Raw genomic sequence first — 88,915 nt, forward strand, 5'->3', positions numbered from 1 at the left:
GTTGTCGAAGGTGAAGTGCCACGGGATGGGGTCGAGCGTGCTGAAGATCTGGTTCTCGGGCTTGAACGAAGCCCCGACCAGCCACACCAGCGGGTAGATCATCACGACGACCGCGACGAGCAGCACCACGTGCGCGCGCCAGTGGGTCTTCGCCGGTGCCTTGACGTTGACGGCCATTTCGGTCCTTTCAGTCCGCGTAGGTGACCCAGCGCCGCGAAGACGCGAAGTAGAGCGCGGTGAAGAGGCCGATCACCACGAACAGGACCCACGCCATCGCCGAGGCGTAGCCCATCTGCAGGCTCGAGAAGCCCTTGCGGTAGAGGTAAAGCGTGTACAGCATGGTCGAGTCGATCGGCCCGCCCAGCCCGCCGCTGACGACGTAGGCCGGGGTGAACGTCTGGAACGCGTTGATCGTCTCCAGCACCAGGTTGAAGAAGATCACCGGCGACAGCATCGGCACGGTGATCCGGAAGAACATCCGGACCCGGCCGGCGCCGTCGAGTTCCGCGGCCTCGTACAGCTCCTTCGGGATCTGCTTCAGCCCGGCGAGGAAGATCAGCATCGGCGTGCCGAACTGCCAGCCCGAGAGCAGGACGATGGTCCAGAGCGCGAACCGCGGGTCGCCGATCCAGTCCGCGCCGCGGATGCCGAAGATGCCGAGCACCTGGTTCAGCAGGCCCTGCTGCGAAAAGATCTGCCGCCACATCACCGACACGGCGACGCTCGCGCCGAGCAGCGACGGCAGGTAGAAGACCGAGCGGTAGAACCCCAGCGCGCGCAGGCCCCGGTTGAGCGCCGCGGCGACGAGGAGCGCGGCCGCGAGCTTGAGCGGCACCGACGTGACGACGTAGGTGAGCGTGACCTGGACCGAGTGCAGGAACTTCTCGTCCTGCCACATCGCCAGGTAGTTGTCGAAGCCGACCCACTGCGGCGAGCTCAGCAGGTCGAACTTCGTCAGCGACAGGTACAGCGAATACCCCATCGGCACCAGGACGAACCCGAAGATCCCGAGGAACCACGGCGTCAGGAAGGCGTAGGCGGCGCCGTTGTCCTTGTGCCGCTTCCGGCGGCGCCGGACGGGCGCGGGTTTCGCCGTCGGCGCGCTCCCGGCCTCGACGGGGTGCGTTGCTGCTTCGGCTGACATCGGCTGCTCCCGGGACTCCAGCGTGGACCGGCAGCGCTCCTGAAAATCGGCGCGGCTGCCGTGGCACTTCTTCCGACGCACGCGGTTCCAGTGGTTCCGTCCCAGGGAGCTGGAAGCGCTTTCTCGGCACTCTAGGCAGCGTGCTCGGCCGCTGTCAACGGCCGGTCGTTCACCCTTCCGCCAGCACCGCGTCGATGCCTCGTTCCCTGGCCAGGTGCGCGGCCCCGAGCACGGTCGCGCGGGCGCCCAGCTCGCTCACGACGACCTCGGCCGGCCAGCTCAGCCGGTCGACGGTGGCGACGACCCCGGGCCGGAGCAGCTTGTTCCGGCCGACCCCGCCGCCCAGCACGACCAGGCCCGGATCGACGACCGCGCAGATCGACGCGGCCAGGTTGCCCACGGCCTCGGCGTGTTCGGCGACGATCTCGAGCGCGACGGCGTCGCCCTTCTCCGCCAGCGCGAACAGCGCGGCAGCCGTCCGCGGCGCCGGGTCCGGGCGCCCCGCCCAGCGTCCGCGGGCACGCTGCAGCAGCGCCCGCGAGCCGAGCCGCGCTTCCAGGGCGTCGCGGACCGGCGGCCGGTCGTCCGCCCACGGGTAGGCCAGCCGGGCGACCTCCCCCGCCGCGCCATTGGCCCCGCGCACGAGCCGGCGGCCGAGCACGACACCCGCCCCGATCGCCACGCCGACCTGCAGGAACACGAAGCTGTCGTGGTCACGGCCCGCCCCTTCGGCGAGCTCGGCGATGGCCGCGCAGTTGACGTTGTTCTCGGTGTGCACGGGCGCGCCGGCGGGCAGCCCGAGCGCGGCCACCGCGGCGGAGATCCGCGCCATGGTCGCCGGCTCGCCGCGGCCGGGCGGGGAGACCACATCGGACACCGCGACCACGACGGCGCGGAGCGGCCCCCGCCCGCTCCCCCGGCGCAGCACGGCCGCCACCATGGCGGCCGCGGAGGCGGGCCGCGCAGTGTGGTCTTCGTCGAGCAGCTCACCGCCGAGCGTGGTCGCCCGCAGCGCGACCTGCGTCGAGCCGCGGTCGACGGCCAGCACGTACCCGGCGCGGGGCCCCAGCCGGTAGACCGCCGCGGTCCGCCCGGTGGCGCCCGACGAGCTGCCGCTGCGCTCGGCGAGCCCGGCGGCCTCCAGTTCCGCCATCACCAGGGAGACCGTCGGCTTCGACAGCCCGCACGCCACCGCGAGCTGCGGCCGGGTGGCCTGACCGGCGGCGGCCAGCGCGGCGAAGACCTCGCCGGCCCGGTCGCCGATGCCCGATTTCGCCATCTGCACCTGCTTTCGCCTCGGTGAAACTGTCGAATGCGCCTCGCCCGTCCCGCGCCCGTTGACAACGCCGGAGTTCGTTTGTTTACTACTTAACCAAGTGCGGGTCCCAGCCGCATCATCGTTTTTCCGGGCCACCGAGGGCAAGGGTCAGGAAAGCGCTTTCCGACCACGTCGACCGGTCCGAAGCCCAGGACGGCAGGGAGGCTGCGAAGCGGATGGATCCGATCCTGCTGCCGAGCCAGCACGCGAGCTCGCACGACCTGCCCGACGACCCCGGCCGCCTCGACGCGGTCCTGGCCGCGGCCGCCGCCGACGCGCTCGCCGCGCAGCAGCCCGACGGCAACTTCGAGGACCCCGCGGCCGACGACGACGTCGGCGACATGGGTCTCGGCGTGATCTCCCTGCTCTGCCTGGCGTGGCAGCGCAAGGCGTCCGGCGATCCGGCGTTGCCCGACGCGGTGCGCCGGGGCTTGGACTTCTTCCTGACGCACCGGGTGTTCCGGCGCGACAACCCCGGCGAGCCGTTCCTGCGGGTCCGCGACAGCGGGCTGCCGTACGCGAGGTACATGCCCGGCGAGGGCGAACACCCCTTCGGCGACTGGCCGAGCACGGTGTGGGCGATGCTGCACGCGGTCAACGTCCTGGAGCTCGGCGCGGGCCTGCTCGCCGGTGACCGGTACGCCGAGGTGACCGAGCTGGCGCTCGGGTACTGGCGGTGGCTGACCGAAGCGAGCATGTTCAACCCCCAGCAGACGGGCAACCAGGCCCTCGGCGCGATCGTCGCGGGCCTGATGCTCGGCCGCCACCTCGACGGGGTTTCCCGTGAGCGCGAAGGCAAACGCGTCACCACGGCGGCCATGCGGCTCTACACCGACGTGATCCGCCCGTCGCGGGTGACCGACCGCGGGTTCGCGCTGCCGGCCGAGCACGGCGCCGGCCACGACCAGAACTACCTGCCGATCTCGCTGTCCTTCCTGGCCCAGGCCCACCGCGTCACGGCCGACCGCCTGTTCCTCGACGACGGCGCGGAGCTCGCCCGCCACCTCGACTGCCGGCTGTCGGCCCGCGGCTTCGACTACGGCGGCCCCCGCTACAGCGAGCAGCACTGCGGCGCGGAGGGCTTGCTCGGCCTCCGCTACTTCAGCGCGCACCTGGCGACCGACCTGGGCCGTTACCTGGCCGACCGCCGCGTCGCCTACTACCCGGCGGCCCGGACCGGCGCGCCGAGCGGGCACTTCGCGTTCACGACGGTGTGGCTGTACCAGGACGGCAGCAGCTGGCACCCGTCCTCGTCGTTTCCCGTCACCACGCCGTATTCGCTGCGCCACCGCGCCGCGTCCGTGTCGCTGACCGCGAGCCACACGCCGTACCTGATCGACGCGGGCCGCGCCGTGGTGATCGAGTCCGTCGTGGCGGGCCAGCACGGCATCGGCCCGGTCCTCGGGTACGACGACGGCCCCCGGACGCTGCTCACCCGCGCACTCGGCCCGCTGCGCGTCGGCGACGCCTCCGACGGCGACGTCGTCGCCCGGCTGGTGACCAAGGCGGTGGTCACCCGCGAGCAGGTGATGCTGAGCGTCCGGCAGCTGTGCGTGGTCGAGCCGCGGCGGACGACGCTGGTCGCGGTGGTCCCGGCCGAGGGATGCGACTTCCTCGCGGGGCTGCCGTACGTCGAGGAAACCTCGGAGGGACAGCGCAAGATCGTCACGGTGGCTTCGCCGGGCGGGGCACCGTTCGACCTGGGCAAGCCCGGCGCGGTCCTGGAGACGGGCGGCACGCTCTTCGCGGGCAGCATGGCCATCACGTCGGGAGCGGCGCTGCGGGTGGTCAACCCCCCAGCGGGCCGGACGAGCTTCAACAGCCCGGAGACGATCGGGCTGACGCAGGAGCAGCTGGCGTTCTCCCTGGCCGACGACCCCCGCGGCTACGGAAACCCGGACGCGGGCTGGCACCGCGTGACGGACACGAACCACGTCCTGGCGGGGCCGCTGCGGGATTCCCCGCCGGGCACGTCGGTCTTCGCGGTCCGCTACGGCCCCCACGACGACGTCCCGTTCGCCGTCGCGGTGCGGGAAACGGCCGAAGGCTTGCAGATCGAGACGCCGGGCTTTTCGGTCGTCGTCGGCGATGCCGCGGGCGACGCGGCCGGGGAGCCGATCCTCCGGTTGACGGCGCGTCCGTAACGTCCGGCTGCGTTAACCTGGCGTGTCCGGAGAGGAGCGCTCGGTCGGTGGACGAGGAAGAAGCCACGCTGTCCGGGACGGCGGCCGCCTCGGGGCCGGGCAGCATCGCGGTCGGTGCCGTCGGGCGGGACGTGCACATCGTCCAGCAGGCCGCCGTGCCCGGGCCCGCCGCCGTCGTGACCAGGCTGTCCGGTGACCCGGGCGAGCTCTTCGTCGGCCGCGGCGCGCAGACGCGGCGGCTGCTCGACCTGCTGGAGGCCGGGACCGGTGCCGCCGTCGTCGTCGGGATGGGCGGGGTCGGGAAGACCGCGCTGGTCCGGCGCGTCGCGGCCGACGCGCTCGGACGCGGCTGGTTCGATGGCGGCGTCTTCTTCGTCGACCTGCACGGCTACGACTCCGTGCCGGTCCGGCCGCGGCAGGTGTTCGCCTCCCTGCTCCGCGTCCTCGACGTCCCCGCCGCGGACATCCCGCCGACCGCCGACGAGCAGGCCGCCGTGTACCACCAGGTCCTCGACCGGCTCGCCGACGCCGGACAGCGGGTGCTGCTGGTGCTCGACAACGCCTCCGCCGCCGACCAGGTGCGCGACCTGCTGCCCCGGCACCACGCGCACCAGGCGCTCGTCACGACCCGGGACACCCTCGGCCTGCCGGGGACGCACCGGTTCGACCTGGACGTCCTGACCGGCGAAGACGCCGTGCGGCTGCTGACGCAGGTCCTCGCGCACCGGAACCCCGAGGACCCCCGGCTGTCCGCGGACCCCGCCGCCGCGGCACGGCTGGTGACGATCTGCGGCGCGCTGCCCCTCGCCGTCCGGATCACCGCGTCGGTCCTGGCCGACGAACCCCGCCTGGGCGTCGGCGAGCTGGTCGCCGAACTCACCGCGGCCGACGGGCCGGGTGTCCACCGGACGGAACACGGCGAGGAGACCGTCTCGGCCGTGTTCGACCAGTCCTGGCACCGGCTCCGGCGGCGCAAGGCCGACGCCGCCGCGATGCTCCCGTTGCTGACGCTCAACCCCGGACCCGACTTCGCCACGGACGCGGCCGCGGCACTGGCCGGCACCTCGCCCGCCGCCGCCGCGGCCCGGCTGCGCACCCTGCGCGCGGCGTCGCTGCTGCAGCAGACGCCGACCGGCCGGTGGCAGCTGCACGACCTGATCCACCTCTGCGCCCAGCACCACCTGACGCCGGAGGCCGCCGGCGCCGCCATTCCGCGGCTGTTCCAGTACTACATCGACGCCGTGATCGCGGCCGACCGCGGGCTCGGGGGTGAACCAGGCGAGCGGTTCCCCCACCCGCGGGACGCGTTGGCGTGGCTCGACGCCGAGCGCGCGAACCTGACCGCCGCCGTCGTCGGCGCGCGCGTGCTCGGCATCAACGAGTTCGCCTTCCTCATCGGTACTCACCTGACCGAGTACCTCGAGTGGCAGCGTCACCTGACCGACTGGCTCCTCGTCACCGACCACGCCACGCGAGCGGCAACGGCCATCGGCGACCCGCAGGTCTCGGCCATCGCCTGGAACAACTTCGGCGTCGCGCTGGAGCAGGCGCGGCGCCACGACGACGCGCTCCGCGCCCATCGCCAGGCGCTGGCGCTCTTCCAGGAGACAGGTGACCGCTCCGGCGAAGCCGCGAGCTGGAGCAACCTCGGCAACGCGCTGCTGAGCAAGCGCCGGATCGACGAGGCGATCGAGGCGCACCGCCACACCCTGGACCTGTGCCGGACACTGGGCGACGACGCCGGGCAAGGCCGCGCTTGGGCCAACCTCGCGTTGGCGTTGTTCAGGGCCCAGCGGCACGAGGAGGCGCTCGAGGCCCACCGGCAGGCGTTGCGCTGGACCCAGGAGAGCGATGACCGGCACCACGAAGCGCAGATCTGGAACAACCTGGGCAACGTGTTCAACGAGCTGAAACGCTTCGACGAGGCGATCGACGCGTACACCCGGGCCGGGGAGATGCACCGCGACGCCGGAGACCGGTACCGCGAAGCCGAGGCGGGGACCAACCTCGGCACCGTGCTGCGGCAGGTGTCCAGGTTCGACGAGGCGATCGAGGCGCATCAGCGCGCCATCCACCACTTCCGGCAGATCGGAGACCACCGCTCGGAAGGGATGGCCTGGTTCAACCTCGCCTTCGCGCTGGGGCCCGCGCGCTCGGTCGAAGAGGCGAAATCGGCCTGGGAGACGGCCGCGCGGCTCTTCCGCGAGGCCGGCGACGACGAGTCGCTCGCCGAAACGCTGCGGTGGCTGGAAGCTCCCGGTTGACGCTAGCGATCGGCGGACCGGTAGCGCTGCATCTTCTCCCGGCTGCCGCACGCGCTCATCGAGCACCACCGGCGCGCCCCCGCCCGTGACGTGTCGAGGAACAGCAGCGAGCACTCGGGGTTGGCGCATTCGCGCACGCGGGCGGCGTCGGCACCGCCGAGGACCGCGACCGCGTCCGCGGCGATCAGGGCCAGCAGTGCCGGGACCGTCGGCGAAACCGGCTGTGCCCGCAGCCCGGCCGGGGTGACGTGCAGGGCGGTGCCGGGTGGCGGGTGCGCCGCCCACCGGTTCACCGTGGCGACGTCCGCGGCCGCGGTGCCCCCGAGCAGCAGCCGGTAGACGGCTTCCCGGAGTTCGCGGGCCGCCGTCAGGTCCGCTGCCGTGCAGGGCGGGTCTTCCGGCGTCAAGCCCGCTTCGGTGAACCAGCGGCCCAGCGCCGCGGGGTCGGGCACGCGTTCGAAGCCGCCGTCGCGCCACCGCATGCCGACCGTGGCCGTGAAGTCCACCGACGGCCGCCCGCCGTGGAAGCGGAAGCCCTGCTTGTCGCCCACGCCGGGGAGGCTACCGCGTTACCGGTTGAACCGGTAACGTGCGAAAGGTGAAATTCACGATCATCGGCGCGGGCGGCCTGGGCGGGTTCTTCGGGGCCCGGCTCGCCGCCGCCGGACACGACGTCTCCTTCCTGGCCCGCGGCGAGCACCTCACGGCGCTGCGCGAGCGCGGCCTCACCGTGCTCGACGCCCAGGGCGCGGCCACGACCCTGCCCGTCCACGCCACCGGCGACCCGGCGGAGCTCGGCACGGCCGACGCCGCCCTGCTCGCGGTGAAGACCTTTCAGCTCGCCGACGCCGTGGCCGCGCTCCCGGCCGGAGCGAACGCGGTGATCACCGTGCAGAACGGCGTCGACGCCCCCGCGGCGGCCGCCCGGACGCTGGGCAGGGACGCGGTGCTCCCCGGCGTGGCGAAGGTGATCGCCGCACTCGCCGGGCCGGGCACGATCCGGCACGTCGGCGGCGCGGGCTCGCTCGACATCGCGGAGTGGGACAACCGGCCGAGCGAGCGGGTCGAGCGGATCCGCGCCGTGTTCGGCGCCGCCGGGATCGCCTCCACTCCCCCGGCGGACATCTGGGCCGAGCTGTGGGCGAAGTTCCTGTTCATCGCGCCCGTCGGCGGCCTGGGCGCGGTCACCGGCGCCCCGTTCGGCGAGCTGCGCGCCCACCCCGAAACCCGGCGGACACTGGAGGCCGCCATGGCGGAGATCGAACGCCTGGCCCGCGCGTCCGGCGTCGACCTGCCCGCCGACGTCGTCGCCGCCACGATGGCGTTCGTCGACCGGCAGCCCGCCGAGGGGACAACGTCGCTGCAGCGCGACATCGCCGCCGGGCGTCCGTCCGAATTGGACGCTTGGACCGGTTCGGTGGTGCGGCTCGGCCGGGAGAACGGCGTCCCGACACCGGTCAACGACGTCCTGCACGCGGTTCTGCGCCTCCGCGAAGGCCGATAGCCGACCGGAGGGCGCGAAAGTCTGGCACGATCAGGCCGTGACCAGCAGGCGGTGGACGCGCGGACTCGCGATGGCGGCCGTCCTGCTGCTGGCGCTCACCGCCTGCACGGCCGAGTTCGGCGACCTCAAGCTGCGGATCGCCGCCGGCAACCCCGGCGGCGTCTACTACAAGCTCGCCCAGCCGCTCGCCACCGCCTGGCAGACCGGCCTGGACATCGACCGGCCGCAGGTGCTGCAGACCCAGGGCTCGCCCGACAACGTCACCAAGGTGCTCGCCGGCGAGGCCGACGTCGCCTTCGTCGCGGCCGACGTCGCCGCGGACCGGTACGAGACCCGCCGCGACCTGCGGGCACTCGCCCGGATCCACGACGACTACCTGCACGTGGTGGTCCGCACCGACTCCCCCATCCGCTCGGTGTCCCAGCTCAGCGGCCACCACATCGCGATCGGCTCACCGGCGTCGGGCGTCGAGTACATCGCGAAGAAGCTGCTGGCCGTGGCCGGCCTGACCGGCTCGGTCACCACGACCCTCCGCGGCCTCGACGACTCGGTGCGGGCGCTGCTGAGCGGCGAGGTCGACGCGTTCTTCTGGTCCGGCGGCCTGCCGACGCCGAAGCTGGCGGAGTACAACATCCAAGGCTCGCTGCGGCTGCTCGACATCGCCGACCTGATGCCGAAGATGCAGGCGCTCAGCCCGGTCTACAGCACCTCGACGATCCCGGCGAGCATGTACAACCAGCTGGTCCCGGTGACGACGCTGGTGGTGCCGAACTTCCTGGTGGTCCCGCAGTCGATGCCCGACGACGTGGCCGAGGCCCTGGTCCGCGGCCTGTTCGACGCCCGCGGCGCGCTGGCGAGCGCCAACCCGGCGGCGTTGTCGATCGACGTCCACCCGGGCATCGAGACCCAGCCGATCCCCCTCCACCCGGGCGCGCTGCGGTACTACCGGTCGCAGAAGACCTAGGCCACCGGGAACACCATCGAGATCCGCAGCCCGCCACCCTCGGGCAGGTCCAGCTCCAGCTCCCCGTCCGAATGCGCCACGAGCTCACTGACGATCGCCAGCCCCAGCCCCGAACCCGGCACGTTCTGGTGCGCCGGGCTGCGCCAGAACCGGTCCAGCGCGCGATCCAGCTCGTCCGGCCGCAGCCCCGGCCCGTGGTCCCGCACCGACAGCCGCACCCGGTCACCCTCCCGGGTCACCGCGACCAGGACCTCCGTCCCCGCCGCGGTGAACTTCAGCGCGTTGTCCAGCAGCGCGTCCAGGATCGTCTCCGCACCCCGCGGTGGCATGCACACGCGGGCGCCGTCGCCGGAGGTCTCCACCACCAGCCGGACGTCGCGGGCCTCGCCGACCACCGACCAGTCCGCGACGCGCTCGGCCACCACTTCGTCCAGCACCACCGGGTCCAGCTCGCCGCCGGAGGCCTCGGCGCGGGCCATCGACAGCAGCCCGTCCAGGATCTGGTGCAGGCGGCCCGCGTCGACCCGCGCCGCCTCCAGGTCGGCGGCCGCCGGCTCGTCGTCGACGTGGCCTTCGAGGTTGCCGAGGCGGATCTTCAGCGCCGTCAGCGGGTTGCGCAGCTGGTGGGACGCGTCGGCGACGAACGCGCGCTGCGCCGCCAGCGCGCCCGACACGCTCGACGCCATCCGGTCGAACGACCGGCCGAGCTGCCGCAGCTCCGGCGGCCCGCCGCTCTCGCCCACCGGCTCGGCCTCCCGGCCGCTGACCACCGACGCCACCAGCGCGCCGGTCGCGTCGTCGAGCCGGTGCACCGGCCGCAGAATCCAGCGGACCACCGGGATCGCCACGGCCAGCGCGAGCGTGAAGGCGAGGATCCCGCCCGCGGCGAGCAGCAGCCACCACCACAGCACGTCGGCGCGCCCGGCGCCGGTGTCGGACACGGTGAGCACCGCGCCGTGCACCTCGCCGTCGGCGAGCACCGGTTCGGCGAGCACCAGTGGCGTCGAATCCCACGGCATCAGCACGCCCGCCGGCTGGGACCGGCGGCCGGCCAGCGCCTCGTGGACCGGCCCGCTGATCCGCTCGTCCTGGAGGTCGATCCGCGCGGCGCCCCCGCCGAGCGCGGAGGCGAACAGCTTGCCGTCCTGGTCGACGACCGCCACCTGGACGCCGTACACCTCGTAGTAGCGCATCAGGTCGGGGTCGATCAGCGACGGCTTGTTGTCCAGCAGCGGCCGCTCGGCCAGCGACGCGAACCGCGCGGTGTCGGTCAGCCGGTCGAGGAACAGGTCCTGCTGCGCGCCGGCGGCGATGCTCCTGGCCAGCGGGATGCCCAGGCCGAACACCAGCAACGCGACCAGCGTCAGCACGATGCCCTGCAGCCGGACGCGCACCCTCAGCTCCGGGCGACCTGGCCGGCGAGCCGGTACCCGACCCCGCGGACGGTTTCGATCAGCGCCGGACGGCCCAGCTTCGTCCGGAGCGTCGCGACGTGGACGTCCAGCGAACGGCTCTCCGCCGCGCCGCGGTGGCCCCACACCTCGGTGAGCACCTGCTCGCGCGAGCAGACCGCGCCGCGCGCGCCCGCCACCAGCGCCAGCACCTGGAACTCCTTGCGGGACAGCGCGACCACCTTGCCGCCGACCAGGACCTCGTGCCGGGAGACGTCGACGGTGACGTCCCCGACCCGGATGACCACCGGCTCGGCGGCGGCGTGCTCCCCGCGGCGGCGCCGCACGGCCTCGACCCGGGCGAGCAGCTCCTCGACGTCGTAGGGCTTGACGAGGTAGTCGTCGGCGCCCGCGCGCAGGCCCTGGATCCGGTCGTCGACCTCGCCGCGCGCCGAGACGACGATGATCGCGACGTCGCTGACCGAGCGGATCTGGCGACACAGCGTCACACCGTCGATGTCCGGCAGGCCGAGGTCGAGCAGGACGACGTCCACCTCGTGCACCCGTTCGAGCACGCCGGCGCCCTTGGCCAGCCGGGCGATCTCCAGGCCACGACGGGTCAGCGCCGGGATGAGCGCACCCGCGACCCGGTCGTCGTCCTCCACCAGCAGCACCCGCACCCGTCCGCCTCCCATGGTGACCTGCTTCACCGGCCGGTAGCGACGAACTCTAGGAGGTTCGGGCGGGACACGCACCGGCCACCCGGACGGCCACTCTCCGTGACCTCGGGTGGACACCCCCCAAAATGGACATCGATACTCAGTTGAAACCCTAAGTATTGCTCAAGCGGCCTTGCCAGCCGGTACGACAACGGTAGGTTCTCGCCCATCGCGTGGTGACCCATGCCCGATCTGCACGAACGACCCGGGAGGCCAGATGACCGCGGAGGTGGCGGCGCCGATGATCAAGGCGTCCGCCGTGAACAAGTACTTCGGCGACCTGCACGTGCTCAGGGAGATCACGCTCGAGGTGCCTCGCGGCCAGGTCGTCGTGGTGCTCGGCCCGTCGGGCTCGGGCAAGTCGACCCTGTGCCGGGCGATCAACCGGCTCGAGCCGATCAACTCGGGCGAAATCGCCGTCGACGGCGTCCCGCTGCCCGCCGAGGGCAAGGCGCTGGCCGCGCTGCGGGCCGACGTCGGCATGGTGTTCCAGTCGTTCAACCTGTTCGCGCACAAGACCATCGTCGAGAACGTCATGCTCGCGCCGGTGAAGGTCCGCAAGACCTCGCAGGCCGAGGCGCGCAAGACGGCGATGGAGCTGCTGGAGCGCGTCGGCATCGCCAACCAGGCCGACAAGTACCCGGCGCAGCTTTCCGGCGGGCAGCAGCAGCGCGTCGCCATCGCGCGGGCGCTGGCGATGCGGCCCAAGGTCATGCTGTTCGACGAGCCGACCTCGGCGCTGGACCCGGAGATGGTCCAGGAGGTCCTCGACGTGATGACGGGGCTGGCCAAGGACGGCATGACGATGCTCGTCGTCACCCACGAGATGGGGTTCGCCCGGCGGGCAGCCGATCGGGTGATCTTCATGGCCGACGGGGAGATCGTCGAAGACACGACGCCGGAAGAGTTCTTCACCGCGCCGAAGAGCGAGCGCGCGAAGGACTTCCTCGGCAAGATCCTGACCCACTGAGAACGTTCCGCGGCGCCGTCGGCGTCCGGGTGACGACACACAGGAGAGATTCACATGAGGATCCGCACCCTCGCGGTGGGACTGCTCGCCGGTGGCCTGGCGCTGACCACGCTGACCGCCTGCGGCAAGGAAGGCACGCCGACCACGCCGGGCTCGGGCGAGCAGAGCGGCACGAACGCCGCGGCGCTGCCGACGTACCCGGTGGCGACCGGCGTCGACCTGGCCGGCTCCCCGGTGTTCGCCAAGATGAAGTCGGCGGGCGCGCTGACCGTCGGCGCGAAGGACGACCAGCCCGGCCTCGGCCAGAAGGACCCGACGACCGGCAAGTTCGGCGGCTTCGACGTCGAGATCGCGAAGCTCGTGTCGGCCGGCCTCGGCTTCGACCCGGAGAAGATCACCTTCCGCACGGTCGACTCGGGTGCCCGTGAGCAGACGATCGCGAACGGCGACGTGAACTACTACGTCGGCACCTACTCGATCACCGACAAGCGCAAGGCGCTCGTGTCCTTCGCCGGCCCGTACTTCGTCGCCGGCCAGGACCTGCTCGTCCGCAAGGACGACAGCTCGATCACCGGCCCGGACACCCTCAAGGGCAAGAAGGTCTGCTCGGTCACCGGCTCGACCCCGATCCAGAAGGTCCGGCAGCAGAACCTGACCGAGCCCGCCAACATCGTCGAGTTCCAGAAGTACTCGCAGTGCGTCGAGAAGCTGCTGTCGAAGGACGTCGACGCGGTCACGACCGACGACGCGATCCTGAAGGGCTACGCCGCGCAGGACCCGGACAACCTGAAGGTCGTCGGCAAGACGTTCTCGACCGAGAAGTACGGCATCGGCCTCAACAAGGACGACAAGGTGCTGCGCGACAAGGTCAACGAGATCCTGCAGAAGGCGCTGGACGACGGCACCTGGCAGAAGATCTACGACGCCACCCTCGGCAAGTCGGGCTCGACCGCGACCAAGCCGACCCTCGAGAAGTACTGATCTGACACCGGGGCCGGTGGATCGGGTTTCCCGGTCCACCGGCTCTCCCACATCCACCCCTTGACCACGGACGCGGGGAAGGCTCCATGGACGTCCTGCTCAACAACCTGGACCTGTTCGGTCCGTTCTTCCTCACCACGATCGAGCTGTTCCTGCTCTCGGCCGTCGGCAGCCTGGTGTGGGGCACGATCCTGGCCATGCTGCGGGTGAGCCCGGTCCCCGTCTTCCGCGCCGTCGGCGCGGTGTACGTGACGATCGCCCGGAACACCCCGCTCACGCTGGTGTTCGCGTTCTTCGTGTTCGCGTACCCGCTGCTCGACATCGTGAAGCTCGACTACTTCCCGGCCGCGGTGACGGCGCTGACCGTGTACACCTCGGCGTTCATCTGCGAGGTCGTGCGCTCGGGCATCAACACGGTGCCGGTCGGCCAGGCCGAGGCGGGCCGGGCGCTGGGGCTGACCTTCGGCCAGATCCTCGGCCAGGTCGTGCTGCCGCAGGCGCTGCGGTCGGTCGTCCCGCCGCTGATCAGCACCCTGATCGCGCTGCTGAAGAACACCACGATCGCCGCCGGTTTCTCCGTCGCGGAGGCCGGCGCGATCCGCTCGTACCTGTCCGAACGCGGTGAGAACCAGCTGATCGGCCTGCTGTGGGTCGCCCTCGGCTTCATCATCCTGGTCGCCGTGCTGTCGTTCGTCCAACGCAGCCTGGAGAAGCGCTGGAGCGTGGCCCGATGAGCAACGTTCTGTTCGACGTCCCCGGGCCGAAGGCGCGGCTGCGGTACCGCACGTACGCGGTGGTCGGCACGCTCGTGGTCCTCGCGTTCATCGCCTACATCGGGTGGCGCTTCTACGACAGCGGCCAGTTCACCGCCCGCAAGTGGGAGTGGCTGCAGTACGCGCAGGTGCAGCGCGACCTGGGCAACGCGGTGCTCCAGACCGTCGAGGCGTTCGCCGCCGCCGCGGTGCTCGCGCTGATCTTCGGCGCCATCTTCGCGGCCGGCCGGCTGTCCGACCACGCCTGGATCCGCCGGATCGCCGGGTTCGTCGTCGAGTTCTTCCGGGCCATCCCGGCGCTGATCCTGATGTTCCTGTTCTACTTCGGCCTGCCGACGGTCGGCGTGCCGATGACGCCGTTCCTCGGCGTGGTGTTCGGCCTGACGCTGTACAACGGCTCGGTGCTCGCGGAGGTCTTCCGCGCCGGCATCCAGTCGCTGCCGAAGGGGCAGAGCGAAGCCGCGTACGCCCTCGGCATGCGCAAGACGCAGGTGATGTTCCTGGTCCTGCTGCCGCAGGCGATCCGGGCGATGCTTCCGACGATCATCAGCCAGCTGGTCGTGCTGCTGAAGGACACCGCGCTCGGCTTCATCATCACGTTCCAGGAGCTGCTGTACTACGCGCGCTACATCGGTTCGCAGGGCGCGTTCGGGCGGCCGATCGTGCCGTCGACGATCGTGGCGACCGCCATCTACGTCGTGATGTGCCTGCTGCTGACGGCGCTGGCGACGTACCTGGAGCGGCGCAACCGCCGCAACAAGAAGGTCGTGGGCACACCGCCCCCGGTGACCGAGAACCTCGCGGCCGCTTCGGCCTGAGTCACCCGTTCGAGGCCCCCGGGATCCGTCCCGGGGGCCTTGTCGTGTCCCGGGGCGTCCCCTAGCGTCGGCGGCATGGGTGTCGCACTGGTGACGGGCAGTTCACGGGGTCTCGGCCGGATGATCGCCCGGAGACTCGCCCGAGACGGGTTCGCCGTCGCGCTCAACGGCCGCCACGACAACGCGGATCTCAAGACGGCCGCGGAGGGCATCGCCGCCGAAGGCGGCCGCGCGGCGGCGTTCGCCGCGGACGTGACGGACCGGCGCCAGGTCGGCGAGCTGGTCGACGCGGTCACGGCGGTGCTGGGCCCGATCGGGGTGCTGGTCCTCAACGCCACCGGCCCGCAGCCGGAGGCGCCGCTGGCCCGGGTGGACTGGCCGGATCACCTGGCCCAGCTGGACTTCTTCGTGCGCTCGCCGGTGCTGCTGGGCCACGCGGTGCTGCCGGGGATGCGCGCCCGCGGCCACGGCCGCATCGTGCACGTCGACTCGGAGGTGGCGGACCGCCCGCCACCCGGCCGCTCGGCGTACGTCACGGCCAAGAACGCCCAGATCGGCTTGGTCCGCGCGTGGGCGCGCGAGCTGGCCCCGGACGGCATCACGGTCAACACGGTGGCACCCGGGTTCATCCCGGTGGAGCGGCACGCGGAGGTGCCGGCGGCCGAGCGCGAGGAGTACCGGGCGTCGGTCCCCGCCGGGCGGCTGGGCACCCCCGAAGACGTGGCCGCCGCGGTGAGCTTCTTCGCCTCGGACGAAGCGGGCTTCATCACGGGCCAGCGCCTCCTGGTGGACGGCGGCCGCGCGCTCGGCTAGAGCCGCCCGACCCGGGGGTGATTCACGGTGCCGGAGCTGTCCGAGAAGGTCCTGCGCTGGGTGACCGGCGCGGTGGGCGGCGCCCGGGTGGCCGCGGCCGCCGGCTTGCGGGAGCAAGCGAATCCGTGGCTGTTGCGGTTCGAACCGGCCGGCCGGGTCGAGGCGGCCGTGCTGCGGCTCGGGGATCCTGCCGATCCCGGGCAGTGCCGGCGGTTCGCCACCGAGGTCGCGGCACTGCGCGTTGCCGGTGACCACCAGCTGCCCGCGGCCGGCCTGATCGCCACTGACCTCGACGGCTCCGCGGCAGGCGCTCTCGCGGTGCTGACCACGGTCCTGCCCGGGCACAGCCGGATCCCGCCGGTCGCGTCCACGGCGCGGCTGCGAGGCTTGGGCGCCGCGGCGGCCGCGCTGCAATCGGTCCCGCTGGTGCCGCGAGACGCTCTGCCGTTGCGGACCCGCTCGATCGCGGACGTGGACTTCGCGGCCCAACGCCGCGAGAAGGGCACCACGGCGCTGCTGGCGGCGGCCGAGGAACGTCTGGAGCGGCTTCCGGTGCCCCCGGGCCGGCCGGTCTTCGTCCACGTGACCTGTGGTTCGGGAACACCCTGTGGTCGGGCGACCGCTGCACCGGCCTCGTCGACTGGGACTGCGCAGGCGCCGGCTCACCGGGAATCGACCTCGGCGCGGCGCGCTTCGACGCCGCCCTGATGTACGGGCCGCCCGCTGCCGAGCCGGTGCTGGAGGGCTGGCAGCGAACAGCGTGCCGCCGCGCGGAACAGGTGGCCTACTGGGACGTCGTGGCGGCCTTGGGAACCCTGGCCGACATGGCGTTCTGCGTGCCGGCCCTCCACGACCAGGGCAGAACGGACCTCGACGCCGGCCTTCTCGGGCAGCGCCGGGACGCCTTCCTCGGCACGGCGTTGGGACGACTCGACGCCGGAGATCGCTAGTAGTGCCTTGTCAGGTTCGCCGGCGGTTGTTGCGGTGTAACGGTTTCACGGTTCGGTGGCAGGTCAGGCCGGCGCATCCGCTTTTGGGTCGCCTCGCAGCAGGGTGGCGTGGCGGTGCCGGCCTTGCCAGGAGTGGTCCTCGAAGTGGTCCGGGCCCAGACCGGGTTCGAGTTCGCGGTAGTCGTGCTCGATCCGCCACCGGTTCGGTGCACCGTCGGCATTCGGCGATCAGCCACTGCTGCGGCAGGGCGCCATCTTCGGTGCCGCGGGGGACGCGGTGCCCGGCGGGCCGGACCCGCAGGAACAGAAACTGGGAGGACAGCGTGCCGCGGGACGGGAGCCGCCTCCCTGCTGTGGGCCAGGGCCTCACCTTTGAGGTGCACGCTGTAGGCGATGTCCCGCTCGTCGAGCATCTCCACGGCTGGCGTCCATTTCGGACGATCGCCTTCTCTTCGGTTGTGCCACAGCGGTTGCGCCGCGCCCTGGCTGCCTCGGTGACCGCCCCACGCCACCTCGACCCGGGTGCCGGCCTGTCCGCCGACCGCCGCGGCGGCTCGTGGCGCGTTCGTCAGTGTCCTGCGGCGCTTGGCTTTGGCTGCCTTGACCGCCGCCGGGCCTGCCTTGGCAGGGTCGCAGGACTCCGGAGTGCTGCCGACCACGCCCGGTGAACTCGTGCCGTCCTTGGGGAAGCCGCTGTCGTCGACCGCCCAGGCCACCGGATCCAGCAGTAACCCCCGCAGGTACGTCTCGCCCTTGCCCGCTGATCAGGCCGGGCCATCGGGAACGAACACTTCCACCGCGAAAGCCCTAGCAAGGCATTACCAGTGGCCTGGAGAGTGAACCTGAACACCGGAGACCGGCCTGGTGTGCTCGTGGGTGTAGGCCCGTAGCCGTGGGGCTGCGGGCTTGTCCCGTGTTCAGGCTGCGAATGGGAGTGGTTCGTGGAGGTTGTTGCGCCTTGGTTTGCGGCGCCGGTCGATGAACACCGGTGGGAGGAATTCGGGGAGGCCGTCGGTGGCGATGCGGACTTCCCAGCCGGAGCGGTGCAGGAGCCGGTGGTGGTGGGCGCACATCAGGACCAGGTTGGTGAGGTCGGTGGGGCCGCCATCTGCCCAGTGCCGGATGTGGTGACCTTGACAGTGCCGGCGTGGACGATGACAGCCCGGGAACGCACAACCCCGATCCCGGAGAAACAATGCCCGGCGCAGCCCGGCGGAGATCAACCGGCGGAGGCGGCCGAGATTCAGCGGTTCGCTCTTGTCACCGAGGACGGCGGGGATGATCATGGCGTCGCAGGCATGCACCCGCGCTTCGGCCGCAGTCATCGTCCCGGTGTCACCGAGCGTGGCCTTGCCAACTCCGGACTTCAGATCCTCCAACGACACCGCGACCATCACGTGGGCTCGTTCCCCCGCCTGCATCGGCAACTCCGGGGAATTCAAGGCGAGATCGACGGCATCGGAGAAAGCATCCCCATAGCGCTGCGGGGTGGTGCGGAAGTCGGGACCCTCATCCCCGGTGCGACGCTCGGCCAAAGCATCCAACAATGCGCTGGCGCGGGTACCGGTCTCGTCATCGAACCGGCCACTCAGCTCCCACACCCCGGTTCTTTTACGGCGCAGGAACACCTCCCGGGCCGGGGCCGTGGGTTCGGTGTCGTCGGGCTCCTGACCGTCGGGAACCAGGTGGGCGAGGATGCGGGCACCCAGGGCAGCGACCTGCTTGTGCCCGGCCTCCTCAGCGAAAGCCAGCAAGTTGGCCTCAGCGCTCACGCAATGCTCGGGCGGGACCTGGGCCAGCACATCGGTGATCACGTCGATCATCGGGTTGCTCAACCGCCCCGCCCGAGCAGCAACACCCGTGGCGGGAGCCAAGGCAGGGATGGGGCTGCCGTCGAGGTTGCGGCCCGGATTCACCAAGCGGGCGCGCTTGATCAACCGTTCCGCAGCCGACTTCGGCTCATCAGCCAGATGCTCCAACAGCCGGGCAGCGGAGCGGTAGCCGAACAGCTCCATCACCCCACGCTGCTCGATTTCCACCAGCAGTGCACCGAGTTTGGCTTCCGCGGACCGCATAGACGCGACCAACTCACCAATACGGTCGGCAAAAGCCACCGCTTCGGACGAGAGAGCCGCGTCGTTGGTCATACCTCCAGACTACCGACGATCGAACACAGTGACATCACACGATCGGGCAAGAAATCCCAACCCCAGAACACCGGAAAGCCCTACAGAGCAAAAGAAGCGTGGGGAATCGGCGCTGCCGACCACGGAACCCCGAAGCGTTCAACGACAAACTCAAGGAACAAAAGGAAAACTGTCACTGCCGCACCGATCGCCGTGCAGGGCGAGGATCCCATCCGTGTCGCGGGCGAGAAACCGTGAACTGCTTTTCCCCCAGCCCGGCCATGGCGGCGAGCAGGCCATTCCCGTCCATCTCGACCTGTTCATCGCAGGTCTCCCCGTCCCCGAGCCGGCCCGGCGGCGCGCCCGCTCCGGTGACCAGCCCCGCCGGGACAGCCGCCCGGCCCCGCCCGGCATCCCCGTCGCCTCACCGCCCGCCGCGGCGGAGGCGCAGCGCCGCCAGCACACCCAGGACCAGCACGAGAGCCACCGCGAGCGCGGCCCACATCGCGACGTGCAGCTGCAGCAGCCCGCCCGCGAAGGCCCCGGCGAGCATCGCCCCCACGGCGGCGATCTTGCGCAGCGGGTGCGACCCCGCGCCGCCGGCCGCCTTCGAATCCGCCGCGAAGCCGGTCAACGTCATCGTCAGCACCGTCGTCGTCAGGTCGGGTGCGCCGATGCGGCGGACCGCCGCGTTCTGCAGCCCCATCGCCAGCCCGAGCACGACGATCAGCAGTTCGCTGCCGAGCCGCGTGCCGCCGCCCACGGTCGCCGACAGCACGACGGCCACCGCGATCAGCCCCGCCTGCACCGCGGTCGCCTGGCGCAGGGCGTCGTAGTCGTCTTCCCGGCGCGCCAGGCGGCCGCCGGCGAGCGCGCCCGCGAGGAACGCGAGCACGGCGGTCAGCGAGGCGAGCACGGACAGCGTCGTCTCCCCCGCCGCGGCGAAACCGAAGAACACGACGTTCCCGGTCATGTTGGCGACGAACACGCGCCCCAGCCCGAGGAAGCTGACGGCGTCGACCACCCCGGTGACGACGGTCAGCGTGAGCAGCAGAGCGGCCAGGTCCCGCGGTTTCGGTTCAGCCATGCGGGCAGTCAACCACCCCGCGGGTGAACGTGCGGTCGCCGAGCGCGTCGGTGTTGTCGACGAACTGGTCGATCGCCCCGGTCAGCGCCGGTGGCCGCGCCCCCGCGAGCAGGGGTGTCACGAAGCGGCCGGCGTGGATCACCTGGAACGGCCGATCGTGGTAGCCGCTGGTCCGCGGCTCCACGGGAGCGGTGAGGCCGAGGTCGTTGTGCAGCCCGGCAACGCACTCGTAGGCGGCCACGAGGTGCCGCTCGCGCTCCCGCCAGGCGGTCGCGGCCAGTGCGGCGGTGAGGTGCGGGGACAACCGCGCGGCCACGGGCAGCCGCGCGAAGGCGCTGCCGAGCCACTTGCTGTACGGCGGATAGCGGCGCGCCATGAGCAGGCACAGCCGCATCAGGTCGCGGGCGAGCCGCGCGGCGACGACCGCGGACCCCAGTTCGTCCCCGGCTTCACCGCACCGGCCGACGAACGCTTCTTCCTGGCCGATCCGTTGCCACTGGCACGCCAGGACGTACCGCCAGACGTCGTCCGGGTACCAGGCGACGTGCTGCCGCAGGGCTTCGAGCCCGAGGTCGTCGTGGAAGACCGCGCCGCCGGTGAACTCGGCGAAGATCTGGGTGGGCGTCGCGAGCCAGTCGGCGCGGACCGGTCGCCGCGGGTCGAACCCGAGCGTTCCGCGGACCCAGTCGTCGAGCCCCGCGACGACGACGCCGTGGTCGGGGCGGCCGGTCGTCGGGGCGAGGTGCCGGGTGCCCGCCTCGTCGGTGACGAAGTGTGTCGGATACCCGAGAAAGGTGCGGGGCAGGTGGTCGGCGAGGAGGCCGGGGATCCGCGCCCCGTCGCCGTCGGCGAACAACAGCAGCCGCGGCCCCCAGTTGTGGTCCGTGGAGCGGGGCGTGTCGAAGCCCAGCACTTCGGAGCCGTACCCGATGAGCGCGGCGGTGTAGCGGAGCCGCGGGAGCTCGCGGCGCAGGATCGGCCGGACCGCTTCGGCGTGGAATCGCCGGGACAGTTCGATTCCGGGAGTGAATTCCATGGGTTCATTGTGCAGCGCGAAGGCGCGAAGCGCGCTTCATTATGCGAAGCTGCTTCGCAGCGCTTCGCGGCTGGTTTTCGTTGTCACACAGGCGAAACACCATCCCCCTTGCGGTGAATCCGCGCGCGGCGTACATCGTTTTGTCGGAGGCCCCCTCTACCGTGCGGGGCATGACCGAAAAGAGCACGGTGCGCACGCGCGAAATGGCCTTCGAGCTCAGGGGCCAGCGCGAGCTGAAACGGATGACCCTGCGCGAGCTGGCCCGCCGCGCGGACTGGTCGGCGTCGAAGGTGTCGGCCTGGGAGAACGGCCGCCGCATCTCGCCGGTCGACGCCGCGATCTACCTCGCCCACTGCGGAACCGGGGCCGCCGAACGCGCGCGGCTCCTCGAGCTGGCCAAACCACCCGGCGACCTGTACTGGGTACGGCCCTACTTCGACCGGCTCGCCGACCCGATGAAGTCGCTCGTCGTCCAGGAAAACCTGGCGAGCTCGATCGTGTACTACAGCCCGGCCGCCATCCCCGGGATGCTGCAGACGGAGGACTACGTCCACACCTGTTTCGAGCTCACCGGGCGCTACACGGCCGACAGGCTGGGCGTGCTGACGCGGGCCCGCGTCGACCGGCAGCAGCTGCTGCAGCGGCAGGCCCCGCCGGACTGCACTTTCTTCGTGCACGAGCGCGCCCTGCGTTCGGTGGTGGGCGGCCCGGCTCTCATGCACGAACAGCTGCAGAACCTCGTGCTGGCCACGAACCTGCCGCACTGCGTCATCCGGGTCGTGCCGGACTCGGATCCCACGTTCCGCATGCTGAGCACGACGTTCACGGTCATGGAGTTCCTCGAACACCCACCCGTCGTCTACGAAGAGACCTACACCGCGGGACTGTTCGTAGACGACCGCATCGCCGTGGAGGCCTTCTACCTCCTCGTCACCCGGCTGGACCAGGCGGCCCTGCCCGAGCGGCAGTCGCGGGAATGGCTCGTCCGGTTCGCGGACGAGTACGAACGCCTGGATGCCCTTGAGCGCTGAGGTCGCGGCCGTCCGCGACGCGAAGGCGCCCGCCGCCGTCCCCACCCCGCCTGGAACGCACTGCTCGGCGCCCCACGCCGACGCGCTTCCCGTCGTGCCGGACCGCCCAGGCCGTGCACGCGCAGCCATCGCTGAGGCAAGCAGCCCGGCTCAGCCCTCGCCGCTGACGCGCTTCCCGTCGTGCCAGACCGCGCGGGTCCGGCCGGGCAGGTCCGTCACGTCGAGGTCCGTGCCGTCCAGCAGCACCAGGTCGGCACGCAACCCCGGCTCGACGCGGCCACGGTCGTCGTCGAGGCGGAGCAGTCGCGCCGCCTCGACGGTGGCCGCCTTCAGGGCAGCCGCCTCGCCGAGCACCGCGGCCAGCAACCGCAGCTCGGTCGTCAAGTCGACATGGGGACGCGGGGCGAGGTCCGAGCCGGCGGCGATGCGGACGCCCGCTTCCGCCGCGAGGCGAAGCGAACGCCGGTGTGTCTCGGCGAACTCGCTGTCGCTGATCGGCGCGAGTGTCGGCACGTACCAGGCGTTCTCGAGCGCGGCCACGGCGTCGTCGTCGAGGAAGGTGCCGTGCTCGACGCTGCGCACGCCGGCGCGGGCGGCCGAGACGACCGCGGCGGACGTGTGCGCGTGGGCCAGGACGTCCCGGCCGCAGCGGCGAGCCTCGTCGACCAGCGCGACGAGCTCGTCGTCGGTCGGCCGGACGTCGGTCCCCGAGCGCACCGCCCGCATCGCCCCGCTCGCGCCGGCCTTGATCCAGTCGGCGCCCGCGCGCACCATCCGGCGGACAGCCGCGCGCGCGGCGTCCGGCCCGTCGAACAGCGGGTCCGGCAGCGACGGGTCACCAAAGCGGTCGACGCCGCCCGCGGGCGGCTCCCAGCTGTCGCCGAGCCCGCCGGTCGGGCCCAGCTGACGCAGGCTGACCAGCAGGTCGGGCCCGGCGATCCACCCGGCTTCCAAGGCGTGCTTGAACCCGGCGTCGGCACCCCACGCGTCCCGGACGGTGGTGATCCCGCGCGCCAGCAACCCCCGCAGCACCGGCACGGCTTCGAGGATCCGCGCACTACGCGGCAGCGGCTCGGGCCGCGGGAAGGCCACGTGCACGTGGCAGTCGATGAGTCCGGGGATCAGCAGGCCCCCGGCGCAGTCGACGCGCGGGCCGTCCAGGCCCACGCCGACCTCGGCGATGCGCGAGCCGTCCAGCCGTACGTCCGCGCGGGTGCTCTCGCCGGTTTCGGGATCGAACACCAGCGCCCCGGCAAGCACCGTCACACGAGCTCCTTCCGGTAGATGAGAAAATCGCACGGCGTCGCCAGCGACGGCGCGAGGTGAGGGTAGTCCTCGGCGAGACCGGCCCGGTGGGTCACGCGATGGCCGAGCCGGCCACACCCACTCGGTCGGGAACTGCTTCGACGGATGCGTCCAGTGCCGCGGCACGAGCAGTTCGAGCTGCACCTCCGCCGGATCGGCGGCGAGCAGGCCGCACTCACCAGTCGCCTCGTCGAGCCGCCGGGTCCACACCGCACCACCGAGATCCCTGTCCGCCGAATCGACCGCGATCTCGCCGGCCGCCACGAACCCGGTGACCTCATCGGCGAACGTCCAGGCGGTGCCCCTCTGCCAGAGCCCTTTCTCGCCTCGGTGTAGACCTGGTCGACCAACACCGTGACACGCTCGATTACGGCGTGACCGGCCGACGGCGGCGGCAGTTCGATCTTGCTTTCCTCCATCCCGCCATCCTGCCGTGCACCTCACGCAGCCGAAACGGGTTGCCCGATCTTCGGCGCCTCATAACAGAACGATCACAATGCGTATCAGTTGCGCTTCGACCAGCGATCAACATCCACGTCGGTGCGCTACGCCCTCAGCCATGACCGAGGACAACTCGCGTCGATCGATCAGGCGACCCGAAGGGGACGGAGCACCGATGGCGCGGCGTACCGGGATTCTCGTTCAGATGCAAAGAGATGCGGCCCGCCGCCAGCGAGAGCGGCAGCGAGCTGCGGCCGCCTATGTGCGCCAGCAGGCTCAAGCCCAGCGGGATGCACAACGGGCAGAACGAGAGGCTCTCCGCACCCAAGCAGCAGCCTTGCGACTTGCGGAACAGCACGCGAAGGCCGACGCCCGGGCTCAAGCCGAAGCCGTCAAGCAGCAGAAGCAAGCCCACCTGGAACTCCAACAGGCACGAGTTGCCAGCCAGAACGCCGATCTCGAGGCAGAGGTGGCCGAACTGGAACAGCTTCTCGCCTCGACACTCGAAGTCGACGATTTCATCGACTTCGAGTCACTCAAGCGCTCCGCTCAGCACCCGGCCTTCCAGCCCGGCGCCATCGGGCGCCCCACACCTCCACCACGACTTGAGAGCACACCCGGCGAGCCCACCTTCGCCCAGTTCGCACCGCCACCGCCGACCGGCATGGCCAAGGTCTTCGGCAAAGGCAAGCACGAGCGACAAGTCCTCGCAGCACAGCAACGATTCTCTCAGGTGCACGCCGCCTGGCAACAAGAGTCGAGCGCCGTACAACAGCGCAATGCAGTCGCAGCCCGAAAGCAGCGGCAAACCGAGCACGCACGCGTCGAGGCACTGAAGAAAGCCAAAGCAGCTTATGACGACCAGTGCGCGGAACGTGAACGTGAAGTCTCCGCACACAACGCCGATGTGACGGCGCTGGCTGAAGCCTTCACTCGCCGCGATCCTCAAGCAGTCCTCGAATACTTCACATTGGTGCTCGCCAACTCGGACTATCCGGACGACTTCCCTCAACAGTACCGACTGGCTTACATTCCCGAATCGACGCAACTCGTCGTGGAGTACGAACTCCCGGATCTGTCGTGCGTGCCTGCCGTGCGCGAATACAAATACGTCAAGTCCAAGGACGAGGTGACTTCCACTGCCCGGCCGGTACGTGACATCAAGGCACTTTACGGCTCCGTCGTCGCCCAGATTACTCTTCGCACGCTTCATGAGATCTTCGAAGCCGACCGAACCGCGCTCGTCGACACCGTCGTCTTCAATGGCATGGTGACCACCACCGACCCCGGGACCGGCAAGCAGGTGCGACCTTGCCTGGTCACCGTCCGCACCACCCGGGAAGTGTTCGCCGATCTCGATCTTGCGCTCGTGGAACCACTTGCCTGCCTGGAGCGGCTCAACGCCTCGGTGTCCAAGCGGCCGAGCGACCTGGCGCCCGTGCGCCCGGTGCTGGAGTTCGACATGGTGGACAAGCGGTTCATCGAAGAGACGGATGTGCTCTCGAGCCTCGATCAGCGACCGAACCTCATGGAGCTGACCCCCAGCGAGTTCGAGGCCCTCATTCAGAACCTGTTCAGCAAAATGGGCCTCGACACCAAACAGACCCGCCCCTCACGTGATGGCGGCGTCGATTGCGTCGCGTTCGACCCTCGTCCCATCTTCGGCGGAAAGGTGGTAATCCAGGCCAAGCGGTACCGCAACACCGTCGACGTGTCAGCCGTACGTGATCTTTTCGGAACGATGCAGAACGAAGGCGCTTCCAAAGGCATCTTGGTGACGACCTCAGGCTACGGCCCAGCGAGCTATGACTTCGCGGCCGGAAAACCGCTCGAGCTCATCGACGGTTCGAACCTGCTCTACCTCTTGACCGAACACGCGGGCATGGAGGCGAAGATCGTGCCGCTCGAGGCATAGATTTGAGACGCTCGCGAACCGGCTCGAGGCGCGGTTCGCGAGCGTCGGGGAGAAAGCCCTACTTGTCCCGGCGGAAGAGCTTGTTGCCCAGCCACACGATCGGGTCGTACTTGCGGTCCGCGACGCGCTCCTTCATCGGGATCAGCGCGTTGTCGGTGATGTGGATGCCCTCCGGGCACACCTCCGAACAGCACTTCGTGATGTTGCAGTACCCCAGCCCGTGCTCGTCCTGGGCCGCGTCACGGCGATCCGCGACGTCCAGGGGGTGCATCTCCAGCTCGGCGATGCGCATCAGGTACCGCGGCCCCGCGAACGCCTCCTTGTTCTCCTCGTGGTCGCGCACCACGTGGCAGGTGTTCTGGCACAGGAAGCACTCGATGCACTTGCGGAACTCCTGCGAGCGCTCGACGTCGACCTGCTGCATCCGGTACTCGCCCGGCTTGAGGTCGGCCGGCGGCGTGAACGAGGGGATCTCGCGCGCCTTCGTGTAGTTGAACGACACGTCGGTGACGAGGTCGCGGATCACCGGGAACGTCCGCATCGGCGTCACCGTGATGACCTCGTCCTCGGTGAACGTCGACATCCGCGTCATGCACAGCAGGCGCGGGCGGCCGTTGATCTCCGCCGAGCACGAGCCGCACTTGCCCGCCTTGCAGTTCCAGCGCACGGCGAGGTCCGCGGCCTGCGTCGCCTGCAGCCGGTGGATGATGTCGAGGACGACCTCGCCCTCGTTCACCTCCACCGTGAAGTCCTGCAGCCCGCCGCCGTCGGCGTCGCCGCGCCAAACGCGGAAACTCGCCTTATAGCTCATGCTTTGCTCCCGGGGTGCGTCTCGAGCTCCGCATCGGTGTAGTACTTCCCGAGTTCACCGAACTCGAACAGCTCCAGCAGGTCCTGCCGCAGCGGCACCTGCGCCTTCACCTCGACGTCGATGTCCGGCACCACCGGGTTGTCGCCCGGGGACGCCGAGCACACGAGGAGCTTGTTGCGCCAGTCCGCTTCCATGCCCGGGTAGTCGTCGCGTGTGTGCCCGCCGCGGCTTTCGGTGCGCGTCAGCGCCGCCTTCGCGACGCACTCGCTGACCATCAGCATGTTGCGCAGGTCGATCGCGAGGTGCCAGCCCGGGTTGAACTGCCGGTGCCCTTCGACGGTGACCCGCAGGATCCGCTCCCGCAGCTCGTCGAGCTTCGCCAGCGCCTGCGCCATCTCCTCCGCCTTGCGGATGATGCCGACCAGGTCGTTCATCGACTGCTGCAGCTCGGTGTGCAGGGTGTACGGGTTCTCGGCCGAGGCACCGGACGGCGGGTCGAACGGCGCGAGCGCCATCTTCGCCGCGTCGTCCACATCGGACTCGAGCACCGCGGGCCTGCTGTCGAGGCCCGCCACGTACTCGGCGGCGCCGAGCCCGGCGCGACGGCCGAACACCAGCAGGTCGGACAACGAGTTGCCGCCGAGCCGGTTGGACCCGTGCATGCCGCCCGAACACTCGCCCGCGGCGAACAGGCCGGGCACGCTCGCCGCGGCCGTGTCCGGGTCGACCTCGATGCCGCCCATGACGTAGTGGCAGGTCGGGCCGACCTCCATCGGCTCCGCCGTGATGTCGACGTCCGCCAGCTCCTTGAACTGGTGGTACATCGACGGCAGCCGCTTGCGGATCTCCTCGGCCGGAAGCCGGCTGGCGATGTCGAGGAAGACGCCGCCGTGCGGGGAGCCGCGGCCCTCCTTGACCTCGGAGTTGATCGCGCGGGCCACCTCGTCGCGGGGCAGCAGGTCCGGCGTGCGCCGGTTGTTGTCCGCGTCGGTGTACCAGCGGTCGGCTTCCTCTTCGCTTTCCGCGTACTGGCCCTTGAACACCTCGGGCACGTACTCGAACATGAACCGCTTGCCGTCGGAGTTCTTGAGCACGCCGCCGTCACCGCGCACGCCCTCGGTGACGAGGATGCCCTTGACGCTCGGCGGCCAGACCATCCCGGTCGGGTGGAACTGGACGAACTCCATGTTGATCAGCTTCGCGCCCGCCCGCAGGGCCAGCGCGTGGCCGTCACCGGTGTACTCCCACGAGTTCGACGTCACCTTGAACGACTTGCCGATGCCGCCGGTGGCGAGCACGACCGCGGGCGCCTCGAAGAGGATGAACCGCCCGCTCTCGCGCCAGTAGCCGAACGCGCCGGCGATGCGGCCTTCGGTGGTGAGCAGCTCGGTGACCGTGCACTCGGCGAAGACCTTGATCTTCGCCTCGTAGTCCCCGGTCTCGGCGAAGTCCTCCTGCTGCAGCGAGACGATCTTCTGCTGCATCGTGCGGATCAGCTCGAGGCCCGTGCGGTCGCCGACGTGCGCCAGCCGCGGGTACGTGTGCCCGCCGAAGTTGCGCTGGCTGATCCGGCCGTCGGCGGTGCGGTCGAACAGCGCGCCGTACGTCTCGAGCTCCCAGACGCGGTCCGGCGCCTCCTTGGCGTGCAGCTCGGCCATCCGCCAGTTGTTGAGGAACTTCCCGCCGCGCATGGTGTCGCGGAAGTGGACCTGCCAGTTGTCGTTCGAGTTCGCGTTGCCCATCGAGGCCGCGCACCCGCCCTCGGCCATCACCGTGTGCGCCTTGCCGAACAGGGACTTGCACACGACCGCGACGCGGAAGCCGCGTTCGCGGGCTTCGATCACGGCGCGCAGACCGGCGCCACCGGCACCGATCACCACCACGTCGTAGCTGTGCCGTTCGACCTCGGTCATGAAGAGATTCCACCTCGGAACTGGGGACGTCTGTGTTTTCAAGGCACTGTCGGGAGCGGGAAGAGCTAGTTCACGAACCTCAGGTCCGAGATCGCGCCACTGGCGACGAGCATGACGTAGAAGTCGGTCAGCACCAGCGTGCCGAGCGTCGTCCAGGCCAGCGTCATGTGGCGGGTGTTGAGCTTCGTGACCTGCGTCCAGATCCAGTAGCGCACCGGATGCTTGGAGAAGTGCTTCAGCCGGCCGCCGGTCACGTGCCGGCACGAGTGGCAGGACAGCGTGTAGGCCCAGAGCAGGATCACGTTGCCGAGCAGGATGATGTTGCCCAGCCCGAACCCGAAGCCGCCGGTCTTCCCGTGGAAGGCGATGATCGCGTCGTAGGTGTTGATCAGCGAGACGATCAGCGCCACGTAGAAGAAGTAGCGGTGGACGTTCTGGATGATCAGCGGCAGCCGCGTCTCGCCGGTGTACTTGGCGTGCGGTTCCGCGACGGCGCAGGCGGGCGGGGAGAACCACACCGACCGGTAGTAGGCCTTGCGGTAGTAGTAGCAGGTCAGGCGGAACCCGAGCAGGAACGGCAGCACCACGAAGCCGAGCGGGACGAACCCGGGCAGGTCGCCGAACCAGTGGCCGAAGTGGCTCGAGCCTTCGACGCAGGAGGTGGACAGGCACGGCGAGTAGAACGGCGTCAGGTAGTGGTAGTCGGGCACCCAGTAGGCGGTGCGCACGAACGACCGGACCGTCGCGTAGATGATGAACGCCGACAGTCCGAGCACGGTCAGCAGCGGCTGGAGCCACCACCGGTCCGTACGGAGGGTGCGCTCGGCGATCCGGGCCCGTTTGGGGGCCCGGACGCCGGTGCCGACGCCGTTGTCAGCGGGAGCGCTCACCGCTGGTCGCGCTTGTAGCCGCCGACGCCTTCGTCATCGGCGCCGTGCCACAGCGCCGGGTCGTAGGGGGTGTCGGGGACGGGGACGCGCTCCGCGGCCTTCGCCTGCGCGGGCACCGCGAGGGGCACGCCGTCGAGGTCCGCGGTGTCGATGTCGAGGCGCTCGACGTCGTTGGCGAGCCGGCGCACCGCCGACGCGTCGCCGTAGCGCGAGCGCAGGGCGCCGACGCACTGCCGGAGCTGGCCGATGGTTCGCCGCAGCTCGGCGATCTCGGAGGTGGACATCATGCCTCCCGTGTGGTGGGGCTGGCAGGGACCGGCGAAGGCAACCTTCGAAGGCACTGCCACGCGTCGTGCAGTGTGACAACTAGCACACTAACGGTTCCAGAGGTGATCGGGGTCACGCGGGTCGATCTTCTGAATCGATTTTGATTCGGCGTTTTCCCGAGGTAGTGTGGCCAGTGTCACGACCCTGAGGCGTCAGCGCTGCCGTCCCGCGGACCACCACACCCCCAGTGATCCGGAGCCGGACATGAGCCCGACCCCATCGTTGCACCCCGTCATCGCCGAAGTCACCGCCCGCATCGCCGCGCGCAGTGCCGCGACCCGCACCGCCTACCTCGACCGCATGGCCGCCGCGTACGCCGAAGGCCCGGTCCGCCGCGGGCTCGCGTGCAGCAACCTCGCCCACGGTTTCGCCGCGATGGACGGCGTCGACAAGGAAGCGCTGCGGGCCGCCCGCGCGCCCGGCGTGGCGATCGTGTCTTCCTACAACGACATGCTTTCGGCGCACCAGCCGATGCAGGAGTACCCGGCGTGGCTGAAGAAGTCCGTGCGCTCGGCCGGCGGGGTGGCCCAGTTCGCCGGCGGGGTGCCCGCGATGTGCGACGGGATCACGCAGGGCCGCGCGGGCATGGAGCTGTCCCTGTTCAGCCGCGAGGTCATCGCGATGTCGACGGCGATCGCGTTGTCGCACGACATGTTCGACGCCGCGCTGCTGCTCGGGGTCTGCGACAAGATCGTCCCCGGCCTGCTGGTCGGCGCGCTGTCCTTCGGGCACCTCCCGGCCGTGCTGGTGCCCGCGGGGCCGATGAACTCGGGGCTGCCGAACAAGGAGAAGGCGCGCGTCCGGCAGCTCTACGCCGAGGGCCTGGCGACCCGCGAAGACCTCCTCGACGCCGAAGCGGCGTCGTACCACTCGGCCGGCACCTGCACCTTCTATGGCACGGCCAACTCCAACCAGATGGTCGTCGAGGTGATGGGCCTGCACCTGCCGGGCGCCAGCTTCGTCCAGCCGGGTTCGGCCCTGCGCCGCGCGCTGACCGAAGAGGCCGGGCGGCGCATCGTCGCGTTGTCCCGCGGCGAGGAGTACACGCCGGTCTCGCGGATCCTCGACGAAAAGGCGTTCGTCAACGGTGTCATCGCGCTGCTCGCCACCGGCGGGTCGACCAACCACACGATGCACCTGGTCGCGATCGCCGCGGCCGCGGGCATCCAGCTGACCTGGGACGACTTCTCCGACCTCTCGGCCGTCGTGCCGCTGCTGGCGCGGGTCTACCCGAACGGCAGCGCCGACATCAACCACTTCCACGCCGCCGGCGGCATCCAGTTCCTCGTCGGCACGCTGCTCGACGCCGGGCTGCTGCACGAAGACGTCCACACGGTGGCGGGGTTCGGGCTGCACCGCTACCGCGCCGAACCGATCCTGTCCGACGGCGAGCTCGTCTGGCGCGACGTCCCCACCCGCAGCCTCGACGAAGACGTCCTGCGGCCGGCGTGGCGCCCCTTCGCCGCGGACGGCGGGCTGCGGATGGTCGAGGGCAACCTCGGCCGCGGCGTGGTCAAGGTGTCCGCGGTGGCCCCCGAGCACCGCGTCGTGCAGGCGCCGGCGCGGGTGTTCACCACGCAGGAGGGCTTCAAGGCCGCGTTCGACGCCGGCGAGCTGGACCGCGACGTCGTCGTGGTGATCCGGCAGCAGGGCCCGCGGGCCAACGGCATGCCGGAGCTGCACGGCCTGACGCCGGCGCTGGGGGTGCTGATGGACCGCGGGCACGCCGTGGCGCTGCTCACCGACGGTCGCATGTCGGGCGCGTCGGGCAAGATCCCGGCCGCCATCCAGGTGACGCCGGAAGCCGCGGCGGGCGGCCCGATCGCGCGCATCGCCGACGGCGACGTCATCCGGCTCGACGCCACTTCGGGCTCCCTCGACGTGCTCGTCGGTGACGAAGAACTCGCCCGCCGCGAACTTGTGGACTCGCCGCCGTCCGAAGCATCCTGGACCGGCACCGGCCGAGAGCTGTTCGCCGCGTTGCGCCGCGCGGTCGGCCCCGCTGACCAGGGCGCTTCGGTGTTCGGCGGCCTGACCCCGGAGCACTTCGGAACGCCCGCTTTCACAACACAGGAGGTCGGTCAGTGACCACCGGTCAGGACCTGCTCGAGCTGTCCCCCGTGATGCCCGTCGTGGTGATCGACGACGCCGACGACGCGGTGCCCACGGCCCGGGCCCTGCTCGCCGGCGGGATCGGGGTCATCGAGCTGACCCTGCGCACCGCGGCGGCGCTGAGCGCGATCGAGCGCGTCGCCGCCGAGGTGCCGGAAATCGTCATCGGCGCCGGCACCGTCGTCTCGCCGGACCAGGCGAAGCAGGCGGCCGACGCGGGCGCGAAGTTCCTCGTGACGCCCGGCTGCACGGACGCCGTCGTCGACGCGTGCTTCGAGACCGGGCTGCCGTTCCTGCCCGGCGCGAGCACGGTGTCGGAGGCGATGCGGCTGGCCGAGCGCGGGCTGTCGGCGTTGAAGTTCTTCCCGGCGGAGGCGTCCGGCGGCGTCGCGTACCTGAAGTCGATCGCCGGCCCGTTGCCGTCGTTGCGCTTCTGCCCCACCGGCGGGATCACCGTGGCCTCGGCGCCGTCGTACCTGGCGCTGCCGAACGTCGGCTGCATCGGCGGCTCCTGGCTGACGGCCTCGCTCGACCCCGCCACGATCGAGAAGCTGGCCGCGGAAGCCGCGGCGCTGTAGCGGAAATCACTCCGCGTTCCGCCGTACCCGAACGGCGGAATGCGCGTCCGCATTCCGGGAGCACCGTTCCAGCGCGCTGGAACGGTGCTCCGAGCGGGTGTGGCGGCGGTCATGCGTTCCACTGAACGGCGCATTCACCGCTCTGGTGAGTTATTTACCTGCCTGTTATCGTTTCTCTTCGCTATTTCCAGCGAGGAGAATCCGTGTCCCTGACCAGCGTGGTCGCGCCCAGTCCTGCTCCCGAGACCGTTGCCGCGCTCGTCGGCGAACGCCTTTCGGTGTCCGCACTCCAGCAGCTGGGCGGCACCCTCGGCGGCTATTCCTTCGTCAAGGTCGTGGTCGACCGCGAGCGGGCGGAGATCCACTTTCTGAACAACGCGCGGCATTCCTTTCACGCGATCTATATCGGCGAAGAGATCCTCGGTATCGGCGAAGAACGCGTGCGCGCCGAGATCGACTCGTACAACGAGGCCTTCTACCACGCGCCGGACCGCCGGTTCCTGCTCGGCATTCTCGCGCTGCACCCGCAGCTGCTTTCGCTGGAAACGGTCGAGGTCGACACGATGCCGGCCGCGCTGATCCGGGAGTTCCACGCCTTCGTCGCCCAGTACGTCGACCCGGCGCTGCCGCTGCTGTTCAAGCCGGCCAACCAGCTGCAGGAGCGGATCGTCCGGGAGATCCCGCCGGGCGAGCTGCCCCGCGTGTTCGCGCACGAGCTGTTCTCCACGGCACCGTTCGTGGCGCTGAACCCGGGCACGGCCACCGGGCGGCTGCGCGCGTTCCGCACCCAGGCCGAGTACCGGGCCGCGACGCTGGACTGGACCGACATCATCGTGATGGACCGCGTGCCCGACGACATCCCGCGCCTGGCCGGGATCGTCAACACGCGGCACACGACGCCGTTGTCGCACACCAACGTCCTCGCCGCCGGCTGGCAGATCCCGAACGCCGTCCAGCTCGGCGCCCTGGCCGAGATCGAGCGCCGCGGGCTCGACGGCAAGTGGGTCGAGTACACGGTGGACGCCCACGCGCTGACCCTGCGGGAGGTCGACGAGCCGGCCGACGCGGCGCCGCCGTCGTGGTACGCCCAGCGCGTCACCCTGGAACAGCCCGAAGCCGACCACAGCCCGATCGTGAACCTCGCGCGGCTGCGCGCGGCCGACCGGCACCGCTACGGCACCAAGGCGGCCAACCTCGGCGAGCTGCACCACGTGCTGGCCCGCGGTTCGCAGCGGCTGCTCGGCTTCTACCAGGTGCCGCGGCCGCCGCGGGACAGCCTGCTGCCGTACCTGGCCCGGCTGCTGGACGTCCCACTCGACGCCGACCTGGGCGCCGCGGCCCGGCGGCTGCTCGACGAGCACGTCCGCGTCCCGCGCGGCATCGCGCTGCCGTTCTCGCTGCAGCGGCGGTTCCTGGAGTCGTCGCCGCGGATCCAGCAGGCCATCGGGAAGCTCAAGATGGCCCTGGAGCTGGACGCACGCGAGATCGAGCCCCTGTGCGTCGAGCTGCAGGGCCTGATCCGGTCGGCGCGCATGCCGGGCGCGCTGGCCGGGGAGATCGACTCCGCGCTGGTGTCGCAGCTGGCCGGGGTGCGGGCGTTCGTCGTGCGCAGCTCGTCGAACGCCGAAGACCTCGCCGGGTTCTCGGCCGCCGGGATCTACGAGTCGCACAACCACGTCACCACGGCCGAGCGGATCTTCGCCAGTGTCAAGGAGGTCTGGGCGTCGCTGGTGTCGGTGCGCAGCGTCCGGCTGCGGCAGCAGGCCGGGATCTCCCTCGACGAGTGCTACATGGGTGTGGTGATCCAGGAGCAGGTCGCGGCGGATTTCGGTGGGGTGCTGGTCACGACGAATCCGATGAACCGCGCGGACTTCCGCACGGTGTACGTCAACGTGTCGCCGCGCGTGACGGACGTCGTCGACGGTGCGGCCCTGCCGATGCAGTACCTGTACTCGACGGTCGAGGGCGGCGGCCGCACGGTGTCCCTGGGCGACGCGCCCGCGGACCTGGACTCGCGGGCGCACGACCAGCTGCAGTGGCTGGCGATCGCCGGCCGCCTGCTGCAGGGCCACTTCTCGCCCGACTACACCTTCGACTCGCCGGTGGACATCGAGTGGCTCGCCGACGGCGAGCACCTCCACCTCGTGCAGCTGCGCCCCTATTCGGCTTGACCTTCCCGGGAGACACACGATCATGCTGGGCCTTCGCCTGCCCGCGAAACCCGCCGTTCAGCGCGCCGTCCGGCTGACCTACGGGTTCCAGTTCTTCTTCGGCCTGCTCCTGTGGGTGCCGATCTTCTACTCGTACCAGAAGCTCGCCGGGCTGTCCGACGGCGAGATCTTCGGCATCCAGAGCATCTACTACGTCGTGTTCTGCCTGCTGGAGATCCCGACCGGGATCATCGCCGACCGGTTTGATTACCGCACCTCGCTGGCGGCGGGCGCCGGGGTGCTGGTGGCGGCCAACCTGGTGCCGGTGTTCCTGGCCTCGTACGCGGGGTTCCTGACGCACTTCGTCCTGATCGCCCTGGCGCGCTCGCTGGTGTCCGGCGCGCAGAGCGCGTACCTGTACGAGTACCTGAACGCTTCCGGCGCCGGGGAACACTACCTGCGCGTGGAAGGCGTCGGCCGCGCGTACAGCCTGGTCGGCAAGATCGTGTTCTGGCCGGTGATCGGCCTGCTGATGACGTGGAGCCTCCCCTCCCCGTACTGGCTGACGGCGATCAACGCGGGCGTCGCGCTGGTGTTCGCGGGCAAGCTCCCCCCGATCCCCGGCGGCCGCCGGGTGACCGACAAGACGGCGTCGCTGCTGGCAGGAGTCGGCGGCGCGCTGTGGACGCTGCGCACGTCCCGGTGGCTGGTGCTGCTGATGGTGCAGGGCGTCGCGATGTTCACGCTGGTCCGGATCTGCCAGGTGAACCTGTTCCAGCCGATCCTGGAGTCGAAGGCGCTCTCGGTGAACTGGTTCGGCGCGGTCCTGGCCGCGATGACGGTGTTCGAGGCCCTGGGCGCGGCCCGCCCCCACCGCCTCCGCCGCGCGATCGGCCCGGTGGGGTCGGTGTTCACGCTGACGATCGTGATGGCGCTGTGCCTCGGCGTGATCGTGTTCGTGGGCGCCGTCCCGGCGGTGGTGCTGTTGTGCGTGTTCGCGGTGGCGACGGGGATCGCGTTCCCGGTCCAGAAGCAGCTGCTGAACGACTCCATCCCGGACTCCCGCCACCGCGCGACCCTGCTGTCCATGGAGTCCATTGTGGACAGGGCGGCGTGCGCACTGGTCGCGGTGGCACTGGGCGCGTCCCTGTCGGCCGGCCGGCTGAACGAGTTCCTGGTGCTGACGGCCGTGGTGACGTGCGTCGCGATGGGGGTGCTCGCGGTGCTGCTGCTGGCGGTCCGCAAGCACCGCTCGGACCGCCGCCACCCGGTCCGGCGGGAGACGGTGTCCGCCACTTCCCTCTGCCGCCGCCACCCCGGTCATGGTGTTCAAGCTCGAAGTTCGAGATGATCCGGCCATGTCGGCGCCAGGACAAATCCTTCCGATGGGCTTCGGGTTCCGGCCGTATCGCGGCGACGAAGACCACGGCCTGATGGCCGCGGTGCGGCGGGGCTGCGCTGAACGGGACCGGATAGACGCCGATTCGGTGGTGGACGGGCTCCCGACAGCGGCCGAGATCGCCGAAGCCTCTGCCCACCTGGAAGAGCCGTCCGAGAACCAGATCCTGGTGGTGCGCGACGGGAGCGTGGTCGGCTACGCGACGATCCGGTGGTGGCAGGAGCGGGACGGCACGTGGCTGTACCTGCACCGCGGCTACCTCTTACCCGGACACCGCCGTCAGGGCGTCGGCTCAGCCATGCTGGGCTGGGCCGAAGAGCGGATCCGCTGGCTCGTCGAACGGCACGGAACGGCCCGCACGGCGGTGCTCGGCGCGAACGCCATGGCCACCGAACAGGACGCCACGGCGCTCCTGCTCGCAGCCGGCTACCGACGTGTCTTCAGCCTGGTCGAGCTGAAGCTGGACGATCTGCGGCGGTGGTCCGAGCCTGGCAGCGAACTGCCGGCCGGGATACGGACGGGCCCGATCGGGACCAGCCACTACCGTGCCGCCTGGCGGACGGTCGTCGATGCGTATGCGGATGTCGGTTCCACTCGGCAACAGGCTTTCCGGGACTTCGTCGATACCGCTGACCCGGCGTGCTGGAGAGCGGCTTGGAACGAGCAGGACATGGTCGGTGTCGCCCTCTGCGCCGTTCGCCGTCACCACCGCACTGTGGGCGAGGTCGAAGAGCTGAGTGTCCGGACGGACCAGCGACGCCGGGGAATCGGCCGGGTCCTGCTGCTGGAGGGGCTGCGAAGTCTTCGCGAGCAGGGTGCAGCGACTGCGCGGCTGTTCACGGGCACGGCAAATCCGCACCGGTCCTATGATCTCTACGAGAGCGTGGGGTTCCGGCGGCAGAACGAGTACGTCCGTTACCGCAAGCCGCTTGCGGCGGTCGTCAGTCGATGACGGCGTCGTCGAGCAGGGTGGACTCCGCGCCGTACGCGCGGAGCTCCTCCCTGATCACGGTGTAGGCGAGCCCTTGCGGGTAGCCCTTGCGCGCGAGGAAGCCGAGCAGCCGCCGCAGGGCGGTCTGTTCGTCGACGTTGCCGAGCGAGCCGAGGCGCTTGCGGACCAGTTCCCTGGCCATCTGCTCTTCGGACTCGCGGTCGACCTCGCCGGCCGCCTGCGCGGCGACCTCGCCGTCGACGCCCTTGCGCCGCAGCTCGGCCACCAGCGCGGTGCGGGACAGGCCCTGGTTCGCGTGCCGGGACTTCACCCACAGTTCCGCGAACTCCGCGTCGTTGACCAGCCCGGCCCGGTCGAGCTTGCCGAGCAGGGCCTCGCTGGTCTCCTCGTCGAACCCCTTGCGGTGCAACGCCTGCCGCAGTTCTTCCTGAGTACGCGGCCGGGCGGCCAGGAGATCGAAGCAGATCTCCTTGGCCTTCTTGTACCGCTCCTCAGGAGGAAGCTCGGCCGGCGGCACCTTGGGCGCCCTGGCCACCTCGATCACTCCTCGTTTCACACCAACCCGCGCCCGAAGTCGAAAGGCGACCACGGCCGGGGGTCCAGGGGGCTTGCCCCCTGGCGGGGGTCCGGGGGTTCGACCCCCGGGAGACACGGCGGCGGGGATCAGGCGAGCGCACTTCGCGAGCAGACCTCTCCCATCCCCGCCGCCCCTCAGAAGTCGACCGGCGCCGGAACCGCGTCGACGGCTGCCGCGTCGAGCTGCGGGCCGATGCCGAGCTTCTCCTTGATCCGCTTCTCGATCTCGTTGGCGATGTCCGGGTTCTCGCGCAGGAACCGGCGCGCGTTCTCCTTGCCCTGGCCGAGCTGGTCGCCCTCGTAGGTGTACCAGGCGCCCGACTTGCGCACGATGGCCTGGTCGACACCCATGTCGATCAGCGAGCCCTCACGGGAGATGCCCTGGCCGTACAGGATGTCGAACTCGGCCTGCTTGAAGGGCGGGGCCACCTTGTTCTTGACGACCTTGACGCGGGTGCGGTTACCGACCGCCTCGCCGGCGTCCTTCATCGTCTCGATGCGGCGCACGTCCAGGCGGACCGACGCGTAGAACTTCAGCGCCTTACCACCGGTGGTGGTCTCCGGGGAGCCGAACATGACGCCGACCTTCTCGCGGAGCTGGTTGATGAAGATCGCGGTGGTGCCGGAGTTGGACAGCGCACCGGTGATCTTCCGCAGCGCCTGGCTCATCAGGCGGGCCTGGAGACCGACGTGCGAGTCACCCATCTCGCCTTCGATTTCCGCGCGCGGCACGAGGGCGGCCACGGAGTCGATGACGAGGATGTCGAGCGCGCCGGAGCGGATCAGCATGTCCGCGATCTCGAGGGCCTGCTCACCGGTGTCCGGCTGGGAGACGAGCAGCGCGTCGGTGTCGACGCCGAGGGCCTTGGCGTACTCCGGGTCGAGCGCGTGCTCGGCGTCGATGAACGCCGCGATGCCGCCGGCGCGCTGTGCGTTCGCGACCGCGTGCAGGGCGACCGTCGTCTTACCGGAGGATTCCGGGCCGTAGATCTCGACGACGCGGCCGCGGGGCAGCCCGCCGATGCCGAGCGCGACGTCGAGGGCGATCGAGCCGGTGGGGATCACGGCGATGGGCGGCCGGGTGTCCTCGCCGAGGCGCATCACCGAACCCTTGCCGTACTGCTTGTCGATCTGCGCGAGCGCGAGCTCGAGCGCCTTGTCCTTGTCGGGTGCTGCAGGCATGGAAAGTCCACCTCGCTGGTCGGAGCCCCGTCGAGGGCTCTCTGTGTCGGTTCTTCAGCTGTCCGGTCCGACGCTAGCGGCGGGGACCGACAATTCCAGGCGCGGCGCCCAATCTGTGGATCGCTGGACCCGATGTGGACAACACCATAGACGAACACCTGTTCGAGGTCGGCAGCGACACACCCTTGCGGTAGGATTTTCGCCCGCCCGGGTCGGTGCCCGCCCGCACCACCGCAGGTCAGCGTCGTTCGGCCGGGACGTCGAAGGCGTCGCAGACCTCGCGCCAGATCTCCTTCGCCGGGATTCCGGCGGTCAGCGCCTGGTCGACGGTGCGCCCACCGAGCCCGCTCAGGACGTGGTCCCTGGCCAGCACCTGAGCTCGCCCGGAGCCGAACTCCTCGGCCATCAGCCGCCGGAAAACCGTGATTCGCATCGGGTCCACTTTAACCGGCGGGCGCGGACCCACCGGCTACTGACCCGGCTGGACGCTCGCCTCGAAGTAGTCGGCCAGCGTGCCGGGCGTGGTCGCCGCCGCCTGCTCACTCGTGTTCAGCTGGTAGATGAACCCGGCCAGCGGCCGGTCCGACACCGTGAACACGAGCACGGCCGACGTCTTCCCCGCGGCCGACGAGTAGTGCCCCTTCAGCCCGTTGCCGCCCCAGTCGGCCTCGGTGCGGTCGCCGCCCGCCGAAGCGAGCAGGCCGTCGGTGTACTGCTTGAGCACGTCGGCGTTGTCGCCGTGGACGTAGGTCACCTGGGTGCCCGCGCGGCCCGGCGCGGAGCAGGTCGAGGCGGCGCCCAGGCGCTGCGCCGGCGCCGCCGGCCCGTTGCCCATGCCCGGCTTGCAGTCGCCGGTGTCGGCGATCTTCCCGGCGAGCTGGCGCAGGCAGCCGGTGAAGCCCTTGTCGTCCGCCTGGCCCGGCGTCTTGCACTGGTCCGCGGTGTAGGTCGTCACCGAAGACGACGACGTGAGGAAGATCGTGAGGCCCGCCGCGAGCGCCACGACGACCGCCGCCGCGATCCCGATCAGCAGCTTCTTCTTCCCGCGAGGCTCGGCCTTCTCCGGCGCCGGCGAGTACGCCGGGAAGTTCGACGGCATCGGCTGCGGGCCGCTAGGCGGGAAGTTCGACGGCGCGTACCCCGGGTACTGCGGCGGAGGTGGCGGCGCGTACTGCGGGCGGTGCGGCGGGGCTCCCGCGGCCACCGCGCCTTCGACGTTCTGGGTGCGCGCGCCCAGCCCGTCGCGGGCCACGTGCTGCGCGCCGAGCGCGACGGCGGTCTCCGGCTGGTCGAGGCTGCCCGGCACGACGCCGAGCTTCTCCGCGATCATCGTGCCGACCAGCGGCAGCCTGCTCGACCCGCCGACGAGGTAGATACCGGCCAGCCGGTCCGGGGTCAGCCCCGACGACCGCAGCGTCCGCGACAGCAGCTCGACGCTGCGCAGCATCGCGGGGCGGACCAGGCCCTCCAGCTCGCCGCGCGTGACCAGGACGTCCTTGAACGGCTCGGGCATCGGCACCTCGGTCTGCGGGTGCCGCGACAGGGCCTCCTTGGCCGCCTTGACGTCCTCCTGCAGCGCGCGCCGGGTGCGCCGGTCGCCGGTGGACTCCGGGCGCAGCAGCCGCTGCCAGCGCTGCGGGTCGGAGTGCGAGACCTCGCGCCCGACGTGCACCATCAGCGCCTGGTCGACGTCGAGGCCGCCGAGGTCGGGCAGGCCGTCCTCGGCGAGCACGGTGAACCCGTTCTGGGTGGCGCCGACGACCGCGACGTCGAAGGTGCCCGCGCCCAGGTCGTAGACGGCGAGCGCCTGGCCGGGCGCGAGCGACTTGCCGGGGAAGGACGCGAAGTGCGCCGCGGCGGCCACCGGCTCGGGGACCAGCAGGATGTTCGGGCCCATCCCGGCGAGCCGGGCGGCGGACATCAGCACGTTGCGGCGGGTCTGGCCCCACTGCGCGGGGTGGGTCAGCCGGACCTCGTCGGGCTGCTCGCCGCCGAGCTGGCGGGAGGTCTCTTCGAGCACGCGGCGCAGGATGGCGGCCAGCGCGTCGGTCACCGGGACGACGTCGGTGCCGAGCAGCAGGGTCTGCTCGTCGATGCGGCGCTTCGGGTTGGGCTCGAAGCGCGTCGGGTCGAGCCGGGCGCGGCGCTCGGCGTCGCGGCCGACCATGATCGTGCCCTCTTCGGTGGCGAACACCGCCGACGGCATGTTGGCCGAGCCGTCCACTTCGACGACCCGGGGCGGCATCCCGTGCGCCGAAAGCACGGCGACGGTGTTCGACGTCCCCAGGTCCACCGACAGGATCCGCACAGCACTCCCCTTCGCGAAAACACGCCCCGACGGCGCCCGCGGTGATGCTGCCATGCGCGCGGTCACCGTGCGTGCGGACCCGGGAAAGTCGCTGCTCCTTGACGCGGACGGTGATCAAGGTGCACGATAGTTGCACAGTTCGATCATCGAAGTTGAAAAGACTGCGCAAGAAGGGAGGGTCCGGTGCCGAAACTGCTCGTCCTCGGGGACGACCTGACCGGCAGCAACGCGACCGGAGCGCTGTACGCCCGCTTCGGGCTGCGCGCGGTCTCCGTCAACGCGCCCCTGGCACCGGACGCGCCCTGCCTGCGCGCGGAAAGCGGGATCGACGCGCTGGTGGTGAACCTGGGTACCCGGCACGCCTCGCCACCACACGCCGCGCAGGCGGTGCGGGAGGCCATCGAGCTCGCCGGGCCCGTCGAGCTCACGGTGAAGCGCGTGGACACGACGCTGCGCGGCAACGTCGCCGCCGAGACCGAAGCCGTCCTCGCTTCGGCAGCGGAGGCGCGGGCCCTGGTCGTGCCGGCGTTCCCGGACGCCGGCCGGGTCACCCTCGGCGGCCTGCACCTCGTCGACGGCGTGCCACTCGCCGAGAGCCCGGCGGCACGCGACCCGCTGGCACCGGTCGGGTCCTCGCGGGTGCGCACCCTGCTCGGGCCGACCCGCCGTGAGGTCGCCGAGCTGCCACTGGACGTCGTCGAGGCGGGCGTGGACGCGGTCGAGGCGGCCCTGCGCGCACCGGCCGGAATCGTCGTCTGCGACGCCACGACGAACCGGCACCTCACCACCGTCGCCCGGGCCGCGGCCCGGCTCGCGGCCGGTGGCACGCGGTGGATCTCGGTGGACTCCGGGCCGTTCGGCGTCCGGCTGGCCGCGGCGCTGGGCCTCGCACCCGGCCACGGCACCGTCCCACCGGTGCTGGCGGTGGTCGGCAGCATCACCGGGCAGACCCACGACCAGCTGCTCGAGACCGAGCTGGTGCTGGACGCGCGGTACGTCGACGTCGACCCGGAGCGGCCCGACCCGGAAGCGACGGCCGCCGCGGCAGGCGAGCTGCTGGCCGCCGGGCACCGGGTGGTGGGCGTGCGGGCCCGGGCACCCGCGCCGGGAACCCCGGTCGACCCAGCGGTGGCGGCGCGACTGCCGGCCGCCCTCGGCGAGGCCGCCCGGCTGGTGCTCGGTTCGCACCGGATCGGCGGGCTCTACGCCACCGGCGGCGACATCGCCGTCGCGGTCACCAAGGCGCTCGGAGCCGAAGGCTTCGAGATCGACGCCGAAGTACTGCCTCTGGCGGTCGCCGGGCGGCTCTCCGGCGGTCCCCACGCCGGGCTGCCCTTCGCCACGAAGGGCGGCCTGATCGGTGGGAGGGACGCCGCGGTCGCTTGCCTGGAACACCTCAACCACGTCTTGGCCACCGGAAGGAAGAACCCGTGAGCGACCTCCCGATCCTCGCCGTCACGCTCGGCGACCCCGTAGGTATCGGCCCGGAGATCACCCTGAAGACCCTCGCCGAGCCCGAAGCCCTGCAGCTGGCGCGCGGGGTGGCGGTGGGCGACGCTCCCGTGCTGGGGCGCGTCGCCCGGCACCTGGGCCTGTCCGTGGAGATCAACCCGATCGCCACGGTCGCCGACGCGCGCTTCACCACCGGCGTGATCGACGTGCTCAACCTCGGCGTGGTCACCGAAGACCTGCCGTGGGGTGAGGTCAACGCGACGGCGGGAGCGGCCGCCGTGGGCGCGATCGAGGTCGCCACCCGGCTGGCGCTGGCCGGCGAGGTCGACGCGGTGGTGACCGCGCCGATCAACAAGGAGGCCATCTGGGCGGCGGGCTCGCAGCACCTCGGGCACACCGAGATGCTCGGCGAGCTGACCGGGTCGACCCGGTTCAACACGATGTTCTGGGTCTCCGGGCTGAAGATCTTCTTCGCCACCCGGCACCTCTCCCTGCGCGAAGCGATCGACCGGATCACCCGCGAGAACATCGAGCACGCGATCCGGGAGGCGTACACCGCGCTGGAGGTGTTCGGCACGGAGAAACCGAGACTGGCCGTGGCGGCGTTGAACCCGCACGGCGGGGAAAACGGCAAGTTCGGCGACGAGGAGATCGTCGCGATCGCCCCGGCCGTGGCCGCCGCCCGGGCGGCCGGGCTCGACGTCGTCGGCCCGATCCCCGCGGATTCGGTGTTCCACCAAGGGATCCAGGGCCGGTTCGACGGCGTGCTCTCGCTCTACCACGACCAGGGGCACATCGCGTCGAAGACGTACGACTTCGACGGCACGGTGTCGGTCACGGTCGGCCTGCCGATCCTGCGCACGTCGGTCGACCACGGCACGGCGTTCGACATCGCCGGCACCGGCCGGGCGTCGCACGGCACCATGCGGGCGGCGTTCAAGGCCGCGGCCACCCTGGCGCCGTACGCGCGGAAGCTGCCCGTGATCTACCCGCCGGGGGTCCGGTGATCCCCCGCAAGCGCTGGGCGTACGTCATCCCGGTCGCGGTGGTCATGTACATGCTGGCCTACCTCGACCGCACGAACGTCGCGGTGATCCTGCCCTACATCGGCGAAGACTTCCCGTTGTCCGCCAGCGCGAAGGGGCTGGCGAGCGGCATCTTCTTCGTCGGCTACCTCGTGCTGCAGATCCCGGCGGCGGTGCTGGCGGCGAAGTGGAGCGCCCGCAAGACCGTGCTGATCCTGATGATCGCGTGGGCGATCGCGGCGGTGCTGTGCGGGCTGGTGCGGAACGAAACCCAGCTGCACCTGGCCCGGCTGCTGCTCGGGCTGTTCGAGGGCGGCGTGTGGCCGGCGGTGCTGATCCTGCTGGCCTCCTGGTTCCCGCAGGCCGAACGGGCGCGGGCGAACGCGCTGTGGATGACGTGCCTGCCGATTTCGGCGATCCTCATGTCGCCGCTGTCCGGTTTCATGCTCGACCACATGTCGTGGCGCTGGGTCTTCGTCCTGCAGGGGCTGCCACCGCTGGCGTGGGCGGTCGTCTGGTGGTTCGCGGTGGCCGACCGGCCGGCGCGGGCGCGGTGGATTTCCCCGGCGGAGCGCGAGTACCTCGAAACCACCTTGAAGGCCGAAGAAGACGCGAAGCCGGCGTTCGCCAAGCAGGGCTACCGGGATGCGCTGGCGAACCGCCAAGTGCTGCTGCTGGTCGGCGTCTACTTCTTCTGGATCACCGGCTTCTACGGCTTCTCCCTGTGGCTGCCATCGGTGGTGAAGACGCTGACCGGCGGCTCGGCCACCGCCGTCGGCTTCCTGTCGGCCGTGCCGTACGTGCTGGCGCTGGCCGGGATGGTCGCGTGCGCGCACTGGTCCGACCGCACCGGCAACCGGCGGCTCGCGGTCACGGTGCCACTGCTGGTCGCCATCGCCGGGCTGCTGCTGGGCAACCTCGTGCACTGGCCGGCAGCCGCGCAGCTGGTCCTGCTCTGCGTCGTGGCGACCGGCGTGTACATGCCGTACGGGCCGTTCTGGGCGATCCCGAGCCGGGTCCTCGGCATCGAGGTCGTCGCCGTGGCGATGGGCCTGATCAACGCGCTCGGCAACCTCGGCGGGTTCGCCGGCCCCTACCTGGTCGGCTGGCTCACCGACGTCACCGGCAGCGCGACCACCGGGTTCGTCGTGCTGGCCGCGTTCCTCGCCGTGGCCGCCGGGCTGGCGTTCTTCGGGCTGAAACCCGTGACTGTGGAAGAGTCGGTGCATGTCCCAGCCGCGACCAGGCACCCGTGACCGGCGCGCGATGCTGCTGGAAGCCGTCCGCGACGGCTCCGGCGGCATCGCGGAGCTGGCCGAAGAGTTCGGCGTCTCCGAGTCGACGATCCGCCGCGACCTCGCCTCGCTGGCCGGTGCCGGGCACGTCGTCCGCACCTACGGCGGCGCGCTCGACACGGAACGCAGTCCCCGCGAGAAGGACCGGGAGCACGCGGCGGCCAAGGACGCCATCGCCCGGGAGGCCGCCGCGCTCGTCCAGGACGGCGAGGTGGTGCTGCTCGACGCGGGCACGACCACCGGCAGGCTCGCCCGCCACCTCGCCCACCGCGAGGGGCTGACCGTGGTGACCAACGGCGTCACCGCGATCCGCGAGCTCGCGGGCTTCGCCGGGATCGACCTCATCGTCCTCGGCGGCCGGCTGCGGCACCCGAACGAAGCGATCCTCGGCGAGAGCGTGCTGGCGCAGCTGCGGCACATTTCACCCGACCGGGTGTTCCTGGGCGCCGACGGCATCGTGGCCGGCCGCGGGCTGTGCTGCCCGTCACTGGAGCAGTCGGTGGTCAAGCACGCAATGCTCCACGCGGGCGGCGAGGCCTACGTGCTGGCCGACCACTCCAAGCTGGCCAAGGCCCCGTTTTCCTACTGGACGCCACTCGACCGCGACTACCGGCTGATCACCGACGAACCCCAGGTGGACGTCGTGTTCCCGCAGTTCGCCGACAGCGTGATCCTGGCGAACCCGTCCGAAACTGTCGGTGGTGCCGCGCATCATGGACGACGTGGCAGCAACTGACGTTCTCGACCTCTTCTCCCCCGCGACCCGGGACTGGTTCGCGGGGGCCTTCGCCGCGCCCACCGCGGCGCAGGAAGGGGCCTGGCGGGCCGCGCACGCGGGTGAGCACGCCCTCGTCGTCGCCCCCACCGGGTCCGGCAAGACGCTGTCCGCGTTCCTCTGGGCGCTGGACAGGCTCTCCGTGGAGCCACCGCCGGCGGAGGCGACGAAACGCTGCCGGATCCTCTACGTCTCGCCGCTGAAGGCCCTGGCGGTCGACGTCCAGCGGAACCTGCGGGCCCCGCTCGCCGGCATCTCGCAGGCCAGCCGCCGGCTGGGGCTGCCGGTGCCCGGCATCGAGGTGGGCATGCGCACCGGCGACACCACCGCGGCCGAGCGCCGCACCTTCGGCAAGACCCCGCCGGACGTGCTGGTGACCACGCCGGAGTCGCTGTTCCTCATCCTCACCTCGTCGGCGCGGGAGTCGCTGCGCGGCGTGGAGACCGTGATCGTCGACGAGGTGCACGCGGTCGCCGGCGGCAAGCGCGGCGCGCACCTCGCGCTCTCCCTGGAGCGGCTGGACGCGCTGCTGCCGAAGCCGGCGCAGCGGATCGGCCTGTCGGCGACGGTCCGCCCGATCGACGAGGTGAGCGCGTTCCTGGCCGGCGGCCGTCCGGTCCGCGTGGTCCAGCCGAAGCTGGCGAAGACCATCGAGGTCCGCGTCGAGGTCCCGGTCGAGGACATGAGCAACCTCGACGCGCCGCGCAGCGGGCCGGCGCCGAGCCCGCTCGACGCACTGGAGTCGCTCGAGTCGCTGACCGAGGCGTTCCCGCCCGGGGAAATCGCCCCGGGCGGGCTCGGCACGCTGGAGGAGATGGCCGGCAACCCGGTGGAACGGCCGTCGATCTGGCCTGCGGTCGAGGAGCGGGTGCTGAGCCTCATCCGCGCCCACCGCTCGACCATCGTCTTCGCCAACTCGCGCCGGCTCACCGAGCGGCTCACGGCCAGGCTCAACGAGCTGGCCGCCGAGCAGACGGAGCTGACCCCGGCCGACACGTTCCCGGCGGAAGCCATCGCGCAGTCCGGCGTCAGCACCGGGGCGCCGCCGGTGATCGCCCGGGCCCACCACGGGTCGATGTCGCGGGAGCAGCGCACGCACGTCGAAGAGTCGCTGAAGTCCGGGCAGCTGCCGTGCGTGGTGGCGACGTCGTCGCTGGAGCTGGGCATCGACATGGGCGCGGTCGACCTCGTGGTGCAGATCGAGGCGCCACCGACGGTCGCGTCCGGGCTGCAGCGCGTCGGCCGGGCGGGGCACCAGGTCGGCGCGGTGTCGTCCGGGGTGATGTTCCCGAAGTTCCGCGGTGACCTCGTCTCCTGCGCGGTCGTCGCGGAGCGGATGGCGAGCGGCGCGATCGAGGCGGTCCGCTACCCGCGCAACCCGCTCGACGTGCTGGCGCAGCACGTCGTCGCCATGGTGGCGCTGGAGCCGTGGACGGTGCCGGATCTGGCGTCGCTGGTCCGGCGGGCGGCCCCCTTCGCCGCGCTGCCGGACGACGCCCTGCACGCGGTGCTCGACATGCTCGCCGGCCGTTACCCGAGCGAGGAGTTCGGTGAGCTGCGGGCGCGGATCACCTGGGACCGCATCGGCGGCGAGCTGCGCGGGCGGCCCGGCGCGCAGCGGCTGGCCGTCACGTCCGGCGGCACCATCCCCGACCGCGGCCTGTTCACCGTCATGACGCCGGGCGCGGACGACAAACCCGGTTCCCGCGTCGGCGAGTTCGACGAAGAAATGGTGTACGAGTCGCGCGTCGGCGACACCATCCTGCTCGGCACGTCGTCGTGGCGGATCACCGACATCACGCACGACCGCGTCATCGTGGTGCCCGCGCCGGGCGAGCCGGCGCGGATGCCGTTCTGGAAGGGCGACGCACCGGGCCGTCCCCTGGAACTGGGCCGCGCGCTGGGGAAGTTCGTCCGCGAACTGTCCACTTCAGACGATCAGAAGGCGCGCGAGCGGGCCGAAGCGGCGGGGCTCGACGAGCGGGCCTGCGACAACCTGCTCGCCTACCTGGCCGAGCAGAAGGCCGCCACCCGGCACGTCCCGAACGACCGGACGATCCTCCTCGAACGCTACCGCGACGAGCTCGGCGACTGGCGGATCGTCGTGCACTCGCCGTTCGGCGCGCAGGTGAACGCGCCGTGGGCCCTCGCGATCGCCGCGCGGCTGCGGGAAAACCGCGGGGTGGACGCGCAGGTGGCACACTCCGACGACGGGATCGTCCTGCGGCTGCCGGACGCACTGGACGCCGACGGCGGCGAGGTCACCATCGGCGCGGACGACGTGCTGCTCGACCCCGAGGAGGTCGAGCAGCTGATCGTCGCCGAGGTCGGCGGCTCGGCCGTGTTCGCGGCCCGGTTCCGGGAGTGCGCGGCGCGGTCGCTGCTGCTGCCCCGCCGGGACCCGCGGCGCCGGACTCCGCTGTGGCAGCAACGGCAACGCGCGTCGCAGCTCCTGTCGGTCGCGGCGAAGTACGAGCGGTTCCCGGTCGTGCTGGAAGCGATGCGGGAGGTCCTGCAGGACGTCTACGACGTCAGCGGCCTGCGCGAGCTGATGGCCGACGTCCGCGCGCGCAAGGTCCGCCTGGTGGAGGTCGAAACGCCGGCCGCGTCGCCGTTCGCGCGCAGCCTGCTCTTCGGCTACATCGGGATGTTCCTGTACGAGACCGACGCACCGCTGGCCGAGCGGCGGGCGGCGGCGCTGTCGCTCGACTCGGCACTGCTGGCCGAGCTCCTGGGCACCGAAGCGATCCGCGAACTGCTGGATCCCGAAGCCGTCGCCGAGGTCGAACGCTCGCTGCAGCGGCTCGACCCGGAAAGGCACGCGCGCTCGGCCGAAGACGCCGCCGACCTGCTGCGGTTCATCGGCGACCTGACCGTCGAGGAAGCCGCGGAGCGCGGGATCCGGGCGGAGTGGCTCACCGAGCTGGAGGCGGCACGGCGGGCGATCCGGGTGCGGATCGGCGGCGCGGAACGGTACCTGGCCATCGAGGACGCCGGCCGGGTGCGCGACGCGCTGGGCACCGCGCTGCCGGTGGGCGTGCCCGAGGCGTTCACCGAGCCGGTGGCCGACCCGCTCGGCGACCTGCTGTCGCGCTACGCCCGCGGCCGGGGCCCGTTCGCGGCGGCGGACGCGGCCGCGCGATTCGGGCTCGGCACCGCGGTCGTCACCGGGGTGCTCGACCGGATGACCGGCGAAGGCCGCCTGGTGCGCGGCGAGCTGAGCCCGGTCGGGCATCCGGAGACCCACGGCGTCGGCGTCGAGTACTGCGACGCGGCGGTGCTGCGGCGGCTGCGGCGCGCGTCGCTGGCGAAGCTGCGAGCGGAGGTGGAACCGGTCGAACCGGCGGCGCTGGGCCGGTTCCTGCCCGCGTGGCACGGGTTCGGCGGCCGTGTCCGCGCGGCCCCGACGGCGGACGACGTGCTGTCGGTGGTCGAGCAGCTCGCCGGGGCGCCGTTGCCGGCGAGCGCGGTGGAGTCGCTGATCCTGCCCGGCCGGCTGCCGGGCTACTCCCCCGCGCTGCTCGACGAGCTGACAACGGCGGGCGAGGTCACGTGGGCGGGCTGCGGCGCGCTGTCCGGCGGCGACGGCTGGATCGCCCTGGCCCCGGCCGACGTCGCCGACCTGCTGCTCCCCGAAGTCGTCGAGGACATCCCGACCGGCCCGCTGCACGACGCGATCGTGTCCACATTGGAGGGTGGCGCGCTGTTCTTCCGCCAGCTGGTGGACCGCGCGACGGTCCTGGTGGACAAGGCTCCCACCGACGCCGAAGTCGTGGCGGCGCTGTGGGACCTGGTCTGGGCGGGCCTGGTCACGGGCGACACGCTGGGCCCGCTGCGGGCCCAGGTCGCCGGACACGGCGCCCACAAGCCACGGCGCCAAGCACCCCGCGGCCGCTACGCACGCCTGCGAGCGGGGCGGCCCCAGATGCCGTCACGGTCCGGACCGCCGACGGTCGCGGGCCGCTGGGCGCTGACCCCACCACGGGAGACCGACGCGACCCGCCGCGCCCACGCGCGAACGGAGGCGTTCCTGGAGCGCCACGGCGTCCTGACCCGCGGCGCGCTGGACACCGAACGCGTCACGGGCGGGTTTTCCGGGATCTACAAGGTCCTCCGCGGCATGGAGGACACGGGCCAGGTGATCCGCGGCTACGTGGTGGAGGGTCTCGGCGCGGCCCAGTTCGCGGCCAAGGGAGCGGTCGACCGCCTGCGCGCCCTGTCGGGCCCGGGCCGCCCGGCACCGGGCCGCCCGGTGGTCCTGGCGGCAGCGGACCCGGCCCAACCGTACGGCGCGGCCCTCCCCTGGCCGGCGGCAACGGGCGACACGAAACACCGCCCGGCACGCAAAGCGGGCGCACTGGCGGTCCTGGTCGACGGAGTCCCGGCCCTGTACGTGGAGCGAGGAGGCCGATCCCTGCTGAGCTTCACGGAGGAGCGCCAGCCCCTGTCGGAGGCGGCCCAGGCATTGTCGGCAGCGGTCCGCGAGGGCTGGCTGGGCCAGCTGTCGGTCCAACGCGCGGACGGCGAGCAGGCGCTGACGTCGGAGCTGGCGGAGGTGTTGCAGGAGGCAGGCTTCCGCGCCACCCCCTCCGGCCTGCGCCTGCGGGCATGAGAGGTCGCCGGGGCAAGGGGACGAGAGGAGCCGGCTTGGAGCGCCGCGCCCCGGCCGGGTCGCGGCGCTCCACCCGCGCCTCGGCCTGCGACGGGGCAACTCGGCCCGGCCGCACCGCGACCCGAGCCGCCAGTCCGCCCCACTCGCCGGAACGCCACGAGCCGGCCCGGGCAGTTCGCCAACCCCGCCCCCCGCACCGCGACCCGAGTCGCAACCCCGCCGCTCACCTCAGCCGGCCACACCGCGACCCGCGCTTCAACCCCGCCGCTCACCTCAGCCCGCCACACCGCGCCCGGGCGGTTCGCCGCCCCGCCCGCAGCACGCCCCACCGACACAACCAGCCGGCCACACCACGACCCGCGTCTCAACCCCGCCGCTCACCACACCCCGCCGGCCGGTTCGCCACCGCGTGGTCTCCGCCTCGCCAAGCCGGGTTGGTGATTCCCGCGCGACCGCTTTCCGGGCTGCCCTAAGCTGCCAGTCCGACACGCACGAAGGATGTTCTGCTCATGGCGATGCGCGAACTGCGCTATTTCGGGGACCCGATCCTCAAGTCCGTCTGCGATCCGGTCACCGTGTTCGACGAGAAGCTCGAGGCGCTCGTGCGGGACCTGCTCGACTCCGTCAAGCCCGCCGGGCGGGCCGGGCTGGCCGCGCCGCAGATCGGCGTCGGGCTTCGCGTCTTCAGCTATGACGTCGCCGGGCTGACCGGGTACGTCGTCAACCCCGAAATCGTCGAACTGTCCGAAGAAACGCACGAGATCGGCGAAGGCTGCCTGTCGGTTCCGGAGCTGTGGTTCCCCACCAAGCGCGCCAAGCACGCGAAGGTCCGCGGCGTCGACGTCCACAACGAGCCGGTCGAGGTCGAAGGCGAAGACGTGCTGGCCCAGTGTCTGCAGCACGAAACCGACCACCTCGACGGCGTTCTCTACCTCGACCGGCTCACCGCCGAGCGCAAGAAGTCCGCCCTGCGGGAAGCTCGCGACAAAGACTGGTTCTGGAAGCGCTGACGCTCAAGCCGGCAGGAACAGCCGGAGCCGGGCACCGTCGTCGATGCCGCGTTCCGTGCGGAGGCCGGCTCGGGCCGCCGTGCGGGGCAGGATGTCGTCGCCCTCCAAGCAGTCCGCCGACAGCTCCGTGATGCCCTGGGCCTCCGCCAGCACCGCGAGCCGCGCCAGCAGGGCCGTGCCGATTCCCTGGCGCTGCCAGTCGTCCTCCACCAGCAGGGAAATCTCGGCGCCGCCCGTGATCATCGGGATGAGCTGGGCCAGGCCGATGACCTCGCGGCCGAAGACGGCGAGGACGCTCGTGCCGCGCGGGGGCACCAGCAGCCGGTGGAGGCGGCGGCGCGGCACCGTCCGCACTCCCGTGTGGTACCGGCGGAACAGCGTCGCCATCGAACAGCGGCGGTGCAGGTCGGCCACCGCGTCGGCGTCGCCGGGGACGCCCTTGCGCAGGACGATCGCCGCGCCGTCCGGGCGGTCGAGGACCACCGGGCCTGCCGCGTTCCGGGCCGCCGCCGCGAGCAGCGTCACCAGCGCTTCCGCGCGGGTCAGCTCCAGCTGCACGAACGGCGCCCACTGGCGGCGCGCCACCAGCGCGCTGCCGTCGGCCAGCGCGAACACCGCCCGGTGCCCGCTCTCCGTGCGCCCCGGGTTCGCCTCGGCGGCGGGAACGAGCGTGACGACGTCCGCGGCGAGGACGTCCTTCAGCACTTCGGCGAGACGGCTCGGGTCGTCGACGGCGCGGCGGGCCGCGAGCAGCGTCGACGCCGACGGGTCGACCAGCTCGTGGACGTCGGCGTCGATGATCGCGGTGCATTCGCAGCCTTCGGCGCGGATGGCGTCGACCAGGTGCCGCCGGGGCAGGCCGGTCGCCGGACGCAGCACGATCTCGTCGAGCACGCCGCCGGGGACCGGCAGCACGGACAGGCCGAGGATGTTGCACTCGAGATCGGCGAGCCGGATGGCGATGCGGGCGAGGGTGCCCGGGTGGTCGTGCATCCGGATCCGCACCCGCCACGCCGACGGCGCGGCCGGCTCCTCGGCGGCGGCCGTCCGGCTCGGCTGGGGCAACGCTCTGGAGGTCTCCATGCCCCCACGGTCCCCCGCGGTTGTTGCCGCTCCAGGACGCCGGTGTTTCGCTCAGGTCAGCGTTCGTCGCGCCCCGGCAACGCCGCCGAAACACTCAGCCAGGACCGCAGCTCGGTCGCCAGCGCGACCGGGGCGTCCAGCTGGAGGAGGTGCCCCGCGCCCGCGACCGGGGCGAACGTCGCGCCGCGGATGCCTGCCGCGAGCCGCTCGCCGGTGGCCTGCGGGATCCACGTGTCCTCGGTACCCCACAGGACGCGCACCGGCAGGTCGATCCGGTCGAGCCACGCCTCGTTCTCGGCCAGGTACCGCTCGTCGTAGGCGGCGATCTGGCGGTAGAACGCCGGCTGGCCTTCCGGCCCGAGCCACGGCGCCACGAGCTCGGCCAGGTCGGCCTCGCGCAGCTGCCGGAAGCTCGCGTTGCCGATGTAGGCGCGGACCAGCGCCTCGTGGATGTACGGCGGCACCCGGGCGAGGACGTCGGGGTGCTCCTTGACCAGCCGGAAGAACGGCGAGCCCGACGGCGGGATGGCGACGACGTCGGCCATCAGCAGCGACGCGTACGGCACGCCGTGGACCAGGTGGGCGCGCAGCGAGACGGCGCCGCCGTAGTCGTGGGCGACGACGTGCGGCCGGTCGAGCTCCCAGTGCGCGAGCAGGGCGCGGAACGCCTCGGCCTGGACGCCGAAATCGACCGGGTGTTCCGGGTCCTTCGACGAACGGCCGTAGCCGGGCATGTCCCAGAGGTACACGGTGAAGTCGCCGCTCAGCGCTTCGGCGAACGGCCGCCAGAGCCACGACGACCACGGCGTGCCGTGGCAGAACACCACCGCGGGTCCCGATCCGGCGCGTTCCCAGGCGATGCGGCGCCCCTGCCAGTCGAAGATCTCCATGATCACACGCTAGGTCAGCGTGGGGTCAGTACGCAGAACTCGTTGCCCTCTGGATCGACCAGCACACGCCACGGCAGCGCGGGCCCGACCGGGTCGGCCGGCGCCGCACCGGCCGCGACGACCTCCGTCACCGCCGCGGCCTGGTCCTCGCCCGCCGGGGGCGCGACATCGAGGTGGACGCGGTTCTTGACCCGCTTGACGTCGTCGTTGCGCAGGAACTCCAGCCACGGCCCCCGGCCGGACGGCGCGCGCAGTCCCACCAGGACGTCGCCTTCGCGGGCTTGGACCGGCCAGCCGGTGAGCCGCGCCCAGAAGCCCGCCAGGAGCTCCGGGTCGCGCGCGTCGACCAGGATCGACGCCACCGCGCCGGTGTCCGCGTACCGCTCGCGGGGCTCGAGGACGCAGAACTCGTTGCCTTCCGGGTCCGCCAGCACGACCCACGGCACCGCGCCCTGCCCGAGGTCGACGCGGCGGCCGCCCAGCTCCAGGGCGCGCGCCACCAGCGCGGCCTGGTGGGCGGGAGTGGTGCTCGCCAGGTCGAGGTGGATGCGGTTCTTGACCTCCTTGGGTTCGGGGACCGGCACGAAGACCAGGTCGAGGTCCCAGCCGTCGCTCTCCGGGGCGCGCACGTCGACCTCGCCGGACTCCTCGACGGCGACGTGCCAGCCGAGCAGCGCGGCCCAGAAGCCCGCCAAGGCTTCCGGCCGCGCCGCGTCGATCACCAGGTTCTCCAGGCGCGTGGTCATGCGCCGCAGGCTAACCGCCACCTCCGACAGTTCCGGTTCGGCTTCCCCACCGGCCGGATCATCGGGTCGCGAGCCGCAGCAACGCCCACAGCTGGGCCGCCTGGTCGTGCACGCCGCGCACGGTCACCGCGGTCAGGGACGCCCGGCCCCAGAGCCACAGGTAGATCTGCGCGGGCCTGGCCGTGACGACGTCGTCCGCGGCCTCGGCCTCCTCGGCCGAACAGCGCCAGGCCTCCGTGGTGTCGGGGCCGGCCCGCGCGATCCAGCTGTGCGCGCCGGCCCGGACACCGACCGAGCCCGCTTTCGTGCCGGTCAGGCCGAGCATCGGCAGCTTCTGCCCGAACCAGAGGGTGAGCACCTCGTCGATGCCGTCGATGGCGACGTCTTCGGGCACGCCGCGCGGGTCGGCGCCCGCGGCCTGTTCGACGTCGACCCGGTGGACGACCGTTTCGTGCAGCATCCGGCGCCGCCAGAACCCGTACGTCCGGTCCGCGGGCCACCAGGTGTCGGCGTGTTCCTCCGGGTCGTGCGCGGCCAGCTCGTCGAGCAGCTCGGACAGGCCCGTCTCCAGGAAGGACCGCAGGCTCTGGCCGGGTTCGGGGTCGCGCGGCCAGTCGTCGGGGCTCCGGCCGTCGGTCAGCCGGCGCCGGACCAGCCGGTAGAGGCTGCCGACGTGCCGGGCGACCTCGGCGATCGACCAGCCGGGGCAGGCGGGCACCGGCGCTTCGGTCGGGGCCGCGTGCACCGCCTCGGCCAGCAGCCTGCCTTCGATTCCCAACGCCGTGAGCAACCGCCCCTGGTCGACCGGGCCGTGCTCACGCGACATGGGCTTCCCCGGTGATCGGCAGGCCGTGCACCAGACGGCGGACGAGTTCCAGGAACGGCGTGGCGGCCCCGACCAGCCCATCGGCGGACTCGGCGGTGACTTTCCCGGTGATCCCGGCCTGCGCGGCGGCGCGCGTGGCCGAGTTGCTGGCGAAGAAGGCGGACCATTCCCGCAGCTCGGGGGCCACGGAGTCGAGCAGCACCCAGGTGCTGGCCGGCCGGGCCCGCCCCCGGTGCGGCCGCCCCCGCGCGGCCAGCACGGCGGCGGCACCCCGCAGGGCGGCGAGGTAGGCGCCGATGAAGCGTTCGGCGGGCCGGCTTTCCCGCGCGGCCTCGGCAAGCCCCCGCCGTGCTTGGGCAAGCAGCCCGGCGGCGGCGGGCGAAGCGGGTGGGCGCAGCGACATGGGCAGCGCCGACTGGTCGGCCTCAGCCCCGGCGGCGGGCGGGCGCAGGGACACGGGCAGCTCGGCGGCGGCCGGCCGCGCGGGCTCCGGCACCGGGACCGGCGGCTGGGACCCGTCAGAGCCGGCAGCCGGAGCGACTGGCACGCCGGATCCCACCTCGGCAGCCGTCGGCCCGGCTTGCGCCGAATCCCCGAGGGCGGGCAGCTCGGGCCGACCGGCATCGGTGGCGGCCGGAGCCGGCACCTCGACCGACCGCGGCTGCTCCGGGACCGGCAGCTCGGACGCGCCGGCCGTCGGCGGCGGGTCGGCGGGCCGCTGCGGCTGCTCCGCTGACGGCAGCTCGAGCTGCCCGGAATCCACGCCGGCGGGTCGGCCGGAGCCAGCCTGAATCGTCGCTGGTGGCTTGGGGTGCGGGAGGGGCCGGGTCTGCTCCGGGATCTCCGGCAGCGGCAGCTCGGACTGCGCGGGCTCCGCCGCCACCAAAGCCGCCGAAGCCACCGAAGCCGCCGCCGAAGACGGGCGGTGCAGCTCGGCCGCCGAGGGGCACAGGGCGATCGGCAGCTGTGGCTGCCGCGGGTCCGCTGCCGGGGCCGACAGGCACTGGCGGGAACGTCCGCGGGGTGTGGTGACCGCCTGGGCCGGCTGCGGGCGCAGCGACATGGGCAGCTCCGGCTGCCCGGGATCCGTGGGGGACACGACCTTGACGGACATGGCGACCCTCCTCCTGCGCGGGGTGAGCCCGATCAAGGGCCCGGTGCCGAGACGCTTCCCCGTCCCGGTACCGGGCACCCGACCGGTGCGCGCTCACCAGATGTCGAACGCTTGTTCGAACGTTTTCCAGAGTAACCCCCGAACCGGTGCGCGCTCAACCCCGGAGGGCGTGGTGCGGGACACCAGGTCGGCGGCGTGATCTCATAGGTTCATGAGTTCGCTGGAGCACCCCGCCGTCGCCAAGGTGGCGGCCGCGCTGGCCGAAGCCGGGCAGCACGCCGCCGCCGAAGGCATCCGTGTCCTGCCCGCCGAGGTCCGGACCGCCGCCCAGGCGGCCGAGGCACTCGGCGTGCCCGTCGGGGCCATCGCCAACAGCCTCATCTTCCGCCTGGGGTCCGACAAAAAAGCGCTCCTCGCCCTCACCTCGGGCGCCCACCGCGCCGATCCGGCCACCCTCGAGCGGCTGGCCGGCGGCGAAATCGGCAAGGCCGACGCCGATTTCGTCCGGACGCACACCGGGCAGCCGATCGGCGGCGTCGCGCCCACCGGGCACCCGTCGCCGCTGCCGACGCTCGTCGACACCGCGCTGCGCGAACACGCCGTCGTCTGGGCCGCCGCCGGGCACCCGAAGACCGTCTACCCGACGACGTTCGCCGGGCTGGTCGCCTTGACCGGGGGCACCCCCGGCGCGCTCGGCGGCGCGGAGGAGGATGGACAGCCGTGACCGCGATGCCCGCCGGCTGCTCCCGCTACGTCCAGCTCTCCGCGGACGAGTTCCGCGCCCGCCTGCCCGAAGCGCTCGACATCTACGTCCGGGCGATGCGGTACCCGGCGGGCACCGCCGAGCAGCGCGCGCCGATGTGGCTCACCCACGCGCTGCGCGAGGGCTGGCGCTGCATGGCCGCCCTCGACGCCGACGACGTCCTGCTCGGCGTCGCCTACGGCTACCGGGGCCGGGCCGGGCAGTGGTGGCACGAGCAGGTGCGCCACGGCCTCAGCCGCCGGTCCGGGGCCGCCGAGGCCGACCGCTGGCTGGCGGACTACTTCGAGCTGACCGAGATCCACGTCCGGCCGGAGAACCAGGGCCACCAGATCGGCGAGGACCTGCTGCGCAGCCTCCTCGAAGGCGTCCCGAGCGCGAACGTGCTGCTGTCGACGCCCGAGGGCACCAGCCGCGCGTGGAAGCTCTACCGCCGCACCGGGTTCGTCGACGTCCTGCGCGACTACCACTTCGCCGGCGACCCGCGGCCGTTCGCGATCCTGGGGCGGGCGCTGCCCCTCGACCCGCGCTGAGCCGAGGGGCAGCGCGCGTCACCGCGGTTCCGGCCGCCAGTAGCCGACGGCCAGCGCCGCGACCAGCACGGCGGCGCCGCACCACGCCGTGCCGCTCAGCCGTTCACCGAGCAGCGCCGCCGACAGCACCGCGGCCGTCAGCGGTTCCAGGACCGCCGACAGCGAGCCGAGCACCGGGTGCGCGTCGGCCAGGCCGCGCAGGTACGCGGCGTAGGCGAGCGCGGTCGGGACGGCGCCGAGGTAGCAGACGAGCGCGAGGACGTCGACGTGCAGCGGGATCGCCATGCCGGACCAGCTCGCCACCGGGAGCAACAGCAGCCCGCCGGTGAGGCAGCCGAACGCCGTCGTCGACAGCGGGTCCAGGCCTTCGACGGGCTTCGCGGTGACCAGGGTCAGGGTCGCGAAGCCGGCCGCCGCGAGCAGCGCGAAGCCGAGTCCTCCGAACGAGAACGCTTCGCCCGGTGACCACTGGAGCAGCACCAGGCCGGCGAGGGTGCCGGCCACGGAGACCAGCGTCCAGCGACGGAGTTTCCGCACCGACACGAGGGTGACGACGACGGGGGCGGCGCCGATCGTGGTCATGGTGGCGACGCTGACCGAGCTGAGCGCGACGGCGGCGAAGTAGCTCGCCTGGAAGAGCGCGAAGAGACCGCCGACGGCGAGAATGCGCTTCGCCGCTTCGGCCGTGCGCGGGAAGCCTTTCGAGAAGGCGATCGCGACGGCACCGCCGACGAGCAGCCGGTAGTCGGCGACGGCGAGCGGGTGGAGCCCGGCGAGACCGCCGAGCAGCGAGCCGGCGAGACCGCCGGTCCCCCAGAGGACACCGGCGAGGACGAGCGCGGCCGAAGAACGGGCGCGCGTGGGTAGAGACACCAAAGGAAACGCTCCTGCGTCGAAGGAAAAGGGAGTTCGACGACGCGGGGCGGCGCGCAAGACGAATCAGCCGCGGGCCGGCACGGCCACGCGGCGAGGGACCACCCCGCTCAGGCGCGAGGCGGTGGGGTGACGAAGAGAATTCGGCGCACGAGGTCAACCTAGTGGAGGCACCGCGGGGACGCGATCGGGTTTCCGGTGCGCCACCTGCGAGATCATCTTGAGGGCGGATCCCCGGGTGTCGGGCTGCTGGAGCGGCAGCGCCGCTACTTCGAGGACTACGCGGCGACGCTGCGAGCCGGGCATCCGGCGTGGCCGGAGCCGTCCCGAGGGGTGGCCGGGCAGCCACCCCTCAGGCACCTCAGTCCAGGTGGGACAGCTGCTCCCGCAGCGTGTCCAGCCCCATCCCGCCCATCTTCAGGGCCTCCGTGTGGAACCGCTTGATGTCCCACGACGCCCCGGCGCGGGTCCGGGCCTCCGCGCGGGCCGCCAGCCAGAGGCGCTCGCCGATCTTGTACGCCGGGGCCTGGCCCGGCCAGCCGAGGTACCGGTCGATCTCGTCGCGGATGTGGGCCTGGTCCGTGATCGTGCGGGTCAGCATGAACTCCAGGCCCAGCTCCGGCGTCCAGCGGGAGCCCTCGTGGAAGCCCGTGCCCGCCGGAATCTCCAGCTCCAGGTGCATGCCCAGGTCCACCACCACGCGGGCCGCGCGGAACAGCTGCTCCGACAGCATGCCCAGGAGGTCGCCGTCGTCGGACAGGTAGCCCAGTTCCTCCATCAGGCGCTCCGCGTACAGGGCCCAGCCCTCCGCGTGGCCCGACGTGAACGCCATCAGCCGCTGGTACTTGTTCAGCCCGCCCGACTGGTCCACCGCCGTCGCGATCTGGAGGTGGTGGCCCGGCGCTCCCTCGTGGTACACCGTGCTCGTCTCGCGCCAGGTGCTGAACTCGTCGCGGCCCGCCGGCAGCGACCACCACATGCGGCCCGGGCGGGCGAAGTCCTCGCTCGGGCCCGTGTAGTACGCGCCCACCCCGCCACCCGGCGGGGCGATCTTGCACTCCAGGGCCATCACCCGGTCGGAAATGTCGAAGTGCTTGCCGCGCAACGACTCCAGGGCGTCGTCGGACAGGCGCTGCATCCAGGCCTCGAACTCCGCGCGCCCCCGGACGCGGTACCGCGGGTCGGCGTCCAGCGCCGCCGCGGCCTCCGCCGGGGTCGCGCCCTGCTTGACGCGGTTCGCCACCGCGCGCATCTCGGCCTCGATGCGGGCGAACTCCGCCCAGCCCCACTCGTAGGCCTCCCGCAGGTCGAGGGTGGCGCCGACGAAGTACCGGGACCACAGGCGGTAGACGTCCTCGCCGACGGCGTCCTTGACCGGGGCCTTCGGCGCCAGCTCGGCGCGCAGGAACCCGGCGAACTCCGCGAACGCCTCTTCGGCGGCCCGTGCGCCGCGTTCGAGGTCGGCCTTCAGCGTCTCCAGGGCATCCGGTGCCGCGCCGCCGACGAGCTCGGTGAAGAAGCCCGTCTCCTCCTTCAGGCCCGCCCACGTCTCGCACTGCTCCGCGACCTTCGCGACCTGCCGCAGCGCCGCGACGTGCCCCGCGTCGGCCGCCGAAAGCAGGCCGCTGCGGAGGCTCGCCAGCGCGCGCGGGACCTCGCCGATCCGGGCCGAGACGACCGACCAGTCCTGTTCGGTCTCCAGCGGCATCAGGTCGAACGCCATCCGCAGGTCCTGGACCGGGCTGGCGATGACGTTGAGGCCCGCCACGTCCAGGCCGGCCTCGTGGATCTCCAGCTCCAGGCCGATGCGCTCGGTGAACACGGCCTTCGCCGCGCGTTCGGCGGCGTCCCGCGGCTCGGCGGCGGTGACGGCGGCGTGCGCGCGCGAGGCCAGCCCGGCCCGCTCGGCGAACCCGTCCGCCGAGTAGTCGGTCAGCCGGTGGTCGTGGCCGTTGATGCCGTGCACGGTCGCCGCGACCGGGTCCGCGGCCACGTAGTCGTCGACGTAGCGGTCACAGATCTCGTGCACGCCTTCGGAAGCAGTAGAAGCCATGGGCCGCACGGTACCGGGCCATGCGTACCGCGCGGTACGTACTTAAGCACGGGCCGGGACGAGGCCCAGCCGGGCGATCACCTCGCGCGTCGCCTTCGAGCGGTTGAACGTGTAGAAGTGCAGGTTCGGCACGCCCTCGGCGATCAGCTTCTCGCACAGCTCGGTTGTCACGTCGATGCCCGCCGCGCGGAACGCCTTCGGGTCGTCGGCCAGCGGTTCGAGCCGGTCCAGGAGCTTGCCGGGCGCCGGCGCGCCGGACAGCTTGATCGTCGTCTGCAGGGTCCGCATCGTCGTCAGCGGCATGACGCCCGGCAGCACCGGGACGTCGCAGCCGGTCGCGGCGACCCGGTCGCGCAGCCGCAGGAAGTCCTCGGGGTCGTGGAACAGCTGCGCGATCGCGAAGTCCGCACCCGCGCGCAGCTTGCGGACCAGGTACTTCGTGTCCGACTCCAGGTCGGCCGAGCGCGGGTGGCCGTAGGTGTACGCCGAGACGCCGACGCAGAAGTCGCCCAGCTCACGGACCAGCTGCACCAGCTCTTCGGCGTAGGTGAGGCCCTCGGGGTGCGGGATCCACTCGCCGTAGACGTCGCCCGGCGGGTCGCCGCGCAGCGCGAGGATGTTGCGGACGCCGACCGAGGCGTACCAGCCGATCACGTTCCGCAGCTCGGCGACGGAGTGGTTGACCGCGGTCAGGTGCGCCATCGGCACCAGCGTCGTCTCGGTCGCGACGCGGGCGATGCTGCGGACCGTGCCGTCGCGGCTGGAGCCGCCGGCCCCGTAGGTGATCGACATGTAGGCCGGGTCGTACGGCTCGAGCTCCCGGATCGCCTTCCAGAGGACGGCCTCGTCCGCCGTGTCCCGGGGTGGGAAGAACTCGATGGAGAACTTCGGCCCGTCTCCTCGCAACCGCTCGATCACCGACGTCATACCTCGAATGTTAAGGGCCCCCGCCCTAGACTCGATACAGGAGTGAGCGATGAGGGATGACGACGCGAGCTGGGACGAGGACGTGCGCCTCGCGGTCTACCGCGCCTTCGCCCGCCACGGCCGCGCGCCGACCGGGCCCGAGCTGGCCGACGCCGCGGGTGGGTCGCTGGCCGTCGCGAAACAGGCCCTGCACCGGCTCGCCGACGCCCACCACCTGGTGCTCGACGAGTGCGAGCACGTCGTCCTGGCCCACCCCTTCGCCGCGAAGTCGCTCGGCTTCTCCGTGATGGGCGCGCACACGCTGTGGTGGGGCGGCTGCGCGTGGGACTCCTTCGCCATCCCCCACCTGGTCGACGCCGAGCCGGAGGTGCTCGTCGCGACCCGCTGCCCCGGCTGCGGGCAGCCGCACGCGCTGGTCGTGAACCGGACCGTGCCGCCCGAGGGCATCCAGGTGGCGCACTTCCTGGTGCCCGCCGCGCGGATGTGGGACGACGTGCTGCACACGTGCGCGAACCAGCGCCTCTTCTGTTGCGAGTCCTGTGTGGACGCCTGGCTGGCGGAAACCGGGCAGCCCAAGGGGTCCGTGCTCGACCTGGTCACGCTCTGGCGGCTCGCCCGCGGCTGGTACGCGGGCCGGCTGGAGCGCGGCTACCGGCGGCGTGAGCCGCACGACGCGGTCGCCTACTTCGCCGAAGCCGGCCTCACCGGTCCGTTCTGGGCTCCCGCGGCGGGAGTCTGATTCACCACATCCGAGAGCCCCGCCGGGCCGCGCGCCCGCGCGTTCGGCGAGTATTACGGGCATGAACGCGCTCGCCGCCGACCGTGACCTGCCCGCCCACGTCGAGCGCGCGCTGACCGGGTTCCTCGATCGGGCGGGCACCGCGATCCTCGAGACCGAGCCGACCGTGGCCGCCGGGATCGACGCGCTACGCGGCTTCGTGCTGAACGGTGGCAAACGCTTGCGCCCCACGTTCGCCTGGTGGGGCTGGCGCGGTGCGGGCGGCGACCCGGACGGCCCCGACGCCGAGGGTGTGCTGCAGGCGGTGTCCAGCCTGGAGCTGATCCAGGCGTGCGCGCTGATCCACGACGACCTCATCGACTCGTCCGACTCCCGCCGCGGCTTCCCGACGGTGCACATCGCGAGCGCGAAGCTGCACGCCGACCGCGGCTGGCTCGGCTCCCCCGCGACGTTCGGCCTGGCCACCGCGGTGCTGGTCGGCGACCTGGCGCTGGCCTGGGCCGACGACATGTTCGCCGACGCCCCCCTGCCCGCCGGGACCCTGTCCGCGGCCCGCCCGGCCTGGCGCGCGATGCGCACCGAGGTGCTCGCCGGGCAGTACCTCGACGTCCGCACGCAGGCCACCGGGGACGCCTCCGTCGAGGCCGCGCTCAAGATCGACCGGCTCAAGACCGCGGCCTACACCGTGCAGCGCCCGCTGCACCTGGGCGCCGCGCTCGCCGGGGCGGGCCCGGAGCTGATCGCCACGCTGCTGGAGTTCGGCGGCGAGGTCGGCGTGGCCTTCCAGCTGCGCGACGACCTGCTCGGCGTGTTCGGCGACCCGTCGGTCACCGGCAAGCCCGCCGGCGACGACCTGCGCGAGGGCAAGCGCACCCTGCTCGTCGCGCTCGGCCTGCAGCTCGCGGCGGAAAAGGGCGAGCGGGCCGCGGCCACCGTGATCGCGGACGCGATCGGCGACGCGGACCTCTCCGACGAGGGCGTCGAGACCGTCCGGATGGCGTTGCAGCAGGTCGGCGCCGTCGACGCGGTCGAGCGGCGGATCGACGAGCTGACGACCGCGGCGATGGCCGCGCTGGACCGCGCGCACCTGGCCGAGCCGGCGCCCGACGCACTGACCGGGCTGGTCGTCAAGGCCACCCAGCGGACGTACTGACGTGCGCACGATCGACGCGCCGGCCGACCACGTCGTCGTCATCGGCGCCGGCCTGGCCGGGCTTTCGGCGACCCTGCACCTGCTCGGCGCCGGACGCCGGGTCACCCTGCTGGACCAGGCGGACGTCCCGGGCGGCCGGGCCGGGCAGCAGAACTTCGACGGCAACGCCGTGGACACCGGCGCGAGCGTGCTCACCATGCCGGAGCTGCTCGAAGAGGCGTTCGCCGCGGTCGGCGAGCCCCTGGCCAAGAACCTGCGCCTGACCCGGCTCGACCCGGCGTACCGGGCCCGCTTCGCCGACGGCAGCGCCCTCTCCCTGCACACGGACGGCGACGCGATGGAGGCCGAAATCCGCGCCTTCGCCGGCGCCCGCGAGGCGGCGGGCTACCGCGCGCTGCGGCGCTGGCTGACCGACCTGTACGCCGTGCAGAAGGACCGCTTCCTCGCCGCGAACTTCGACTCGCCGCTCGACCTCGCGCGTCCCGAGCTGGCTCGCCTCGCGGCGTTGGGTGGCTTCGGGCGGCTCGGCCCGCGCGTCGGCCGCTACCTGCTCGACGAGCGCGTCCGGCGGCTGTTCACCTTCCAGGCGCTGTACGCCGGCCTCGACCCGGCGAGCGCGATCGGCGCGTACGGCGTCATCGCCTACATGGACACCGTCGGCGGCGTCTACTACCCCGAAGGCGGGATGGGCGAGATCGGCCGGGCGATGACCGGCGCCGCCGCGCGGGCGGGCGCGGACGTGCGCTTCGGCACCGAAGCCGCGTGGCTCGAGCGGGTGTCGTCGCGGGTGCGCGCGGTCCGGACGCGCACGGGCGAGCGGATCGCCTGCGACGCCGTCGTGCTGGCCACCGAGCTGAGCACCGCCTACCGGCTGCTCGGCGCGCGGCCGAGGCGCCCGCTGCCGCTGCGCTACTCGCCGTCGGCCGTGGTGCTGCACGGGCGTACCGCGAAGGCGTGGGACCTCGGCCACCACACGATCTTCTTCGGCGGCGCCTGGGAGCGGACGTTCGCCGAGATCATCCGCGAGGGCAAGCTCATGAGCGACCCGTCGCTGCTGGTCACCCGGCCGACGGCGACCGACCCGGGGCTGGCCGGGCGCGGCGGCGAGATCGTCTCGGTGCTCGCGCCCGCGCCGAACCTGCGTCGCGGCCCCCTCGACTGGGACCGCATCCGCGGGCCGTACCGCGAAGAGCTGCTTCGCACGCTGGAGGCCCGCGGGCTGACCGGGTTCGGCGGCGAGTTCACCGTCGACGAGATGATCACCCCGGCGGACTGGGCGGCCCGCGGGCTCGCGGCCGGGACGCCGTTCTCGCTGGCGCACACGTTCACCCAGACAGGCCCGTTCCGGCCGGCGAACCTGGTCCGCGCGGCGGGCAACGTCGTGCTGGCCGGCTGCGGCACCACCCCCGGCGTCGGCATCCCGCCGGTGCTCATCTCCGGCCGGCTGGCGGCGGAAAGGATCACCGGCCGGTGAACGAACTGGACGCGGCGGGCATCCTGGCGCCGGACCTGCGGGCCGCGTACACCGAGTGCCGCCGCATCAACGCCCACTACGGACGCACGTTCTTCCTCGCGACGCGGCTGCTGCCGGCCCGGGCCCGGCCCGCCGCGCACACGCTGTACGGGTTCGCGCGGATGGCGGACGAGCTGGTCGACAACCCGGCACCGGGCAGCGACCCCGGTGTTTCGCTCGATCGGGTCGGCGCCATGGTCGACGTCGTTTTCGACGGCGGGACCCCGGACGACCCGGTGCTCGTGGCCCTGGCCGACACCGTGCGGCGCTACGGCCTCGCGCGGGAGCTGTTCGACGCGTTCCTGAAGTCGATGCGGATGGACCTCGCGCCGGTCGAGTACCGGACGTTCGCCGAGCTGGGCGAGTACATGTACGGCTCGGCAGCGGTGATCGGGCTGCAGATGCTGCCGGTGTTCGGCACGGTCGGCCCTCTTGCGGACGCCGAGCCGGGCGCGATCGCGCTGGGCGAGGCGTTCCAGCTGACGAACTTCCTGCGCGACGTCGGCGAGGACCTCGATCGCGGGCGGCTTTACCTGCCCACCGCGGAACTCGCCGCCTTCGGTGTTTCGCGCTCGATGCTCGAAGCCAGGCGGCCCGGCCCGCGGATCCGGGCGGCACTGGCGTACTTCGTCGCGCGGACGCGGGCGGTGTACCGGCGGGCCGAAGCCGGGGTGGCGTTGCTGCGTCCGGAATCGCGGCCGTGCGTGCGGACGGCGTTGACGTTGTACGAGGGCATCCTCGACGAGATCGTGGCGATGGACTACGACATCCTGACCCGCCGCGCGGTGGTGCCGAAGGCGCGGAGGCTGGTAGTCGCACTACCCCCCTTGGCCACGATGTGGGCGAGCGAGACGTTCCGCGGCGGTCGTAGGCTGCGATCATGACCGAACGACGCATCCGGATCGGCCTGCAGCTCCAGCCGCAGCACGCCGACTACGACAGCATCCGGCGCACCGCGTCGGCGGCCGAAGACCTCGGCGCCGACATCATTTTCAACTGGGACCACTTCTACCCGCTGTACGGCGACCCCGACGGCCTGCACTTCGAGTGCTGGACGATGCTCGGCGCCTGGGCGGAGTCGACGTCCCGGGTGGAGATCGGCGCGCTCGTGACGTGCAACAGCTACCGCAACCCCGAGCTGCTGGCCGACATGGCCCGCACGGTCGACCACATCTCCGGCGGGCGGCTCATCCTCGGCATCGGCTCCGGCTGGTTCGAGAAGGACTACGAGGAGTACGGCTACGAGTTCGGCACGGCCGGCGGCCGCCTCGACGACCTCGCGGAGGCGCTCCCCCGCATCGAGTCGCGGCTGGGCAAGCTGAACCCGGCCCCGACCCGCAAGATCCCGGTCCTCATCGGGGGCGGCGGCGAGAAGAAGACGTTGCGTCTCGTGGCCAAGCACGGCGACATCTGGCACGGCTTCGGCGACCCGGATGTCGTCGCGCGCAAGGTCAAGATCCTCGACCAGCACTGCGCGGACGTCGGCCGCGACCCGGCCGAGATCGAGCGGTCGTGCGGCGTCGAGGGCGCGCCGGACGAGCTGGGCCCGAAGCTCCTGGAGCTGGGCGTCACGACCTTCACGGTCGGCGTGGGCGGCCCGGACTACGACCTCGACACGCTGAAGTCCTGGATCGCCTGGCGCGACAAGACGAACGGCTGAGCTTCACCCCCGCGCCCGGTGCGCGGCGACGCGCTCGCGTGTCGCGCACCGGGGCGAGCAATACCTCCGTGGGCTGCCGCCGCCCGTGTGGGCGAACGGCCTGCCGCACGACGGCGACGCGCACAGGCCGCCCGGGACGTCCTGGCGTTCCGCGAGCAGTGACGCAAGCCCCAGCGCCGACGACGTCACCAGCCACGCTCCCCACGGGCCGTCGTCGGCCGCGTCCGTGTGCAGGTGCCAGCCGTAGCCGTCTTCGTGGTCCGTCAGGCGTGGTGAGCCCGCGTACTCCGCGAACAACGCGTTGAGCACCGAAGCCGCCGAAACGACGTCGCGCGCCGCGAAGACCTCACGCAGCCGCAGGGCCGCCGCGCGGAGTTCCGCGACGTCTTCCTGGGACAGCGAGTGCTCGGGTTCTCCGTGATCGCGCAACACCCGCGCCACCGCGGCCGGGCCGGGGGCCGGCGCCAGCAGCACGATCAGCAGGTCCACCGCGCGCTGCACGGAATCCCGGTGGGGAAAGGCCATGCCGCAGTGTAACGTCTTGCCCATGCTAAGGCGTTACTTGGGTGGCGCGACGCTCGCCCGGACCGGCGACGAACTGTCCGCGCCCGCGCTCCTGCTGCTCGGGATGACCGCCGGCCCGCACGCCGGCGCGGCGCTGCTCGCCGGGCTGACCGCGGCCGCCGCGGTGGGCGGGCCGGTGTTCGGCGCCCTGCTGGACCGCTCCGCGACCCCGGGACGGCTGCTCGCCGTCGCCCTCGGCGGTTACGCGGGCGGGATCGCCCTGGTCAGCGCGACCTTCGGGCACCTGCCGCTCGAAGCCGTCGTCGCGGTGGCGGTCGTGTCCGGCCTGCTCAACCCCGCCATCGCCGGCGGCTGGACCGCGCAGCTGCCCGCGGTCACCGGACCGGAGCAGCTGCCGCGGGCGAGCCGCTTCGACGCCATGACGTTCACCGCCGCCGCGCTCGCCGGGCCCGGGCTCGCCGGGCTGCTCGGCGGTTCGGCCGGCCTGGTCGTCGCGGTCGGCCTGGTCGCCGCGGCCATCCCGGTGGCGTGGTTCCTGCCGAAGCGGAAACCGCGGAAGACGCGCCTCAAGGACGGCTTCCGGGTGCTGGTTCGCAACGCGCCCCTGCGGCAGGCGACCGTCGCTTCGACGATCTCCTGCGCCGGCATCGGCATGATCACCGTGTGTTACCCACTGCTCGGCGCGGCGCACCTGCGCGGCCCGGCGGACGGCGCGCTGCTGCTGGCCGTCCTCGCGGTGGCGTCACTGCTGGCCAACGCCGTCTTCGCGAAGAAGCCGCTGCCGTGGACGCCCGACCGGATCGTCCGGCTGAGCACGGTCCTCCTGGCGGCGAGCTGCCTGCTGGCCGCGAGCGGACACGGCGCCGCCGTCGTGGTCGCGGCCGTGCTGGCCGGGTTCGCCGAAGGTCCGCAGCTCACGGCGTTGTTCGCGATCCGCCACCGTGAAGCACCCGAGCACGTGCGGGCGCAGGTGTTCACCACGGCGGCGAGCGTGAAGATCACCGGACTGGCGGCGGGAGCGGCACTGGCCGGCCCGCTGGCCGCGTGGTCGCTCCCCGCCTGCCTGCTCGCCGCGGCGGGCGTTCAGCTGGTCGCGACCTGTTTCAGCAGTGACATCCGGGGCTTCGCCCCGGGCCGGGGGCTCCGCCACCCGGACCCCCGAAAGAGCTGCAAGTCAGAACGCCATCGCCTGGGCACGCCGCTTGACCTCGGTGCCGTGGCTGGTCCGCAGGGCGTTGATGGGCGTGCTCCCGGGCAGCGTGTCGTCGGCGGTGAACAGCCACCGCAGCATCTCGGTGCGGCTGAACCCGGAGTCGGCGAGCACGGTGATCGTGCCGGTGAGGCCCTTGACCACGCCGTCCTTCACGAAGAAGTCGCTGGGCACGCACAGTTCACCGCCGCGCTTGAGCGCGATCAGCTGCCCGTCGCGCAGCATCTGCCGGACCTTGTTGGTCGACGTCCCCAGGGCGGTCGCCACCTCCGGCAACGGAAGGACCGCGATGGCGGTGTCGAGGATGTCATCGGCGACAGGAATCCCACTCACAGGTGACACTGTGCCACATTTCGTCCCCTCACCCGCTAGTGCGCACGGGTGACCCGCGAGGTCTCCTCCACGAGGCGTGCGCGGTTCCGTACGATCCATACTCGTGACACGCACCCAACCCAGCCTGGTCGGCACGCTCTTGGAGCGGCGCTACCGGGTGGACCGGCTGCTCGCCCACGGCGGAATGTCTTCCGTCTATCGGGGGACGGACACCCGGCTGGACCGTCCGGTCGCGATCAAGATCATGGACCCGCGCTTCGCCGACGACCGGTCGTTCGTGGACCGGTTCGTGCGGGAGGCGCAGTCCGCGGCGCAGCTGCACCACCCGCACGTCGTGGCGGTGCACGACCAGGGTTTCGACCTGCCGCAGGGTGCGGAGTCGGGCCTGGCCTTCCTGGTGATGGAGCTGGTGGACGGCGGGACGCTGCGCGACCTGCTGGACGACGAAGGACCGCTGGACGTCGCGGTGGCGCTGAGCGTCGCCGAGCCGGTGCTGTCGGCGCTGGCCGCCGCGCACCGCTCCGGGCTGGTGCACCGGGACGTGAAGCCGGAGAACGTCCTGATCGGCCGGGTCGGGCAGCACACCGGCGGGGCGGTGAAGGTCGCGGACTTCGGCCTGGTACGGGCCGTGGCGAGCGCGGGCACGACGAGTTCGAGCGTCATCCTCGGCACGGTCGCCTACCTCTCCCCCGAGCAGGTCGAGACCGGCGCGGCGTCTTCGCGCGGCGACGTCTACTCGGCCGGGATCCTGCTGTACGAAATGCTGACCGGCCGGGTGCCCTACACCGGCGACACGGCGATCTCGGTGGCCTACCGGCACGTGAACGACGACGTGCCGCGGCCGAGCGAGCTGCGCCCGGACCTGCCGCCGGCGCTCGACGACCTCGTCGTCCGCGCGACGCGGCGCGACCCGCAGCTGCGCCCGGCCGACGCCGGGGAGTTCCTCACCGAGCTGACGGCGGTGCGCGCGCAGCTGGGGCTGCTGCCGGTGACCGTGCCGATCCCGGTGTCCCACGGCCAGGGCGACCTCGCCGACACCGAGCGCACGCTGCCGCGCATCCCGCAGGTGCCGGACACCGAGAAGACGATGCCGGTGCACCGCCCGAACGCGACGCGGGCGCTGAGCCACGCCGCCGGGCCGGCGACCACGCAGGTGCCGCCCGTGGCGCCGCCCCCGCCGCGGCGGCGCAGCCGTCCGGAGCCGGAGAAGCCGCCGCAGGACAACCGCAAGCGCATCCTGGTGATCGCGGCCGCGGTGCTGCTGCTCGGCGGGCTGATCGGGGCGTTCGCGTTCATCCTCACCGACACCGGCGGCGACAAGACCGCGCGGGTACCGAAGCTCGTCGGGCTGAACCAGGCCGCGGCGGGTGACGCGCTGCGGGCGGTGAAGCTGAACCCGCAGTTCAGCCAGGAGTTCGACAACACGGTGCCGTCGAACACGGTGCTGCGCGCCGACCCGGCGGAGGGCACGCCGCTGTCGCCGAACGCGACGGTGTCGGTGGTGCTGTCGAAGGGCCGCCCGGTGGTGCCGGACATCCGCCCGGGCACCGCGCTGCCCGACGCCGAGCAGGCGATCAAGGCGTCCCAGCTGACACCGGTCCGCGGCGCCGACGACTTCGACGCCGAGGTCCCGCAGGGCGCGGTCATCCGCACGACGCCGTCGGCGGGCAGCCAGCTGACGATCGGCGGCCAGGTCACGATCATCGTGTCGAAGGGGCCGATCCCGCTGCCGCCGGTCCCGGACGTCACGGGCCGGCCCAAGGACGAGGCGTTCCAGCTGCTGCAGGAGGCCGGGTTCGAGCCGTTCCAGGCGGGCGAGGAGTTCAAGCAGGACGTCCCGGCCGGCGCGGTCACCCGCACCGACCCGCCGGCGAACGCCCAGGCGAAGGCCAAGCGGATCGGCGTGTTCGTGAACAACGCCGTCCAGGTGCCGGACGTCCGGTTCCGCTCGTTCGAGGACGCCCAGAAGCTCCTGGAGCAGGCGGGCCTGAAGGCCGACCGCGACGGCGGCCGGGGCCGCGGCAACGGCGGCGGGTTCGACTTCGTGTTCCAGCAGGACCCGGAGCCGGGCACGTTCGTGGCGAAGGGGTCCAAGGTCAAGCTGAAGGGCTTCGGGGGATGATCGGCAGCCGAGGCCGCGTGACGGGCACGATCGGCCCCGGCCTCATCGGCGAGGTGCTGCTGAACGTCCGGGGCGGCACGGAGGCGTTCTACGCGTACCCGGCGGACCCGGAGGAGACGTTCACGTCGGGCACGCAGGTGCTGGTCGTGGACTTCGAGCCGCCGCGGACGGTTTACGTGGAACGGTGGCAACCGCTGAGCCGCTGACGGCGCCCCCGGCCGGCCGGCGTTCGGCGACCCCGCGGCGGCGGGCCACCAGGCCCCACCCGGCAGCCGCGACCGAGGGGCATCACGCGTGCCTGGAGGGGCATCACCTGTGACTGGAGGGGCATCACCCGTGTTTGCGGGGGCATCACGCCGATGCCCCCGCAAACACGCTTGATGCCCGCTCAATCACGCGTGATGCCCCTCCGATCACCGGCGGCCCCTGGAGCGGCGGCAGCTGTCGGCTGAAGTCCCACCGGCGCTCACAACTCGGCGGCGGCCGGCCACCCGACCGCAGCTCCGGTTCCAGCCCGAAAGCGCCCCCCGCGAGCCACCGACAGCGACAGCTCCGGCCGGCGTTCGGCGACCCCGCGGCGGCGGGCCACGAGGCCCACCCGGCACCTGCGGCCGGCCGCGCCGATTTCCCCGTCCGGGTGGCAACCGCTGAGCCGCTGACGGCGTCGAAGAGGCACAACCCACAACGGAAAAGCGAGGGGGTCGGTGCCATGAGCCTCGTCGAAATCCTGCTGTACGCGGCGGGTGGGCTCGTCGTCGTGCTGATCGTCGTCTTCGGGATCCTGCGGCTGCTCTACAAGGTGGCCGAACCGAACGAGGCGCTGATCATCTCCGGGCTGGGCGTGCGCGTCGACCGCGCCGAGACCGCGGACAGCCTGGGCTTCAAGATCATCACCGGCCGCGGGGTGAACGTCATCCCCGGGTTCCAGACCGCCCGGCGGCTGTCGCTGGACACCCGGGGCGTCAACCTCCAGGTCTCCTGCGTCACCAAGCAGGGCCTGCCGGTCACCGTGCGGGCCGTCGTCATCTACAAGGTCGGGGACGACTACGCCTCCATCGCCAACGCCGCCCGCCGGTTCCTCGACCAGCAGAAAGGCATGAACGACACCATCCACGAGCTGTTCAGCGGCCACCTGCGCTCGATCGTGGGCGGCCTGACCCTCGAGGAGATGATCCACAACCGGGACGCGCTCACCGGCGAGGTCCGCCAGTCCTCGGCCACCGAGATGATCAAGCTGGGGCTGATCGTCGACTCGCTGCAGATCCAGGAGATCGACGACGAGACCGGCTACATCCTCAACCTCGGCAAGCCGCACGCCGCCGCCGTCGCCGCGTCGGCGCGCATCGCCGAGGCGCAGCGCGACCAGGAGGCCGCCGAGGCCGAGCAGATCGCCGCCGCGAAGAAGGCGGCCGCGGTCCGCGAGAGCCAGATCCAGCAGGCCGGCTACCAGGCCGAGGTCGACCAGGCGCGGGCGAAGGCGTCGCAGTCCGGTCCCCTGGCCGAGGCGACCGCGCGGCAGGAGGTCGTCGTCCAGGAGACGCGGGCCGCCGAGCTGGAGGCCGCGCTGGCCGAACAGCGGCTGCAGTCGCAGGTCCGCAAGCCGGCGGACGCGAAGGCGTACGACACGCGGACGGCGGCCGACGCGGCCCGTGACGCCTCGATCGCCAAGGCCCAGGCCGAGGCCAGGGAGACCGAGCTGCGGGCCGCCGCGGACGCCACCCGCGTCAAGACGGCCGCCGAGGCCGAGGCCCAGGCCACGAAGGCCCGCGCCGAGGCGATGGCGGGCGCCACCCGGGCGACCGGTGAGGCCGAGGCCGCCGCGGCCAAGGCCCGTGGCCTGGCGGAGGCGGAAGCCGCGAAGGCCCGCGGTCTCGCCGAGGCCGAGGCGGCCCGCGCGAAGGGGCTCGCCGAAGCGGACGCGATCAAGGCACGCGCGGCGGCGCTGGCGGAGAACCAGGAAGCCGTCGTCGCGCAGCAGCTGGCCGAGCGCTGGCCGGAGATCGTCGAGGCGGGCGCGAGCGCCTTCGGCAACGTCGACCACATGGTCGTGCTCAACGGCGCCGACGGCATGTCCGACATGTTCGCCAAGGCGCTGTCGCTCGGCGGAACCGGCCTCGGCCTTGCCCGGCAGCTGATGGACGCCATGGGCAAGCCGGCCGGGAACGAGGCTGCCCAGCGCAACGGCGAGCTCAAGCTGAGCGACTAGCCGATCACGCTGCGTACGGCCCCGGTGTGTCCCGGATCACGGGAAGCCGGGGCCGTACGCCCGATCGGGGGCGGAAATTCCCGGGCGGTTGTCCTACCGTGGGCGCATGGTGCCGGACAGCGTGTCGCGGGCCGCCCGATGAGCAGCTTCTTCACCGGCGGTCCGCGCGAGCGTCCCCTGTTCCCCGTCCCGGAACAGGAGCTTTACGCGTTCAACGGGCGGCACTGGACCGATCCCCCGCGCGAGCACATCGTCCCGGCCGTGCTGCCGTGGGCGCAGCCGCTGGGCCGGTCCGAGCGCACGGTGGTGGCGCTGCGGGCCATCGAGGTGTGGCCGCAGGCGCTGACGCTGCGCGTCACGGTGTACTCGCGCGACAGCCTGGTCGACGACCCCGCCGAGGGGCTGATCGACCACCGGCGCAAGCCCGACTACAACGGGCTGCTGATCGGCGTGCTCTACGCCGACGGCAGCCGGGCGAGCTCCGAGACGATCTCGGTGCCGTCCGCGTCCGAACCGGACGCCCCGGTGCTGCGGGCCCAGCCGGTCGGCGGCACGCGGTTCGCCGTCGACCACGAGGTGTTCCTGTGGCCACTGCCCTCGGCCGGCCCGCTGAAGCTCGTCGTGCAGTGGACGGACCGCGAGATCCCGGAGACCCGCACGACGCTCGACGGCGGGGCGATCCGCGCCGCGGCGAAGGACGCCGCGGAGATCTGGCCGGGGCTCGGCAGGCGGCAGGTCAACGGCCTGCCGGTGCGCCGGGTCGGCAAGCAGGTCGCGCTCACCCCCGATTGGGGGACCGCGGTCGCCCAGGCGGAAGAACCCCGGCCTGCGCCAGGGGAATGAATCCCTTCCCTGATCTGTGAGCCCGGGCACCGTGCCCCGGGGTATCTCGAATGGATGAACGGGGTGGCGAGTTAGCGTCGTGGAAACACTTCGACCACCCGGCTGTCATGTCGGGCTGGTGCAGTGGGTTCCTTCCCTTCCGACGCACGTGGCCGTGCGCCCCCCGCGAACCCGGAAAGGTCGCCCATGGCAGGCTCGCCGCTCAGCGCACTCGACGTCGCTTTCCTGTGCCTGGAAAGCGAAACCACCCCGATGCACATGGGAGCGGTGGTCACCTTCACCGCCCGCGGCGCGGTCGACCCCGCCGCGTTGACGGCGTTGCTCGCGCAGCGGGCCGCCCGGCTGCCGAAGCTGCGCCAGCGGGCGCGCGCGGAGCTGTTCCCGCCCGGCTCGGCCAGCTGGAGCGACGACCCGGGATTTGTTGCGAGCGACCACATTCACCACGTCGTGTTGAGTTCGCTGTACGAGCCGGACCCGCTTGCCGCGTACGCGTCGCGGTGGATCGCCGAGCCGCTCGACACGTCCCGGCCGCTGTGGCACCTCACCCTCGTCACCGGGCTCCCGCACGGGAAGTTCGCGCTGCTGCTCAAACTCCACCACGCGCTGACCGACGGCGCCGGCGCGTACGCGGTCGCGGCCGGGCTGCTCGACGGCGTGAAACTGCCGGAGCAGCGGCGTCCCGCGCCGATCCCCGCCCCGCGCTCCACTTTGGACACGGTCAAGGACGCGCTGGGCACGGTGTGGGACCAGGCGGGCATCGCGTCGTCGCTCGTGCGGGCCGCGCGGCCGCCGCTCTCCCCGGTGTCGGCCCCGCCGTCGGCCGAGCGGCGGCTCGGGTTCGTGCGGTTGCCGCTCACCGAGCTGCGCCGGGTGCGCCGCGCCCACGGCGGCACGACCAACGACGTCGTGCTGGCGGTGCTGTCGGGTGCGCTGCGCGAGTGGCTGGTCAACCGCGGGCAGCGCGCCGACGGCCGCACGCTGCGGGCGCTGATCCCGGTGAGCGTGCGCGGCCGCGCCGGGGAGCAGCTCGGCGGCAACAAGCTTTCGGGGTACCTGTGCGACCTGCCGGTCGGCGAGGACGACCCGGTCGAGCGGCTGCGGGCGGTCCGCCGGGCGATGACGCGCAACAAGGCGGCGGGCCCGAGCCGCGGCGCGGGCGCGCTGCCGCTGCTGGCCGATCGCGTCCCGCCGCTGCTGCACCGCCTGGGCACCCGCACGGCGGGCCAGGCCGCGCCGATGCTGTTCGACCTGGTGATCACCACGGTCCCGCTGCCGCCGGCCCGCTTGTCGCTCGACGGCGCCCGGCTGGCGGAGGTCTACCCGTTCGTGCCGCTGGCCCCGCGCCACGCGGTGGGCATCGCGGTCGCGACGTACCGCGATTCGGTCCACATCGGACTGCAGGCCAACGGCGCGGCGGTGCCGGACGTCGGCTCGCTGCGGGACGCGGTCCTGAAGTCCGCGGCCCGGTTGCTCGACGCTTCCTGAGGCCAATGCGCCCCAATGTGGCCTTCGGTGCGTCCAACGCACCCAATGTGGCCTTCGGTGCGTCCAACGCAACCAAGGCCACATTGGGGCGCTAGCCGCGTTCGGCTTCGGCCGCCTTGATCAGTGCCTGGGCGGCCCAGCGCATCACCTCCGTGGCCTCCTCCGGCTCCAGGTGACACGCGTCCCGGGTGACGATCAGCGCCTCGACGCCGTAGACGAGCATCAGGGCCATCGTCAGCCGGCGGTGGACCTCGGGCGGCAGCGCGCCCTCGAGCGGCTCGAGGACCTGCCGCGTCATGCGGATGCGGGTCTCGCCGCGCACCGGCGACTCGGCCGAGCCGCCGCCTTGGGAGAACCAGCGGTCGAGGTTGGCGCGGACCAGGCCGCGCCACGACGGCTCGTCGCCGAACTGCAGGCCGGCGATGTAGCGGATCACCGCGTCCATCCGCGCCGCCGGGTCGTCGCCGGTCTCCGCCAGCAGCGCGTCGACGTGGAGGTTCTGCCCCGATCGCTCGGCCAGCCCGGCCCAGAGCGACTGCGGGTTCGGGAAGTAGCGGTACGCCGTCGCGGTGGACACCATCGCCGCTTCCGCGACCGCCGCCACCGTCAGCGGGTGCCCGTCCTTGACCATGCCGGCCGCCGCCTCGAGCAGCGCGATGCGGGTGCGCTGTTTCTGGTTGTCGCGGCTCATCGTGAGAAAATCTCCTTGACATGAGAGAGCTTTCTCATGACGATAACATCGTCACAGGAGGGGGAGGCTCATGACTCCGGAAGAAATGGACAAAGTCCTCGGGGCGCACTTCGCGGCCGAGGCGGCACACGACCTCGACGCGATCCTCGCGACGCTGAGCGACGACGTCGTGCACGACGCGGTCGGGTTCCCCGTGGAGAAGCTGCGGGACCCCGAAGCGATCCGCGACCGCTACCGGCACCTGTTCACCGCGATGCTGGACGAGCGGGTCGAACCCGTCTCGCGGTTGTACGGCGACGACTTCCTCGTCGACGAATGCCAGGTCACCTGCCTGACCGGCGAAGGGTTCCCGGGCGCGCCGGCCGGGCAGCGGGTGACGTTCCGGCTGCTGCACGTCTGCGAGTTCCGCGACGGCCTGATCAGCCGCGAGAACGTCTGGCAGGGCCCGCCCGTCCCGGTCTCCGAGTGACCACCGTCGTCCTGGCCGGTGCCTGCCCGCCGGTCGCCACCGGGATCACGGTGGCGGCCGAGACGGGCACCGCCGCCGAGACGCTCGAGGCCGTGCGCCGCCACCGGCCGGACGTCCTGGTGCTGGACCTCGCGCTGGGCGCGGACGTGGCGGCCCGTGCCGAGGTGCCGGTCCTGGCGATCACGGCGCCGGACAACGCCGCCATCACCGGCGCCCTGCGCGCCGGGGTGCGCGGCTTCCTGCCCGCCGGCGCCGGTCCGCCCGACGTGGTGCGGGCGGTGCACAACGTCGCGGCCGGGGCGGTCGTGTTCGGCGACGGCATCGCGGACCGGATCACCCGGCTGCTGCTGTCCCCCGCACCGCTGCCGGCCCTCAGCCCGCGCGACCGCGAGATCCTGGCGCTGGCCGCGGACGGCGTCGCCGACGCGGTGATCGCGCGCCGCCTCGGGATCGCGCCGAAGACGGTGCGCAACCGGGTGTCCGTGATCAGCGTGAAGCTGGGGGCCAGGGGCCGCGCGGAGGCGATCACCCTGGCCCGCACGGCCGGCCTGGCGCCGGTGTGAGTCTCAGCCGCGCAGCATCTCCGCGACCAGGAACGCCAGTTCCAGCGACTGCTGCGTGTTCAGCCGCGGGTCGCACGCCGTCTCGTAGCGGCCCGACAGGTCGACGTCGGAGATCTCCTGGGCGCCGCCCAGGCACTCCGTGACGTCCTCGCCGGTCAGCTCCACGTGGATGCCGCCCGGGTAGGTGCCCAGCTGGTTGTGCACCTCGAAGAAGCCCTGGACCTCGTCGACGATCCGGTCGAAGTGGCGGGTCTTGTACCCGGTCGACGACTCGTGGGTGTTGCCGTGCATCGGGTCGCACTGCCAGATGACCTTGTGCCCGGACGCCTCGACCCGCTCGACGATGCCCGGCAGCACCTCGCGGACCTTGCTGTTGCCCATCCGCGCGATCAGCGTCAGCCGGCCCGGCTCGAAGCGCGGGTCGAGCCGCTGGACGTACTCCACGGCCTGCTCGGGCGTGGTCGTCGGGCCGATCTTCAACCCGATCGGGTTGGCCAGCAGCTCGGCGAACGCGATGTGCGCCCCGTCCAGCTGGCGGGTCCGCTCCCCGATCCAGAGGAAGTGCGACGACAGGTTGTACAGGTTCGGGTTCGCCGAGTCCGCGTTGTCGAGCCGCAGCATGGAGCGCTCGTAGTCGAGCAGCAGCGCCTCGTGGCTGGCGAAGATCTCGGTCGACTCCAGGGACGTGTCGGTGACGCCGCAGGCGCTCATGAACCGCAGGGCGCGGTCGATCTCGCCGGCCAGCTGCTCGTAGCGCTCCGCCGCCGGCGACGCCGACACGAAGTCCTTGTTCCAGTCGTGCACCTGGTGCAGGTCGGCCATGCCGGCGCCGGTGAGGGCGCGGACGAGGTTCATCGCCGCGCCCGCGTTCGCGTAGGCGCGGATCATCCGGCCGGGGTCCGGCACGCGCAGCTCGGGCTTGGCGACCAGGGAGTTGATGATGTCGCCGCGGTAGACCGGCAGGCCCAGCGCGTCCGTCGCGGCCGAGCGCGGCTTCGCGTACTGGCCGGCGATGCGGCCGACCTTGACCACCGGCAGGCTCGCGCCGTAGGTGAGCACGACGGCCATCTGCAGCAGCGTGCGCAGGTTGGCCCGGATGTGCGGCTCGGTGTTGGACTCGAACGTCTCCGCGCAGTCGCCGCCCTGCAGCAGGAAGGCCTCACCGCGGGCGACCATCGCGAGCCGGTTCTTCAGCCGGTCGATCTCGGCCGGGACGGTGATCGGCGGCACGCTCTCCAGCACGGCGCGGACCCGCCGGGTCGCCTCGGGGTCGGGCCACTCCGGCTGCTGCGCGGCCGGGAGCGCCAGCGCCGTGTCGAGCCGGGCCCGCAGGTCGGGCGGCAGGGGTGGCAGCTCGGGCAGTGTGTCGACGGGGACGTCCACAGTCCAGTTCACGCAGACCAGGATAAGGTTTGCCGCGTGCTTCGCTTCGCCCGGTTGGCTACCGAAGTTCTCGCGCCACCGGGCATCGGCCGCTGAGCTGGGAACTGCTGATTTCGGCCACCGGTTTTCCACCCCGATGGCCGTGATCGTCCACGGGGCGAGACGCGGCAAGGGGACCACTCCGGAGGTGCGGTGGCGGCGACTGGGCACTGCTCACCGCCGTGCGCAGACCGGGATCAGCAGGCCGGCGCGGCACCCCTCCACGCCCGCGAATCCCCGTTACCCGTCAGAGCGGCAGGCGCCGTCCACCGCCGGGAAGACCCCGTCACGCAGATAGCCCAGCACCGCCGCGTTCCCGCAAGCGTTCTCCCGCGTGAAAACGCCGTGCCCGCCGTCGTCGACGGTGATCATCCGGGCGCGGGCCCCGAACGCCGCCCGCGTCTCCCGCGCGCCCGACAGCGGGGTCGCCGGGTCGCGGAGGTTCTGCACCAGCAGGACGTTCGCCGGGCCGGGGCCGCCCACGCGCACCGGCGGTTCGGCGCGCTCGACGGGCCAGAACGCGCACGGGTTCACGTTCGCCGCGGCCGGGCCGAACATCGGGTGCCGCGCCCGTTCGCGTTCGACCGCGTGCTGGTAGTAGCCGAGCTGTTCGGGCCAGTCGGCGTCGTTGCAGAGCACCTGCAGCTGCAGCGCGGCATGGTTGTCGCCGTCGAGCGGGCCGGCCGCGGTGCGCGCGGTGCCCGCCCATTCCCGGGCCACCGCCGGGAAGAACGCGTCGTCGTAGAGCCCGTTCCACGTGTTCGCCCGGAACTCCGGCCCGCGGACGGCGGCCAGCTCGAAGAACTTCGCCGTCACTTCCGCCGGGGTCCGGCCCAGGTGGTAGACGTCGTCGCGCTGGGCCGCCCACGTGGCGAAGTCCGGGAACCGGTCGTCGAAGCCTTCGGCGAACCGCTGGTGGGCGCGGACGTCGAGACCGCGCGGACCGAGGACGCTGTCGAGCACGACGCGGTCGGTGCGGCCGGGGAACATCGACGCGTAGGCGGCGCCGAGGTAGCTGCCGTAGGAGACCCCGTAGTAGGAAATCTTCTTCTCCCCCAGCGCTTCCCGGATCCGGTCGAGGTCGCGGGCGGTGTTGGCGGTCGTCATGTGCGGCAGCATGTCCGTTGCGGACGCGCTCCCGCACTTCTCCGCCACGGCACGCGCTTTCGCGGCGGTGGCGGCGACGTCACGCGGTCCGTCCGCGTACGGGCCGAGGACCGCACCGCGCTCTTCCGCCGTCGTCATGCCGCACGTCACCGGCGTGCTGTAGACCGTGCCGCGGGGGTCGAACCCGATGACGTCGTAGGCGTCCGGGAGGCCGGAGCCGCCCATGCGCTGCAGCAGCTGCGCGGGCATGGCGAGCCCGGGGCTGCCCGGCCCGCCGGGGTTCATCAGCAGCACACCGCGCCGCTTGCCGGGCGTGCCGGCGTGGCGGGAGAGCGTCAGCTCGATGGTGCGCTCCGGGTGCGCGTAGTCGAGCGGCACGCGCAGGGTGGCGCATTCGAGGCCGGCCGTCGGCGACGGCGACATGCCGTAGTCCGGGCAGGGGGCCGTCCACCGCAGTCCCGGTGCCGCCTCCGCCGGCGGTGCGGCGAGCAAGGGCAGGAAGGCCAGTGCGATCAGGGTTTTCCGCATGCCCCGAGCCTGCCGGGGCGGCGGCGCGCGGACGTCAGCCCAGGGACCGGAACTCCCGCTCCGCCCCTGGGCTGACGTGGCTCACGCGGCCTGCGCGCGGTTGTACAGGTTCTGCGCGTCGGCGCCGAAGTACGGCCCGAACATGTACCCGGGCAGGAAGGTGTAGCCGAAGCTGTTCACCGAGGCCTGCACGCCGGTGCCGGTGCCCTCGTTGAACGACAGGAACCACGGACCGCCGCTGGAACCACCGGTCATGTTGCAGCTCATGCCGTGGTCCCTGGTCAGCAGGAAGTCGGTGAAGGTGCTGCCGCTGCAGTAGATCAGCTTCGACCCGTCGTAGGGCGCCGCGGCCGGGTAGCCGAAGGTGTACATGCTCTGGTTCCTCGGCTGGTTGAACGCGATGCCCTGCGCGCCGACGACGTCGGTGAGCCGCTGGCCGTTGAGCGGGTTGACCACGGCCGCGCCGACGTCGTAGTTGATGTCCTCACTGGCCTCCCACTGCGGGGTGGTGAGGGTGCTCTTCGCCGCCCACTGGCCGTAGGGGGCGTTGCCGTTGTTGTAGCCGGGCACGAAGACCCACTGGGTGTGCCAGCTGCCCTGGTACTTCACGCAGTGCCCGGCGGTGATGACGACGCTGCCGTTGGTGCTGGTGACGGCGTCCCCGGAGCAGGACGCTTTCTGGCCGTTGAAGACGAAGAACACGCGCCCGGCGGTCTGGGTGACCTTGCCGCCGCCGGTCCACGCCCCACCCCCGTTCGGGATGCTCTGGATGATCGCGCTCTGCCCTTTCGCCACGTCTTTCGGCGTGAAGGCCGGGGCCTTGACGAGGGAGTCCATCGGAACGGCCGCCTGCATGGCAGCGGGCGTCCAGAAGGGTTTCGGTGCGGCCTGGGCGGGGGTCCCGACCAGGGCGACGGCGAGGGAGACGACGGCGGTGACCACCGCGGCCCGGAGTTTCGTGTGCTTCAAGACGCCCCACCTTCGGCAGAAGTGAATCGTCGCAAAGGCGACACAGCTACTCGAAAGTAAGCGCCGGGCCACAGAGCGCACACCGCCATCCGGCCGTATCCACTACGGCCGAATGGCGGGCACTACGTCAGACGACGGCGAGCGGCAGGGCCGTCGGGTGGACCGGGGCGGGCAGGTCGGACGCACCGGTGAGGTACGTGTCGACCGCGTTGGCCACCGAGCGGCCCTCGGCGATCGCCCACACCACCAGGGACGCGCCGCGGTGCGCGTCGCCGCAGACGAACACGCCCGGCGTCTCCGTCTGCCAGTCCGCGCCGCACGACAGCGTGCCGCGCTTGGTCAGCGACAGGCCGAGGCCGTCCAGCAGCGGCATCTCCTCGACGCCCTCGAAGCCGATCGCCAGCAGGACCAGGTCCGCCGGGTGCGTCTCGACCTCGTCGTTGACCGGGATGACCTCGCGGCGGCCGGTGGCCGGGTCCTTCTGGACGCGGACCTCCTGCAGCTCCACCGCCGTGACGCGGCCCTCGTCGTCGCCGACGAACCGCTTCACCGCGACCGCGAACTTCCGCTCGCCCGCCTCCTCGTGCGCCGCGTACGTGCGCAGGATGTACGGCCACGTCGGCCACGGCGAGCGCTCGTCGTCCCGGGTGGACGGCGGCATCGGGTACTGGTCGAGCTGCGTCACCGACAGCGCGCCCTGGCGGGTGGCCGTGCCGTAGGAGTCCGCGCCGGTGTCGCCGCCGCCGATGATCACCACGTGCTTGCCGCGCGCGTCGATCGACGGCGGGCCGTCGCCCTCGACGAACTTGTTGGCCGGCACCAGGTGCTCCATCGCCAGGTGGATGCCCTTGAGGTCGCGGCCCGGCGTCGTCGTGTCGTCGCGGCCGCGCAGCGCGCCGACCGCCAGGACCACGGCGTCGTACTGCGCGCGCAGGTCGTCCACCGACAGATCGACGCCGACCTCGCAGCCCGTCACGAACCGGGTGCCTTCCTTGCGCAGTTGCGCGAGGCGCCGGTCGAGGACCTTCTTCTCCATCTTGAACTCGGGGATGCCGTAGCGCAGCAGCCCGCCGAGGCGGTCGTCGCGCTCGAACACCGTGACCTCGTGCCCGGCGCGGGTCAGCTGCTGGGCGGCGGCGAGCCCGGCCGGCCCGGAGCCGACGATCGCGACCCGGCGGCCACTGGACACCTCCGACACCTGCGGCTGGACGTAGCCCGCTTCCCAGGACTGGTCGGCGATCGTCTGCTCGACGCGCTTGATCGAGACCGGACCGCCGGACAGCGGCGAGATCGACAGCACGCAGCCCGCCTCGCACGGCGCCGGGCACAGCTTCCCGGTGAACTCGGGGAAGTTGTTGGTGGCGTGCAGGCGGTCGCTCGCCGCGGCCCAGTCGCCGCGGCGGACCAGGTCGTTCCACTCCGGGATCAGGTTGCCCAGTGGGCAGCCGGAACCGCCGGAGTGGCAGAACGGGATGCCGCAGTCCATGCACCGCGACGCCTGCTTGCGCACCTGTTCGTTGCGCTCGTTCGGGTCGACGTCCGCGTAGACCTCGCCCCAGCTGGCGAGACGCTCCTCTTTGGACTTCTTCGCAGGCTCTTCGCGTTCGAACTTCAGGAAACCGGTCGGGTCAGCCACGAGCGGCCTCCATGATCGCCTCGTCGACGTCGCGGCCCGCGGCACGAGCCGCCTTCGCCGCGTCCAGGACCCGCTGGTAGTCGCGCGGCATCACCTTGGTGAACGCCACGGAGCGGCGCGGCCAGTCGCCGAGCAGCGAGGCCGCCACCGCGGAGCGGGTGAGATCGTAGTGCTGTTGCACGGTTTTCTTGAGCCACGCCAGGTCGTCGGCGGTCGGCCGGAGCAGGTCCACCATGTCCTGGTTGACCTTCTTCGCGTCGATGTCGAGGACGAAGGCGATGCCGCCGGACATGCCGGCCGCCAGGTTGCGCCCGGTCGGGCCGAGCACCACCGCGCGGCCGCCGGTCATGTATTCGAAGGCGTGGTCGCCGACGCCCTCGGCGACGACCGTGGCGCCGGAGTTGCGGACGCAGAAACGCTCGCCGACCTGGCCGCGCAGGAAGATCTCGCCGCCGGTGGCGCCGTAGGCGATCGTGTTGCCCGCGATCGTCTGCGCCTCGGCCGCGAAGGACGCCTCCGGGTCGGGGCGGACGACGATCCGGCCGCCGGAGAGGCCCTTGCCGACGTAGTCGTTGGCGTCGCCGACCATGTCGAGGGTGATGCCGCGCGGCAGGAACGCGCCGAGCGACTGGCCCGCCGAGCCGGTGAGCTTGACGTTGATCGTGTCCTCGGGCAGGCCGTCGCCGCCGAAGCGGCGGGTGATCTCCGAGCCGAGCAGCGTGCCGACGGTCCGGTTGACGTTGCGCACCGGCAGCTCGATGTTCACGTGGTGCGCGTCTTCCAGCGCCGCCTCGGCGAGCTGGATGAGCGTGCGGTCCAGGGCGTGCTCGAGGCCGTGGTCCTGGCCACGCGTGCGCCGCTTGGCGCCACCGTACGGCGTCTCCTGCGGCATCTCGAAGATCGGCGCCAGGTCGAGGCCGGACGCCTTCCAGTGGTCGACGGCTTCGTCGGTGTTCAGCAGCTCGGCGTGGCCGATGGCCTCGTCGAGCGTGCGGAAGCCCAGCGCCGCCAGCGTTTCGCGGACTTCTTCGGCGACGAACTTGAAGAAGTTGACCACGTGCTCGACCTGGCCGGTGTAGCGCTTGCGCAGCTCGGGGCTCTGCGTGGCGACGCCGACCGGGCAGGTGTCGAGGTGGCAGACGCGCATCATGATGCAGCCCGCGACGACGAGCGGGGCCGTCGCGAAACCGTACTCCTCGGCGCCGAGCAGCGCCGCGATGACGACGTCGCGCCCGGTCTTCATGGCGCCGTCGACCTGCACGGTGATGCGGTCGCGCAGGCCGTTGAGCAGCAGGGTCTGCTGGGTCTCGGCGAGGCCGATCTCCCACGGCGTGCCCGCGTGCTTGAGCGAGTTCATCGGGGACGCGCCGGTGCCGCCGTCGTGGCCCGAGATGAGCACGACGTCGGCGTGCGCCTTGGACACGCCGGCCGCGACCGTGCCGACGCCGAGCGAGGACACCAGCTTCACGTGGATGCGGGCGTGCTCGTTGGCGTTCTTGAGGTCGTGGATCAGCTGGGCCAGGTCTTCGATGGAGTAGATGTCGTGGTGCGGCGGCGGCGAAATGAGGCCGACACCCGGCGTCGAGTGCCGCGTGCGCGCGATCCACGGGTACACCTTGTTCGGCGGCAGCTGGCCGCCCTCGCCGGGCTTCGCGCCCTGCGCCATCTTGATCTGGATGTCGTCGGCGTTGACGAGGTATTCGCTGGTGACACCGAAGCGGCCCGACGCGACCTGCTTGATCGCGCTGCGGCGCTCGGGGTCGTAGAGCCGCTCGGGGTCTTCGCCGCCCTCGCCGGTGTTCGACCGGCCGCCGATGCGGTTCATCGCGATGGCCAGGGTTTCGTGCGCCTCGGCCGAAATCGAGCCGTACGACATCGCGCCGGTGTTGAAGCGCTTGAAGATCGCCTCGGCGGGCTCGACCTCGTCGAGCGGCACCGGCTCGCGGACGCCCTCCTTGAACTTGAACAGCCCGCGCAGGGTGCCGCCCTCGCGGTAGAGGCGGTGCACCTCGTCGGTGTACTTGCGGTAGACCTCGTCGCGGCCGGTCTTGGACGCGTGCTGCAGCAGGAACACCGTCTCCGGCGTGAACAGGTGCAGCTCGCCCTCGCGGCGGTAGGCGTACTCGCCACCGGTCTCGAGTCCACGGTGGACACGGTCGGTCGGGTTCTCCGGGTACGCGCGGCGGTGGCGCGTCGCGACCTCTTCGGCGAGCACCTCCAAGCCGACACCGCCGAGCTTCGACGACGTCCCGGTGAAGTACTCGTCGAGCAGGTCCTGGCTCAGGCCGAGGGACTCGAAGACCTGGGCGGCGGTATACGCGCCGACCGTCGAAATGCCCATCTTGGACATGATCTTCAGGACGCCCTTGACCAGCGCCTGCACGTAGTTGCGGACCGCCTTCGCGGGCTCGATGCCGGTGACCGCGCCCTGCCCGATCATGTCTTCGATGGTCTCGAAGGCCAGGTACGGGTTGACCGCGGCGGCGCCGTAGCCGAGCAGCAGCGCGATGTGGTGCACCTCGCGCGCGTCGCCGGACTCGACGACCAGCGCGACGCGCAGGCGTTCCTTGGTGCGGACCAGGTGGTGGTGCACCGCGGCGACCAGCAGCAGCGACGGGATCGGCGCCATCCGGTGGTCGGAGTCGCGGTCGGACAGCACGAGCGTGCGCGCGCCGGCCGCGATCGCCTCGGACGCCTCGCGCCGGACACGCTCGATGGCCGCCGCGAGCGCGTCGGCGCCGCCGTCCACTTCGTACAGTCCGGAAAGGACACTGCAGGCGAAGCCGGGGAGGTCGCCGTCGTCGTTGATGTGGATGAGCTTGGCGAGCTCGTCGTTGTCGATGACCGGGTACGGCAGCTTCAGGTGCCGGCAGGACGCCGGGCCGGGGGCCAGCAGGTTGCGCTCCGGGCCCATGATCCGCGCCATGCAGGTGACGAGCTCCTCGCGGATCGCGTCCAGCGGCGGGTTGGTCACCTGGGCGAAGTTCTGCTTGAAGTAGTCGTAGAGCAGCCGGGACCGCTTCGACAGCACCGCGGGCGGGGTGTCGGAGCCCATCGAGCCGATCGGCTCGGCGCCCTTCTCGGCCATCGGCGCGAGCAGGATCTTGAGCTCTTCTTCGGTGTAGCCGAAGGAAAGCTGGCGCCGCAGCACGGAGTCGTGGCTCTGCACGACGTGGTCGCGGTCGGGCAGCTCGGCGATCTTGAGCAGGCCCGCGTGCAGCCACGAGTCGTAGGGCAGCTCGGCGGCGAGCGCGGACTTGACCTCTTCGTCGTCCACGATCCGGCCGGCCTCGGTGTCGACGAGGAACATCTTGCCGGGCTTGAGCCGTCCCTTGGCGACGACGTCCTTCGGCGCGACGTCGAGCACGCCGGCCTCGCTGGCGAGGACGACGCGGTCGTCGGCCGTGCGCCACCAGCGCGCCGGGCGCAGGCCGTTGCGGTCGAGGACCGCGCCGACCAGGCTGCCGTCGGTGAAGGTGACACACGCCGGGCCGTCCCACGGCTCCATGAGACTGGCGTGGAACTGGTAGAAGGCGCGGCGCTCGGGCTTCATGGTGGCGTGGTTCTCCCACGCCTCCGGGATCATCATCAGCACGGCGTGCGGCAGCGACCGGCCGCCGAGGTGCAGCAGCTCCAGCACCTCGTCGAAGGACGCGGAGTCCGACGCGTCCGGCGAGCAGATCGGGAACAGCCGGGACAGGTCGCCGGGGATGACGTCGGATTCCAGCAGCGCCTCGCGGGCCCGCATGCGGTTGCGGTTGCCGCGGATGGTGTTGATCTCGCCGTTGTGGGCCACGAACCGGAACGGGTGGGCCAGCGGCCACGACGGGAAGGTGTTGGTGGAGAAGCGGGAGTGCACCAGCGCGATGGCGCTTTCCAGCCGCTCGTCGCGCAGGTCGGTGAAGAACGCGGGCAGCTGCTCCGGCGTCACCATGCCCTTGTAGACGATCGTCCGCGAGGACAGCGACGGGAAGTAGGTGCCACAGCCGGAGTTCGCGCTTTCGTGCTCGACGCGCTTGCGCAGGCAGAAGGCGAGCCTGTCCAGCTCCAGGCCCGGCTTTCCGTCGCCGGTGACGAAAAGCATGGCGAAGTGTGGCATGACCGAGCGGGCGGTCGGGCCGATGTCGGCGCGGTCGGCGTCGACCGGGACCTCGCGCCAGCCGAGGACCTCCAGGCCTTCTTCGACGGCGATGCGTTCGGCCAGCTCGACGGCCTTGCGGCGCTGCTCGGCGTCTTGCGGCAGGAAGGCGATGCCGGCGGCGTAGGTGTGGTGGCCCCGCTCGTCGGGGGCGGGCAGCTCGAAGCCGACCTCGGCGCGCAGCAGCGCGTCGGGCAGCTGGAGCAGGATGCCGGCACCGTCGCCGGAGGTGGGCTCGGCACCCGCGGCGCCGCGGTGGTCGAGGTTGGTCAGCGCGGCCAGGCCGTCGGTGACGATGCCGTGGGAGCGGCGCCCGCGGATGTCGGCCACCATGGCCACACCGCAGGAGTCCTGCTCGGTCTCCGGGTCGTACAGACCCTGTTTGCCGGGAATGGCGGAGAAGATCAACGGGACCTCCTTCGTCGTCTTGTCGTGCGGGGCCGGGCTACCGGCCGGGGAGCGCACGGGACGACGATGGCCCGCTTCGTTAGCGCGACTTTAACACCTGGGAAACACGGGAGCAGCACTTCGGAGCGCCCCGGACGACGTCGGACGGTAACGATCTGGCTGCGCGGAACGACGTAGTTCCTGATGGGTTCCCGGTAGTTCGTTCCGCTAAGTATACGGCTCGCAAACTCCGGTCAAGACCAACGTGACGTGATCGCCGAGATGTGTCCGCGGTCACTAGAACGTGTTACATTTCCGGCCATGATCCTCGACCGGTTCAAGCTTACCGACCAGGTCGCGGTGGTCACCGGCGCAGGGCGGGGAATCGGCGCGGCCACGGCCATCGCCCTCGCCGAAGCAGGCGCCGACGTGGTCATCGCCTCCCGTACGGCTTCGCAACTCTCCGAAGTGGCTTCGCTCGTTTCGGCAGCAGGCCGACGCGCTGTCGAGGTGCCGGTGGACCTCTCCGCACCGGACGCGGCGGCGGACCTGGCGTCGACGGCGGTCTCGGAGTTCGGGCGCCTCGACCTGGTGGTCAACAACGTCGGCGGCACGTACCCGCGGCCGCTGCTGGAGTCGTCGGTGGAGTTCATGGAGGAGGCGTTCCGCTTCAACGTGGCCACGGCCCACGCGCTGACGGTGGCGGCGGCGCCTTCACTGTTGAAGACGGGTGGCTCGGTGGTCAACATCTCGTCGGCGATGGGCCGCCTCTCGGGCCGCGGCTTCGCGGCGTACGGAACGGCGAAGGCGGCCCTGGCGCACTACACGCGGCTCGCGGCGGCGGACCTGGCGCCGCGGGTGCGGGTGAACGCGATCTCGGTGGGTTCGGTGGCGACGTCGGCCCTGGAGATCGTGGTGGGCAACCCGGAACTCAAGTCGAAGATGGAGTCGGCAACACCACTGGGCAAGATCGGCGAGGCGGAGGACATCGCGGCAACGGTGGTGTTCCTGGCGTCCCGGGCGGGCGGGTACATCACGGGCAAGATCATCGAGGTCGACGGCGGGTTGCAGGCGCCGAACCTGGAACTGGGCCTCCCGGACCTGACCTGACCCACCCGAAACTGTCGGTGCCCCCGGGTAGCGTGGAAACCGGGGGCGGCGCCCAGCCCTGCTGACCACCGGCCAGCGCCCCAATGTGGCCTTCGGTGCGTCCAACGCACCCAATGTGGCCTTCGGTGCGTCCAACGCAACCAAGGCCACATTGGGGTTGTTTCATCGTGGTTGTGGCTGGTCGGGGGTGTTGGGTTGGTGGTGGTTGCCTGTGGTGGCAGGAAGTGGTGCCGGGACCAGCGTGGCGAACCTGGAGATGGGTGAAGCCCTCGGCAGGATCGAGATGTGAGTCAACCACCCGCCGAGGGCTTCGAGTCTCTTTCCTACCAGGTTGTCCTTCCGATCTCGCAGGCGACCCTGCAGATGCTGGCCGGGCTGATCCGTGCCCACCGGGCGCGGTTGCGGTCCCGCTGGCGCAAAGCCACCCCCGCCCGGCAGGCCCTGGTGGTCCTGGCCGTGCTGCGCCACGACCCGCGCCTGGCCCACCTCGGGGCCGGGATGGGCGTTTCCGCCGCCACAGTCCGCCGCTGGGTGCTGGAAGCCATCAGCCTGCTCGCCGCCCGCGCCACCCGCCTGAACCGGGTCTTGCGTCGCCAGGCCACCCAAGGCGGGCAGGTGGTGCTGGTGGACGGCACCTTGATCCGGACCCGCCGCCGCACCGGCAAGCACAACCGGGCCCACGACAACGGCAAACACAAACACCACGGCCTGGTCGTGCTCGCCCTGACCGACGAGACCGGCCGGTTGCTGTGGGTCTCAGCGGCACTGCCGGGCCGGACTGCCGACATCACCGCCGCCCGCCGGCTACGGATCCGCCAGCACCTGCACCACCACGGCCTGACCCCGGCCGGAGACAAAGGCTTCCACGGCTGGCACAAAGACGTCCGCACCACCCGCGACTGCCCCGACTGTGAGGGGCCATGCCAGCAGGTCGTGCTGACCCCTTACAAAGCCGAAGCGAACCGGCCGCTGACCAAGGCCCAGAAACAGGCCAACGCGGCGTTCTCCGCGATGCGGTGCGCGGTGGAGGGGGCTTCGCCGCCCTCAAACACTGGCACATCCTCGACAAACTCCGCCTCCACCCACGCCACGCCACCACGCTGCTGCGTGCCCTGCTCGTGCTCACCCAGCACGAACAGAACGTCCGCGACAACGCCCGGCCAGGCCCCGCTTGAGCACTACCACACCCCCTCAACCCGACCTGACCAGCACAAACCACGATGAAACAACCCCATTGGGG

Annotated in this window: 73 protein-coding genes and 2 pseudogenes (1 of these 75 cut by a window edge); 41 read left to right on the forward strand and 34 right to left on the reverse strand. The window is 71.9% G+C overall.

The window, feature by feature from the left end; genetic code table 11:
* The 3 genes from I4Q55_RS29965 to I4Q55_RS29975 form a co-directional block, all read right to left on the reverse strand.
* Positions 1-177, reverse strand: partial view of a carbohydrate ABC transporter permease gene (locus I4Q55_RS29965; protein ID WP_206792326.1) — the 5' end (the start) only. The gene continues 672 nt to the left of window position 1, outside the view; 177 of the gene's 849 nt are visible here — the first part of the coding sequence; it begins with the start codon at positions 175-177; its stop codon lies off the left edge, out of view.
* Between the two features lie 10 nt (positions 178-187).
* On the reverse strand, positions 188-1,144 hold the full coding sequence (locus I4Q55_RS29970; RefSeq protein WP_206792328.1) for a carbohydrate ABC transporter permease: 957 nt from the start codon (positions 1,142-1,144) through the stop codon (positions 188-190).
* Positions 1,145-1,313: 169 nt separating this feature from the next.
* Positions 1,314-2,423 (reverse strand): ROK family protein, encoded by a 1,110-nt coding sequence (locus I4Q55_RS29975; protein WP_206792330.1) that lies wholly within the window; start codon positions 2,421-2,423, stop codon positions 1,314-1,316.
* A gap of 215 nt (positions 2,424-2,638) precedes the next feature.
* Here I4Q55_RS29975 and I4Q55_RS29980 point away from each other — a divergent pair, with 215 nt between their 5' ends.
* Both I4Q55_RS29980 and I4Q55_RS29985 read left to right on the forward strand, forming a co-directional pair.
* Complete coding sequence (locus tag I4Q55_RS29980; protein WP_206792332.1) at positions 2,639-4,606, forward strand: hypothetical protein; 1,968 nt, start codon at positions 2,639-2,641, stop codon at positions 4,604-4,606.
* A 47-nt stretch (positions 4,607-4,653) separates the two neighbouring features.
* The gene (locus tag I4Q55_RS29985) at positions 4,654-6,870 is read left to right on the forward strand and encodes a tetratricopeptide repeat protein (RefSeq protein WP_206792334.1); all 2,217 of its coding nucleotides are present in this window, start codon (positions 4,654-4,656) and stop codon (positions 6,868-6,870) included.
* Positions 6,871-6,872: 2 nt separating this feature from the next.
* Here I4Q55_RS29985 and I4Q55_RS50665 read toward each other — a convergent pair whose 3' ends face one another.
* A complete protein-coding gene (locus I4Q55_RS50665; RefSeq protein ID WP_206792336.1) occupies positions 6,873-7,421 on the reverse strand; it encodes an ABATE domain-containing protein in 549 nt (182 codons plus the stop codon).
* A 47-nt stretch (positions 7,422-7,468) separates the two neighbouring features.
* Here I4Q55_RS50665 and I4Q55_RS29995 point away from each other — a divergent pair, with 47 nt between their 5' ends.
* Complete coding sequence (locus I4Q55_RS29995; protein ID WP_206792338.1) at positions 7,469-8,374, forward strand: 2-dehydropantoate 2-reductase; 906 nt, start codon at positions 7,469-7,471, stop codon at positions 8,372-8,374.
* Between the two features lie 37 nt (positions 8,375-8,411).
* Positions 8,412-9,338, forward strand: coding sequence for a TAXI family TRAP transporter solute-binding subunit (locus I4Q55_RS30000; RefSeq protein WP_206792340.1), 927 nt, complete (start codon positions 8,412-8,414; stop codon positions 9,336-9,338).
* Here the strand turns inward: I4Q55_RS30000 and I4Q55_RS30005 are convergent.
* Both I4Q55_RS30005 and I4Q55_RS30010 read right to left on the reverse strand, forming a co-directional pair.
* Positions 9,335-10,732: a HAMP domain-containing sensor histidine kinase gene (locus I4Q55_RS30005; RefSeq protein ID WP_206792342.1), complete on the reverse strand. Its 1,398-nt coding sequence runs from the start codon at positions 10,730-10,732 to the stop codon at positions 9,335-9,337. The genes I4Q55_RS30000 and I4Q55_RS30005 overlap by 4 nt on opposite strands.
* A 2-nt stretch (positions 10,733-10,734) precedes the next feature.
* Positions 10,735-11,409 (reverse strand): response regulator transcription factor, encoded by a 675-nt coding sequence (locus tag I4Q55_RS30010; RefSeq protein WP_206792459.1) that lies wholly within the window; start codon positions 11,407-11,409, stop codon positions 10,735-10,737.
* 280 nt (positions 11,410-11,689) lie between these two features.
* Here I4Q55_RS30010 and I4Q55_RS30015 point away from each other — a divergent pair, with 280 nt between their 5' ends.
* The 7 genes and pseudogenes from I4Q55_RS30015 (at position 11,690) to I4Q55_RS49490 (ending at position 16,753) form a co-directional block, all read left to right on the forward strand.
* The gene (locus I4Q55_RS30015) at positions 11,690-12,418 is read left to right on the forward strand and encodes an amino acid ABC transporter ATP-binding protein (RefSeq protein ID WP_003054447.1); all 729 of its coding nucleotides are present in this window, start codon (positions 11,690-11,692) and stop codon (positions 12,416-12,418) included.
* A gap of 54 nt (positions 12,419-12,472) precedes the next feature.
* Complete coding sequence (locus tag I4Q55_RS30020) at positions 12,473-13,399, forward strand: glutamate ABC transporter substrate-binding protein (protein ID WP_206792344.1); 927 nt, start codon at positions 12,473-12,475, stop codon at positions 13,397-13,399.
* A gap of 86 nt (positions 13,400-13,485) precedes the next feature.
* Entirely contained in the window at positions 13,486-14,133 is a 648-nt protein-coding gene (locus I4Q55_RS30025; RefSeq protein WP_206792346.1) for an amino acid ABC transporter permease, read from the forward strand.
* Positions 14,130-14,990, forward strand: coding sequence for an amino acid ABC transporter permease (locus I4Q55_RS30030; protein ID WP_206792348.1), 861 nt, complete (start codon positions 14,130-14,132; stop codon positions 14,988-14,990). The genes I4Q55_RS30025 and I4Q55_RS30030 overlap by 4 nt, the downstream gene beginning before the upstream one ends.
* Positions 14,991-15,065: 75 nt before the next feature.
* Positions 15,066-15,803 carry an SDR family NAD(P)-dependent oxidoreductase gene (locus tag I4Q55_RS30035; RefSeq protein ID WP_206792350.1) on the forward strand — a complete coding sequence of 246 codons (738 nt, stop codon included), beginning with the start codon at positions 15,066-15,068 and terminating at the stop codon, positions 15,801-15,803.
* Positions 15,804-15,971: 168 nt separating this feature from the next.
* Positions 15,972-16,507: pseudogene (locus I4Q55_RS49485) on the forward strand (aminoglycoside phosphotransferase family protein); the annotation flags it as partial.
* 3 nt (positions 16,508-16,510) lie between these two features.
* Entirely contained in the window at positions 16,511-16,753 is a 243-nt protein-coding gene (locus tag I4Q55_RS49490; RefSeq protein ID WP_242547060.1) for a hypothetical protein, read from the forward strand.
* 917 nt (positions 16,754-17,670) lie between these two features.
* On the opposite strand, the gene I4Q55_RS30045 is transcribed toward I4Q55_RS49490, so the two are convergent.
* The 3 genes from I4Q55_RS30045 to I4Q55_RS30055 form a co-directional block, all read right to left on the reverse strand.
* A complete protein-coding gene (locus I4Q55_RS30045; RefSeq protein ID WP_206792352.1) occupies positions 17,671-18,900 on the reverse strand; it encodes an HNH endonuclease signature motif containing protein in 1,230 nt (409 codons plus the stop codon).
* A 403-nt stretch (positions 18,901-19,303) separates the two neighbouring features.
* Positions 19,304-19,966, reverse strand: coding sequence for a YoaK family protein (locus tag I4Q55_RS30050; protein ID WP_206792354.1), 663 nt, complete (start codon positions 19,964-19,966; stop codon positions 19,304-19,306).
* Positions 19,959-21,002 carry a DUF4037 domain-containing protein gene (locus tag I4Q55_RS30055; RefSeq protein WP_206792356.1) on the reverse strand — a complete coding sequence of 348 codons (1,044 nt, stop codon included), beginning with the start codon at positions 21,000-21,002 and terminating at the stop codon, positions 19,959-19,961. Before I4Q55_RS30055 ends, I4Q55_RS30050 begins: the two co-directional genes overlap by 8 nt.
* A gap of 170 nt (positions 21,003-21,172) precedes the next feature.
* Here I4Q55_RS30055 and I4Q55_RS30060 point away from each other — a divergent pair, with 170 nt between their 5' ends.
* Positions 21,173-22,033 carry a helix-turn-helix transcriptional regulator gene (locus I4Q55_RS30060; protein ID WP_206792358.1) on the forward strand — a complete coding sequence of 287 codons (861 nt, stop codon included), beginning with the start codon at positions 21,173-21,175 and terminating at the stop codon, positions 22,031-22,033.
* Between the two features lie 150 nt (positions 22,034-22,183).
* On the opposite strand, the gene I4Q55_RS30065 is transcribed toward I4Q55_RS30060, so the two are convergent.
* A complete protein-coding gene (locus I4Q55_RS30065; RefSeq protein WP_206792359.1) occupies positions 22,184-23,299 on the reverse strand; it encodes an amidohydrolase family protein in 1,116 nt (371 codons plus the stop codon).
* Between the two features lie 598 nt (positions 23,300-23,897).
* On the opposite strand from I4Q55_RS30065, the gene I4Q55_RS30070 reads away from it, so the two are divergent.
* Entirely contained in the window at positions 23,898-25,694 is a 1,797-nt protein-coding gene (locus I4Q55_RS30070; RefSeq protein ID WP_206792361.1) for a restriction endonuclease, read from the forward strand.
* Between the two features lie 58 nt (positions 25,695-25,752).
* Here the strand turns inward: I4Q55_RS30070 and I4Q55_RS30075 are convergent, their stop codons facing one another.
* From I4Q55_RS30075 to I4Q55_RS30090, 4 genes are all read right to left on the reverse strand, one after another.
* Positions 25,753-26,505, reverse strand: coding sequence for a succinate dehydrogenase/fumarate reductase iron-sulfur subunit (locus I4Q55_RS30075; RefSeq protein WP_043783250.1), 753 nt, complete (start codon positions 26,503-26,505; stop codon positions 25,753-25,755).
* Positions 26,502-28,418: a fumarate reductase/succinate dehydrogenase flavoprotein subunit gene (locus I4Q55_RS30080; protein ID WP_206792363.1), complete on the reverse strand. Its 1,917-nt coding sequence runs from the start codon at positions 28,416-28,418 to the stop codon at positions 26,502-26,504. The genes I4Q55_RS30075 and I4Q55_RS30080 overlap by 4 nt, the downstream gene beginning before the upstream one ends.
* Before the next feature lie 65 nt (positions 28,419-28,483).
* Positions 28,484-29,308 carry a hypothetical protein gene (locus I4Q55_RS30085; protein WP_206792365.1) on the reverse strand — a complete coding sequence of 275 codons (825 nt, stop codon included), beginning with the start codon at positions 29,306-29,308 and terminating at the stop codon, positions 28,484-28,486.
* Complete coding sequence (locus I4Q55_RS30090) at positions 29,305-29,592, reverse strand: hypothetical protein (protein ID WP_003054488.1); 288 nt, start codon at positions 29,590-29,592, stop codon at positions 29,305-29,307. The genes I4Q55_RS30085 and I4Q55_RS30090 overlap by 4 nt, the downstream gene beginning before the upstream one ends.
* Before the next feature lie 247 nt (positions 29,593-29,839).
* Between I4Q55_RS30090 and edd the strand changes: the two genes are divergently transcribed.
* From edd to I4Q55_RS30115, 5 genes are all read left to right on the forward strand, one after another.
* Positions 29,840-31,723, forward strand: coding sequence for a phosphogluconate dehydratase (edd, locus tag I4Q55_RS30095; RefSeq protein ID WP_206792367.1), 1,884 nt, complete (start codon positions 29,840-29,842; stop codon positions 31,721-31,723).
* Entirely contained in the window at positions 31,720-32,325 is a 606-nt protein-coding gene (gene eda, locus I4Q55_RS30100; protein WP_206792369.1) for a bifunctional 4-hydroxy-2-oxoglutarate aldolase/2-dehydro-3-deoxy-phosphogluconate aldolase, read from the forward strand. Before edd ends, eda begins: the two co-directional genes overlap by 4 nt.
* A 203-nt stretch (positions 32,326-32,528) precedes the next feature.
* Positions 32,529-34,496, forward strand: a complete 1,968-nt coding sequence (locus I4Q55_RS30105; RefSeq protein ID WP_206792371.1) for a PEP/pyruvate-binding domain-containing protein — start codon at positions 32,529-32,531, stop codon at positions 34,494-34,496.
* 22 nt (positions 34,497-34,518) lie between these two features.
* The gene (locus I4Q55_RS30110) at positions 34,519-35,826 is read left to right on the forward strand and encodes an MFS transporter (RefSeq protein ID WP_206792373.1); all 1,308 of its coding nucleotides are present in this window, start codon (positions 34,519-34,521) and stop codon (positions 35,824-35,826) included.
* Positions 35,801-36,826 carry a GNAT family N-acetyltransferase gene (locus I4Q55_RS30115; protein ID WP_206792375.1) on the forward strand — a complete coding sequence of 342 codons (1,026 nt, stop codon included), beginning with the start codon at positions 35,801-35,803 and terminating at the stop codon, positions 36,824-36,826. Before I4Q55_RS30110 ends, I4Q55_RS30115 begins: the two co-directional genes overlap by 26 nt.
* Here I4Q55_RS30115 and I4Q55_RS30120 read toward each other — a convergent pair.
* From I4Q55_RS30120 to I4Q55_RS30135, 4 genes are all read right to left on the reverse strand, one after another.
* A complete protein-coding gene (locus I4Q55_RS30120) occupies positions 36,816-37,343 on the reverse strand; it encodes a regulatory protein RecX (protein WP_206792461.1) in 528 nt (175 codons plus the stop codon). The two genes, I4Q55_RS30115 and I4Q55_RS30120, sit on opposite strands and share 11 nt — an antisense overlap.
* Before the next feature lie 194 nt (positions 37,344-37,537).
* Positions 37,538-38,584 (reverse strand): recombinase RecA, encoded by a 1,047-nt coding sequence (recA, locus tag I4Q55_RS30125; protein WP_206792377.1) that lies wholly within the window; start codon positions 38,582-38,584, stop codon positions 37,538-37,540.
* Between the two features lie 238 nt (positions 38,585-38,822).
* A complete protein-coding gene (locus tag I4Q55_RS30130) occupies positions 38,823-39,017 on the reverse strand; it encodes a DUF3046 domain-containing protein (protein WP_091319414.1) in 195 nt (64 codons plus the stop codon).
* Positions 39,018-39,053: 36 nt separating this feature from the next.
* Positions 39,054-40,892 (reverse strand): Hsp70 family protein, encoded by a 1,839-nt coding sequence (locus I4Q55_RS30135; protein WP_206792379.1) that lies wholly within the window; start codon positions 40,890-40,892, stop codon positions 39,054-39,056.
* Between the two features lie 183 nt (positions 40,893-41,075).
* Between I4Q55_RS30135 and I4Q55_RS30140 the strand changes: the two genes are divergently transcribed.
* From I4Q55_RS30140 to def, 6 genes are all read left to right on the forward strand, one after another.
* Positions 41,076-42,326 carry a four-carbon acid sugar kinase family protein gene (locus I4Q55_RS30140; protein WP_206792381.1) on the forward strand — a complete coding sequence of 417 codons (1,251 nt, stop codon included), beginning with the start codon at positions 41,076-41,078 and terminating at the stop codon, positions 42,324-42,326.
* The gene (pdxA, locus tag I4Q55_RS30145) at positions 42,323-43,351 is read left to right on the forward strand and encodes a 4-hydroxythreonine-4-phosphate dehydrogenase PdxA (protein ID WP_206792383.1); all 1,029 of its coding nucleotides are present in this window, start codon (positions 42,323-42,325) and stop codon (positions 43,349-43,351) included. The genes I4Q55_RS30140 and pdxA overlap by 4 nt, the downstream gene beginning before the upstream one ends.
* Complete coding sequence (locus tag I4Q55_RS30150; protein WP_206792385.1) at positions 43,348-44,625, forward strand: MFS transporter; 1,278 nt, start codon at positions 43,348-43,350, stop codon at positions 44,623-44,625. Before pdxA ends, I4Q55_RS30150 begins: the two co-directional genes overlap by 4 nt.
* Positions 44,597-45,400 carry a DeoR/GlpR family DNA-binding transcription regulator gene (locus I4Q55_RS30155; protein WP_206792387.1) on the forward strand — a complete coding sequence of 268 codons (804 nt, stop codon included), beginning with the start codon at positions 44,597-44,599 and terminating at the stop codon, positions 45,398-45,400. The genes I4Q55_RS30150 and I4Q55_RS30155 overlap by 29 nt, the downstream gene beginning before the upstream one ends.
* Positions 45,378-50,051, forward strand: coding sequence for a DEAD/DEAH box helicase (locus tag I4Q55_RS30160; RefSeq protein WP_206792462.1), 4,674 nt, complete (start codon positions 45,378-45,380; stop codon positions 50,049-50,051). The genes I4Q55_RS30155 and I4Q55_RS30160 overlap by 23 nt, the downstream gene beginning before the upstream one ends.
* A gap of 509 nt (positions 50,052-50,560) precedes the next feature.
* Positions 50,561-51,061 carry a peptide deformylase gene (gene def / locus I4Q55_RS30165; RefSeq protein WP_206792388.1) on the forward strand — a complete coding sequence of 167 codons (501 nt, stop codon included), beginning with the start codon at positions 50,561-50,563 and terminating at the stop codon, positions 51,059-51,061.
* A 3-nt stretch (positions 51,062-51,064) separates the two neighbouring features.
* Here def and I4Q55_RS30170 read toward each other — a convergent pair whose 3' ends face one another.
* From I4Q55_RS30170 to I4Q55_RS50670, 5 genes are all read right to left on the reverse strand, one after another.
* Entirely contained in the window at positions 51,065-52,126 is a 1,062-nt protein-coding gene (locus I4Q55_RS30170) for a GNAT family N-acetyltransferase (RefSeq protein ID WP_206792464.1), read from the reverse strand.
* A gap of 74 nt (positions 52,127-52,200) precedes the next feature.
* Positions 52,201-53,034 (reverse strand): alpha/beta fold hydrolase, encoded by an 834-nt coding sequence (locus I4Q55_RS30175; protein WP_206792390.1) that lies wholly within the window; start codon positions 53,032-53,034, stop codon positions 52,201-52,203.
* A gap of 14 nt (positions 53,035-53,048) precedes the next feature.
* Positions 53,049-53,780: a VOC family protein gene (locus I4Q55_RS30180; RefSeq protein WP_206792392.1), complete on the reverse strand. Its 732-nt coding sequence runs from the start codon at positions 53,778-53,780 to the stop codon at positions 53,049-53,051.
* A 58-nt stretch (positions 53,781-53,838) separates the two neighbouring features.
* On the reverse strand, positions 53,839-54,606 hold the full coding sequence (locus I4Q55_RS30185; protein WP_206792394.1) for a maleylpyruvate isomerase family mycothiol-dependent enzyme: 768 nt from the start codon (positions 54,604-54,606) through the stop codon (positions 53,839-53,841).
* A complete protein-coding gene (locus tag I4Q55_RS50670) occupies positions 54,596-55,009 on the reverse strand; it encodes an SAV_6107 family HEPN domain-containing protein (RefSeq protein WP_206792465.1) in 414 nt (137 codons plus the stop codon). The genes I4Q55_RS30185 and I4Q55_RS50670 overlap by 11 nt, the downstream gene beginning before the upstream one ends.
* Positions 55,010-55,931: 922 nt before the next feature.
* Between I4Q55_RS50670 and I4Q55_RS30195 the strand changes: the two genes are divergently transcribed.
* Both I4Q55_RS30195 and I4Q55_RS30200 read left to right on the forward strand, forming a co-directional pair.
* The gene (locus I4Q55_RS30195; RefSeq protein WP_206792396.1) at positions 55,932-56,444 is read left to right on the forward strand and encodes a YbaK/EbsC family protein; all 513 of its coding nucleotides are present in this window, start codon (positions 55,932-55,934) and stop codon (positions 56,442-56,444) included.
* Positions 56,441-57,013, forward strand: a complete 573-nt coding sequence (locus tag I4Q55_RS30200) for a GNAT family N-acetyltransferase (RefSeq protein WP_206792398.1) — start codon at positions 56,441-56,443, stop codon at positions 57,011-57,013. Before I4Q55_RS30195 ends, I4Q55_RS30200 begins: the two co-directional genes overlap by 4 nt.
* Positions 57,014-57,031: 18 nt before the next feature.
* Here I4Q55_RS30200 and I4Q55_RS30205 read toward each other — a convergent pair whose 3' ends face one another.
* From I4Q55_RS30205 to I4Q55_RS30215, 3 genes are all read right to left on the reverse strand, one after another.
* Positions 57,032-57,889: an EamA family transporter gene (locus I4Q55_RS30205; RefSeq protein ID WP_242547007.1), complete on the reverse strand. Its 858-nt coding sequence runs from the start codon at positions 57,887-57,889 to the stop codon at positions 57,032-57,034.
* Positions 57,890-58,247: 358 nt separating this feature from the next.
* Positions 58,248-59,939, reverse strand: a complete 1,692-nt coding sequence (locus I4Q55_RS30210) for a DUF885 domain-containing protein (protein WP_206792402.1) — start codon at positions 59,937-59,939, stop codon at positions 58,248-58,250.
* A 42-nt stretch (positions 59,940-59,981) separates the two neighbouring features.
* Positions 59,982-60,866: a methylenetetrahydrofolate reductase gene (locus I4Q55_RS30215; RefSeq protein ID WP_206792404.1), complete on the reverse strand. Its 885-nt coding sequence runs from the start codon at positions 60,864-60,866 to the stop codon at positions 59,982-59,984.
* A gap of 49 nt (positions 60,867-60,915) precedes the next feature.
* On the opposite strand from I4Q55_RS30215, the gene merB reads away from it, so the two are divergent.
* From merB to I4Q55_RS30240, 5 genes are all read left to right on the forward strand, one after another.
* On the forward strand, positions 60,916-61,605 hold the full coding sequence (merB, locus tag I4Q55_RS30220) for an organomercurial lyase (protein WP_206792406.1): 690 nt from the start codon (positions 60,916-60,918) through the stop codon (positions 61,603-61,605).
* Positions 61,606-61,666: 61 nt separating this feature from the next.
* Positions 61,667-62,758: a polyprenyl synthetase family protein gene (locus tag I4Q55_RS30225; RefSeq protein WP_206792408.1), complete on the forward strand. Its 1,092-nt coding sequence runs from the start codon at positions 61,667-61,669 to the stop codon at positions 62,756-62,758.
* A 1-nt stretch (position 62,759) separates the two neighbouring features.
* Entirely contained in the window at positions 62,760-64,232 is a 1,473-nt protein-coding gene (crtI, locus tag I4Q55_RS30230) for a phytoene desaturase family protein (RefSeq protein ID WP_206792410.1), read from the forward strand.
* Positions 64,229-65,155: a phytoene/squalene synthase family protein gene (locus tag I4Q55_RS30235; protein WP_206792412.1), complete on the forward strand. Its 927-nt coding sequence runs from the start codon at positions 64,229-64,231 to the stop codon at positions 65,153-65,155. The genes crtI and I4Q55_RS30235 overlap by 4 nt, the downstream gene beginning before the upstream one ends.
* On the forward strand, positions 65,152-65,931 hold the full coding sequence (locus tag I4Q55_RS30240; RefSeq protein ID WP_206792414.1) for an LLM class F420-dependent oxidoreductase: 780 nt from the start codon (positions 65,152-65,154) through the stop codon (positions 65,929-65,931). Before I4Q55_RS30235 ends, I4Q55_RS30240 begins: the two co-directional genes overlap by 4 nt.
* A 3-nt stretch (positions 65,932-65,934) precedes the next feature.
* Here the strand turns inward: I4Q55_RS30240 and I4Q55_RS30245 are convergent, their stop codons facing one another.
* A complete protein-coding gene (locus I4Q55_RS30245; RefSeq protein ID WP_206792467.1) occupies positions 65,935-66,456 on the reverse strand; it encodes a CGNR zinc finger domain-containing protein in 522 nt (173 codons plus the stop codon).
* 22 nt (positions 66,457-66,478) lie between these two features.
* On the opposite strand from I4Q55_RS30245, the pseudogene I4Q55_RS51020 reads away from it, so the two are divergent.
* Positions 66,479-67,201: pseudogene (locus I4Q55_RS51020) on the forward strand (MFS transporter); the annotation flags it as partial.
* Positions 67,202-67,630: 429 nt separating this feature from the next.
* Here the strand turns inward: I4Q55_RS51020 and I4Q55_RS30260 are convergent.
* Positions 67,631-67,999, reverse strand: coding sequence for an Rv2175c family DNA-binding protein (locus tag I4Q55_RS30260; protein WP_206792420.1), 369 nt, complete (start codon positions 67,997-67,999; stop codon positions 67,631-67,633).
* Between the two features lie 103 nt (positions 68,000-68,102).
* Here I4Q55_RS30260 and pknB point away from each other — a divergent pair, with 103 nt between their 5' ends.
* The 5 genes from pknB (at position 68,103) to I4Q55_RS30285 (ending at position 74,655) form a co-directional block, all read left to right on the forward strand.
* Positions 68,103-70,121 carry a Stk1 family PASTA domain-containing Ser/Thr kinase gene (gene pknB, locus I4Q55_RS30265; protein WP_206792422.1) on the forward strand — a complete coding sequence of 673 codons (2,019 nt, stop codon included), beginning with the start codon at positions 68,103-68,105 and terminating at the stop codon, positions 70,119-70,121.
* The gene (locus I4Q55_RS30270; RefSeq protein ID WP_003100783.1) at positions 70,118-70,327 is read left to right on the forward strand and encodes a hypothetical protein; all 210 of its coding nucleotides are present in this window, start codon (positions 70,118-70,120) and stop codon (positions 70,325-70,327) included. Before pknB ends, I4Q55_RS30270 begins: the two co-directional genes overlap by 4 nt.
* Positions 70,328-70,830: 503 nt before the next feature.
* Positions 70,831-72,327: a flotillin family protein gene (locus I4Q55_RS30275; RefSeq protein ID WP_206792425.1), complete on the forward strand. Its 1,497-nt coding sequence runs from the start codon at positions 70,831-70,833 to the stop codon at positions 72,325-72,327.
* A 138-nt stretch (positions 72,328-72,465) separates the two neighbouring features.
* Complete coding sequence (locus I4Q55_RS30280; protein ID WP_206792427.1) at positions 72,466-73,170, forward strand: hypothetical protein; 705 nt, start codon at positions 72,466-72,468, stop codon at positions 73,168-73,170.
* A gap of 186 nt (positions 73,171-73,356) precedes the next feature.
* Complete coding sequence (locus I4Q55_RS30285; RefSeq protein ID WP_206792429.1) at positions 73,357-74,655, forward strand: wax ester/triacylglycerol synthase family O-acyltransferase; 1,299 nt, start codon at positions 73,357-73,359, stop codon at positions 74,653-74,655.
* A gap of 91 nt (positions 74,656-74,746) precedes the next feature.
* Here I4Q55_RS30285 and I4Q55_RS30290 read toward each other — a convergent pair whose 3' ends face one another.
* Positions 74,747-75,346: a TetR family transcriptional regulator gene (locus I4Q55_RS30290; protein WP_206792431.1), complete on the reverse strand. Its 600-nt coding sequence runs from the start codon at positions 75,344-75,346 to the stop codon at positions 74,747-74,749.
* A 70-nt stretch (positions 75,347-75,416) separates the two neighbouring features.
* Here I4Q55_RS30290 and I4Q55_RS30295 point away from each other — a divergent pair, with 70 nt between their 5' ends.
* A complete protein-coding gene (locus tag I4Q55_RS30295; RefSeq protein WP_206792433.1) occupies positions 75,417-75,815 on the forward strand; it encodes a nuclear transport factor 2 family protein in 399 nt (132 codons plus the stop codon).
* Complete coding sequence (locus I4Q55_RS50675) at positions 75,812-76,378, forward strand: response regulator transcription factor (protein WP_206792435.1); 567 nt, start codon at positions 75,812-75,814, stop codon at positions 76,376-76,378. Before I4Q55_RS30295 ends, I4Q55_RS50675 begins: the two co-directional genes overlap by 4 nt.
* A gap of 3 nt (positions 76,379-76,381) precedes the next feature.
* Here I4Q55_RS50675 and I4Q55_RS30305 read toward each other — a convergent pair whose 3' ends face one another.
* From I4Q55_RS30305 to gltB, 5 genes are all read right to left on the reverse strand, one after another.
* A complete protein-coding gene (locus I4Q55_RS30305) occupies positions 76,382-77,773 on the reverse strand; it encodes a class II 3-deoxy-7-phosphoheptulonate synthase (RefSeq protein ID WP_206792437.1) in 1,392 nt (463 codons plus the stop codon).
* A gap of 267 nt (positions 77,774-78,040) precedes the next feature.
* Positions 78,041-79,435, reverse strand: coding sequence for an alpha/beta hydrolase (locus I4Q55_RS30310; RefSeq protein ID WP_206792439.1), 1,395 nt, complete (start codon positions 79,433-79,435; stop codon positions 78,041-78,043).
* Positions 79,436-79,516: 81 nt separating this feature from the next.
* Entirely contained in the window at positions 79,517-80,404 is an 888-nt protein-coding gene (locus I4Q55_RS30315; protein WP_206792441.1) for a serine protease, read from the reverse strand.
* A gap of 127 nt (positions 80,405-80,531) precedes the next feature.
* Positions 80,532-82,040, reverse strand: coding sequence for a glutamate synthase subunit beta (locus tag I4Q55_RS30320; protein WP_206792443.1), 1,509 nt, complete (start codon positions 82,038-82,040; stop codon positions 80,532-80,534).
* The gene (gene gltB / locus I4Q55_RS30325) at positions 82,033-86,586 is read right to left on the reverse strand and encodes a glutamate synthase large subunit (RefSeq protein ID WP_206792469.1); all 4,554 of its coding nucleotides are present in this window, start codon (positions 86,584-86,586) and stop codon (positions 82,033-82,035) included. Before gltB ends, I4Q55_RS30320 begins: the two co-directional genes overlap by 8 nt.
* A 300-nt stretch (positions 86,587-86,886) precedes the next feature.
* On the opposite strand from gltB, the gene I4Q55_RS30330 reads away from it, so the two are divergent.
* Positions 86,887-87,675: an SDR family oxidoreductase gene (locus tag I4Q55_RS30330; protein WP_206792445.1), complete on the forward strand. Its 789-nt coding sequence runs from the start codon at positions 86,887-86,889 to the stop codon at positions 87,673-87,675.
* A gap of 285 nt (positions 87,676-87,960) precedes the next feature.
* Positions 87,961-88,899, forward strand: coding sequence for a transposase family protein (locus tag I4Q55_RS30335; protein ID WP_206792447.1), 939 nt, complete (start codon positions 87,961-87,963; stop codon positions 88,897-88,899).
* The last annotated feature ends 16 nt before the right edge of the window (positions 88,900-88,915 follow it).

Source organism: Amycolatopsis sp. MtRt-6 (genome assembly GCF_017308975.1).
GTDB lineage: Bacteria > Actinomycetota > Actinomycetes > Mycobacteriales > Pseudonocardiaceae > Amycolatopsis.

Excerpts from the sequence above, each read along its gene's own strand:
- I4Q55_RS29970 (WP_206792328.1), bottom strand. The coding sequence starts at position 1,144 with ATGTCAGCCGAAGCAGCAACGCACCCCGTCGAGGCCGGGAGCGCGCCG.
- I4Q55_RS29975 (WP_206792330.1), bottom strand. The coding sequence starts at position 2,423 with ATGGCGAAATCGGGCATCGGCGACCGGGCCGGCGAGGTCTTCGCCGCG.
- I4Q55_RS29980 (WP_206792332.1), top strand. The coding sequence starts at position 2,639 with ATGGATCCGATCCTGCTGCCGAGCCAGCACGCGAGCTCGCACGACCTG.
- I4Q55_RS30015 (WP_003054447.1), top strand. The coding sequence starts at position 11,690 with ATGATCAAGGCGTCCGCCGTGAACAAGTACTTCGGCGACCTGCACGTG.
- I4Q55_RS30020 (WP_206792344.1), top strand. The coding sequence starts at position 12,473 with ATGAGGATCCGCACCCTCGCGGTGGGACTGCTCGCCGGTGGCCTGGCG.
- I4Q55_RS30025 (WP_206792346.1), top strand. The coding sequence starts at position 13,486 with ATGGACGTCCTGCTCAACAACCTGGACCTGTTCGGTCCGTTCTTCCTC.
- I4Q55_RS30030 (WP_206792348.1), top strand. The coding sequence starts at position 14,130 with ATGAGCAACGTTCTGTTCGACGTCCCCGGGCCGAAGGCGCGGCTGCGG.
- I4Q55_RS30035 (WP_206792350.1), top strand. The coding sequence starts at position 15,066 with ATGGGTGTCGCACTGGTGACGGGCAGTTCACGGGGTCTCGGCCGGATG.
- I4Q55_RS49490 (WP_242547060.1), top strand. The coding sequence starts at position 16,511 with ATGTACGGGCCGCCCGCTGCCGAGCCGGTGCTGGAGGGCTGGCAGCGA.
- I4Q55_RS30045 (WP_206792352.1), bottom strand. The coding sequence starts at position 18,900 with ATGACCAACGACGCGGCTCTCTCGTCCGAAGCGGTGGCTTTTGCCGAC.
- I4Q55_RS30050 (WP_206792354.1), bottom strand. The coding sequence starts at position 19,966 with ATGGCTGAACCGAAACCGCGGGACCTGGCCGCTCTGCTGCTCACGCTG.
- I4Q55_RS30055 (WP_206792356.1), bottom strand. The coding sequence starts at position 21,002 with ATGGAATTCACTCCCGGAATCGAACTGTCCCGGCGATTCCACGCCGAA.
- I4Q55_RS30060 (WP_206792358.1), top strand. The coding sequence starts at position 21,173 with ATGACCGAAAAGAGCACGGTGCGCACGCGCGAAATGGCCTTCGAGCTC.
- I4Q55_RS30070 (WP_206792361.1), top strand. The coding sequence starts at position 23,898 with ATGACCGAGGACAACTCGCGTCGATCGATCAGGCGACCCGAAGGGGAC.
- I4Q55_RS30075 (WP_043783250.1), bottom strand. The coding sequence starts at position 26,505 with ATGAGCTATAAGGCGAGTTTCCGCGTTTGGCGCGGCGACGCCGACGGC.
- I4Q55_RS30080 (WP_206792363.1), bottom strand. The coding sequence starts at position 28,418 with ATGACCGAGGTCGAACGGCACAGCTACGACGTGGTGGTGATCGGTGCC.
- I4Q55_RS30090 (WP_003054488.1), bottom strand. The coding sequence starts at position 29,592 with ATGTCCACCTCCGAGATCGCCGAGCTGCGGCGAACCATCGGCCAGCTC.
- edd (WP_206792367.1), top strand. The coding sequence starts at position 29,840 with ATGAGCCCGACCCCATCGTTGCACCCCGTCATCGCCGAAGTCACCGCC.
- I4Q55_RS30110 (WP_206792373.1), top strand. The coding sequence starts at position 34,519 with ATGCTGGGCCTTCGCCTGCCCGCGAAACCCGCCGTTCAGCGCGCCGTC.
- recA (WP_206792377.1), bottom strand. The coding sequence starts at position 38,584 with ATGCCTGCAGCACCCGACAAGGACAAGGCGCTCGAGCTCGCGCTCGCG.
- I4Q55_RS30130 (WP_091319414.1), bottom strand. The coding sequence starts at position 39,017 with ATGCGAATCACGGTTTTCCGGCGGCTGATGGCCGAGGAGTTCGGCTCC.
- I4Q55_RS30155 (WP_206792387.1), top strand. The coding sequence starts at position 44,597 with ATGTCCCAGCCGCGACCAGGCACCCGTGACCGGCGCGCGATGCTGCTG.
- I4Q55_RS30160 (WP_206792462.1), top strand. The coding sequence starts at position 45,378 with ATGGACGACGTGGCAGCAACTGACGTTCTCGACCTCTTCTCCCCCGCG.
- def (WP_206792388.1), top strand. The coding sequence starts at position 50,561 with ATGGCGATGCGCGAACTGCGCTATTTCGGGGACCCGATCCTCAAGTCC.
- I4Q55_RS30175 (WP_206792390.1), bottom strand. The coding sequence starts at position 53,034 with ATGGAGATCTTCGACTGGCAGGGGCGCCGCATCGCCTGGGAACGCGCC.
- I4Q55_RS30180 (WP_206792392.1), bottom strand. The coding sequence starts at position 53,780 with ATGACCACGCGCCTGGAGAACCTGGTGATCGACGCGGCGCGGCCGGAA.
- I4Q55_RS30185 (WP_206792394.1), bottom strand. The coding sequence starts at position 54,606 with ATGTCGCGTGAGCACGGCCCGGTCGACCAGGGGCGGTTGCTCACGGCG.
- I4Q55_RS50670 (WP_206792465.1), bottom strand. The coding sequence starts at position 55,009 with ATGTCGCTGCGCCCACCCGCTTCGCCCGCCGCCGCCGGGCTGCTTGCC.
- I4Q55_RS30195 (WP_206792396.1), top strand. The coding sequence starts at position 55,932 with ATGAGTTCGCTGGAGCACCCCGCCGTCGCCAAGGTGGCGGCCGCGCTG.
- I4Q55_RS30210 (WP_206792402.1), bottom strand. The coding sequence starts at position 59,939 with ATGGCTTCTACTGCTTCCGAAGGCGTGCACGAGATCTGTGACCGCTAC.
- I4Q55_RS30215 (WP_206792404.1), bottom strand. The coding sequence starts at position 60,866 with ATGACGTCGGTGATCGAGCGGTTGCGAGGAGACGGGCCGAAGTTCTCC.
- merB (WP_206792406.1), top strand. The coding sequence starts at position 60,916 with ATGAGGGATGACGACGCGAGCTGGGACGAGGACGTGCGCCTCGCGGTC.
- I4Q55_RS30225 (WP_206792408.1), top strand. The coding sequence starts at position 61,667 with ATGAACGCGCTCGCCGCCGACCGTGACCTGCCCGCCCACGTCGAGCGC.
- I4Q55_RS30240 (WP_206792414.1), top strand. The coding sequence starts at position 65,152 with ATGACCGAACGACGCATCCGGATCGGCCTGCAGCTCCAGCCGCAGCAC.
- I4Q55_RS30245 (WP_206792467.1), bottom strand. The coding sequence starts at position 66,456 with ATGGCCTTTCCCCACCGGGATTCCGTGCAGCGCGCGGTGGACCTGCTG.
- I4Q55_RS30270 (WP_003100783.1), top strand. The coding sequence starts at position 70,118 with ATGATCGGCAGCCGAGGCCGCGTGACGGGCACGATCGGCCCCGGCCTC.
- I4Q55_RS30275 (WP_206792425.1), top strand. The coding sequence starts at position 70,831 with ATGAGCCTCGTCGAAATCCTGCTGTACGCGGCGGGTGGGCTCGTCGTC.
- I4Q55_RS30280 (WP_206792427.1), top strand. The coding sequence starts at position 72,466 with ATGAGCAGCTTCTTCACCGGCGGTCCGCGCGAGCGTCCCCTGTTCCCC.
- I4Q55_RS30285 (WP_206792429.1), top strand. The coding sequence starts at position 73,357 with ATGGCAGGCTCGCCGCTCAGCGCACTCGACGTCGCTTTCCTGTGCCTG.
- I4Q55_RS30290 (WP_206792431.1), bottom strand. The coding sequence starts at position 75,346 with ATGAGCCGCGACAACCAGAAACAGCGCACCCGCATCGCGCTGCTCGAG.
- I4Q55_RS30295 (WP_206792433.1), top strand. The coding sequence starts at position 75,417 with ATGACTCCGGAAGAAATGGACAAAGTCCTCGGGGCGCACTTCGCGGCC.
- I4Q55_RS30310 (WP_206792439.1), bottom strand. The coding sequence starts at position 79,435 with ATGCGGAAAACCCTGATCGCACTGGCCTTCCTGCCCTTGCTCGCCGCA.
- I4Q55_RS30330 (WP_206792445.1), top strand. The coding sequence starts at position 86,887 with ATGATCCTCGACCGGTTCAAGCTTACCGACCAGGTCGCGGTGGTCACC.